Origin of the sequence: Actinomadura sp. CNU-125 (assembly GCF_001942465.1) — a bacterium.
Classification (GTDB): Bacteria; Actinomycetota; Actinomycetes; order Streptosporangiales; family Streptosporangiaceae; genus Spirillospora.
In genome coordinates, this window is sequence record NZ_MKJY01000603.1 from 1 (window position 1) to 89,736 (window position 89,736).

At 73.2% G+C, this 89,736-nt stretch carries 88 protein-coding genes and 8 pseudogenes; 42 read left to right on the plus strand and 54 right to left on the minus strand.

Features of this window, described 5'->3' with window-relative positions; genetic code table 11:
* From BJF79_RS49860 to hpnC, 3 genes are all read right to left on the minus strand, one after another.
* Positions 1-381, minus strand: a 381-nt coding sequence (locus BJF79_RS49860) for an FAD-dependent oxidoreductase (RefSeq protein ID WP_262403730.1), incomplete at its 3' end; no start/stop codon positions are given.
* Positions 378-1,295: a presqualene diphosphate synthase HpnD gene (hpnD, locus tag BJF79_RS49865; RefSeq protein ID WP_075907544.1), complete on the minus strand. Its 918-nt coding sequence runs from the start codon at positions 1,293-1,295 to the stop codon at positions 378-380. The genes BJF79_RS49860 and hpnD, both read right to left, overlap by 4 nt.
* On the minus strand, positions 1,292-2,155 hold the full coding sequence (gene hpnC / locus BJF79_RS49870; RefSeq protein WP_262403731.1) for a squalene synthase HpnC: 864 nt from the start codon (positions 2,153-2,155) through the stop codon (positions 1,292-1,294). Before hpnC ends, hpnD begins: the two co-directional genes overlap by 4 nt.
* Positions 2,156-2,284: 129 nt before the next feature.
* Here hpnC and BJF79_RS65135 point away from each other — a divergent pair.
* Together BJF79_RS65135 and BJF79_RS65140 are read left to right on the plus strand one after the other, a co-directional pair.
* A pseudogene (locus BJF79_RS65135) lies at positions 2,285-2,683 on the plus strand (DUF2804 family protein); the annotation flags it as partial.
* A 103-nt stretch (positions 2,684-2,786) separates the two neighbouring features.
* Positions 2,787-3,269: a DUF2804 domain-containing protein gene (locus tag BJF79_RS65140; RefSeq protein WP_262403732.1), complete on the plus strand. Its 483-nt coding sequence runs from the start codon at positions 2,787-2,789 to the stop codon at positions 3,267-3,269.
* A gap of 66 nt (positions 3,270-3,335) precedes the next feature.
* Here BJF79_RS65140 and BJF79_RS49880 read toward each other — a convergent pair whose 3' ends face one another.
* The 6 genes from BJF79_RS49880 to BJF79_RS49905 are packed head-to-tail and all read right to left on the minus strand — an operon-like array spanning position 3,336 to position 10,060.
* The gene (locus BJF79_RS49880) at positions 3,336-5,123 is read right to left on the minus strand and encodes a glycoside hydrolase family 2 protein (protein ID WP_262403749.1); all 1,788 of its coding nucleotides are present in this window, start codon (positions 5,121-5,123) and stop codon (positions 3,336-3,338) included.
* 5 nt (positions 5,124-5,128) lie between these two features.
* Positions 5,129-6,430: an MFS transporter gene (locus tag BJF79_RS49885; RefSeq protein WP_075907546.1), complete on the minus strand. Its 1,302-nt coding sequence runs from the start codon at positions 6,428-6,430 to the stop codon at positions 5,129-5,131.
* A gap of 34 nt (positions 6,431-6,464) precedes the next feature.
* A complete protein-coding gene (locus BJF79_RS49890; protein ID WP_158079546.1) occupies positions 6,465-7,364 on the minus strand; it encodes an aminoglycoside phosphotransferase family protein in 900 nt (299 codons plus the stop codon).
* 19 nt (positions 7,365-7,383) lie between these two features.
* Positions 7,384-9,168 carry a hypothetical protein gene (locus BJF79_RS49895; RefSeq protein ID WP_075907548.1) on the minus strand — a complete coding sequence of 595 codons (1,785 nt, stop codon included), beginning with the start codon at positions 9,166-9,168 and terminating at the stop codon, positions 7,384-7,386.
* Positions 9,072-9,620, minus strand: coding sequence for a hypothetical protein (locus BJF79_RS49900; RefSeq protein WP_075907549.1), 549 nt, complete (start codon positions 9,618-9,620; stop codon positions 9,072-9,074). The genes BJF79_RS49895 and BJF79_RS49900 overlap by 97 nt, the downstream gene beginning before the upstream one ends.
* Positions 9,617-10,060 carry a hypothetical protein gene (locus tag BJF79_RS49905; RefSeq protein ID WP_075907550.1) on the minus strand — a complete coding sequence of 148 codons (444 nt, stop codon included), beginning with the start codon at positions 10,058-10,060 and terminating at the stop codon, positions 9,617-9,619. The genes BJF79_RS49900 and BJF79_RS49905 overlap by 4 nt, the downstream gene beginning before the upstream one ends.
* A gap of 184 nt (positions 10,061-10,244) precedes the next feature.
* Here BJF79_RS49905 and BJF79_RS49910 point away from each other — a divergent pair, with 184 nt between their 5' ends.
* On the plus strand, positions 10,245-10,847 hold the full coding sequence (locus tag BJF79_RS49910; protein ID WP_075907551.1) for a TetR/AcrR family transcriptional regulator: 603 nt from the start codon (positions 10,245-10,247) through the stop codon (positions 10,845-10,847).
* Here the strand turns inward: BJF79_RS49910 and BJF79_RS49915 are convergent.
* Together BJF79_RS49915 and BJF79_RS49920 are read right to left on the minus strand one after the other, a co-directional pair.
* Positions 10,834-11,994: a glycosyltransferase gene (locus BJF79_RS49915; RefSeq protein WP_075907552.1), complete on the minus strand. Its 1,161-nt coding sequence runs from the start codon at positions 11,992-11,994 to the stop codon at positions 10,834-10,836. The genes BJF79_RS49910 and BJF79_RS49915 overlap by 14 nt on opposite strands.
* 67 nt (positions 11,995-12,061) lie before the next feature.
* Complete coding sequence (locus BJF79_RS49920; RefSeq protein ID WP_075907553.1) at positions 12,062-12,460, minus strand: cupin domain-containing protein; 399 nt, start codon at positions 12,458-12,460, stop codon at positions 12,062-12,064.
* A 52-nt stretch (positions 12,461-12,512) separates the two neighbouring features.
* On the opposite strand from BJF79_RS49920, the pseudogene BJF79_RS66310 reads away from it, so the two are divergent.
* Positions 12,513-13,503, plus strand: a pseudogene (locus BJF79_RS66310) (GlxA family transcriptional regulator).
* On the opposite strand, the gene BJF79_RS49930 reads toward BJF79_RS66310, so the two are convergent.
* Positions 13,479-14,252, minus strand: a complete 774-nt coding sequence (locus tag BJF79_RS49930) for a TetR/AcrR family transcriptional regulator (RefSeq protein WP_075907554.1) — start codon at positions 14,250-14,252, stop codon at positions 13,479-13,481. The pseudogene BJF79_RS66310 and the gene BJF79_RS49930 overlap by 25 nt on opposite strands.
* Before the next feature lie 143 nt (positions 14,253-14,395).
* Between BJF79_RS49930 and BJF79_RS49935 the strand changes: the two genes are divergently transcribed.
* The 5 genes from BJF79_RS49935 to BJF79_RS49955 all read left to right on the plus strand — a co-directional run bounded on the left by BJF79_RS49935 (position 14,396) and on the right by BJF79_RS49955 (position 21,493).
* Positions 14,396-15,385: an ATP-binding cassette domain-containing protein gene (locus BJF79_RS49935; RefSeq protein WP_075907555.1), complete on the plus strand. Its 990-nt coding sequence runs from the start codon at positions 14,396-14,398 to the stop codon at positions 15,383-15,385.
* Positions 15,382-16,209: an ABC transporter permease gene (locus BJF79_RS49940; RefSeq protein WP_075907556.1), complete on the plus strand. Its 828-nt coding sequence runs from the start codon at positions 15,382-15,384 to the stop codon at positions 16,207-16,209. The genes BJF79_RS49935 and BJF79_RS49940 overlap by 4 nt, the downstream gene beginning before the upstream one ends.
* Before the next feature lie 162 nt (positions 16,210-16,371).
* Entirely contained in the window at positions 16,372-17,853 is a 1,482-nt protein-coding gene (locus BJF79_RS49945; RefSeq protein ID WP_075907557.1) for a sialidase family protein, read from the plus strand.
* A 390-nt stretch (positions 17,854-18,243) separates the two neighbouring features.
* Positions 18,244-19,191 carry an NDMA-dependent alcohol dehydrogenase gene (locus BJF79_RS49950; RefSeq protein ID WP_262403735.1) on the plus strand — a complete coding sequence of 316 codons (948 nt, stop codon included), beginning with the start codon at positions 18,244-18,246 and terminating at the stop codon, positions 19,189-19,191.
* 184 nt (positions 19,192-19,375) lie between these two features.
* A complete protein-coding gene (locus BJF79_RS49955; RefSeq protein ID WP_262403736.1) occupies positions 19,376-21,493 on the plus strand; it encodes a GH92 family glycosyl hydrolase in 2,118 nt (705 codons plus the stop codon).
* Positions 21,494-22,261: 768 nt separating this feature from the next.
* Here BJF79_RS49955 and BJF79_RS49960 read toward each other — a convergent pair.
* Entirely contained in the window at positions 22,262-22,855 is a 594-nt protein-coding gene (locus BJF79_RS49960; protein WP_075907558.1) for a TetR family transcriptional regulator, read from the minus strand.
* An 87-nt stretch (positions 22,856-22,942) separates the two neighbouring features.
* Between BJF79_RS49960 and BJF79_RS49965 the strand changes: the two genes are divergently transcribed.
* Complete coding sequence (locus BJF79_RS49965) at positions 22,943-23,824, plus strand: SDR family NAD(P)-dependent oxidoreductase (RefSeq protein WP_262403737.1); 882 nt, start codon at positions 22,943-22,945, stop codon at positions 23,822-23,824.
* 18 nt (positions 23,825-23,842) lie between these two features.
* On the opposite strand, the gene BJF79_RS49970 is transcribed toward BJF79_RS49965, so the two are convergent.
* Positions 23,843-24,406, minus strand: coding sequence for a TetR/AcrR family transcriptional regulator (locus tag BJF79_RS49970; protein ID WP_262403738.1), 564 nt, complete (start codon positions 24,404-24,406; stop codon positions 23,843-23,845).
* Between the two features lie 79 nt (positions 24,407-24,485).
* Between BJF79_RS49970 and BJF79_RS49975 the strand changes: the two genes are divergently transcribed.
* Both BJF79_RS49975 and BJF79_RS56920 read left to right on the plus strand, forming a co-directional pair.
* Positions 24,486-25,745 carry an MFS transporter gene (locus tag BJF79_RS49975; RefSeq protein ID WP_158079547.1) on the plus strand — a complete coding sequence of 420 codons (1,260 nt, stop codon included), beginning with the start codon at positions 24,486-24,488 and terminating at the stop codon, positions 25,743-25,745.
* Between the two features lies 1 nt (position 25,746).
* On the plus strand, positions 25,747-28,344 hold the full coding sequence (locus tag BJF79_RS56920) for a glycoside hydrolase family 2 protein (RefSeq protein ID WP_158079548.1): 2,598 nt from the start codon (positions 25,747-25,749) through the stop codon (positions 28,342-28,344).
* 12 nt (positions 28,345-28,356) lie between these two features.
* Here the strand turns inward: BJF79_RS56920 and BJF79_RS49985 are convergent, their stop codons facing one another.
* Together BJF79_RS49985 and BJF79_RS49990 are read right to left on the minus strand one after the other, a co-directional pair.
* Complete coding sequence (locus BJF79_RS49985; protein ID WP_075907560.1) at positions 28,357-29,145, minus strand: alpha/beta fold hydrolase; 789 nt, start codon at positions 29,143-29,145, stop codon at positions 28,357-28,359.
* An 88-nt stretch (positions 29,146-29,233) separates the two neighbouring features.
* Positions 29,234-30,364 carry an MFS transporter gene (locus BJF79_RS49990; protein WP_083734872.1) on the minus strand — a complete coding sequence of 377 codons (1,131 nt, stop codon included), beginning with the start codon at positions 30,362-30,364 and terminating at the stop codon, positions 29,234-29,236.
* A 59-nt stretch (positions 30,365-30,423) separates the two neighbouring features.
* Between BJF79_RS49990 and BJF79_RS49995 the strand changes: the two genes are divergently transcribed.
* Entirely contained in the window at positions 30,424-30,897 is a 474-nt protein-coding gene (locus BJF79_RS49995; protein ID WP_083734873.1) for a MerR family transcriptional regulator, read from the plus strand.
* Here the strand turns inward: BJF79_RS49995 and BJF79_RS50000 are convergent.
* The 6 genes from BJF79_RS50000 to BJF79_RS50025 all read right to left on the minus strand — a co-directional run bounded on the left by BJF79_RS50000 (position 30,855) and on the right by BJF79_RS50025 (position 34,275).
* Positions 30,855-31,427: a dihydrofolate reductase family protein gene (locus BJF79_RS50000; RefSeq protein ID WP_075907561.1), complete on the minus strand. Its 573-nt coding sequence runs from the start codon at positions 31,425-31,427 to the stop codon at positions 30,855-30,857. The genes BJF79_RS49995 and BJF79_RS50000 overlap by 43 nt on opposite strands.
* A 79-nt stretch (positions 31,428-31,506) precedes the next feature.
* Positions 31,507-32,466 carry a hypothetical protein gene (locus BJF79_RS50005; protein ID WP_075907562.1) on the minus strand — a complete coding sequence of 320 codons (960 nt, stop codon included), beginning with the start codon at positions 32,464-32,466 and terminating at the stop codon, positions 31,507-31,509.
* A 49-nt stretch (positions 32,467-32,515) separates the two neighbouring features.
* A complete protein-coding gene (locus tag BJF79_RS50010; protein WP_143221042.1) occupies positions 32,516-32,926 on the minus strand; it encodes a hypothetical protein in 411 nt (136 codons plus the stop codon).
* Between the two features lie 122 nt (positions 32,927-33,048).
* Positions 33,049-33,228, minus strand: coding sequence for a DUF397 domain-containing protein (locus BJF79_RS50015; protein ID WP_075907563.1), 180 nt, complete (start codon positions 33,226-33,228; stop codon positions 33,049-33,051).
* Between the two features lie 97 nt (positions 33,229-33,325).
* Complete coding sequence (locus tag BJF79_RS50020; protein ID WP_075907564.1) at positions 33,326-33,505, minus strand: DUF397 domain-containing protein; 180 nt, start codon at positions 33,503-33,505, stop codon at positions 33,326-33,328.
* Positions 33,493-34,275: a helix-turn-helix domain-containing protein gene (locus BJF79_RS50025; RefSeq protein ID WP_075907565.1), complete on the minus strand. Its 783-nt coding sequence runs from the start codon at positions 34,273-34,275 to the stop codon at positions 33,493-33,495. The genes BJF79_RS50020 and BJF79_RS50025 overlap by 13 nt, the downstream gene beginning before the upstream one ends.
* A 134-nt stretch (positions 34,276-34,409) precedes the next feature.
* On the opposite strand from BJF79_RS50025, the gene BJF79_RS50030 reads away from it, so the two are divergent.
* Positions 34,410-34,790 (plus strand): ATP-binding protein, encoded by a 381-nt coding sequence (locus BJF79_RS50030; RefSeq protein WP_143221043.1) that lies wholly within the window; start codon positions 34,410-34,412, stop codon positions 34,788-34,790.
* Complete coding sequence (locus BJF79_RS56925) at positions 34,787-34,948, plus strand: hypothetical protein (protein WP_158079549.1); 162 nt, start codon at positions 34,787-34,789, stop codon at positions 34,946-34,948. The genes BJF79_RS50030 and BJF79_RS56925 overlap by 4 nt, the downstream gene beginning before the upstream one ends.
* Here BJF79_RS56925 and BJF79_RS50035 read toward each other — a convergent pair.
* A complete protein-coding gene (locus tag BJF79_RS50035) occupies positions 34,920-35,495 on the minus strand; it encodes a TetR/AcrR family transcriptional regulator (RefSeq protein WP_075907566.1) in 576 nt (191 codons plus the stop codon). The two genes, BJF79_RS56925 and BJF79_RS50035, sit on opposite strands and share 29 nt — an antisense overlap.
* Before the next feature lie 99 nt (positions 35,496-35,594).
* Between BJF79_RS50035 and BJF79_RS50040 the strand changes: the two genes are divergently transcribed.
* Complete coding sequence (locus BJF79_RS50040; protein ID WP_075907567.1) at positions 35,595-36,518, plus strand: NmrA family NAD(P)-binding protein; 924 nt, start codon at positions 35,595-35,597, stop codon at positions 36,516-36,518.
* Between the two features lie 46 nt (positions 36,519-36,564).
* Here BJF79_RS50040 and BJF79_RS50045 read toward each other — a convergent pair whose 3' ends face one another.
* The 8 genes from BJF79_RS50045 to BJF79_RS50080 form a co-directional block, all read right to left on the minus strand.
* Positions 36,565-37,173 (minus strand): chitinase, encoded by a 609-nt coding sequence (locus BJF79_RS50045; RefSeq protein WP_262403739.1) that lies wholly within the window; start codon positions 37,171-37,173, stop codon positions 36,565-36,567.
* Positions 37,174-37,325: 152 nt separating this feature from the next.
* Positions 37,326-37,844, minus strand: a complete 519-nt coding sequence (locus BJF79_RS50050; RefSeq protein WP_075907568.1) for a lytic polysaccharide monooxygenase auxiliary activity family 9 protein — start codon at positions 37,842-37,844, stop codon at positions 37,326-37,328.
* A gap of 497 nt (positions 37,845-38,341) precedes the next feature.
* A complete protein-coding gene (locus tag BJF79_RS56930) occupies positions 38,342-38,509 on the minus strand; it encodes a hypothetical protein (protein WP_158079550.1) in 168 nt (55 codons plus the stop codon).
* Positions 38,497-38,688, minus strand: coding sequence for a hypothetical protein (locus BJF79_RS50055; protein ID WP_075907569.1), 192 nt, complete (start codon positions 38,686-38,688; stop codon positions 38,497-38,499). Before BJF79_RS50055 ends, BJF79_RS56930 begins: the two co-directional genes overlap by 13 nt.
* 82 nt (positions 38,689-38,770) lie before the next feature.
* Complete coding sequence (locus BJF79_RS50060; protein ID WP_075907570.1) at positions 38,771-39,598, minus strand: TIGR03619 family F420-dependent LLM class oxidoreductase; 828 nt, start codon at positions 39,596-39,598, stop codon at positions 38,771-38,773.
* Positions 39,599-39,854: 256 nt separating this feature from the next.
* Positions 39,855-40,286, minus strand: coding sequence for an SHOCT-like domain-containing protein (locus BJF79_RS50070; RefSeq protein WP_075907572.1), 432 nt, complete (start codon positions 40,284-40,286; stop codon positions 39,855-39,857).
* A 21-nt stretch (positions 40,287-40,307) separates the two neighbouring features.
* A complete protein-coding gene (locus BJF79_RS50075; protein ID WP_075907573.1) occupies positions 40,308-40,568 on the minus strand; it encodes a hypothetical protein in 261 nt (86 codons plus the stop codon).
* On the minus strand, positions 40,565-40,927 hold the full coding sequence (locus tag BJF79_RS50080; protein WP_075907574.1) for a DUF2089 domain-containing protein: 363 nt from the start codon (positions 40,925-40,927) through the stop codon (positions 40,565-40,567). The genes BJF79_RS50075 and BJF79_RS50080 overlap by 4 nt, the downstream gene beginning before the upstream one ends.
* 211 nt (positions 40,928-41,138) lie before the next feature.
* On the opposite strand from BJF79_RS50080, the gene BJF79_RS50085 reads away from it, so the two are divergent.
* The 3 genes from BJF79_RS50085 to BJF79_RS50095 are packed head-to-tail and all read left to right on the plus strand — an operon-like array spanning position 41,139 to position 43,769.
* Positions 41,139-41,522, plus strand: coding sequence for a hypothetical protein (locus BJF79_RS50085; RefSeq protein WP_262403740.1), 384 nt, complete (start codon positions 41,139-41,141; stop codon positions 41,520-41,522).
* A gap of 46 nt (positions 41,523-41,568) precedes the next feature.
* Entirely contained in the window at positions 41,569-42,342 is a 774-nt protein-coding gene (locus BJF79_RS50090) for a hypothetical protein (protein WP_075907576.1), read from the plus strand.
* Positions 42,273-43,769: a DUF4132 domain-containing protein gene (locus BJF79_RS50095; RefSeq protein ID WP_075907577.1), complete on the plus strand. Its 1,497-nt coding sequence runs from the start codon at positions 42,273-42,275 to the stop codon at positions 43,767-43,769. The genes BJF79_RS50090 and BJF79_RS50095 overlap by 70 nt, the downstream gene beginning before the upstream one ends.
* A 73-nt stretch (positions 43,770-43,842) precedes the next feature.
* On the opposite strand, the gene BJF79_RS50100 is transcribed toward BJF79_RS50095, so the two are convergent.
* The 3 genes from BJF79_RS50100 to BJF79_RS50110 form a co-directional block, all read right to left on the minus strand.
* Entirely contained in the window at positions 43,843-44,172 is a 330-nt protein-coding gene (locus BJF79_RS50100) for a DUF4286 family protein (RefSeq protein ID WP_075907578.1), read from the minus strand.
* A gap of 74 nt (positions 44,173-44,246) precedes the next feature.
* Entirely contained in the window at positions 44,247-44,567 is a 321-nt protein-coding gene (locus BJF79_RS50105; RefSeq protein ID WP_075907579.1) for a DUF4286 family protein, read from the minus strand.
* Positions 44,568-44,646: 79 nt separating this feature from the next.
* Positions 44,647-45,963, minus strand: coding sequence for an aldo/keto reductase (locus tag BJF79_RS50110; RefSeq protein ID WP_075907580.1), 1,317 nt, complete (start codon positions 45,961-45,963; stop codon positions 44,647-44,649).
* Here BJF79_RS50110 and BJF79_RS56935 point away from each other — a divergent pair.
* The 6 genes from BJF79_RS56935 to BJF79_RS50135 all read left to right on the plus strand — a co-directional run bounded on the left by BJF79_RS56935 (position 45,901) and on the right by BJF79_RS50135 (position 51,225).
* Positions 45,901-46,533 carry a hypothetical protein gene (locus tag BJF79_RS56935; RefSeq protein ID WP_262403741.1) on the plus strand — a complete coding sequence of 211 codons (633 nt, stop codon included), beginning with the start codon at positions 45,901-45,903 and terminating at the stop codon, positions 46,531-46,533. The two genes, BJF79_RS50110 and BJF79_RS56935, sit on opposite strands and share 63 nt — an antisense overlap.
* Positions 46,534-46,677: 144 nt before the next feature.
* The gene (locus BJF79_RS50120) at positions 46,678-47,364 is read left to right on the plus strand and encodes a MurR/RpiR family transcriptional regulator (RefSeq protein WP_075907582.1); all 687 of its coding nucleotides are present in this window, start codon (positions 46,678-46,680) and stop codon (positions 47,362-47,364) included.
* 7 nt (positions 47,365-47,371) lie between these two features.
* Positions 47,372-48,964, plus strand: a complete 1,593-nt coding sequence (locus BJF79_RS50125) for an N-acyl-D-amino-acid deacylase family protein (RefSeq protein WP_075907583.1) — start codon at positions 47,372-47,374, stop codon at positions 48,962-48,964.
* A 45-nt stretch (positions 48,965-49,009) separates the two neighbouring features.
* Entirely contained in the window at positions 49,010-50,005 is a 996-nt protein-coding gene (locus tag BJF79_RS50130) for an SLC13 family permease (protein WP_083734878.1), read from the plus strand.
* An 11-nt stretch (positions 50,006-50,016) separates the two neighbouring features.
* On the plus strand, positions 50,017-50,436 hold the full coding sequence (locus BJF79_RS54960; protein ID WP_143221044.1) for a hypothetical protein: 420 nt from the start codon (positions 50,017-50,019) through the stop codon (positions 50,434-50,436).
* A 12-nt stretch (positions 50,437-50,448) separates the two neighbouring features.
* Positions 50,449-51,225, plus strand: a complete 777-nt coding sequence (locus tag BJF79_RS50135) for a serine hydrolase (protein ID WP_075907584.1) — start codon at positions 50,449-50,451, stop codon at positions 51,223-51,225.
* Here BJF79_RS50135 and menC read toward each other — a convergent pair whose 3' ends face one another.
* Positions 51,226-52,923 (minus strand): o-succinylbenzoate synthase, encoded by a 1,698-nt coding sequence (gene menC, locus BJF79_RS50140; protein WP_262403742.1) that lies wholly within the window; start codon positions 52,921-52,923, stop codon positions 51,226-51,228.
* 382 nt (positions 52,924-53,305) lie between these two features.
* On the opposite strand from menC, the gene BJF79_RS65155 reads away from it, so the two are divergent.
* From BJF79_RS65155 to BJF79_RS50160, 6 genes and pseudogenes are all read left to right on the plus strand, one after another.
* A complete protein-coding gene (locus BJF79_RS65155; RefSeq protein WP_262403743.1) occupies positions 53,306-53,662 on the plus strand; it encodes a hypothetical protein in 357 nt (118 codons plus the stop codon).
* Positions 53,608-53,793 (plus strand): annotated as a pseudogene (locus tag BJF79_RS68225) (M20/M25/M40 family metallo-hydrolase); the annotation flags it as partial. The gene BJF79_RS65155 and the pseudogene BJF79_RS68225, both read left to right, overlap by 55 nt.
* 275 nt (positions 53,794-54,068) lie before the next feature.
* Positions 54,069-54,455 (plus strand): annotated as a pseudogene (locus tag BJF79_RS65165) (M20/M25/M40 family metallo-hydrolase); the annotation flags it as partial.
* A gap of 307 nt (positions 54,456-54,762) precedes the next feature.
* Complete coding sequence (gene acnA / locus BJF79_RS50150) at positions 54,763-57,528, plus strand: aconitate hydratase AcnA (RefSeq protein WP_075907613.1); 2,766 nt, start codon at positions 54,763-54,765, stop codon at positions 57,526-57,528.
* A 194-nt stretch (positions 57,529-57,722) separates the two neighbouring features.
* On the plus strand, positions 57,723-58,997 hold the full coding sequence (locus tag BJF79_RS50155; protein ID WP_262403744.1) for a sensor histidine kinase: 1,275 nt from the start codon (positions 57,723-57,725) through the stop codon (positions 58,995-58,997).
* The gene (locus BJF79_RS50160; protein WP_075907586.1) at positions 58,994-59,653 is read left to right on the plus strand and encodes a response regulator; all 660 of its coding nucleotides are present in this window, start codon (positions 58,994-58,996) and stop codon (positions 59,651-59,653) included. The genes BJF79_RS50155 and BJF79_RS50160 overlap by 4 nt, the downstream gene beginning before the upstream one ends.
* An 8-nt stretch (positions 59,654-59,661) precedes the next feature.
* Here the strand turns inward: BJF79_RS50160 and BJF79_RS50165 are convergent, their stop codons facing one another.
* The gene (locus BJF79_RS50165) at positions 59,662-60,279 is read right to left on the minus strand and encodes a LysE family translocator (protein WP_075907587.1); all 618 of its coding nucleotides are present in this window, start codon (positions 60,277-60,279) and stop codon (positions 59,662-59,664) included.
* Positions 60,280-60,346: 67 nt separating this feature from the next.
* On the opposite strand from BJF79_RS50165, the gene BJF79_RS50170 reads away from it, so the two are divergent.
* From BJF79_RS50170 to mug, 3 genes and pseudogenes are all read left to right on the plus strand, one after another.
* Positions 60,347-61,288, plus strand: a complete 942-nt coding sequence (locus BJF79_RS50170) for an aldo/keto reductase (RefSeq protein ID WP_075907588.1) — start codon at positions 60,347-60,349, stop codon at positions 61,286-61,288.
* Between the two features lie 18 nt (positions 61,289-61,306).
* Entirely contained in the window at positions 61,307-62,023 is a 717-nt protein-coding gene (locus tag BJF79_RS50175) for a sulfite exporter TauE/SafE family protein (RefSeq protein WP_075907589.1), read from the plus strand.
* Positions 62,023-62,606: pseudogene (gene mug / locus BJF79_RS50180) on the plus strand (G/U mismatch-specific DNA glycosylase). The gene BJF79_RS50175 and the pseudogene mug overlap by 1 nt, the downstream one beginning before the upstream one ends.
* Here the strand turns inward: mug and BJF79_RS50185 are convergent.
* The 5 genes from BJF79_RS50185 to idi all read right to left on the minus strand — a co-directional run bounded on the left by BJF79_RS50185 (position 62,603) and on the right by idi (position 66,986).
* Entirely contained in the window at positions 62,603-63,058 is a 456-nt protein-coding gene (locus tag BJF79_RS50185) for a hypothetical protein (RefSeq protein WP_075907590.1), read from the minus strand. The pseudogene mug and the gene BJF79_RS50185 overlap by 4 nt on opposite strands.
* 223 nt (positions 63,059-63,281) lie before the next feature.
* Entirely contained in the window at positions 63,282-64,103 is an 822-nt protein-coding gene (locus BJF79_RS50190; protein ID WP_410050245.1) for a carbohydrate ABC transporter permease, read from the minus strand.
* A complete protein-coding gene (locus tag BJF79_RS50195; protein WP_075907614.1) occupies positions 64,100-64,987 on the minus strand; it encodes a carbohydrate ABC transporter permease in 888 nt (295 codons plus the stop codon). The genes BJF79_RS50190 and BJF79_RS50195 overlap by 4 nt, the downstream gene beginning before the upstream one ends.
* Before the next feature lie 2 nt (positions 64,988-64,989).
* Positions 64,990-66,225: an ABC transporter substrate-binding protein gene (locus BJF79_RS50200; protein ID WP_262403752.1), complete on the minus strand. Its 1,236-nt coding sequence runs from the start codon at positions 66,223-66,225 to the stop codon at positions 64,990-64,992.
* Entirely contained in the window at positions 66,123-66,986 is an 864-nt protein-coding gene (idi, locus tag BJF79_RS65170; RefSeq protein ID WP_262403745.1) for an isopentenyl-diphosphate Delta-isomerase, read from the minus strand. Before idi ends, BJF79_RS50200 begins: the two co-directional genes overlap by 103 nt.
* Before the next feature lie 182 nt (positions 66,987-67,168).
* Between idi and dxs the strand changes: the two genes are divergently transcribed.
* Complete coding sequence (dxs, locus tag BJF79_RS50210; RefSeq protein ID WP_075907593.1) at positions 67,169-69,088, plus strand: 1-deoxy-D-xylulose-5-phosphate synthase; 1,920 nt, start codon at positions 67,169-67,171, stop codon at positions 69,086-69,088.
* A gap of 289 nt (positions 69,089-69,377) precedes the next feature.
* On the opposite strand, the gene BJF79_RS50215 is transcribed toward dxs, so the two are convergent.
* From BJF79_RS50215 to BJF79_RS50250, 8 genes and pseudogenes are all read right to left on the minus strand, one after another.
* Positions 69,378-69,743: a hypothetical protein gene (locus BJF79_RS50215; protein ID WP_075907594.1), complete on the minus strand. Its 366-nt coding sequence runs from the start codon at positions 69,741-69,743 to the stop codon at positions 69,378-69,380.
* Between the two features lie 36 nt (positions 69,744-69,779).
* Positions 69,780-71,132 (minus strand): FAD-dependent oxidoreductase, encoded by a 1,353-nt coding sequence (locus tag BJF79_RS50220; protein ID WP_143221045.1) that lies wholly within the window; start codon positions 71,130-71,132, stop codon positions 69,780-69,782.
* A 48-nt stretch (positions 71,133-71,180) separates the two neighbouring features.
* A complete protein-coding gene (locus BJF79_RS50225; RefSeq protein ID WP_075907596.1) occupies positions 71,181-72,662 on the minus strand; it encodes an amino acid permease in 1,482 nt (493 codons plus the stop codon).
* A 152-nt stretch (positions 72,663-72,814) separates the two neighbouring features.
* Positions 72,815-74,904: pseudogene (locus BJF79_RS50230) on the minus strand (3-hydroxyacyl-CoA dehydrogenase NAD-binding domain-containing protein).
* The gene (locus BJF79_RS50235; protein ID WP_075907597.1) at positions 74,901-76,103 is read right to left on the minus strand and encodes a thiolase family protein; all 1,203 of its coding nucleotides are present in this window, start codon (positions 76,101-76,103) and stop codon (positions 74,901-74,903) included. Before BJF79_RS50235 ends, BJF79_RS50230 begins: the two are co-directional and overlap by 4 nt.
* A 50-nt stretch (positions 76,104-76,153) precedes the next feature.
* Entirely contained in the window at positions 76,154-76,582 is a 429-nt protein-coding gene (locus BJF79_RS50240; protein WP_143221046.1) for a hypothetical protein, read from the minus strand.
* A gap of 70 nt (positions 76,583-76,652) precedes the next feature.
* Complete coding sequence (locus BJF79_RS50245) at positions 76,653-77,813, minus strand: sensor histidine kinase (protein ID WP_262403746.1); 1,161 nt, start codon at positions 77,811-77,813, stop codon at positions 76,653-76,655.
* Positions 77,810-78,472, minus strand: coding sequence for a response regulator transcription factor (locus BJF79_RS50250; protein WP_075907615.1), 663 nt, complete (start codon positions 78,470-78,472; stop codon positions 77,810-77,812). The genes BJF79_RS50245 and BJF79_RS50250 overlap by 4 nt, the downstream gene beginning before the upstream one ends.
* Positions 78,473-78,597: 125 nt before the next feature.
* Here BJF79_RS50250 and BJF79_RS56940 point away from each other — a divergent pair, with 125 nt between their 5' ends.
* Complete coding sequence (locus BJF79_RS56940; protein ID WP_158079552.1) at positions 78,598-78,741, plus strand: hypothetical protein; 144 nt, start codon at positions 78,598-78,600, stop codon at positions 78,739-78,741.
* A 78-nt stretch (positions 78,742-78,819) separates the two neighbouring features.
* Here BJF79_RS56940 and BJF79_RS50255 read toward each other — a convergent pair whose 3' ends face one another.
* Entirely contained in the window at positions 78,820-79,659 is an 840-nt protein-coding gene (locus tag BJF79_RS50255; RefSeq protein ID WP_262403747.1) for an aminoglycoside phosphotransferase family protein, read from the minus strand.
* A 181-nt stretch (positions 79,660-79,840) separates the two neighbouring features.
* Between BJF79_RS50255 and BJF79_RS50260 the strand changes: the two genes are divergently transcribed.
* The 5 genes and pseudogenes from BJF79_RS50260 (at position 79,841) to BJF79_RS66320 (ending at position 83,315) form a co-directional block, all read left to right on the plus strand.
* Positions 79,841-80,323, plus strand: coding sequence for a hypothetical protein (locus BJF79_RS50260; protein ID WP_075907599.1), 483 nt, complete (start codon positions 79,841-79,843; stop codon positions 80,321-80,323).
* 69 nt (positions 80,324-80,392) lie between these two features.
* On the plus strand, positions 80,393-81,355 hold the full coding sequence (locus BJF79_RS50265) for a peptidoglycan-binding protein (protein ID WP_075907600.1): 963 nt from the start codon (positions 80,393-80,395) through the stop codon (positions 81,353-81,355).
* Complete coding sequence (locus tag BJF79_RS50270) at positions 81,352-82,002, plus strand: ABC transporter ATP-binding protein (RefSeq protein ID WP_075907601.1); 651 nt, start codon at positions 81,352-81,354, stop codon at positions 82,000-82,002. The genes BJF79_RS50265 and BJF79_RS50270 overlap by 4 nt, the downstream gene beginning before the upstream one ends.
* Positions 82,003-82,249: 247 nt before the next feature.
* Positions 82,250-82,780, plus strand: a pseudogene (locus BJF79_RS66315) (ABC transporter permease); the annotation flags it as partial.
* 298 nt (positions 82,781-83,078) lie between these two features.
* Entirely contained in the window at positions 83,079-83,315 is a 237-nt protein-coding gene (locus BJF79_RS66320; RefSeq protein WP_316043603.1) for an ABC transporter permease, read from the plus strand.
* Positions 83,316-83,761: 446 nt separating this feature from the next.
* On the opposite strand, the pseudogene BJF79_RS50285 reads toward BJF79_RS66320, so the two are convergent.
* Positions 83,762-84,964, minus strand: a pseudogene (locus tag BJF79_RS50285) (HRDC domain-containing protein).
* A gap of 235 nt (positions 84,965-85,199) precedes the next feature.
* Entirely contained in the window at positions 85,200-85,766 is a 567-nt protein-coding gene (locus tag BJF79_RS50290; RefSeq protein WP_075907603.1) for a DUF3000 domain-containing protein, read from the minus strand.
* 685 nt (positions 85,767-86,451) lie between these two features.
* Here BJF79_RS50290 and hemE point away from each other — a divergent pair.
* Positions 86,452-87,468 (plus strand): uroporphyrinogen decarboxylase, encoded by a 1,017-nt coding sequence (hemE, locus tag BJF79_RS50295; protein ID WP_262403753.1) that lies wholly within the window; start codon positions 86,452-86,454, stop codon positions 87,466-87,468.
* A gap of 16 nt (positions 87,469-87,484) precedes the next feature.
* Here hemE and BJF79_RS50300 read toward each other — a convergent pair whose 3' ends face one another.
* Together BJF79_RS50300 and BJF79_RS56945 are read right to left on the minus strand one after the other, a co-directional pair.
* On the minus strand, positions 87,485-88,519 hold the full coding sequence (locus BJF79_RS50300) for a DUF4349 domain-containing protein (RefSeq protein WP_075907604.1): 1,035 nt from the start codon (positions 88,517-88,519) through the stop codon (positions 87,485-87,487).
* A gap of 157 nt (positions 88,520-88,676) precedes the next feature.
* Positions 88,677-89,736, minus strand: a 1,060-nt coding sequence (locus BJF79_RS56945; protein WP_262403748.1) for a hypothetical protein, incomplete at its 5' end; no start/stop codon positions are given.

Sequence of the window (89,736 nt, forward strand, 5' to 3'; positions counted from 1 at the left end):
CGCAGCGCCCGCAGCCGCCTCGCCGCGCGTCAGGTGCGGGTACCGGGCGAGCGCGGGCAGCAGGTGCAGCGGGCCGGGCAGCCGCGACCGCGTCAGCCGCGCCGCGTCCGCGCCGGGCCGCAGCACCGTCACGTCGAACCGGTCCTGGACGTCCACGAGGTGGTCGGCGCCGAGCCGCTGCAGCAGCCCCTGGTAGGCGGTGCAGCAGCGCAGGAACACGTGCTGCCCGTTGTCGACGCTCAGCTCGCCGCGCTCGAACGAGTGCGTGGCGCCGCCGAGCCACGGCCGCGCCTCCAGCAGCGTCACCGGGACGCCCGATTCTCGCAGGGCTATCGCGGCGCTGATCCCGGCCAGCCCGCCGCCGACGATGACCACGCTCACCGCTCCACCCCCGTCAGCGCGCGCGCCGCCACGACCGCCTTCTGCCAGGTCGGCAGGGACGCGCGGGTGTTCAGCGCGGCCGCCGGACGGGCCGCGATGCTCTCCAGCAGCCGCCGGTAGATCCCGGCCATCGCGGCGGTGCAGGCGGCGCTGCGGCGGTCCAGCAGCGGCAGCAGCCGCAGCCCCTCCGCGTACCAGGTCCGCGCGCGTTCCGCCTGGAACGCAACGAGCTGGTTCAGCCGCCACGGCGGATCGACGAACATGCCCGAGTCGTCCAGGTCGAGTGTGCAGTCGAACCGCTTGAGGTCCTCGGTCGGGACGTAGATGCGGCCCGCGAGCCGGTCCTCGCGCAGGTCCCGCAGAATGTTGGTGAGCTGCAGCGCGATGCCGAGCGAGTCGGCGAGCGCCTCCGCCCGCAGCCGCCCCTGCGACCCGAAGATCTCCAGGCTCAGCCGCCCGACCGTCCCCGCGACCTGGCGGCAGTACCGCAGCAGGTCGTCGAACGTCTCGTAGTCGGCGCCGCGCACGTCGCTCTCGCAGCCGTCGATCAGCTCGTCGAACGCCTCCAGCGGGATCGGGTAGCGGGCCGCCGCGTCCGCGAGCGCCGTCAGCACCGGCTGCCCCTCCAGCACCGCCGCGTCCGCCCGGCCCTCCAGCACGTCCCGCACCGACGCGAGCCGGCCCCGCGACCGGTCCAGCAGGTCGAGCCGCACGCACGCCGGCTCCGGCCCGTCCCCGATGTCGTCGACCCCCCGCGCGAACGCGTAGACGGCGCTCATCGCCCGCCGCTTCGGGACGGGCATCAGCCGGATCCCGTAGCCGAAGTTGCGGGCTTCCGCACGCACCACCCGCTCGCAGTGCCGATACGCCTCCACCACACGCTCGGACCGCTCGCACGCCTCCGAGACCGTCATCGCTCACCCCTCTCCAGTGCGCGTGCCCAACCGGCCAGCAGCGCCGCACGGCCCGGACGCAGCGTGTGCGCCAGCACGTCGTAACGGCCCCGCTCCAGCCCGGCGAGCGCCGCGCGCCCCCCGGCCGCGTACCCCGCCACGGCGATCCGCGCCCACCCCGGCAGGCCCGCCATCAGCGGCGGCGTCCCCCGGTCCAGCAGGTCGCGGGCCCGCGCCGCCTCCAGCGCGACGACGCCGCGCAGCCGCGTCGGCGTCCTCGTCCGCCCCAGGTCGTCGTCCGGGCAGCCGAACCGCCGCAGGTCCTCGGCGGGCAGATACACCCGTCCCCGCCGGAAGTCCTCCCCGACGTCCTGGCAGTGCTCGATCACCTGCAGCGCCGTGCAGACCCGGTCGGACGCCTCCTCCAGCCCCCGATCCGCCGCGCCGAACACGTGCAGGACGATCCGTCCCACCGGGTCCGCCGAAAGCCTGCAGTAGCCGACCAGCTCGTCCCACGTCTCGTACCGGTGGACGGTCTGGTCCTGCCGGTTCGCCTGGACGAGCCGCCGGAACGGCTCCTGCGGCACCGACCGCGCGTGGACGGTCCGCGCCAGCCTGCGCAGCTGCGGCAGCTCCGGCGTCACGCCCGCGTACACGCGGTCGAGGTCGTCGTCCACCAGTTCCAGCAGCTTGCCCCGCTGCGCCTCCGGCGCCTCGTCGCCGATGTCGTCGACGAGCCGGGCGAACCCGTACACCGCCAGCAGATCGGCCCGGTGCCGCCGGGGCAGCAGCCGCGCCGCCACCGGGAAGTTCTCCCGCGCCGCGAGCCGCGCCAGCGAAAGATCGTGCTCCGCGACGTCCCAGGGCGAATCAGTGATCACCACAATGACATGAGCGCGTGCGGCACCCGAAAAACTCTGATCAAGGTATGGAGTTGTTGAATCGACCGTTCACGGGGCCTTCGCCGGACCGCTCGCGCGGTTCCGCGGGGCCGCCGATAACCTCGGGGGATGCGTGAGCGAGAGATCGTCGAGCCGGTCGAGCTGTGCCTGCCCGACGGCACCCTGAACCCCGCGGCCGTCGGCTGGACGCGCCGTCCCCTGCACCGCGCGAACCTGCGCGGATGGGGCCGCGCCAAGCGGTGGGAGTACTGGGGGATCGTCACGCCGCGGCACATCGTCGGGCTCGTCGCGTCCTCGCTCGACTACGCGGGCGTGCACGGCGTGTACGTCCTCGACCGCGAGACCGGCGAGGAGCTGGCCCGCGACGCGGTCGTCCCGTTCGCGTTCGGCGCGCGGTTCCCCGACCGCAGCGGCGAGGGCACCGCGCAGACGAGCGGCGGCGGCGTCGCGGTCGGCACCCGCGCGGAACCGGACGGCACCCGCCTGCGGGCGGTCGCGCCCGCGATCGGCGTCGACCTCGACCTCAAGGTGCCGGTCCCGGACGGGCACGAATCGCTCGGCGTCGTCTCTCCCGTGGTCCGCGAAACGCTTCCAGTACACGGTGAAGGACGTGGGCCGTCCGGTCCACGGGACGCTGCGGCTCCCGTCCGGCGCCGTCGAGGTGAGCGCCGCCGACTCGTTCGCCGTCCTCGACCATGGGCGCGGCAAGTGGCCCTACCGGATGACGTGGAACTGGGCCGCGGCCGCCGCGCCCGGCCTCGCCCTGCAGCTCGGCGGCCAGTGGACCGACGGCACCGGCATGACGGAGAACGCCCTGTTCGTCAACGGCCGCCTGCACAAGATCGGCGACGAGCTCGACTGGAGCTACGACCCCGCCGACTGGCTCCGCCCCTGGACGATCACGGGCGAGCGCGTGCGCGCCGAGTTCCACCCGTTCCACGAGAAGATCTCGAAGACCGAGCTAGGCGTCGTCGGCAGCGAGACCCACCAGTGCTTCGGCACGTTCACCGGACGGGCCCGCACCGACGACGGCGCCTGGATCGACCTCGGCGGCCTCACCGGCTGGGCCGAGGAGGCCCGCCAGCGCTGGTGACGTTGACCTGCGGCGTGTTGCCCTTAAGAGCGGCCGAATAAGGGCAACACGCCGCAGGTCAACGGACTAACCGAAGTTGAGGCGGCGGTTCACGCCGCGCACGAGCCGCTCCGGGAGCTTGCACACCTTCCGGTCGTAGGTGAGCAGGCCGTTCAGCTCGTCTTCGACGTCCGACAGCTGCGTGTACACGGTCGCGCTCAGCCCGAGCGGGATCGCCGGGACGATCTGCAGCGCGTGCAGCCGCGCGAACGCCCCGCCGAACCGGGCCGCGTCGTGGTACCGGCGGTAGCCGAAGTCCTCGTCGTTCCAGGCGTGCCCGTCCAGCCGCAGGTTGTAGCCGCCGTACTCGGACAGGACCAGCACCCGCCCGTCCCGCCGGCGCGGCACCCGGAAGCGGCGGAAGTACACGTGCAGGCTCCGCAGGTCGCCCGCTCCCTGGTCGTGCCAGCCGCTCGCGTGGTCGACCGTCCGCGTCGGGTCGAGTTCGGCGACCTCGCGGGCGACGTCCGCCGCGTCGAACTGCCCCCACCCCTCGTTGAACGGCACCCACACCGCGATGCTGACGACGCTGCGCAGATGCTCGACGGTCTCCCGCATCTCGCGCCGGAACCGTTCGCGCGCCGCCGCGTCCGCCCGCCCGAACCGGCGGTGGCCGCGCTCGCCGGAGTCGTCCAGCCGGACCGGCAGGAACGCGGGCGCCGAGACGACCTCCGGACGGTACGGGCCGCCGCCGCTCACGAAGTCCTGCCACACGAGGATCCCGAGCCGGTCGCAGTGGTGGTACCAGCGCAGCGGCTCCACCTTGATGTGCTTGCGCAGCATCGTGAACCCGAGGCGCTTCATCGTCGCGATGTCGTGCACCAGCGCCGCGTCCGACGGCGCCGTGTACATCCCGTCGGGCCAGTAGCCCTGGTCGAGGACGCCCGCGTGGAAGTACGGGCGCCCGTTGAGGAGAAGGCGCGGTATCCCGTTCTCGTCTGGGCCGACCCCGAACGAGCGCATGCCGAAGTAGCTCGTCACGGTGTCGTCACCCAGTTCGACGGTGACGTCGTAGAGGAACGGGTCTTCGGGCGTCCACGCGTGGACGTCGTCCAGGGGGATGCGTACCGGCGTCCCTGCGGCCGCTTGGGCCCGCGCCACGGTTCGTCCGTCCGCCTCCACCGTCACCCTGGCGTCGCCGCCCGCGGCGTGCACGGTGACCTCGACGCACGAGTCGTCCAGGTGCGGGACGAACGTCAGCCGCTCGACGAACAGGTTCGGCACCCGCTCCGCCCACACCGTCTGCCAGATGCCCGACTGGGCGGTGTACCAGATGCCGCCGCGTTCCAGCTTCTGCTTGCCCCACCCGAGGTCGCCGGTGTCGGACGGGTCGCGCACCTCGACGACGAGCGTGTTCGGCCCGCCGTCGCGCAGCAGGCCGGTGACGTCGAACGCGAACGGCAGGTAGCCGCCGTCGTGCGTCCCGGCCTCGGCGCCGTTCACCGTCACCCGGCACCACTGGTCGACGGCGCCGAAGTGCAGCAGCACCCGGCCGTCCCGCCCGTCCGAGGCGTCCGACCGGTCCGACCGGTCCGACCCGTCCGGGTCGTTCGGCAGGTCGGGGGCGTCGAACTCCCGCCGGTACCAGAGCGTCTCGCCGGGGAGCAGCCGCCGGTTCACGCCCGACAGCGGCGACTCCGGCGAGAACGGCACGATGATCTCGCCGTCGTACGCCTCCGGCCCGTCGGGCTCGGCCGGCGCGAACGCGTACCGCCAGCGTCCGTTCAGGTTCAGGTGCCCGCCCCGGACCAGCTGCGGCCGCGGATACTCCGGCAGCACCTCGTCGGGGTCGAGTTCCTCGCCCCATGGCGTCATCAGCGTCACCGCACGGCCTCCATCGTTCGCGCGCCCCGCCGCAGCGCCAGCACCGGCGGGACGATCAGCACCAGCACCGCGGCCGCCGCCAGGAAGATCCCCGGCGTCGGGACGTGCTTCGTCACGCCCAGCTCCACGTACCGCTCGTCCGCCCCCTTGATCACCGCCGCGCCGAGGAACGGCCCGACGATCATCGGGATCAGGATGGCGAACACCATCCGCAACCCTTGCACGTGCCCGGCCCGCCCGGGCGGCGTGCAGTCGCGCACCAGCGCGCCCAGCGGCGCCAGCACCAGCATGAACCCCGACATCATGACCAGCCCGGTGCCCGTCACCGCCGCCATGCCCGTCGCGAGCGGCATCAGCAGCAGGCCCGCCGCGTAGACGAGCACCGCCGGGATCAGGAACCGCGCCTTGCCGACCCGGTCGATCAGCCGCCCGCACGCCACGCTCACCGCCGACGCGCCCGTCAGCACCACGCCCAGCACCAGGGCGTACCCCTCGATGCGCAGGTACTTCTCCAGGTAGATGATCAGGTACGGCAGGAAGATCTGAGTCGACACGCCCCACACGCACCACGCGGACAGCGCCAGGTACAGCCGCGGGTTCTCGCGCACCGCGCGCGGCCGCAGCCCGTGCACGAGCGCCGCCAGGTACGCCCCGTCCTGCCGCCGCGCCGGACGGTCCCGGACGAACGCCCACGCCGCGGCCCCGGCCGCCGCCGTCAGCAGCCCGATGACGACGAAGAACAGCGACCACCGCCCGTCCCGCGTCATCCAGTCGAGGCCGCCGAACACCAGCAGCATCGACATCAGCGGCATGATCGCCAGCACCGACTCGACGCGGCCGCGGTTCTCCGCCCGCGTCACGTCCGTCACCCACGCCTGGAACGCGGCGTCGTTCGCGCCCGAGCCGAGGAACGACATCACGCAGTCGAGCAGGATCACCACGACGACGGTGGCGACCACCGCGTCCGCGAACGGCGCCACCGCCGCGACCGCGTCCACGCTGACCAGCCCGAACGCCGCCGTCGACAGCCCCCACGCCAGGTAACCGGCGACGATGAACGCGCGGCGGCGGCCCAGCCGGTCCGACAGCGCACCGATCGTCAGCGTCGCGAGCGTGGCCGCCGCCGCGCTCGCCGCGACCATTCCCGCGATCACGTCCGGATCGCCGCTGACCGTCTCGTACACGAACACGTTCAGGTACATGTTCTCGACGGTCCAGGCGACCTGCCCGACGAGGCCGAGCACCGCCAGCATCGTCCAGACCCGCCCGCCGAGCCGAACGTCGTTCTCCCGCGTCACGGGCGGAACAGTACAGCGTTCGCTTACCGGATGTTCAGGACAGTCCCGGCAGCAGCAGGCGTGCGACGTCCAGCGCCCGGCCGCCCGGCTCCCCGCCCTGCGCCTCCCACACCTCCGACAGGACGCACGACGCGAACCCCCACGCGACGGCCCGGTCCACCGGCATCCCGAGCCCGTCCGCGAGCCGCTCGATCCGCGCGGGCACGAGGTCGCGCAGCCGCTCGTCCCGCACACCGGGATCCGGGTTGTAGAGCACGGGCCCGATCTCGTAGCCGCGGTCGCCCACGACGCCGTGCGGGTCGATCGCCAGCCACGGCTCCCGGCCGCCCCGCAGGACGTTGTCGTGGTGCAGGTCCCCGTGCAGGACGAACCGTTCGGCCGAGTCCGCGCACAGTTCGCCGAACAGCCGCGCGGCCCGTTCGACGAGGTGCCGCGGCAGCGGACCGTCCCCCGGGAACCGGTCCAGATGCTCGGCGAACGCCGCCCCCTCCGCCTCGACCGCCGGGAGCCCGCAGTCCGGCGGCGCGGGCCGGTGCAGGCGCCCCATGACCTCGACCAGCGCGCCCGTGGCATCGCCGTCGCGGTCCGGCACGAGGCCGCGCAGCATCGTTCCCGGTTCCGCCCGCTCCAGCAGCAGCGCGCCGCGCTCGGCGTCGCAGGCGAGCAGCCGCACCGCGCCGCGTCCGTCGAAGACGTCGAGCGCGGCGGCCTCGTGCGCGAGATGCCCCGGTTCGGTCGGCCCGAGCTTCAGCACCGCCGCCGTCCCGTCCTCCCGCCGGACGGCCGCGACCCAGTGGAAGCTCAGGTCGAACGTCTCCCCGACGTCCAGGCTCCAGTCGCGTGCGACCTCCTTCACCAGCCGGGGCAGGTCGTCCAGCCACCGCCGTCCGACAGCGCCCCACGTGTTCGCGGCGTTGCGCGCGAGTTCGTCCACGATCTCCACCCTGCCAGTACTACGAGCGGAGGTACTCGCGGATGTCGAAGAAGCCGTCGTGCGTGATGCGGGGCGCCTGCCAGCGGAACCCGACGGTGCAGCCGGCGTCGTCCACGCGCTTGAGAAGGACCGTGACGTCCCCGGCGCCGGCCGGGAAGTCTTCGCGGGGCAGGGTTTCCTTACGGGGGGAGGAGCCGCGGGCGCGGAGCACGATGTGCGACACCGTCCGTCCTCCCGCGATCGCGGTGAACTCGACGACGGTTCCGGGGCAGGCGCGCTCCAGGGCGACGTTCGTCGCCAGCCCGCTGACCGGGAACCGGTCGTCCGGGTCCTCCTGCGCGAACACCGTCCTGCGCGCGGCCCCCGGCGGCAGCGTCCAGTGCGGGACGGACGTCGTGATCGACGTTCCCGGCGCCGCCAGGTTCTCCTCGGCGGGGCGGTCCCCGGACCGGTAGACGAGCGCCCCGCGCGTGAGCGGCGCGGTCAGCAGCATGGCCGCGATCAGCACGCCGAGCACCTGCACCCCGACCCTCACCAAGGTGACGGAACGGAGCGAGGACCGGGCCCGGCCGGGCGGGTCCTCGGGCCACGGGCTCGCGTCGCCGGTCAGCCGGTCGTGGACGAGCGCGTGCCGGAACTGGTAGACCGCCCCCACCTGCCGCAGCGCGCCCCGCTCGTGGGCGTCCCGCAGGAACGCGACCAGCCGGAAGGGCAGCCGTCCGATCAGCGCGAACCACGACCGGGCCAGCAGGAACGACCCCCAGGGGGTGCTGCCCAGCGCGCCGACGGCGAACATCGACCCGAGCAGCAGCGCGTACCCGATCGTCTTGCCCGTGGTCGCGTCCAGGCCCAGGCCGAACAGCGTGCCGATGAGCAGCCCCGACGCCACCGCCACCAGCAGCGCCCACACCGCCGAGCCGCCGCGCAGCCGCCGCAGCAGCGCCATCGGGTCCGTCAGGTCCGAATCGTGGACGTGCCTCGGAGCGGCGCCCGGAATGTGCGACATGACCGCCGCCAGGGCGAACAGGGCCGCCGCGGCGAGGCCGCGGCCCGCACCGAAGAACGAGCCGAACACCAGGCCGCCCGTCAGCGCGAACGGCAGCGTCAGCAGCAGCGCCGACGGGAGCGTCCAGATCTGCCCCCACGAGAGGTTCCGGGTGCCGTGCCGCCGCATCCGCCGCGCGAGATGGGCGAGCCACCGCTCGGCCTGCTCCGCCCGGTACGCGGGCCGCTGCGCGGGGGCGTAGAGGGCCGGCAGGAAGCGGTCGATCAGGTGTCCCTCGATCGCCTCCCGGGACGGGAACCGCTCCGCGTCCAGCAGCTCGGCCGGGTCGGTCGCCGGGGCCCGGTAGCCGATGCGGAGCAGCTCCACCATCAGCGGGGTGGCCAGCGCGGTCGCGAGCGGCCCGTCCGGATCGCCGGCCAGCCGCCCGAGCAGCGGGTCCCACCGGGTGTCGCCGTCGAGGGCGGCGGCCCGCAGGTAACGGGCGGCGTCCACGGCGTCGACGGCGCCGATCTCCACGACCGGCGCGCGGCTCAGCGGGTGCCCGCTCTCCCGGACGGCATCCTCGTACTCGTCGCCGCGGCAGGTGAGGACGACCGGACGGCCGTCCCGCGCCCAGCCGTCGACGGCCGCGACGGCCGTGGCCCGTGCGCCCGGGGCGAGTTCGTCCAGCCCGTCCAGGACGGGCATCACCTTCTCGGCCTTCAGCAGGTCCCCGGCGGCCGCCGCGTCGAGGAACCGGTGGTCCTCCGCGAGCCGCCGCGCCATCCAGTCGTGCAGCGAGACGTGCGCGGAGACCACGTCGACAGCGACAGCAGCACGGGGACCGGCTCGTCCGGATCGTCCGGATCGTCCGGATCCACCAGGTCGAGGAGCAGCCGGATCGCCAGCACCGTCTTGCCCGAGCCCGGCGCGCCCAGCACGACCAGGTGCCGCACCGGCAGCTCGCGGAACCGCGCGGCCAGTTCCGAGACGTCGCCGCGCAGGTCGTCGCGGGCCGCCCCCGCCGTCTGGACGGGACGGCCCGTGCTCGCCCAGGCCAGCCGCAGCCGTTCGGGCGCGCGCGGGGTGAGGATCTTGGCCTCGGCCGTCCACCGGTGCCGCACCGCCGCGGCGAGCGCCCGCACCGCCGCGTCCGTCCGGGCCTGCGGCGCCACGCCCACGTTGACGTCGCCGCCCACGGAACCGACCAGCACCGCGTCCCCGAGGACGGTCGATCCGTCGATGGACTGGCGCGCCCCGCGCTTCCTCACTCGGAGTGCGTTTCCACGTCGCCGTCGACGGACTTCGCCTGGAAGACGTCCCCGTCGACGGTCGACCCGCGCACCGAGAGCCCGCCCGCCGCCGTGCCGTCCGCCGGCTCCGGGACGTCCCGCGGCGCGCGGCCGTCGGCCGGGCGCGAACCGCCCAGCCGGACGCTCCCGCCGACCCGGTCGACCTGGGCGACCGACCCGCCGACGGCCGAACCGTGCACCGTGACGCCGTCCGCGTTCGTCCCGTCCGGGTTCGTCCCGCCGCCGCGGAGCGCACCCGTCACGGTCAGCCCGAGACCGGCGAGCGCGGCCAGCGCCGCGAGGACGCTGCCCAGTTTGTCGGCGTCGTCGAGGCCAAGCGCGAAAAAGAGCCCCCCGACCCCCAGCACGATCACGCCCGTCACCACGAGAACGGCCCGCGACCCGACGACTCGACGCATCCGAGGTCCCCAATCTGCAAGGCCCTCAAGATACAACCCCGTGCCGCGGTGAACGATCGAGACCGTAATGGCCGAAAACCCCGCAACGTGACGCCGAAAAGGAACACCGGTAAAGCCGCGATCGGCCGCCCGCGAGACCCGCACCGCCGGAATTACCGCTCCTCGGGTGCGGCAGAATGGAGAGGTGCCGAGGACGGTGGACAAGCAGGCCCGCCGCCGCGACGTCGCGGACGCCCTGTTCCGCATCGCCGCGCGGGAAGGGCTGGACGGCGTCAGCATGCGGACGGTCGCGACCGAGGCGGGTTTCTCGCTCGGCGCGGTGCAGCGCTACTTCCAGACCAAGGACGAGATGCTGCGGTTCGCGTTCGAGCAGGCGGCGGACGCCGCGCGGGCGCGGCTCGCCGCGATCCGGGCCGCGCCCGAGGGCGGGGCGTTCCCCGACGAACTGCGCCGCGCGATGCTCGGATATCTCCCGGCCGACGAGAGCCGGCTCGCCGAGGCCCGCATCTGGGCGGCGTTCCACGCCGAGGCGGCCGTCCGGCCCGCGTTCGCCGACGCCCTCAACGAACTCGACGCCGAGGCCCGCGCGAACCTGCGGGCCGCGATCGCCGCCGCGCAGGAGACCGACGAGCTGCCGTCCGGCCGCCGCCCCGACGAACTGGCCGAGCTGATCCTCGTCCTGCTCGACGGCCTGTGGTGGAGCGCGGTCCGCCGCCCGCCCGGCACCCCGCTGACCGCCCAGCGCGGCGTCATCGACACGGCGATCGCGATGCTCACCGCGTCCTGACGGCGACGCGCCCCTTCCAGACGCCGCCGCGCCCGCCGTGGTGCCTGCGCGCCGAGTCGACCGTCATTGCCGTGTACGCCAGCGCGATCAGCGGCAGGGCCGGGGCGCGCAGCGGCGACAGCCGGTAGTGGCGCAGCATCGGCGCGAACGTGCCCGCCATGATCGTCCAGGCGGCCAGTCCGGGGACGGCCGCCGCGGGATCGCCCGCGACGGCCCCGGCCACCGCCGCGGCGGGCGGCACCGCGAACAGCAGCACCAGCCCGAGCACCGTGCCCGCCAGCAGCACGGGGGAGTAGCGGAGCTGGTCGTAGGCGCTGCGCGCGACCATGGCCCACAGGTCGCCCGGACGCGGATACGGGCGGCGGCTGACGACGTCGCGGTCCAGGTCCAGGCGGCACCGGCCGCCCGCCCGCTTGATCAGCCGCCCCAGCGCCACGTCGTCGATCAGCGCGCCCCGGATCGCCGCGAGCCCGCCCGCCCGGGCCAGCACGCCGCGGCGCCCCAGCATGCAGCCGCCCGCCGCGGCCGCCGTGCGCGCCCCCGGACGGCCCACGCGCCGGAACGGGTACAGCAGCGCGAAGAAATACACGAACGCCGGGACGAGCGCCCGCTCCCACACCGTGCCGGTGCCGAGCGTCGCCATCCGCGACACCAGGTCGAGCTCGCCGCCCGCGGTCCGCACGAGCCGCGCGACGGTCCCCGGCGCGTACGCGATGTCGGCGTCGGTGAACAGGACGAACTCCGGTCCGCCCGCCGCGCGGACGCCCTCCCGCATCGCCCACACCTTGCCCGCCCAGCCGTCCGGACGCTCCGCCGCCCGCACCACGCGCAGCCGCACCGCCCGCGGCCGCACCGCCGTGCCGTCCGCGAGCCGCCGCGCCGTGTCCGCCGTCCCGTCGGTGCTCCCGTCGTCGACCAGCACGACCTCGAACCGTCCCGGATACTCCTGCGCGAGCAGGCTCGGCAGCGTCTCCGGCAGCACCGCCGCCTCGTCGCGCGCGGGCACGACCGCCACCACATCCGGCCACACGCGCGGTTCCGCGCCCGCCGGGGGCGCGCCCCCGGTCCGCCAGAACCCGCCGTGACCCGCGGCGAGATACACCCACCCCGCGAGCGCCGCCGACGCGAGAACGTCCAGGACCACCACCTTCGCAGCCTCGCACGCCGAACCCGCCCGACCAAGAACCCCGAGCGCGGCCGACACGCTCGGGGGGTCAGGCCGGGGGGAGGGGACGGCCGGTGGTCGCGTCCACGTGGGCGGGCAGGTCGTCGTGGCGGTCGCCGACGCTGAGGGTGCCGGACGGCTCGAACATCAGGATCGAGGCCCCGCCGGGCGCGGACGGGCGGTGCTCGATCCCGCGCGGGACGACGAACACCGCGCCCTCCGGCAGGACGACCGTCCGTTCGGTCCCCGCCTCGCGCAGGGCGATCGAGAGTTCGCCGTCGAGGACGAGGAAGAACTCGTCGGTGTCGTCGTGGGCGTGCCAGACGTGGTCGCCGTGCACCTTCGCGATGCGGACGTCGTGGTCGTTCACCCGCGCGACGACGCGGGGGCTCCACAGGTCGTCGAAGGTGCGCAGGGCGGCGTGCAGGTCGATCGGGCGTTCGGTCATGCGACCACCCTGCCGTCCGGACGGGCTCGCGCGTGAGTGCTAGAAATGGCGTATGCCGCAAGGATCCTCGCATCGCGTGGCGATGATCGTCGACGCCGGGTCGAACCCGTTCGAGCTGGGCGTGGTCACCGAACTGTTCGGCCTGCGCCGGCCGGAGCTGGACCGGCCGTGGTACGACTTCACGCTCTGCGCCCCCGGCGGACGGGCGGTGATGCACGAGCGCTTCTTCGTGATGTCCGGCATCCCGGACCTGGACGCGTCGAACGCGCGGACACCGTGATCGTCCCCAACCGGCCGGACCCCGAGGCCGATCCCGCACCGGCGGTGCTGGCGGCCGTCCGCGGCGCCGCCGCCCGCGGCGCGCGCCTCGTCGGCCTGCGCACCTCGCGTTCGCGCTCGCCGCCGCCGGCGTCCTGGACGGCCGCCGCGCCACCACCCACTGGCGCTGGGCCGGGCCGTTCCGCGAACGGTTCCCGGACGTGCGCCTCGAACCGGACGTCCTGTTCGTCGACGACGGCGACGTGCTGACGTCCGCGGGCAGCGCCGCCGCCCTCGACCTGTGCCTGCACCTGGTCCGCCGCGATCACGGCGCCGGGATCGCGAACGCGGTGAGCCGCCGGCTGGTGTTCGCCGGGCACCGCGACGGCGGCCAGCGGCAGTTCGTCGAACGGGCCTTGCCCGACGTCCCGGACGCCTCGCTCGCGCCCGTCCTGGCCTGGGCGCGCGAACGCCTCGACGGCCCGCTGACGGTCGCCGACCTGGCGGCCCGCGCGGGCACCAGCCCGGCGACCCTGCACCGCCGGTTCCGGGCCGAGCTCGGCACCACCCCGCTCGCCTGGCTCACCGCCGAACGGGTCGCCTTCGCCTGCCGCCTCATCGAACGCGGCGGGGCCGGCCTGGACGCGGTCGCGCGGGCGAGCGGCCTCGGCACGCCCGCGAACCTGCGCGCCCTGATGCGGCGCCACACCGGACTCGCCCCGTCCGCGTACCGGGCGAGGTTCGCGCGGCCCGGCCCGGGTCAGCCCGCGCGGTCGCCGAGGTAGGACGCGAAGCCGTCGTGCAGGCGGCCCAGGCCGAACTCGAAGAGCTGCTCGTAGGACCAGTCGAAGGTGTTCTCGTCGAGCGCCGCCATGGTCGGGAACCGGCCGCTGAGCACCGCCTTCTCCAGGGTGGGCGCCTGCGCGGCCCAGAAGTCCTCGCCGCTGAGGCCGGTCCGTTCCACGGCGCGCCGCTCGTTGAGGTGGCTGCGCGCCGTGCCCTCCACGTAGTCGCTCTGCACGCCGACCATCATCATCAGCGACCGGCCGCCGACGCCGAGGGGCCGGAGCCTGCCGAGGACGCGGTCGAGGCCGCGCAGCGAGTTGGGCCCGAGGATCGTGCGGCTCTGGTCGACGAACGGGTACCAGGGGTGGTCCATGCACATCCGCCATTTGCGGTGGGCTTCGGCCTCCAGCACCGCCCGCCAGCCCCGCTCGTCCTCCTCGTTCTCTTCGTCTTCGGGTTCGTACTCGCCGATGACGTGATCGATCATGAGGTCCAGCAGCTCGCCCTTGCCGGGGACGTAGCGGTAGAGCGACATCGTGCCGACGCCGAGGCGCTTCGCGATGGCTCGCATGGTGAGCGCCTCGATCCCTTCCGTGCGCGCGAGTTCGTCGGCGGTCGCCACGGCCGCGGTGACGATCGCGTCGAGGGTGAGGGCGGGCGGACGTCCGCGGGCGGGCCGGGCGAGGTCGCCCCACAGCAGCTTGAGGCTCCGCTGGGGGTCGCGCCGGTCGCCGTGCTCGGTCGTCATCGCCTGTCCTGCTCTCCCGTGTGCCGGTGGTGCGGAATCCGACGCTATACCTGCCGGTCGCACGGCGATCGCGTTGCGTCCCGGACGAGTTTGCGTATGCTGTACGTTAATGAGCGTACGTCATACGCAAAGTAGGAGGCGACATGCCGGAGCACGCGATCCGCTGCGAGGGGATCCGCAAGCGCTACGGGGACCATCACGCGCTCGGCGGCTTCGACCTCACGGTCCCGGCGGGCACCGTCTACGGGCTGCTGGGCCCGAACGGCGCGGGCAAGACCACGGCCGTGCGCGTCCTGACCACGCTCGTCCGGCCGGACGGCGGACGGGCGGAGGTCGCGGGCGTCGACGTCGCCGCGCGCCCCCGGCAGGTGCGCCGCCGGATCGGGCTGGCGGGCCAGCACGCCGCGCTCGACGAGGTGCTGACCGGACGGCAGAACCTGCGCATGTTCGGACGCCTGTTCCACCTGGGGCGCAGACGGGCGGCGGAACGGGCCGACGAGCTGCTGGAACGCTTCGACCTGGTCGAGGCCGCCGACAAGGGGATCAAGGAGTACAGCGGCGGGATGCGCCGCCGCCTCGACCTCGCCGCCGCGATGATCCTCGCGCCGGACGTCCTGTTCCTCGACGAGCCGACCACCGGGCTCGACCCGCGCGGCCGCAACGAGGTCTGGAACTCCGTGCGGTCGCTGGTCGAACAGGGCACGACCGTCCTGCTGACCACGCAGTACCTCGATGAGGCCGACCGGCTCGCCGGGCGCATCGCCGTCCTCGACCGCGGCCGCGTCATCGCCGACGACACACCGGACGAGCTGAAGCGGCTGGCGGGCGCCGACCGGATCGAGGTCGTCGTGCGCGACCCCGCGACCCTGCCCGCCACGGCGGCCGTCATCGCCCGCGTCACGTCCACCGAGCCGCGCACCGACGCGGCGGCGGCGCGGGTGCACGCGCCGGTCACCGACGGGGTGGCCGCGCTGACCGAGATCGCCCGCACCCTGCGGGACGACGGCGTCGCCGTGGCCGACATCGGGCTGCGGCGCCCGACGCTGGACGAGGTGTTCCTGCGGCTCACCGGCCACCGGGCCGACGACGACACGGCCGGCGAGGCCGCCGAGAAGGAAGGGGCGGGGGCATGAGCGTTCCGAACCGGACGGCCGAGGAGACCCTCGGCGACCGGCTCTACTGGGCCTTCGCGGACTGCTGGACGATCGTCCTGCGGGGCCTGACCCACTACGTGCGGCAGCCGAGCAACATCGCCTGGCAGCTCGGCTTCCCGATCGTGTCCGTGCTGCTGTTCGGGTACGTGTTCGGCAGCGCGATGTCGGTCCCCGGCGGCGGCGACTACCGCGAGTTCCTCATGCCCGGCATGTTCGGGATGACGATGGCGATGGGGTTCATGAACACCGCGTACGCCGTCGTCTACGAGAGCGCGCGCGGCGTCACCGACCGGTTCCGGTCGATGCCGATGGCGCCGTCCGCCGTCGTCACCGGGCGGGGCGTCGGCGACCTGATCGGCGCGGGCCTCGACCTGCTCGTCCTGCTCCTGACGGCGCTGGCGATCGGCTGGCGCGCCGACGGCGGCCTGTTCGCGACGCTCGGCGCCTTCGGCCTGTTCCTGCTGCTGCGCTTCGGGCTGATCTGGGTCGGCGTCCTGCTGGGGCTGCTGACACCGAACGAGGAGGCCGCCGGGAGCCTGTTCGCGGTCGCGTTCCCGTTCGCGATGATCTCCAGCGCGTTCGTCGCGCCGTCCCTGATGCCGGACTGGCTGGGCACGATCGCGCTGTGGAACCCGGTCTCCTCGACGGTGACCGCGTCCCGCGAGCTGTTCGGCAACCCGGCCGCGATCGGCGACACCTGGATCGAGCAGAACGCGCTGCTGATGGCGATCGTCTGGCCGATCGTCATCACGGCGGTCTTCCTGCCGCTGGCCGTCCGCCGTTACCGGAACCTGAGCCGCTAAGGCTTACTCGGCCGGACGCTTCGCACGGCCCTCGGGGCGTCCGGCGTACCGCGGCGGGCCCCGGCTGCGCCGCCCGGGGTACGGACGGTTGCGCCGAGCGTGGGACGACCGTCGCGGTGCCGGGTCCGCACGATGACTCCAACCCACCGGAAGGAGTCGACCATGCGACCCTCACCGCTCGTCCTCACCGCCCTCCTCGTCCCGGCGCTGGCCCTGTCCGGCGACGCCGCGGCCGCGGCCGCCGTCCCCGGCGCCGGTCACGGCCACGGCCACGGCCCGGAGCGGCTGTCCGGCCCGAGCCCGTTCGCGGGCTGCGAGCCGGGCGCGATCGACGGCAAGATGGCCGCCGGGGCCATCGAACCGGCACTGGCCGCCGACCCGGCCGACCCCCGCCGCCTGGCCGCCGTGTGGCCCCAGGACCACAACCGCGGCGCGGTCATCGCGCTCACCCGCGACGGCGGCCGGAGCTGGCGGCGGTCCGTCGTGCCCGGCCTCACCCGCTGCTCCGGCGGGCGCTTCGACCATGTGGACGACCCCACGGTGACGTTCACCGGCGACGGCGCGCTGGTCGTGACGGGCGGGGTGTTCATGGACGACTACTCGGAGTCCGCGGCGCTGTCCGTCCGGTCCGGCGACGGCGGCCGGACGTGGGCGGCCCCGGTGGTCGTCGCGCAGGAGTCCGACTTCGACCAGGGCGGCGGCGTCTACGGCAGCGGCGCCGTCGCCGACCCCCGCGACCCGGACGTCCTGTACCTGGCGGGCGCGCGCTTCCCGGCGGAGGCCCGCACCCGCAACGAGGGGTGGGTCGCCCGCAGCGCCGACGGCGGACGGACCTGGTCGAAGCCCCGCGTGTCCGTGGCGTCCGCCGAGGGGAGCATGGTGACGGGGCATCGGCCGGTCGTCCTGGACGACGGCACGCTGCTGGACTTCCACACGCACGTCCGGTTCGGCGGCGGGCCGGGGCTGAGCGACTACTCCGTGCAGGTCGTGCGGTCCACCGACGGCGGCGCGACCTGGTCGGAGCCGCGGCGGGTCGGCGACATGGAGACGACGGTCGTGATCCGCGACCCCGAATCGGGCGAGGACGTCTCGCACACCACCAGCATCCTGTCCGACGTCGCCGTCGACCGCCGCACCGGACGCCTGTACGCCGCCTGGCAGGACGCGCGGTTCGGCGGCGGCGCGTCCGACGGCGTCGCCCTCGTCTCCTCCGCCGACGGCGGCCGGACCTGGTCGGAGCCGGTCAAGGTGAACCGGACGCCCGAGACCGTGCCGGTGCCGAACCGGCAGACGTTCACCGTCTCGCTCGCGGTGGGGCACCGGGGGACCGTCGCGGTGTCGTACTCCGACTTCCGCCACAACGACGCGGCGGCCCCGCTGCGCACCGATCGCTGGCTGGCGACGTGCCGTCCCGCCCGGACGGTCCCGTGCACGGACGCGTCGGCGACGTGGCGGGAGACGCGGCTGACCGGGGAGTCCTTCGACATGCGCGAGGCGCCGCGCATCCCCGACGAGGCGAGCCCGCGCGGGTACTTCCTCGGCGAGCGGATGGGCCTGGTCGCGGCGGGCCGCACGTTCGCCGTCGCGTGGGCCGTGCCGGACGCGCCGGGCCGCGCCGCCGCGTTCGTCCGGACGGTGCGGTAGCCGCCGAGGGCCGCCGGAGGCGAAGTGACCACCGGGTCATATGGGGCGGCGAGAATAATCCAATTCTAGTCTATTGCCGAACGACATTCTATGCAAAATTCGCTAAAGTCATAAGCGTCTAGTTACCGGGGGCGCCGTGGCCTCGCGCCCGGCGCGTCCGGTTGAAGGGCCCGGATCGGAGGAGGCGCCAGTGCAGACGCGAGCGGCAATCCTGAGGGAACCCCGCACCGACTGGAGTGTGGAGGACATCGAACTCGATGATCCGAAGGCCGGAGAGGTCAAGGTCAAGCTGACGGCCGCGGGGCTGTGCCACTCCGACGAGCATCTGCGCACCGGCGACATGGTGCTCGACCCGGAGATCGCGGACCTGATGGGCTGGAGCCAGTTCCCGTGCGTCGGCGGGCACGAGGCGCCGGCGAGGTCGTCGAGGTCGGCGCGGGCGTCACGTCGCTGCAGGAGGGCGACCACGTCGTCCTGTCGTTCATCCCGTCCTGCGGGCGCTGCCCGTCGTGCGCGATGGGACGCCAGCACCTGTGCGACTACGGTTCGATCCTGCTCGGCGGCCGGCAGATCAGCGACAACACGTCCCGGCACCACTCCGCCAAGGGCGAGGACCTCGGGACCATGTGCCTGACCGGCACGTTCGCCCCGTTCACGGTGGTGAACGAGGCGTCCTGCGTCAAGATCGACGACTGGATCCCGCTCGACAAGGCGGCGCTGCTCGGCTGCGGCGTCACCACCGGCTGGGGTTCGGCCGTGAACGCGGCGAACGTCCAGGCGGGCGAGACGGTCGTCGTGATCGGCCTCGGCGGCATCGGGATGAACGCCGTGCAGGGCGCCGCGCTGGCGGGCGCCCGGCACCTCATCGCCGTCGACCCGATCGAGTGGAAGCGCGAGGCGGCGGTCTCGACCTTCGGCGCCACGCACGCGGCGGCGTCGGTGGAGGAGGCCCAGGCCCTGCTCGCGGAGATGACCTGGGGCGCCAACGCCGAGAAGGTCATCCTCACGACGGGCGTCGCCACCGGCGAGCTGATCCAGCCGATGATGGGGATGGTCTCCAAGGGCGGCCGCGGTGTCGTCACGGCGGTCGCGCCGATCGCCCAGGAGGACGTCAAGCTCAGCCTGTTCGACCTGTCGATGCAGCGCAAGGAGCTGGTCGGCTGCATCTTCGGCAACGCCAACCCGCGCCGCGACATCACCCGCCTGCTGCGCCTCTACGAGGACGGCAAGCTCAAGCTCGACGAGCTGATGACCCGCACCTACACCCTGGACGAGATCAACCAGGGCTACCAGGACATGCTCGACGGCAAGAACCTGCGCGGCGTGATCAAGTACTGATCCGGCCGCGCGCCGGATGGGCGCCCGGCGATCCCCCGGCCACCGGCTTCCGGCGGCCGGGGGATCGTTCGTCTCGGCCCCGCGTTCCCGTCACCTGTTGTTGATCTTCGCGACGGCCGGCCGTCCGGCGCCCATCGCCCGCGGGCGCCAGGCTGGCGCGGTCGTCCACGGGAAGGGAACGATCATGCGCTTGTGGAGAAGTGCGCGCGGCCGCCGCCGAGCCGCGCTCGCGGGCGGGGCGCTGGCGGGGGCGGTGTCGCTGACGCTCCTGGCCGCACCGCCTCCGGCCGCCGCCGCCGAACTGCCGCCGTTCGAGGCGGTCGACCAGTTCATCGGCACCGAGATGGACACCGCCCAGAACAAGAGCAACGACGCCTACGGGAACACGTTCCCGGGCGCGGCGGTGCCGTTCGGGATGGTCCAGTCGAGCCCGACCACCTACAAACCGGGGCCCGCGCTGGTCGGCGAGAAGGGCGGGTACGAGTACACCGCCGACCTCATCCGCGGCTTCGGCATGACGCGCTACTCGGGCTCCGGCTGCACGGGACGGTACGGCGGCTACGAGTTCCCGACGATCCCCTACGCGGGCGAACTCGTGAACGGGGTCCTCCCGTCGAACCCGTCCGACGACATCAAGAAGTACTACCTGAAGTTCGACCACGCGAACGAGAAGGCCGAACCCGGCTACTACCGGGTCGCGCTCGACAACGGGGTGACCGCCGAGCTCACGGCGAGCAGCCGGACGGCCGTGAGCACGTTCGACTTCGCGCGCGGCGGCGGCTCGACGCTGATCCTGGACGTGTCGGGGCCGAACAACCGCACCTACGGCAGCGAGGTGACGATCGACCCGGCGACCCGCACCGTGAGCGGGTGGATGCACGGGGCCGACCTCTGCGACAACGGCAACCGCTACCGCGCGTACTTCTCCACGACCTACGACCGGCCCTTCGAGTCGTACGGAGTGTGGAAGGACGGCGCGATGACCGCCGGGGCGACGCACGTCCGCAAGGCCACCGACGACACGGGCGCCGACTACCGGCACGACAACGGCGCGTGGGTCACGTTCGCCGACGGCGCGAAGGTGACGGCCAGAACCGGCCTCAGCTACGTCGGCGTGGAGAACGCCGCCGCGAACCGCGACGCCGAGGTCGGCACGGGGAGCTTCGGCAAGGTGCGCAACGAGGCGGCGCGCCGGTGGAAGGACGCGCTCGGCACGATCGACGTGCGGGGCGGCTCCGCCGAGGCGCGCACCAAGTTCTACACGGCCCTGTACCACTCGCTGCTGCACCCGAACGTCCGGGACGACGTGAACGGCGAGTACCTCGGCTACGACGGCGAGGTGCACACCGTTCCGAAGGGCCGGCACTTCTACGTGAACTTCGCCGGATCCGGATGGGACATGTATCGGAGCCAGGCGCAGCTCATCGCGCTCACGCACCCGGGCGTCGCGAGCGACATCAACCGGTCGATCGTCCTGCTCGCCGAGCAGACCGGCGGCTGGGCGCCCGGCGCCGCCCGGATGCAGGGCGACAACCTCCAGGTGATCGTCGCGACCCTCGACGACATGGGCGCGACCGACTACGACCGCGCGGCCGCACTGGAGTCGATGACGTCCACGCAGGTGCTCCCGGCGACGAAGACCGACCGCACGGACGGCTACCAGTACTTCGCGACGGGCCTGATCGAGAACCGCAAGGGCGACTTCGCGACGTCCCGCGTGCTGGAGTACGCCATCGACGACTTCGCCATCGCGCAGTTGGCCGGGCGCCTCGGCGACGAGAAGTCCCACGCGGCCTTCATGGCGCGCGCGCAGAACTGGATGAACGTCTTCGACCCCGAGACCCGGCACATCCGCCCGAGGGAACGGACCGGGTTCGACCGGGCCTTCGACCTGCGCGTCCGCGAGGACGGCGCCGGGCGCGGCCAGTTCAACCAGTCGACCGGGTACCAGTACGGCTGGCTCGTCCCGCACAACCTCGCGACCCTCATCGGCAAGCGCGGCGGCATCGAGGCGTCGACGCGCGCGCTCGACGTCCTCATGCAAGACCTCGACGCGGGCGCGTACACGAAGACCGGCAACTACCTGTCGAACCAGCCCGCGTTCGGCACGCCGTGGGTCTACAACTGGCTGCGCGCCCCCACGAGACGACCGACGTGCTGTACCGCGCGGTCACGGAGATGTACGACACGACGCCGTCCGGCCTGCCGGGCAACGACGACCAGGGCTCCCTCAGCGCGTGGTACGTGTTCGCGAACCTCGGGATCTACCCGGCGATCTACGGGACGGGCGACCTCGTCGTGAGCGCGCCGATGTTCGAGCGGATCGTCATCGACCCGGTCGGCGGCGAACGCATCCGGATCAAGGCGCGCGGCGTCGAGGACGGTGCGCGCTACACGACCGGGCTGCGCGTCGACGGGCGCCCGCGGAACGCGTCGTGGATCGACGCCGAGGTCGTCCGGTCGGGCGGCGACCTGATCTTCGAGATGTCGCACCGGCCGGGGGAGTGGGGGACGGGCGCGGACGACGTGCCGCCCTCGTACACCGCCGGGGCCGACGCGCGCAACAACGCGGGCACCACGCCCGAGGGGCGCGGCGACCTCGGCTCGCTCGACCTGAGCGACTGGTCGCTGTCCCGCGAGGCCCTCGCCGACGCGGGAGCCCGCCCGGGCGCCCGCATCCCCCTCGACGGCACGGGCATCACGTTCACCTGGCCCGACGCGGGCCCGGGCGAGCCGGACAACTGGATCCCGCACGGGCAGCGGATCGACCTGCCGGACGAGCCGTCCGCGAGCATCTCGTTCCTCGGCCTGGCGACGAACGGTCCCGCGGCCGGGAGCGCGACCGTCCGGTACACCGACGGCTCGACCCGGCGGGTCGAGGTCGAGTTCGCCGACTGGGCGGCGTCCGCGTCCGCGGGCGACACCGAGCTGATCACCGTACGGGGCCGCAACAAGGCCGACGGCTCGGCCGACGACGGCACGTTCCGCGTGTTCGCCACCCGCCCCGCGCCCCTCGACCCCGGCAAGGTCGTCGACGAGGTCGTCCTGCCCGAGGGCACCGACCGCGGCATCATGCACGTCTTCGACGTCGCGACGGGCTGACCGTCCCGCCCGTCCGGTCAGGGGGACGGGGCCAGCGCCGCGAAGGTCGCGGTCGACCAGCTCGCGCCGGTCGGCCGCGCCGTCGCGGCGGAGCCACTCGCGGCCCGCGGCGTCCAGCGCCTGCCGCCGCGCACCCGGTGAGCAGGTCGGCGGTGAACGCGTCGACGTCCGCGCCCGGCCGCTCCCGCAGCGCGGCGCCGACCCGCGCGCGCATCTCGTCGCGCCGTTGGTGCAGCCGCGCGCGCAACGCGGGGGTCGCCTCGATCAGCCGCAGCACCGCCGGATCCCGCTGCGCGTCGTGGATCCGTTCCTCCCACTCGCCCAGCACCGTGCGCAGCACCGTCCACGGCGGCTCGTCCGCCGGACGGGCCCGGACGGCGCCCGCGATCTCGTCGGCGAGGTCTTCGACGTCGCCGAACACGACGTCCTCCTTGGACGGGAAGTAGCGGAAGAAGCTGCGCTTCGACAGCCCCGCCGCCGCCGCGACGTCCTCGACCTTCGTCTCCTCGTAGCCGCGTTCGACGAACAGGCCGAGCGCCAGCTCGGCCAGTTCGGCCCGCACCGCCCGTCTCGTCCGCTCCCGCAGTCCCGCGCTTCTCGTCGCCCCGGTCACGCACCCGAGGATACTTCATGTCATCCTGAAGCAAACATGTCACCCGGTGACAAGGAGATGGCGATGATGAACGGCAAGACCGTCCTGGTGACCGGCAGCACCGGCGGGATCGGCAAGGAGACCGCGCGGGGCCTCGCGGGCATGGGCGCCCGCGTGATCCTGGTCGGCCGCGACCGGACCCGCGCGGACGCGGCCGCCCGCGAACTCGGGCCCGCCGCGACCGCGGTCACCGCGGACCTGGCCACGCTCGCCGGCCTGCGCGCCCTCGCCGCCGCGGTGAGCGCCCGGCACGACCGTCTCGACGTGCTGGTCAACAACCTCGGCGGCATGGCCGCCCCGCGCACCCGCACCGCCGACGGCGTCGAGACCACGTTCGCCGCGAACGTCCTGGCGCCCTACGCCCTGACCTGCCTCCTGCTGCCCCTGCTGCGCGCCGCCCCCGCCGCGCGCGTCGTCAACCTCACCGGCGGCATCCCCGGCGGCCCGATCGACCCGGCCAACCTCCAGGGCGAGAAGCGCTACCTGGGCTGGACGTTCTCCCAGTACAACCACGCGAAGACCGCGGTGATGGCGATGAGCCGCCGCTTCGCCGCCGTGGACGGCGTCGCCGTCAACGTCGCCTACCCGGGGCACGCCTACACGCCCGGCAACCGGGCCACGACCGCCGCCGCGTTCCCCTACGCCTACCGGCCGCTCGTCCCGGTCATCCGGTTCCTGGGGCCCCGGTTCCTCGACGACCTGGCGAAACCCGCGCGGTCCAGCATTCACCTGGCGTCCAGTCCGGAGATGGAGGGCGTGACCGGCGTCTACGTCAACGCCAAGGCGGAGCGCACCCCGTGGCCCGCGAGCGTCCTGGACGAACGCAACTGCGACGCCGTCTGGGACCTGTGCGGCCGCCTCGCCGGAATCGCCCCCTGACCCCCGCGACCGCCGCCGCTAAACCGTCCGCCGGAATTCCGCGACGAACCGGCGGAGGTCGCCGACCAGGTCCGTCGATGGGTCGCGCAGCAGGCGGGCCTGGAGTCCCTCGGCGAGGGCGATGACGATCCGCTCGGCCCACGGGTCCTCGGTGCCGAGGGCCCCGCGCAGCAGCCGCCGGACGGCGAGGTCGTGCCGTTCCATGAAGGCGTGCGCGGGATGCGCCGGGTCGGACGCCGCCGCGCTCATGTCGAGGAACAGCTTGGTCAGCCCGGGGGTGCGCATCGTCTCTTCGAGGTAATCCCAGATGCCGTCCTCGGAGTTCAGGTCGTGGCGCTCGGCGGCGGACCGGTCGCGGGCCTCCAGGATCGCGACGAACAGGTGGTCCTTGGAGTCGAAGTAGTGCAGCACGCCCGCCTCGGTGAGCCCGACGGCGGCGGCGATGTCGCGCAGGCGCGGGCCCTGGCGGTCGGACGCGGCGTAGGCGTCGAGCGCGGCGGCGAGGATCTCGGCGCGGCGGGCGGCGCCCTTGGGGTAGCGGCGGGGCGGGTCGGTGGTCGGCACGGCACGAAGCATAGACATCGGCCAAGAAACCTAGTGTCGTTCAGTTTCTTGTGGCAGCATGAGCCGCCGAGTGAGCCGAGACTCCAGGAGCACGAGCATGACCGCGCCCGCCACGCCGCCGCCCGAGGGGCCCGCGGCCGTCCCCGCCCGTCCCGGCGGGGCCGCGCGGGGCGCCCGGCAGGGGCGGCTCTTCGCGATGTTCGCGGTCACCGCCGCGGGCTGGTCGCTGCCCAACACCGCGTCGGCCACCCTGGCGCAGGCGCTCGTCGCCCAGGAGTCGCCGGATCGCAAGGTCGCGCTGTTCGCCGTGGTGAGCACGGTCGGCGCGGTCGCGGCGATGGTGTGCACGGTCGTCGGCGGCGCCTGGTCGGACCGGACGCGCTCGCGGTTCGGCCGCCGGACGCCGTGGATCGTCGGCGGCGCGCTCGTCGCCGTCCCCGGCCTGGTCGCCGCGGCGGTCGCGCCGAACTTCGCGGTGCTGGTCGCGGGTTACGCCCTGTTCCAGGGCGGGATGAACGCCTCCATCGCCGGGCTGCACGCGGTCACCCCCGACCGGGTCCCGCGCGACCGGCTCGGGCTGGCGTCGGCCGTCACGGGCCTCGGCTACCTGATCGGCCTCGTCGCCGGAACCGCCATCGCGGCCGCCTTCATCGAGGCGCCCGCCGCGGGCCTGCTCGCCGTGCCGTGGGTGCTGCTCGCGACCGCCGCGGCGTTCGCCGTCGTCGCGCCGGACGCCTCCAGCCGGGACGCCGCGTCCCCGCCGACCCGATGGCGGGCGCTGCTGCCGCCGCGCGACCGCGACTTCCTGCTCGCCTTCGCGGGCCGGTTCCTGACCCTGCTCGCGCTGCTGCTGTTCAACACCTACGGCCTCTACATCGCCACCGACCATCTCGGCCTCGCCACCGCCGAGGCCGCCGCCGTCATCGCGCTCGGGACGCTGTTCCTCGGCGTCGCCGCGCTGGTCTCCACGATGGTCGCGGGGATCGCGTCGGACCGGATCGGCCGCCGCAAGCCGCTCGTCGCGGGCGCGTCCCTGGTGCTGGGGCTCGGCGTGACGCCGCTGCTCGCCGCGCCGGGCGTCGCGACGATGCTGCTGTTCAGCGCCCTGGCCGGGATCGGGTACGGCACCTACCTGTCGGTCGACGCCGCCCTCATGGTCGAGGTGCTGCCGTCCGGCGGCGACGCGGGCAAGGACCTCGGCTTCCTCGCCCTCGCCAACACCGCGCCGGTCGTGCTGGCCCCCGGACTCGCCGCCGCCATCGTCACACTGCTCGGCTACCGCGCCCTGTTCGCCGCCCTCATGGCGTGCGCGACCGGCGGCGCGCTGTGCATCCTCTCGATCAGGAAGGTCCGCTGACATGCGCACCGGCACCGACGCCACCGGCACCGACGCCACCGGCCGCGCGCCCACCGCGTGGCCGGTCACCGGGTTCGCCCTCGCCGACACCGGACCGGGCGCCGACCGGCCGCCCTCCGGCGCCGCATGGGTCCCGGCCGTGGTGCCCGGCGGCGTCCACGAGTCGCTCATCGCGGCGGGCCGCCTCCCGCACCCGTACCGCGACCGGCACGAGCGCGACGCCGCCTGGATCGAGGACCGCACCTGGTGGTACCGGGCGGAACTGCACCGTCCGGACGTCCCCGCCGGGCACCGCCTGACGCTCGAACTCGCCGGGCTCGACACCGTCGCGACCGTCCTGCTCGACGGCGTCGAGATCGCCCGGCACGCCAGCCAGTTCCGGCCGCTCGCGATCGACGTGCACGACCTCCTGCACGGCACCGCCGAACTGCTCGTCCGGATCGACCCGCCGTTCACCGGCCTCACCGAACCGGACGGTCCGCGCGCCACCCGCGACCGGCTGCGCTCGTTCTTCGCCGGGCAGGGCGCCCCGACCGGGGACGACGAGCCGTCCGGCGTCATGTCGGCGGACCTGTCGATGACGCTGCGCCGCAAGGCCCTGTTCTCCTGGGGCTGGGACTTCGCGCCCCGGCTGCCCTCGCTCGGCCTCATCCGCCCCGTCACCCTGCGCGCCGCGCCCCCCGTCCGCGTGACGGGCGCGCACTGGCGCACCCTCGCCCTGCCGGACGGCCCCGGCGGTGCGGCCCGCGCCGCGCTGACCGTCGAGACCACCGGCGGCGGCACCGTCCACTGGACCCTGCGCGACCCGGACCGGCGCGCCGTCGCCGCCGGGCACGCGCCCGCCGCGCCGCGCGTCGACACCGAGGTGACCGTCCCGGACGCGCGCCTCTGGTGGACCCACGACCTGGGCGAACCCGCCCGTGACGACCTCGCCGTCGAGGTCCGCGACGGCGACCGCGTGCTCGACCGGCGCACCGAACGGGTCGGCCTGCGCACCGTCACGGTCGACCGTTCCCCCGACACCGAGGGCGGACGGCACTTCCGGTTCGTCCTCAACGGCGTCCCGGTCTTCGCGCGCGGCGCGAACTGGGTGCCCGCGTCGATGCTCGTCGGCTCGGTCGGCGACGACCACGTCCACCGCCTGGTGACCCTCGCCCGCGACGCCCAGATGACGATGCTGCGCGTCTGGGGCGGCGGCCTCTACGAGTCCGACGCGTTCTACGACGCCTGCGACGAACTCGGCCTGCTCGTCTGGCAGGACTTCATGTTCGCCTGCGTCGACTACCCCGACACCGACCCCGACCTGCGCGCCGAGGTCGCCGCCGAGGCCGAGCACCAGGTGCGGCGGCTGCGGTCCCGGCCCTGCCTCGCGCTGTGGTGCGGCAACAACGAGGCGTCCGCCCTGCACGCCGCGATCTGGGGCGGCGACGAACCGTCCGGCTGGGGCGACCACTTCTACGACGACCTGCTGCCCGGCACCGTCGAACGGCTCTCACCGGGAACGCCCTACTGGCGCGGCAGCCCGCACGGCGAACTGGAGGCGCACGGCAACGGCGTCCTGGACGGCGACCGGCACGCCTGGGAGGTCTGGCACGGCGCCGACCTCGGCGCGGGCGGCCCGCAGGACTTCGACGGCCCCGGCGACCGCGTCCACTTCCTGCGGTACCGCCACGACCGGGGCCGCTTCATCAGCGAGTTCGGGCTGCACGCCGCCCCCGAACTCTCCACGCTGCGGCGCTGGACGGACGAACCCCTCGAACTCGGCTCGCCCGCGCTGCTGCACCGCATCAAGGACACCCCGAAAGACAAGGGCGCCGCGCTGCTGGCCACCGAGACCGGCGTCCCGCACACGGCCCGCGCCTACATCGCCGCGTCGATGGCGGTGCAGGCGGAAGGGCTCGGCTACGGCGTCGCGCACTACCGGCGCCGCCAGCCGGTGTGCTCGGGCACGCTGGTGTGGCAGCTCAACGAGCCGTGGCCCGGCCTGAGCTGGTCCGTCCTCGACCACGACGGCGTCCCCAAAGCCGCCTGGTACGCGCTGCGCCGGGCGTTCGCCCCGGTCGTGGCGACCCTCCGCCGCGACGACGGCACCGGCCGGATCGAGGTGTGGGTCACCAACAGCACCCCGGCCCCCTGGACCGGACGGCTCACCGCACGGCTCGCCCGCTTCGACGGCTCCGCCGCCCAAGCCGTCCGGCAGATCACCGCCACCGTCGACGGCGGCGCCTCCCGGCCCGTCGCCGCGCTCCCCGCCCCGGCCGCCCCCCGCGCGGTGTTCGCTGAGGTCGTGGACGTCACCGGCCGGATCCCCCGGCACCGGCTGTTCCTCGACCGCCTCCGCCACCTGCCGCTGGACGGCACCGTCGACGCCGCGATCCACGCCGAGGCCCCCGGCCGCACCCGCGTCGAGATCACCGCCCGCGGCCACGCCTACGCCGTCCGCGTCGAACCGACCGGCCCCGCCTTCCGCGCGAGCGACGCCTACTTCGACCTGCCCCACGGCGCACACGCCACCATCGACGTCACCGGACTGCCGTCCGGCTTCGACCCCGCCGCCCTCCGCGTGCGCACCTGGCGCGACGACCGGCGGGACGAGTGACGGCCCGGGCCGTCAGACCCGGTCCAGGAAGTCGCGGATCAGCGCGGACCACTCCCCGGGACGTTCGGCGAACGGCAGGTGCCCGGTGGCGATCTCGGCGTACTCCGCGCCGGAGATCCCGTCCGCGACCCGCCGGTGATGGAACGGCGTGACGAGCTGGTCGAGCGTCGTGGAGACGACGAGCGAGGGCACCGCGATCGAACCGAGGTCGGCGCGGACGTCGACGCCGTCGAGGAGCAGCCCGACGTGGTCGAGCGTGCCCTCGGGGACGGTCGCCGCGACCGTTGTGACGGCGCGGTCGAGGTCGTCCTGCCCGGCCTCGTCGAGAACGGGGGCGCTGGAACCGATGAGGGCGATGAAGGCGGCCAGGCGCTCCCGGTCGCCGCCGCGGAGCAGGTCGCGCCACAGCCTCGCCGCCAGCAGCAGCCGCGGGTTCGGGCACGCGAAACCGGCCGTGAGGACGAGCGCGGTGACCCGCTCGGGATGCCGGACGGCGGCCCGGACCGCCACCGGGACGCCCAGCGAGTACCCGGCGACGGCGAACGACTCCACGCCCTCCTCCACGGCGGTGGCGACGAGCTCGTCGGCGAGGCCGTCGAGGGTGAGCGGGGCCGTCGCGCGCGGCGTCCGCCCGGTGCCCGGATAGTCCGGCCCGACCACCGTCCGCCGCTCGCTCAGGACGTCCATGACCGGGCCGAAGTTCGCGTCGATGCCGCCACCGGCACCATGGGCGAGCAGCAGCCCCGGCCCGGTGCCGCGCACGATCCGGCCGAGCGTGGAGGGGGGAAGCACGTTGGACATCGGTATGCCTTTCCTTCGGATCATTCGGGGTCGCGGGCCGGTCGGCCGCGCCGCCGGACGGCGGCGGCCAGCAGCAGGGCCGCGGAGGTCACCAGGCGCCGACCCAGCCGAGGCCGTCCAGCGGGACGCCTGCGGCGAGGGCCCGGCCGCCGATCTCGGCACCGCCCGCGATGCCGAGGTTGACCGCGGACGCGCCGATCGCGGTCACCAGAGTGGGGGCGTGCGGCGCCGCGATCAGCGCACGCGCCTGCAGCAGCGGGATCAGGGCGCCCGACACCGCGCCGAGGGCCGCCACGACGGCGACGCCCGCCCACTGGGCGCGTCCGGTGAACGCGACGGCGGCCAGCACGATGGCGAGGGCGGCCGGTGTCCCGCACAGCGCGGCGTCCGAGGCGCGGTCGGCCAGTCGGCCGCCGAGGACGTTGCCGACCAGGGCACCGAGGCCGAAGAGCGCGAGCAGCGCGGTGACCGCCGCGGCGGTGAATCCGCCGACTTCCCGCAGCAGCGGGGCGATGTAGGTGTAGGCGGTGAACGTTCCCGCCTGCGCGACCACGGTGATCGCCAGGATCGTGCCCACCCCGCGGCCGCGCAGGCCCCGGATCTCACCGCGCGCCCGCCCGTCCGTCCCCGGCGCGGGCGGACGGACGAGCACCGCGGCGGCGACGACCAGCAGCGCGCCGAACGCGGCGATGCAGGCGAACGTCGTCCGCCAGCCGTGCTGGCCGCCGATCCAGGTGCCCAGCGGAGCGCCCAGGAAGGTGGCCAGGTTCCAGCCCGCCGAGACCACCGCGACGGCCCGGCCGCGGCCGGTCTCCGGCGCCATCGATACCGCGATCACGACCGCCACCGCGAACGTCGTGCCGTGCGTCAGCGCGGTCAGCGTCCGTGCCGCCAGCAGGACGCCGAGACCGTCCGCCAGCGCCGCGGCCGTGTTGCCCGCCACGAACACGCCCAGCAGGGTCGGCAGGGCGTGCCGGCGGGGCATCCGCAGCACGAGCACGGTCACCGGCGGACCGGCGAGGGTGACCACGAGGGTGACCACGAGGGCGTACCAGGTCACCAGGGAGCCGACCGCCGGAAGGGGGCGGTCCAGATCGGCGGCCAGTTCCGGCAGCAGGCCCACCACGGACCACTCCGCGGTGCCCACCACGAAAACGCAGGCGGTGAGCACCGCCGGGGCCACCGTCCGGGAAGAGGGTTCGGCCGTCCTCGTCGTCATGCCGAGGACGCTAAAGTCTCACACCTGTGTGAGAGTCAACGCGGTGAGGTGTGGATCACATGCGCATCGGGGAGATGGTGCGGCGGACCGGGGTCAGCGAGCGGCTCCTGCGCTACTACGAGGAACAGGGGCTGCTCGCGCCCGCGCGGCTGCCGAGCGGCTACCGCGTCTACGAGGAGGCGGACGTGGCCACCGTCCGCAACATCCGGACGCTGCTCGCGGCCGGACTGTCGACGTCGACGATCGCCCGCGTCCTGCCGTGCGTCCGGGACGACGGTCCCCGGCTCGTGCCCACCTGTACGGAGCTGATGGCCGAACTGCGGCGGGAGCGCGAGCGCATCGCCCGCACGATCGACGACCTCCGGACGCCGGGGAGATGCTCGACACGGTCATCGCCGCCGGCCCCGCCTGACGGCGGACCCGGGAAGGACACGTTCGTCGGCCCGAACTACGAGTACCGCAACGTCGACGTCCCTGGGCCGAGCCGCCGTCACACGACCTCGAAGACGTTCTTCTGGATGCCGTTGGAGTAAGCCTCGTGCTCGACCAGGCGGAGCTTCTGCGCGTCCTTGTCGGTGTCGCTGAACAGGCGCTTCCCGGCGCCGAGCAGCAGCGGGAACACCAGCAGGTGGTAGCGGTCGATCAGACCGGCGTCGGCGAGCCCCCGGTTGAGCTGCGCGCTGCCGTGGACGATGATCGGCCCGCCCTCGGTCTTCTTCAGCGCCGCCACGTCGTCCAGCGAGCGGAGGATCGTGATGTCGCCCCAGTTGTCCACCAGGGCGTCCTCGCCGAGCGTGGTCGAGACGACGTACTTGGGCATGGCGTTGTAGCGGGGGAACTCCGCGGTCATCGACGGCCACACGGGGGAGAACGCCTCGTAGCTGACCCGTCCGAGCATCAGCGCGGCCGCCTCCTCCTGTTCACGCCCCTTGATCTCGTAGGCGTCCTCGACGAAGTCGACGTCCTTCATCGTCCAGCCGGAGTTCCGGTAGCCGGGCTCCCCGCCGGGCGCCTCCATGACGCCGTCGAGCGAGACGAACGCGGTACTGATCAGGGTGCGCATGGGAACTCCTGTCGATGCGGCGTCGGCCACCCCGTCGGTGCCCGTGCCGATGTTGTACCAACCTGCACCGACAAAATCCTTAGGAGTCGCAGAAGCCGCAGTCGCAGGGCGGCTCGTACATCTCCCGTCTGCGGCGCTCGTCGCCGCGGCGGGCGAGCAGATGCTTCGGCAGATGGTCCTGCATCTGCCACCACTCCAGCGTGAACCAGAGCTCGTCCTCCCCGCGGACCCGGAACGGGCCGTTCTCGTGCAGCGGCTCGTACCCGTACCACCGGCCCTCGCGGGCGACCACCCTGCCGGGCTCGGCGGAGCCGCGTCGCAACAGGTCGAAGACATAGTGGACGTCCGCCGCGGTGATGTCGCGGACGGGCGTGAGCACGAGCGGCCAGCACGCGGGGTCGTCGGACCCGTCGACGTCCTCGGGCACCTCGGGGGCCGCTCCGGTGAGCGCGTGCAGCCTCCACTCGCCGACCCCGGTCGCGGGGACGACCTCGCCCGCCGGCACACCGGCGCGGACCGCCTGCACGGCCAGTGCCTCCGGCTCGGTGAGCCCGTCGCGCCCGCGTTCGGCCGCCCCGGCGGCCTCGCCGGCCTCGCGCAGCCAGTGGTCCGGGCCGCAGCCGTCCGGTACCGGATCGCCGACGTGGTCGCCGCAGCGGCTCCCCGCCCCGGCGGGCGCCCTGTTGGTGCAGAACGAATGCCCGCACAGCTCGACGACCCGCTGTGTGCCCAACCCGGGGTCGAACAGGGTGCATGCCCGAAACACTCGCGCGGGCTCGCCGCCCTCCGCGGTGAAGAACCGCATGCGCTCGTCCCGTCCGGCCCGCTCGACCTGGAACGTCCTCACCTCCCAGGCGGACAGGACGTGCCCGGCCATCGCGATCGCCAGCGCCGGAAACGGCCGGAAAAGCGAGGGACCGGAGTCGTCGAGGGTCGGGATCGCCGTGATCGGATAACGGGTGTCGGCGTCATCGAGGTGACGGAGCGCGAGCGCCAGAAGTTCCGCGGCGTCGACGTGCGTACCTTCGGCTTCGCTCATGCACTCTCCACTCGGGGGCACGGCGGCTTGCCGACGCCGCCTCGATCGGTCATCTCGGGGCGTCGGTCTGCCAGACGTAGCGGAACCGGCCGGGATACAGGTCCCACTCGCGGAGCTCGCCGATCAGCTCCGCCTCACCGGTGACCTCCGCCTCCCGGATCAGGATGGCCCCATGGTCGTGATCCAAGCCGAGGTCGAAGTCGAACTCTTGCCCCGCGATCCGGGCGATGTCGTAGTCCCAGTGATCCAGGCGGAAGACACGAGCCTGGTCGGACCGCTTCCAGCCTTCACGAGCGGCTCGGCGGTCGGCGGCGGTGCCGACCGGGCGGATGACGACGAACGCGCGGCGCTCGGCGCCCGCCCCGGGCACCTCGGTGGCCAGGGGAGTACCGAGCCGCAACGCGTTCCGCTTGTCGACGGCCCACTCCCACCCGCCGCCCGGACGCTCTGGCGCGCTCACGTGATCCCGCACCTCCCACACTCGTCCGGCATTCTGCAAACAGGCGAGAGGCGGACGCAACGCGATTTCCGGTCGCCGATCGCACGGTCTCGGGCCAACGACGACAGTGAGCCGAGGAGACGTCAGCGCTGCTTGAGCTCGCGGACGAGCGCCCGAAAGCCACCCCGGTCGAGGACGAGCCGAGCCCCGTCCGGATCCTTGGAGTCCCGCACCGCGATGCCGTCCGCCAGCCCAGCCAACTCCACGCAGGCGCCGCCGTGATCGTTGCTCCGGCTGGCCTTGCGCCACGCGATGGCATCCATGCTGCCGTCCAAGGTGGGAGTGAGCAGGATCCTCAGCGTAGGCGGGACGTGCCGGACGGGCCAGAGCCCCGGCCGGGAGCGGCCGGGGCTCAGGGGGTCAGCGCTGCTTGAGGTCGTCCACGAGCGCGCGGAAGTCGCTCCGGTTGAGGATGAGCTTGGGCCCGTCCGGGTCCTTGGAGTCCCGCACACCCACTCCGTTTTGGAGTGTCGCCAACTCCACACACTCGTGACCTTGATCATTGCTTCGCTTGGACTTGCGCCAGGTCAGATCGTCCACCGGTCCATCGCCTTTCGTATGAAGTCGCGGGAGTCGCTGACGCTCAGCGAGCGTGCCTGGAGATCCGCGAATGCGCCGACGCAGTGCAAGATATCTCCAGGCTCGCTCGAGGTGATCCCCCCGGTTGACATTTCCTGGTGAAGTAGTTCCTCGCCAGTCGGTTGGGTGGCGATGCTGAACGCGCCTGAGATTCCCCGGTAGTAGGCAGTGGGAGCGACCTGGATGGCGACGTTCTCCCACTCGGAAGCCTCAAGCAAGCGTTCACACTGGCCGCGCATCACCTCAGGGGTGCCGACTTCTCGCGCCAGAACGACCTCGGCGAGAACCACGATGAGCTTTGGTGGTGGGACGCGTTTGAGGATCTGCTGCCGCTTGAGCCTGCCCTCTAGTGCCAACTGTGACTGCAGAAGCACACGAGCGTACTCCTCTGTTTGGAGCAGGCCGACGACGAAGGTCTCCCCGTACATTCGGAGGAGTGAGGCGGACGCTTCGGCGCGGGGATAGTCCGCGAACGTCTTCGGATACGTGGCTGATTGAAGGAACTCGTCCCACAGGTCTGTGACGGTGTGGCCGGTGTTAAGGGCTTGGTCTAGACGCTGGGCGAAGTCCCGTCGGCAGCGTGTGTTGCCGCTCTCGACCTGGGAGATGTACGACCGGCTGACCGCCATGCGCTTGGCCAGTTCGGTGCGGATGATGGCTGCGTCCTCACGCAAGCGCGTGACCTCGGCGCCGAATGCCTTCAGAGCGGGGGACGTCTTCCGAGCGGCCATGCGACCCTCCAGCGAGTTTCAGCAAACGGAACCGCCTGTTAAGCGGGACGTCTGCGTGTCCGGGGTTCCCTGGTGACACTACGCGCCGAAGTGGACTCTGTGCGGTGAGTCACGGAAATTCGGAGGTGGTCACCGTGGGAGATCCGGCGTCGATCGTCGTGCCGGCGGACGTGGGAGCCGTGAAGGCCGCTCGCGACTGGGTGGGGGAGACGCTCGAAGCGTGGGGGCGGGAGGCGTACGTCGCGAAGGTCGTGGTGTCGGAACTCGTCACCAACGTCGTGCGGCACACCCTCAGCGAGACCGCGACCGTCCGGGTTCTGCTCGCCGACAGGGGAACCGTCGTGGAAGTGCTCGACGGGTGCGACGTGCTGCCGGTGGTGCGGGACGTCGACGTCCTCAGCGAGGACGGACGGGGCCTGGCGATGCTCGGAGCGCTCGTCAAGGACTGGGGCGCGCAGCCGGTCGCGGGCGGCGGCAAGGCGGTCTGGGCGCTGCTGCCCGAGGGAGACGCGTGAGCGACGACATCGTCCCCGTCCTGCACCGCGCGGTACCCGGCTGGGACTTCTCCGTGCGGGACGGGGAGTGGCGTGCAAGCGGACGAGCCGTCATCGCCGCCTCGTCCCTCGAACTCCTCCTCGCGTGGATCACGATGATCGAGGAGTCGGAGGGCTGAGTCCCGCCACGGCCAGGCGGAACAGCCGGTCCGCTCGGGCGGCGGGGTCGGGATGGCGCTCGGTGGCCAGGACGATGCCGACGATCAGCGTGATCAGGTCCGCGACGGTGACGTCCGCCGCCATCGCGCCGTCCCGGGCGGCGTGGTGCAGCAGCGGGGCGGCCGCCTCCTGCAGTGCCGCCGAGCAACCGTTCTCGTACGGATCGGTCTCCACGTCGTCGTAGGCCAGCGCGGCGGCCAGGCCCCGGGCAGAAACGCAGTACGCGACGACGTCGTCCAGCCATTCGAGGAGCGCGGCGCGGCTGTCGTCCCGGCCGGTCAGGTCGCGGGCGCGGACGCACAGGGCTTCGATCCGCTCCCGGGAGACCGCTTCGAGCAGCGCGCGGCGGGACGGGAAGTGGCGGCGGACGGTCGCGGAGCCGACACCGGCGGTGCGGGCGATCTGCTCCAGGGAGGCCGCGGCGCCGTGGGCGGCGACCTCCTCCTCCGCCACGGCGAGGATCCGCGCGTAGTTGCGGCGGGCGTCGGCGCGCCGGCGTTCGGGCATGGCGTCTCCCTCCGGATTGGCTAAGTGGCGGGCCCCGCCGTATCGTACCGGAGTGTAAGTGGCGGGCCCCGCCATTTTTGGCCTACCTGGAGGAGCAGCATGTCCATGGATTCCGCGCCCGTTCTGGTCACCGGCGCGACCGGGAGGCAGGGGGGTGCCACCGCGCGTGCCTTGCTGGCGGCGGGCGTGCCCGTCCGGGCGCTCGTCCGGGATCCGGACGGGGGACGGGCCCGGGCCGTCGAAGCGCTCGGGGCCGAACTCGTCCGGGGCGATCTCCACGACCGTGATTCCGTCGTCCGGGCCGCCGAGGGGGCGCGTGCCGTCTTCTCCGTGCAAATGCCGGGCGTGAAGGGGGACGGGTTCGACTTCGAGGGGGAGGTTGCCCAGGGCGTCAACCTCATCGAGGGGGCGAAGGCCGCCGGGGTGCCGCAGTTCGTGCACACGTCCGTCACCGGCGCCGGTCAGCACACGCGGACGCCCGGGTGGGCCGAAGGGCGCTGGGCTTCGATGGAGCCGACCCTGAGCGCCAAGAGCGCGATCCAGGACCGGGTCCGCGCGGCCGGGTTCCCGCACTGGACGCTTCTGAAGCCGGGCTTCTTCATGGAGAACTTCCTGCCGTCCATGGCGTTCCTGTTCCCGCGCGGTCTCGACGGGGGCCTCGTGAGCGTCCTGAACCCCGAGACCCGGCTGTCCCTTGCCGCGGTGGACGACATCGGCGGTGCGGCCGCCGCGGCCGTCGCCGAGCCCGAGCGGTTCGACGGGGTCGAGCTGGAGCTGGCGAGCGAGTACCTGTCGATGACGGAGATCGCCGAGGTCCTCTCCCGGGTCCTGGGCAGGCGGCTGACCGCGCCGGACATGACCGAGGAGGAGGCCTTCGCCGCCGGGATGCCGGCGATGGGCGCCGGGCACGAGTGGCTGAACGCCGCCGGTCAGCCGGGACGCCCGGAGTATGCGAGGGCACTCGGTGTCCCGCTCACGTCCTTCGAGGAGTGGGCGCGGGAGCACATGCGGGCCGACGCCTGAGCGACGGCGCTCCCCGTCCCGCAAGGCGGGACGGGGAGCGGGCGGGTCAGCAGGTCAGGTTGCCGCCCGTCGGGACGCCGAGGAGCCCGGCGAACCTCGTGTAGGCGTCCACCCGGCTCTGCACCTGGCCCGGGTTGCCGCCGTCGCATTCGAGGCCGCCGTTGATGCTGCGGATGGTCTCGCCGAATCCGTGGCCGCCGACCATCGCGTCGTGCCCGGTCATGGTGCCCGGGCCGTGCTGCGTCATCCAGTACCAGAGCGCGGTCTTCCAGGCGACCGCCGCGTTCTGCTCGACCAGCCACGGGTTATGCAGCAGGTCGATGCCGAGGGTGTCGCCCGCCGCCTTGTAGTTGAAGTTCCAGCTCAGCTGGATCGGACCGCGGCCGTAGTACGCGGCCTGCCCGGCCGGGCAACCGTAAGGCTGGCTCGCGTCGCAGTAATGCGGGTAGTTCCCGGTGTTCTGCTCGACGATGTGCACCAGCCCGCCGGTCTCATGACCGACGTTCGCGAGGAATGCGGCGGCCTCCTGCTTCCGGACGGTGTCGCTGCCGGTGCCCGCGAACGCGGGGAACGCCGACATGGCCGAGGTCAGGCCGTTGTAGGTGTAGAAGGAGTTGCGGTTCGGGAACATCTGCTCGAATTGCGCTTCGCTCACGACGAAGGCGCTCGCCTTACTGCAGGCGGACGCATTCCACGGTGCCGCGCATTCGGCGGCGGCCGGGGCCATGGGCAGGACGACCGGTGCGACACCGGCCGTGAGCAGTGCGGCTCCGAGCAGTGTGCCGGTACGCCGCGCGCCTTTCCGCATCACCGCACGTCCACGTCGATGCATGCGTAGAAGGCGTTGGCGGTGTCGGCGATGTTCCACACCGCGAGCACCTTCTGCCGTCCGCTCACGCCGCCGAGGTCGACCGTGTGGGTCACGGTGGCGGGCGGCTGCTCGCCGCCGCCGTCGATCACCGCGACGCGCCTGCCGCCGACGTAGTACTCGTAGTTCTGGGTGCGGTGCTTGACGGTGAACGTCCAGGTGAAGGCCGTCGTGCGGCCGACGGCGGCGGCCTGCCAGGGCTTGCCGTCGTCGTCGAGTTCGGCGAACCGGGCGTTTCCGCCGCTGCAGCTCCGCAGCCCCTTCGGTCCTTCGACGCTCTGCGGCTCCCACTTGATTGGGCCGCAGTCGACGGTTCCCGCCGCGCACTGCGCCTGGCGGCTCATCGGGGCGGAGACGTAACCGTGGGCGAATGCCGAGGCGGCCGGAATGATCGCGACGAGCGGCGCGATCGCGATGCCGGACGCGATGGTCGTGAACCTGCGTGTCGCTTTCTTCATGCGGGGGGTCCTTGCGTTGCGGGGATGGATTTCGTCGTGCCGCGGGAGTTGGGAGCCGCCGTGGCGATGACCTATCCAGTTGATAGGAAACTTTCCTATCGGTTGCCCGGGACGCTAATCCCGCTGTCCCGAAGGGTCAAGACCCCGTCGCGATCGGCGCCGGACGCACGGCTCGACCAGTGCAGGTCGAATGCCGAACCGGTGAAGTGGCGTCCGCGAATATGTGAATTGCTGATAATCGGTCGAATGATCGATTGGCGATATGTGCCTGATTTCGCCGCGCCGCTTGCCGGTGCCGTCCGGCCGAGCGGGGCGCGGCGGGACGACCGGTCGGCGCGCTTCATCCCGGCTGCCTGCGGAGACCGAGGCTCGGGTGCTCTTGCACTCTGTCGGAACCGTGCGTATCTGGAGCCTTCGCCCTCAGGTCGCCCGCACCGATTCGGCGGGCAGTACGGGATGTCGTTCGGCCGGTCTCGCGGCGAGTTCCGGCCATTCGGTCATAGCAGTCCCTGATCGTCCAGCTCTTCGATCCTGTCTTCGAGCGCGACATTCTCGTTGGTCCGCCGCATCACGTGAATCGCCCCCCGAAGTCGCGGACGACCGTTGTCGTCGCCGGAGATGCCGCCACTACCGGAACCGAATCCGGTAGTGCTCACGCCGACCATTCGATCTCGTCGGCGGCCAGGTCGAGGTGCGCGGAGCCGCCGCCTCCCAGGTTGGGGTCGCCGAACTCCTCGTCGAAGCCGATGAAGAACGGGCCGAAGTCGCCGCCGTTCAGCGACCCTGCTGCGGGGCCACTGCTCGGGGCGCAGGCCGGGTGGACGGCCGACCGCGTGCCCGTCACGGCCCGCGTCGTCGAAGGGGAAGGTCCATCGGCGCTCCTTGCTCGAAAGTGGAGGAAGCGTGGCGGGGCGCCGTGACAGGGCTCAGACGGACGCGCGGAACGCGGCGAGCAGGCGCTGGTCCTCCTCGGGAGTGCGGGCCCGGTCGGGCGTGCCCGGGTAGGTGTCGAGCAGCAGGTGGGTCGCCCCCAGTTCGGCGAACCCCTCGGCCTGCCGCAGGGCTTCGTCCACGTCGTCCAGCCGGATGCGGGGGGCCAGTGCGGGGACGGGACGTCCGGCCTCGTCGGCCGCCCGGCGCAGTGCGGGCAACCCCTCCGCGCGGAGCCGGTCGGGAGTGACGTTGATCGGGTGCCAGGCGTCGCCGAACCGGGCGGTGCGGCGCAGCGCGCCGGGCGACGTCCCGCCGACCCAGACGGGCGGGTGCGGTTTCTGCAGCGGGTGCGGGCGCGGGTCGATCGTCTCGCCGCCGTAGGAGATCGAGTCCCGCGTCCAGGACCGCAGGATCACGTCGAGCTGCTCGTCGGCCAGGGCTCCGCGCCGCTCGAAGGGGACGTCCAGCGCCGCGTACTCCCGCTTCGACCAGCCGACGCCCACGCCGAAGATCAGCCGCCCGCCGCTGAGCCGGTCCAGGTTCGCGGTGACCCGGGCGAGCTGCAGCGGGTGCCGGTACGGCAGGACGGCGACGGTCGTGCCGAGCGCGAGCCGCTCGGTCGTCCCGGCCAGCCAGGCGAGGGTGGTGAACGGATCGTAGAACGGTGCCGGGTACTGCTCCGCGACGTCGGGCGTGACCGCGACATGGTCGGAGATCATCGCGAAGTCGAACCCGGAGTCCTCGGCGAACCTGGCCCAGCCCGCGAGAGACTCCGGGGTCGCGTGGGCACCGAAGTTGAGAATGTTGACGCCGAACTTCATGATCAAGATAAACGTCCGAGGCAGGCGCGGTGTTCCGGACGGCTTCGGCGGTGCTACCGGCTTTCGTCGGCAGCGCTCCGCCCTTCATGGCGGGGGTGAAGCCGACCCTCCCGCCGGAGCGGGACAAAGACAGCCGGATCGCCCCCGAGGCGATCCGGTGCCGCTGGACGGAAACCCCCGGGCGCCCGGGGGAGGCGGAGACCTTAAACGCCTGATGGAGGGCAGGTAAGACCCCGGCTCATCCCGGGGCAGCGCGTCAATCGCAGAAGACCTGCACCTTCGCGTCTGTGTCGTCGACGTCGACGGTGAGGTCGTCCAGGTGCTCGATGAGGTCCTCGATGTGCTGCGGCTTGAGTTCGGTGAGGTCGATCGGCACACCCGACTTCTGCAGCCCGGCGTTGACCTTGGCGAGCGCCTGCGGGGGGATCAGGGCCGTGAGCCGGACTCCGGCGCGCAGCAGCTGGAGCGGGATCCGGACGTTGACGCGGGTGGGACCGTCGCCGTCGAACGCCTCCGCCGCGTGGACCCTCACCCGCAGGTACTTGGGACGCGCTTTCGGACGCGGCGCGTCCTCGGGCGGCGTCTCGGGCCGCTCCCGGCCGAGGGCGTCGAGCAGCCGCTCGGCCTCGTCCGCGCTGATCTTGCCCTCGGCCAGCATCTCCAGGATCTGGCGGCGCTGTTCGTTCATGTCGCTCCTTCTTCCACCGGCTCAGCGGACGCTGACCAGCACGGACGTTCGGCCCTGTTCGATCTCGATCCGGGTGCCGGGCAGCGCGCACAGCAGCCGTCCGGCGCAGCGCAGCGCGCCGACCGGGCTGATCCGGACGACCGCGCACGCGATCAGGCCCGCGAGCACGGCGACGGCCAGCAGCGGCGACAGCACCACCAGAACCGGCGCGACGGGGACGTACAACCGCCGCGACCGGCCGTCGCGATGGCGGTGGCGCACCGTCACCAGTCGGGGGATCACTGGTCTCGTTCCAGTTCGGCGAGCGCCTCCGCGGCGCTGATCTCCCCCCGCCGCAGGCGGTCGACGACGTCGGCGCCGGTGGGCGGCGGGTCGGTGTCGACGAACTCCAGGTGCTCGGCGATCCGGTTCAGCCGGGCCTTGACCGTCGGGTAGCTGACCCCGAAGGTCCGCTCCATCTCCTTGATCGAGCCGTGCGCCCGCACGAACGCGGCGACGAACACCTGGTCGTCCGCGCTGAGCCGGGCCAGTTGCGGCGGCTCGAACCGGCCCTCGATCGCCACGTCGCCGCTGCTCAGGCGGACCCGCTCCACCACGAACGGTCGTCCCCGCGTCAGCTCCGTCAGTTCCTGCCAGTCCACCCTCGCTGCTCTTCCTCTCGATGACGCGTCTGATGTTCAGTTGTATCTTAACTATGTTGAAGTTCCAACGTCTGTGACTTAATTTTCTTAATCGACTGGAGGGGGGTGGGGCCCGCCAAGGAGTCGGAGGGCGGTCTGTGATGCGACAATCGCGAGCGTGGCACTTGCTCGCATAACGCTTGATTCAGGCCGGGATGTCCTGCTGACCCAGGTGCGGATCCACTCCACCTACGACGGGCTCCTTGAGGGCTACCCGACCGCCCAGATGAACGAGAGCCTGCTCGGGTCGCTGGGGAAGCGCAGGGAGTTCCGTTACCGGACGGCACCGCCCGTCCACGTCGTCCGGCCGCCGCGCACGAACCCCGAGCGCGGCCGACGGGGGGCGTTCGGCCCGATGGAGGTGCTCCCCCCGGTGTACTGCGTCGGCTTCTTCGACTCGGCGCGCATCGACGAGGACCACGACGACGTCCTCTACCGGTCATGGCTCGACGTGGTCTGGTTCCAGGACGACATCGCCGGTCCGCCCGTCGAGTTCGTGACGGCCGCGGTGGCGGATCTCCCGTGGGACGGCCTCGCGGAGGACTACGAACTCTGACGCGCGTCCGCCCCGCGTGTCGGTGGACGGCCCTACGGTGTGCGGCATGAACGATCTCCCCTCCGCCGTTCCGGACGTGCTCGTCGATCCGCCCTGGGCGAGAAAGGCCGAGGCCGAGGCCGCGCCCGTCGTCGTCCCGGGGCTGGCACCGCCCGCGCCCGGCCCGCTCGCCTGGGAGAGCGGCGAACAGGAGCGATGGATCGAGCTCGCGTCGTTCATGGTGTTCGTCAAGCATCCGGACGACCACCCGTTCTGGGACGCGGCGCGGGAGCGGTTCCTGACCGGCGAGACGGACTACGCCCACCAGGCGAAGGAACTCGTGTTCGGCCCGGAGCGGGCGTTCGGCGACCTGCTCCCGCTGCTGCTGGAACGTGCCGATGAGCCCTCGTGGCGGGGCGTCAACCTGTACGCGCTCGACGAGTACGAGCTGAAGCCGCTCGTGGGCCGCTACGGTCCGCGGGTGCGCGAGCTGGCGGTGCGGGCCGCCAAGCGGCGGCCCGCGGACATCGGCGAGGTGCTGCTGCCCTACCTCGACGCCGAGGTCGGGCGGCTCATGACGGACTGGTTCGTCCGGCTCAAGTCGGCCGGCGAGACCGGGCGCCGCTGGTTGCTGCGGCACGGGCCGAACGCCGTCCCCCACCTGGTGCCCGACGCGGTCGGCGGGCGGCGGGCGGCGCGGGACCGGGCCGCGGCGGGGCTGCGGCTCATCGCGCGGGAGTCCGGCCGGACGAGGTCGTCGAGGCGGCCCGCGTGCACGGCGACCCGGCGGCCGACGCGGTGGCGGCGCTGCTGGACGCCGGGCTGCCGGTCGTACCGGTGAAGGAGCCGAAGATCCCGGCCTGGCTGGACCCGGCGGCGCTCCCGCGCCCGGCGACCTCGGCGGGCGGCCTGGACGACGCCGCGGTCCGCACCCTCGTCAAGCTGCTGATGCTGCCGGAGGAGCGGCCGGTGCCGGCGGAGGTCCGGACGGCGTGCGCGGGACTCCCGGAGTTCACCCGGGCGATCTTCGAGGCGTGGCGGGCGGCGGGCGAGCCGAACGGGCACGCCTGGGTGCTGGTGCGGCTGGGCGAACTCGGTGACGACGGGACGGTACGGTTCGCGGCGCCGCTCGTCCGGGAGTGGATCGGGGCGCGCAAACACGCCAAGGCGGGGCAGATGATCGAGAAGGTCCTGGCCCGGATCGGCACCGACGCGGCCCTGCGGGAGCTGAGCCGCATGACGCGCCGGTCGTTCCCCGGCGGCGCGCGCGAGGACGCGCGGCTCGCGCTGGTGGACGCGGCGGGGCGGCGCGGGCTCACCGACGAGAGCCTCGCCGACCGGCTCGTGCCCGACTTCGGCCTCGCCGCGGACGGCACGCTGACGCTGGACTACGGCCCGCGGCGGTTCGTGGTCGGATTCGACGGGCAGCTCAAGCCGTACGTGACGGACGAGGAGGGGAGGCGCCGCAAGACGCTTCCCAAGCCCGGCGTGAAGGACGACCCCGAACTGGCGCCCGCCGCCCACCGGCGCTTCGCGGCCCTGAAGAAGGACGCCCGCGCCGCCGCCGACGACCGGATCGTCGCGCTGGAGACCGCGATGGTGACCGGCCGCCGCTGGACGGCCGGGGAGTTCCGCGAGTTCCTGGTGACGCACCCGCTGGTGGGCCGGCTGGCGCGGCGCCTGGTCTTCACGGACGGCGCGGGCGCGTTCCGCGTCGACGAGGACGGCTCGTTCGCCACCGTCGGGTACGAGACGCACACGCTTCCCGCCGGCGCGTCGATCGGCGTCGCGCACCCTTTGCACCTCGACGTCCCGGCGTGGACGCACGTGTTCGCCGACTGCGAGATCCTGCAACCGTTCCCGCAGCTCGCACGCCCGGTGGCGGCACCGCGCGAGGACGAGCGGGACGCGCGGCGGCTGGCCCGCCTGGAGGGCGGGACGACCTCGTTCGGCGCGGTGCTGGGGCTGGCCCGGCGGAACTGGGAGCGGGCCGCGCCGCTGCACAGCGGGGGCGAGCCCGGCGTGTTCCGGCGGATCGGCGAGAAGCTCCACATCGCCGTGGAACTCGATCCGGGCATCGCGGCGGGCGCGCCCGGCGGCTCCCCGGAGCAGCGGATCCGGCGCGTCCAGGTCGTCACCGACCTCGACGCCTGGTGGTGGGACGACGCCGATGCCGAGGACCCGGACGCCCCCCGCCTCGGCGACCTCGACCCGGTGCTCGTCTCGGAGGTGCTGATCGACTTGGCGACGCTTACGCCGGACCGGTGACGCGCGCGTCCGGCCCGCCCGGGGGAGGGGCAGGCCGGACATGCGGGCCGTGCCTGCCGGTCGGGCGGTCCGGTCAGCCGGACGCGGCGGCGTCGCGTTCGACGACGAGTTCCATGAGGAGCATCCGCGCGGGCGGGTCCGTCCGGGCGGTGTCCGACAGGTGCATGGTGCCGTCGCTCGCGGCGTCCCGGAGCCGTTTCATGGCGGCCTTCGGGTCGCCCTCGATCTCGTAGTGGGCGATGTAGGTGTCGCCGTCGACGGGCGCGTAGCGGCGGGCGGAGACGATGCCCTCGATCGCCAGCATCTCGGGGATGTGCACCTCGTCGTACCAGCGGTTGTACTCGGCCGCGACGTCCGGGCCCGCGGGCCCGGACTCCACGTGCAGGATCGTCTTCTTCGGCATGCGCGTTCTCCCATCGGTCGTCCCGACCGGATGGTATACGTGCTCTCGAAGATTGAGAACGATGTTCTCGGAGGCTAGTCCGCGATCTCCTTGATGAGCTCGAAGACGTGCATCTGCGGCGGCGGGTCCATCTGGATGGTGTCCGAAAGGGCCACCGTGCCGTCGCCCATGGCCGTGTTCAGCCGCTTCACGGCCGCCTTGGCGTCGCCTTCGATCTCGTACACCGCGACGTAGGGGTCGCCGTCCTTGGTGGGGCCGTAGCGGCGGGCGGAGACGAAACCGTCGAGCGCCAGGACCTCCGGCATGTGGACGTCCTCGTACCAGCGGTTGTACTCGGCCGCGGTCTCCGGGCTCGACGGACGGGTCATGACGTGCAGGATGGACTTCGCAGACATGCGTGTTCTCCAATCGCGATGGCTCCGACCGGATGCTATAGGTACGGAAAATCCCGGTTCCGGCCGGTGGCGGGGCGGGTCAGTCCGAGGCGCCGATCTCCTTGACCTGCTGCATGAGCAGCATCCGCGGCGGCGGGTCCAGCCGGAGCGTGTCCGACATGTGCAGGGTGCCGTCGCCCGCGGCCCTGCTCAGCCGCGGGACGGCCTCGTCCGGATCGCCCTCGAACTCGTACTGCGCGATGTAGGGCCCTTCCCCGTCGACGGGCGCGAAACGGCGGGCCGCGACGAATCCTTCGACGGTGAGCACCTCGCGGAGATGGACCTCGTCGTACCAGCGGTTGAACTCCTCGACCGCGTCCGGACGGGACGGGTACGACTCGACCTGCAGGACCGTTCTCTTCGGCATGCGGCGGCTCCGATCGGTGGCTCCGACGGATGGTATACGCGTTCTCGATCTTTGAGAATGGCGTTTCGAGTCCGTTCGCCCCGTGCGCGCGGGACGCACCGAACCGCGCGCACGGGGGACCGCCTCAGGCGTCGATGTTCGCCATGTACGGCTCGTTGCCCTGCGCCCCCGCCGCCGCGCCGGGCGGTACGAGCTCCTCCAGCCGCTCGAACACCGCCGCGGCGAGGTCGAGGTCGGCGGCGGCCGCGTTGGCGCGGGCGCGGTGGCGGCGCGGCGCGTCCCGGGGATCGGGACGGTGCCGCGGTGCATCAGCCACGCCAGTGCGAGCTGGGCGGAGGTGGCGCCGTGCTCGGCGGCCAAGGAGGCGACCCGGTCGGCGAGCGAGACGTTGCGGGCGAGGTTGCCGTCCTGGAAGCGCGGGTTGTCGCGCCGCCAGTCGCCGTCCTCCAGGTCGGCGGCGGCGCGGACGCCGCCGCCGAGGATGCCGCGGCCCAGCGGGCTGTAGGCGACGAACCCGATGCCGAGCTCCGCGCACGCGGGCAGGATCTCGTTCTCGGGGTTCCGGTTGAACGGGGAGTACTCGGTCTGCACGGCCGTGACCGGGTGGACGGCGTGGGCCCGGCGGATGGTCCGGGCCGACATCTCCGACAGGCCGTACCCGCCGATCTTCCCCTCCGCGACCAGCTCGCCGAGGGTTCCGGCGGTCTCCTCGATGGGCGTGGACGGGGCCAGCCGGTGCACGTAGTACAGGTCGACGCGATCGGTGCCCAGCCGGTCCAGGCTGGCGTCCAACGCCTTCCGGACGTACTCGGGGCGGCCCATGCCCGGGATCAGGATCCCGTCCCCGTCCTGGTTCCCGCCGAACTTGGTGGCCAGGACGATCTCGTCCAGCCGGCCGCGGAGTGTGCGGCCGATGAGCCGCTCGCTGTGCCCGGCGCCGTAGATGTCGGCGGTGTCGACGAACGTGACACCCGCATCGAGCGCCCCCACCTCTACCGGCTGGCGGGCGATGAACCGGCCCCGCTCGTCCCGTCCGGCGGCCCGGTGGACGCGGGCGTGCTGCGCCTGCTGGACGTGATCGGCCCGGTCCCCGCCTACGTGACCAACGGCCGGCTGGACGTGCTGGCCTGGAACCCGATGGCGGCGGCGCTCCTTCCCGGGATCGCCGAGCTGCCGGAGGGCCGGCGCAACATGCTGCGGTTCACCCTGTGCGACCCGCGCGCCCGCGACTTCTACCTCGACTGGGAGGGCGTGACCCGGCACGGAATCGCGCAGCTCCGGACGGCGACCGGCCGCGATCCCGGCGATCCGGCGAACGAGGCGCTGATCCGGGAGCTGGCCGGGGCGAGCCCGCGGTTCGGCGAGTGGTGGGAGCGGCAGGACGTGAAGGGGCCGGGCATCGGCCGCAAGGAGTACCGGCATCCGGTCGCCGGGCGGCTCTCGCTCGACTACGTGGGGATGGTGCTGCCGGGGACGGTGGACCACCGGTTCGTGACGCTGACGGCCGCGGAGGGCAGCCCGTCCCAGGCGGCCCTGGACAAGCTGGCGGCCGGTCTCTGACCCTCGGCCGCCCAGCCGGCGGTCCGCGGCACCACACAAAGATACGTTCCTTATCTAGTACGCCAGGTCGCACGTGAGATGCCTATTGACGTGCGATCAATCGCGCTGCTAGAAACTTGCATCGTCAACATAAGATACGTATCCATGGACGGAAGTGATCGCTTGCCCGACGCTGGACCGGACCGGGAAGCGACGGAGAACCGCCGGCTGAGCAGCCCGGACGCCCGTTACGGCGCGCGGCTGCGCCGCAAGTCGACGGCACTGCTGCTGCTGGACGCGATCATCGAGGCCGAGACCGCCAACCTGGAGCGCACCCTGACCGCGCTGCGGGCCGACGGTTCGCTGGAGCGGGCGGCCGGCCAGATCGTCGCGGCGCGGCGCCGCTTCATCATCGGCAGCGCGAAGAGCCGCGCGCACGCCACGCTGCTGCACCTGGAGCTGTCGGCGAGCCTCTCCGGGGTCGCCCTGATCGATGAGGCCGCGGTGCGGGCCATCGACGTGCTCAGCGACGTCCGCCCGACGGACGTGCTGGTCGCGTTCTCCTTCCGCCGCTACGCCCGGCAGACCGGCACGGTCGCGCGGGAGTTCGCCGCCGCGGGCGGCCACGTCGTGGCCGTCACCGACGACGCCGACAGCCCGCTCGCCGCCGCCGCGGGCACCACGGTCGTGGTCAGCACGGGGAGCGCGTCCTACAGCGACTCGCCGACGGCGATCTCCGCCGTCGTGCACGCGCTGGCGACGCTGACCGCCGCGAGCGCGAAGGGGGCGCGGCGGCGGCTGGCCCGGCGCGAGGACCTCGCGCACGCCCTGGACATCTACTCCGACGAATGAGTGGCGCATGAACGATGTGATCATCCGCGGCGGCGACGTGCTGGACGGTACGGGCGCCCCCGCGCGTCCCGCCGACGTCGTCGTGCGCGACGGAGAGATCGCCGAGATCGCCCCGCGCGCCGCCCGCGACCGCGACGCCCGCCCCCGCGACGGCGAGGTGCTGGACGCCACGGGCCTGGTCGTCGCGCCCGGCTTCATCGACCTGCACTCGCACGCGGACTTCAGCGTCCAGGACCATCCCGCCGCCGACACCGCCGTCCACCAGGGCGTGACCACGCTGCTCGGCGGCAACTGCGGGTTCTCCCCGTTCCCGGTCGCCGACGCGGCGGCGCTCGGCCGGGCCGCCGGGTTCCTCGCGTCCGGCCTGGACATCACCTGGACGGACCTGGACGGCTACGCCGCCGCCGTCGAACAGGACCCGCCCGCGATCAACATGGCCGTCCAGGTCGGCCACCAGGCGCTGCGGATGGCGGCCGTCGGCGCGGACGAGCGCCCCGCCACCGCCGCCGAACTGGACCGGATGCGCGGGCTGCTGTCCGAGGCCGCCGCGCAGGGCGCCTTCGGCTTCTCCACCGGCCTGATCTACGCGCCCGGCAGCTTCGCGCCGTCCGACGAGGTCGCCGCGCTGGCGACGGAGGCGGCCGCGCACGGGCTCCTGTACTCCACGCACATGCGGGACGAGACGGGCGGGCTGCTCGCGGCCGTCGCCGAGGCCCTCGACACGGCGCGGCGGTCCGGCGTCCGCCTGGAGATCTCGCACCTCAAGGCGATGGGCCCGGCCAACCACGGATCGGTGCGCGCGGCGCTCGCCGCGATCGAGGACGCCCGCGCCGGGGGCGTGGACGTGACCGCCGACGTCTACCCGTACACGGCGTCGTCGACGACCCTGACGTCCCGGCTGCCCGGCTGGGCCATGGACGGCGGCCCCTCCCGGCTGCTCGAACGCCTGATGGAACGTTCCACCCGGACCCGGATCGCGAGCCGGCTGCGCGCGCGTTTCGGCGACGACATCGACCCCGCGGGCGTCGTCGTGGCGTCGCTGCCGGACGGCCCCTACTCCCGGTTCGTCGGCCGCGACCTGATCGCGATCGGCGCCGAACTCGGCATGGACCCGGCGGAGGCGGCGCTGGAACTGCTCGCCGCCCACCGCGCCACCGTGTCGATCGTCAACCACGCGATGGCGCCGCAGGACGTCGCGACCGTTCTGGCCCACCCGCTGGTGAGCGTCGCCAGCGACGGCTGGACGCTGCGTCCGTCCGGGGCGGGCCGCCCCCACCCGCGCAGCTTCGGCACGTTCGCCCGCGTCCTCGGCCGGTACGCGCGCGAGGACGGGCTGCTCGCGCTGCCCGAGGCGGTGCGGAAGATGACCTCGCTGCCCGCGTCCCGGCTGGGCCTGGCGGACCGCGGCGCGATCCGCTCCGGCCTGGTCGCCGACCTCGCCGTGTTCGACCCGGACACGGTGCTCGACCGGTCCGATTTCGCGGACCCGTGGCGGCTCGCCACGGGCGTGCGGCACGTGCTCGTGCGCGGCGTTCCCGTGCTGCGCGACGGCACGGCCACCGGCGCGCGCCCCGGGCGCGTCCTTCGCCGGAGCTCATGACCGGGGTTCCCCCCCCGATCGAACCCTCGTTGAACAGGAGCGTCCTTGAGCAGCACCGAAACGCTCACCAGGCGGCGGCCGAGCCGCCGGCAGATCATCGCGACGGCGTGTTTCGCGATCAGCGTCGTGGCCGGCATCGTGCTCGCGATCGCCGACGACAAGGCCGGGTTGTGGGGCCTCGTCCCGATCGTCCTGTACGCGGTGCTCGCCCTGCTCGGCGTCGACGTCGTGCTGGCCACCGTCGGCGCCGTGCTGGTCGTGGCGATCATGACGCGGACCGGGCCGGTACCGCTCGGCGAGCAGCTCGCGACGTCCATGGGCTCGCTGGTCGCGGTGATCGGCCTGATCATCATGCTGGGCGCGGGCCTCGGCCGGGTCGCCCAGGAGACCGGCGCCGCCCCGATGCTCATCCGGATGGTGATGAGCCGGATCGGACTGAACACCCCCACCCGCGTCCAGTTCGGCGTCATGGCGTCGTCGCTGGTCATCGTCGGCGCGCTCGGCACGCTCGCCGGCGGCAACGCGATCATCGCGCCGATCGTCATCCCGATCGCGGCACGGCTGGGCTGGCGCCCGCCCGCGGTCGCGGCGATGTTCCACGCGGCGGGCGCGGCCGGGCTGCTGATGGGCCCGTTCACGCCGCCCGTCGTGACGATCACGGCCGCCGCCGACATCGGCTACGGCGACTACCTCCTGCACGCCGGGCTGCCGGTCGGCGCCGTCACGATCGGCACCGGATTCTTCATGGCCCGCTGGATCCAGCGGCACACCGACCAGGAGTACACGGAGGCCGACAAGGCCGGGGGCGACGACTTCGAGGACGGCTCCGAGCGGAACGCCGGACGCGTCGCGGCCGGACGCCGCGCCGCGTTCGCGTTCGTCGGCGTCATGGCGGCGCTCGCCGCGTTCGGGGTGTGGCAGGAGGCCGGCTACTCCTACGCGCTGGTCGTCATGGTGGTCGCCGCGGCGGCGACGGGCCTGGCGGGCGCCTCGGCCCCAAGGGCACCGCCGAGGCCGTCTACGCGGGCGCGGCCCGGCTGATCTGGCTGTTCATGCTGTTCTGGCTGCTGGACCCGCTGCTGACGCTGGTGGAGAAGACCGGCGCGTTCGAGTCGATCTTCGAGACGATGAAGCCGATCATGTCGGACGCCGGTCCGTACACGCTGCTGGTGCTGGTCGTGCTGATCGGCTACGTGCACGCGGTGCCGGGCGCGGCCGTCGCGCAGGTCGTGCTGATCGACAAGCTGTTCGGCCCGCTGGTCGCCTCGCTCGGCATCCCGCCCGCCGCGTGGTCGGTCTCGCTGCTCGGCACCGCGCAGATCGACCAGCTCGGCCCCTACCCGACCGCCGACATGATGGGGCAGATGGGCCTGGCACGCTCCAGCGACCTGAGGATGATGCTGTTCAACGGCTGGGCCATCATGGCGGTCAACTCGGTCGGGTTCCTCGTCCTGTTCGCCGTCCTGCTCTAGGGGGAGGGCTCCATGCACGACGAACTGGACGAGCTCGCCCGCCGGGCGTCCGCGTCCGGCGGGCGCCTCGGCCTGGCCGTCCACGACCTCGGCACCGGGGAGCGTGCCGAGGTCGACGCCGGGCGGGTCTTCACCGCCGCGTCGGTGATCAAGCTGCCGATCATGATGACGCTGCTGTCCGGCACGGAGGCCGGAACGTGGTCGCTGGACGACCGGCTGCCGCTCGCCCCGTCCCGCCGGGTCGGCGGGGCGGGCGTCGCCGCCGAACTGGCGGACGTGCCCGACCTCAGCGTCCGCGACCTGCTGACGCTGATGATCATCGTCAGCGACAACATGGCCACGAACCTGCTGATCGACCTGCTGGGCATGGACGCCGTGACGTCCTGGTGCGCCCGCCACGGCATGCCGCGGACCGTGCTGGCACGGTCCATGATGGACGCCGACGCGCGCGCCCGCGGGCACGAGAACCGCACCACCCCGGCGGACACGGCCGCCCTGCTCACCGGCCTCGCCCGCGGCGACCTGCTGGGCGAGCGGGCGACCGCGCACGCCCTGGAAGTGCTGACCCGCCAGCAGACCGCCGACCGGCTGCCCCGCCACCTGCCCGGCGGCGTCCGGCTGGCCCACAAGACGGGTGAACTGGACGGCGTCCGCCACGACGCGGGGATCGTCCTCGCCGACGGCCGCGCGCCGATCGTCATCGTCGTGCTGACCGAGGGCTTCGCCGACGAAGACCACGCGGCCGACCTCGTCGCCGAGGCCGGCCGCGTGGTCTACACCGTTCTCTGATCAGACGCGGTACGTCTCGTCCGCCTCGGCGCGGACGAACTCCTCGTCCACCTCGTGGCCCAGCGCGGCGGCGGCGGGCACGTCGACCATGCCGTCCACCGCGCGGACGGGCGGGTCCACGACGTCGCGCGCGTAGTACTTGTCGGAGCCGGACACGTCGCTCGGCAGCTCGAACCCCGGCAGCGACGCGATCGCGACGTTCGCGGCGCGGCCCACGCCGAACTCGTGCATGCCGCCGCACCACACCGTCCACCCGGCGGCCACCGCCCGGTCGTGCGCCGCGCGCGCGGCCGTCAGCCCGCCCATCCGCGACACCTTGATGTTCAGCACGCTCCCGGCGCCCAGCGTGACGGCGGTGTCGAGCTGGTCGAGGTCGTCGACCGACTCGTCCAGGCAGACGGGCGTCCCGACGGACTCCCGCAGCCGGGCGTGCGCCGCCAGCGCGCCGGGGCCGAACGGCTGCTCGATCAGCAGCAGCCCGAGGCCGTCCAGCTCCCGCATGACGGCCAGCGCGGCCGCGTCCTCCGGGTACACGCCGTTGGCGTCGACCTGCACCATCAGGTCCGGGTGCGCCTCCCGGACGGCGCGCACCGGCGCGACGTCCCAGCCCGGCGCGATCTTCAGCTTGATCCGCCGGTAGCCGTCCGCTACGTGCCGGTCGACCTGGGCCTTCAGCTCCTCGATCGTCGGCTCGATGCCGAGGCTCACCCCGGCGGCGATGCGGTCGCGGGTGCCGCCCAGCGCGTCCGCGAGCCGGGTGCCGGACGCGCGCGTCCACAGGTCCCAGCAGGCGATGTCGAGGCCCGCCTTCGCGAAGTTGTGGCCGCGGATCCGCGCCCACACCCGGCCCGCCTCGGACGGGTGCTCCCAGCGGGCGCCGACCAGGGCGGGCGCGAGGTAGCGGCGCAGCATCGCCCAGCAGGTGTCGACGGTCTCGGGGCAGTAGTACGGGTCGCTCGGCGAGGCGATCTCGCCCCATCCGGCCGTCCCGTCCTCGCCGGTCACCCGCACCAGGATGTGCTCCAGGTGCGACTTGCGGTGCGAGCTGGTCTGGAAGGCGTGGACGAGCGGCAGGCTGAGCCGGAACGCCTCGACGGAGGCCACGGTGGGCATCAGTTCTCCTCGCGGGGGACGGAGCCGGGGACGGGACCGGCGGCGGGATCGGCGGCGGGCGCGGGACCGGCGGCGGGGGCGGGGGCGAGCCGGTAGACGCCGGTGCGCCGTCCGCGAGCCGCACGACGTCGTCGCGCACCCGCGGCCGACGAGCGCGCCGAGCGTCGAGGCGACCCGCTCGCGCAGCGCGACGGAGGCGTCCCGGTCCTCGGCGACCAGCGCGTCCCAGTTCCCGGGCAGGCCGAACAGCAGGTCGTCGCCGTCGGGCGCGACCTCGCCCCACGCGACGGGCGGGGGCGTCTCGTGCCGGGCCGGAGCGCCCGCGGTCAGGTCCCATTCGACGATGAGGCGGTCGGTGCGCATGCCCCGGTCGCGGCCGAGGTCCTCCACGCCCATCAGGTTGGGCACGAACCAGCGGGCCACCGCGCCGAGGACGTCGAGGTTGAAGTGCGCGTTGTGGGTCCGCACCGGGTCGAACGCCCAGCGCATGGCCGTCATCCCGGAGGCCAGGGCGTGGTCGCGCTGGCCGAGCTTGAGCGCCCGGCCGACGCCGCGGCCCTGCTGGTCGTCGCGGACGGCGGCCATCTGCGAGTAGAGGTAGCCGGCGCCGGACGCGTCGGCGCCGCGGAACCCGTAGGTGAATCCGACCAGGTCGTCCCCGTCGAAGGCGCCGACGCCGAGCCGCCGTTGCGGGTGAGCGAGACGAGCAGCCGGGGGCTGACCGCGGGGTCGGTCTCGTCGAGGCGGAAGACCTCGCGGTACAGGCGTACGGCGGCCCGCATCTCGGCGGGGTCCGTCAGTGGCCGCACCTGGACGGCCGGGGCTTTGGAGGGCATCGCACCGCTTACTGTCTGACCTTGATATGTTCCGTATCTACGCCCCTGTTTCTAGCATTTTGCCTAGTTAGCGTCAACTAAAGCGGGTACGGGGGCAGTTATACGATTCGTAAGTTTGTTCACGGAGGATCATGGCCACGCTCACGCCCGAGACCGCCGCCCGCATCGCCGAGGCCGCCGCCGCGCAACTGGACGAGGGCCGGGCGCGCCTGCGCGCCTACGCGCTGGCCGAGTCCCCGAGCGGCGACGCCGCCGCGCTGGCCCGCTGCGCCGATCTCGTCGCGGCCGGGCAGGAGGCCGCCGGGGGCCGGGTGCGGCGCGTCCCGTCCCCGGCCGTGACCACCTGGTCGCGTCCTTCGGGCCGGACGGCGGCGGGCACCTGCTGTTCGTCGGCCACTACGACACCGTGTGGCCGGTCGGCCGCCTCGCCGAGATGCCCTACACCGACGACGGGACGACCATCACCGGGCCGGGCGTCCTCGACATGAAGGGCGGCCTGGTCGCCCTGGAGATGGCGCTGCGCGCGCTGGACGCCGCGGGCGTCGCGGTGCCGGTCCCGGTGCGCGCGGTCGTGGTGGCCGACGAGGAGGTCGGCAGCCCCACCGGACGCGCGGTCGTCGAGGACGAGGCGGCCGGCGCGGCCGCCGTGCTCGGGCTGGAGTCGCCGCACCCCGACGGCGACCGTCAAGTCCGCGCGGCGCGGCAGCACCCGCGTCGCGCTGCGGGTCCGCGGCCGGGAGGCGCACGCCGCGCTCGACCCGGAGAACGGCGTCTCCGCGATCGACGAGCTGCTCGACCAGCTCGCCGCCGTCCGCGCGGCCGTCCCCGGGGACGGGACGACGCTGTGCAACGTCGGTCCGCGTCGAGGGCGGGACGCGGGCGAACGTCGTCGCGGGGGAGGCGTGCGCGGAGATCGGCCTGCGGTTCACCGACGCGGCCGCCGAACGCCGGATGCTCGGCGTGCTGCGCGACCTGCGCCCCGTCCGGGACGGCGCGACGGTCGAGGCCGAGGTGCTGACGTCCCGTCCGACCTGGCAGGAGGACCCGGATTCCCCGCTCCTGGCGCGCCTCGCCGAGCTGGGCGCCGCTCTGGGGCAGGACGTGCGCGGACGTCACCGCGGCGGCGCGGGCGACGCGAACCTGCCCGGTTCGCGCGGCCTGCCGACCCTCGACGGGCTCGGCCCCCGCGGCCGCGGGGCGCACGCTCCCGACGAGCACGTCCTCGTCGCGTCCCTGCCCGAACGCGCCGCCCTCCTCGCCGCGTTCATCGCCTCCTCCTGAGCATTCCGGTGGCCGAGCGTGACGCCGCCGCCGCTCAGGGGTAAGGGCGCGAGGGAAAGGACGCCGGATGCAAGTAGCTCGACATCGAGATAAATTGGAGATAGCTTGACGTCGAGAGAAATCTTGGCGAAGTTGGGCCGCCCCGATTCTCGGCCGGGGGCCGGGCTAAGGCAGGATCAGGGGAGATGAGCTTTCCGTCCCGCCCGGGCGACGCCGGTCACGGGGGCGGGATTTCGACGAACTGAGAACACTGCGCCGCGCGCTCATGTCCCGGACCGGACGCGCGGTGACGACGGAGGAGGAGTCCGTGTCCGCGAACAGCTTCGGCAGCCTTAGCAAGCTGCAGGTGGGCGAAAAGTCCTACGACATCTACCGGCTGGACGCCGTCGAGGGCTCGGCCCGTCTCCCGTACAGCCTCAAGGTGCTGCTGGAGAACCTGCTGCGCACCGAGGACGGCGCGAACGTCACCGCCGACCACATCCGCGCGCTCGCCGGGTGGGACGCCAAGGCGCAGCCGAGCAAGGAGATCCAGTTCACCCCCGCGCGGGTGATCATGCAGGACTTCACCGGCGTGCCCTGCGTGGTGGACCTGGCGACGATGCGCGAGGCCGTCCGCGACCTCGGCGGCGAAGCGTCCAAGATCAACCCGCTGGCGCCGGCCGAGATGGTCATCGACCACTCCGTCATCGTCGACTACTTCGGCTCGCCGGACGCGTTCGAGCGCAACGTGCAGGTCGAGTACGAGCGCAACAAGGAGCGCTACCAGTTCCTGCGCTGGGGCCAGACGGCGTTCGACGAGTTCAAGGTCGTGCCGCCCGGCACCGGCATCGTCCACCAGGTGAACATCGAGCACCTGGCCCGCGTGGTGTTCGACCGGGGCGGCGTGGCCTACCCCGACACCTGCGTCGGCACCGACTCGCACACCACGATGGAGAACGGCATCGGCGTCCTCGGCTGGGGCGTCGGCGGCATCGAGGCGGAGGCCGCGATGCTCGGCCAGCCGATCTCGATGCTCATCCCGCGCGTCGTCGGCTTCAAGCTGACCGGCGAGCTCCCGGCCGGGACGACCGCGACCGACCTCGTGCTGACCATCACCGAGATGCTCCGCGAGCACGGCGTCGTCGGCAAGTTCGTCGAGTTCTACGGCGAGGGCGTCGCGGCGCTGCCGCTGGCCAACCGCGCCACGATCGGCAACATGAGCCCCGAGTTCGGCTCCACCTGCGCGATCTTCCCGGTCGACCAGGAGACGACGAAGTACCTGCGGCTCACCGGGCGCAGCGAGGATCAGATCGCGCTCGTCGAGGCGTACGCCAAGGAGCAGGGCATGTGGCTCGACCCGTCGGTCGAGCCGGACTTCTCCGAGTACCTCGAACTGGACCTGTCGACGGTCGTCCCGTCGCTGGCCGGCCCGAAGCGCCCGCAGGACCGCATCGCCGTGTCGGAGGCCAAGGAGACCTGGCGCCGCGACGTGCAGAACTACGTCAGCAGCGTGCAGGGCCCGGCCGACGAGGCGTCCAACGAGTCGTTCCCCGCGTCCGACTCCCCGGCGATCAGCCACGGCGGCGCCGGCGACAAGCCCCGCGAGCACGCGACCAACGGCGCGTCCCGTCCGCACAAGCGGGTCGAGGTCACGCTGGAGGACGGCACGAAGTTCGAGCTCGACCACGGGCACGTGGCCGTCGCGGCCATCACCTCCTGCACCAACACCTCGAACCCGTACGTGATGGTCGGCGCGGCGCTGCTGGCCAAGAACGCGGTCGAGAAGGGCCTCACCCGCAAGCCGTGGGTGAAGACCTCCCTCGCGCCCGGGTCGCAGGTCGTCACCGACTACTTCGAGCGCGCGGGCCTCACCCCCTACCTCGACAAGATCGGCTACAACCTGGTCGGGTACGGCTGCACGACCTGCATCGGCAACACCGGCCCGCTGCAGCCGGAGATCTCCAAGGCGGTCAACGACAACGACCTCGCGGTCACGGCCGTCCTGTCCGGCAACCGGAACTTCGAGGGCCGCATCAGCCCGGACGTGAAGATGAACTACCTCGCGTCCCCGCCGCTGGTCATCGCCTACGCCCTGGCCGGGACGATGGACATCGACATCCTCAACGACCCGATCGCCGACGGCACCGACGGCCCGGTCTACCTGCGCGACATCTGGCCCGCGCCCGAGGACGTCGCCGCGATCGTCGAGTCGTCCATCGGCCAGGACATGTTCACCAGCAGCTACGCCGACGTCTTCAAGGGCGACGACCGGTGGCGCGGCCTCGACATCCCGACCGGCAACCTCTTCGAGTGGGACCCGGCGTCCACGTACGTCCGCAAGGCGCCGTACTTCGACGGGATGGCCGCCGAGCCCGAGCCGGTCACCGACGTCCACGGCGCGCGCGTCCTGGCGAAGCTGGGCGACTCGGTCACCACCGACCACATCTCCCCGGCCGGGGCGATCAAGGTCGGCACGCCCGCCGCGCAGTACCTCCAGGACAACGGCGTCGCGGTGAAGGACTTCAACTCCTACGGCTCGCGCCGCGGCAACCACGAGGTCATGATCCGCGGCACGTTCGCCAACATCCGGCTGCGCAACCAGCTCCTGGACGACGTCGAGGGCGGCTTCACCCGCGACTTCACCCAGGAGGGCTCGCCGCAGTCCTACATCTACGACGCCGCGCAGAACTACGCCGCGCAGGGCACGCCGCTCGTCGTCATCGCGGGCAAGGAGTACGGCTCCGGCTCGTCCCGCGACTGGGCCGCGAAGGGCACCGCGCTGCTCGGCGTCCGCGCCGTCATCGCGCAGTCCTACGAGCGCATCCACCGCTCGAACCTGATCGGCCTCGGCGTCCTGCCGCTGCAGTTCAAGGACGGCGAGTCGGCCGAGTCGCTCGGCCTGACCGGCACCGAGACGTTCGACATCACCGGCGTCACGGCCCTCAACGAGGGCGGCGTCCCCGAGGAGGTCACGGTGAAGGCGGACGGCAAGGAGTTCAAGGCCGTCGTCCGGATCGACACCCCCGGTGAGGCGGACTACTACCGCAACGGCGGGATCCTGCAGTACGTCCTGCGGAGCCTCATCCGCAAGTGACGCACGACCCCGCGGAACGGGCCGTCTCCTCCGGGAGGCGGCCCGTTCCGTCTCATACCCCAGAGGTAGGCGGCAGGCCCGTTCCGTGGGGGGAGGCGCCGGGGCGGAGCGGCGGTTACCGTCGTGGGCGGGGCGGCGCCGGGACGCCCGGCGGGCGGGGGAGGGCGATGACGGTCGGATCGGTCGGATCGGTCGTGCGGAACGCGTTGCGGGACCTGTCCCCGGCCGCCGGTCCCGCACTGCTGCCGCTGGACGTGCCGTCCCGCCCGCGGCTCGCCGCGTGGCTGCCGCACGGGCTCGTGGCCGCGGGCGCGGTCGTCCTCGCCGGGTCGTCGTGGCACATCCTGCTCACCGACTACGCGCTGCCGAACGGGTCGGCGGCGACGCTGAGCCTCGTCCACGCGTCCGCCCTGGTGGTGTGCGTGTTCCGGCCGATGGCCGGCTGGTGGCTGTCGCTGGCGCTGGCGACGGTGACCGGGCTCGCCGTCGCGTCGCCCGGTCCGCAGGACGGGCCGCTGTGGGCGGGGCCGAGCCTGTCGGCGCATCTGGCGGTGCTCGCCCTGGTCGCGCTGCGCGTGCCCGCCCGGGTGGCGGCGCAGATGTGGGCGCTCACCGGGGTCGCCGCGGTCGGCCTGGCCATCGCGCTGTCCGGCGGCGACGGGCTCGCCCTGCCCTCGCCCCGTCCGGGGCCGGAGGTCGAGCCGCCGGGACGGGACGCGTTCCCGAGCCTCGCCGAGGTGCTGCTCGTGTCCGGCACGGTGGTGCTGGCGGCGGCGGCCCTGCGCGGGCGGGGCGACGCGCTGCGCGGGCTCGCCCGGGAGCGGCAGCGGCGCGCGCTGCTGGAGGAGCGCGCCCGGATCGCGCGGGAACTGCACGACGTCGTCGCGCACCACATGTCCGTGGTCGCCGTCCAGGCCGAGGCGGCCCCCTACCGCGTCGCGGAGGTACCGGACGAGCTGGCGCGCAGCTTCGCCGTCATCCGGGCGAACGCGCTGGAGGCGATCGACGAACTGCACCGCGTCCTCGGCCTGCTGCGGGCCGGGGACGGCCCGGCCGACTCCGCCCCGCAGCCCACGCTGGACGGGCTGGACGGCCTCGTCGACGGCCTGCGCGCGACCGGCCTGGCCGTCGGCCTGCGGGTGTCGGGGGACCGGCCCGCGACCACGCCCGCCCTCGAAGTGTCGGCGTACCGGATCGTGCAGGAGGCGCTGAGCAACGTCCTGCGCCACGCGCCCGGCGCCGACGTGGACGTCGTGCTGGCCTACCGCCCGGACCGGATCGAGCTGACGGTCGGCAACGGCCCGTCGCCGGGGGCGCCGGGGCCTCCGCCGGGCGGGCCCGGCCACGGGATACTGGGGATGCGGGAACGGGCCGCGATGCTGGGCGGCGAACTGGCCGCGCGCCCGGGCCCGGACGGCGGCTTCACGGTGACGGCCGTGCTCCCGGCCGGGAAGGAGGCGCCGCGGTGACCGTCAGGGTGCTCCTGGCCGACGACCAGGCGATGGTCCGCGAGGGGTTCTCGGTGCTGCTCGGCGCGCAGCCCGGCATCGAGGTGGCCGGGGAGGCCGCCGACGGGCACGAGGCCGTCGCGAAGACCGCGGAGCTGGCGCCCGACGTCGTCCTGATGGACGTGCGGATGCCCGGCATGGACGGGCTGGAGGCCACCCGGCGGATCTCCGCGACCACGAAGGTCATCGTGCTGACGACGTTCGACCTGGACGAGTACGTCTACGGGGCGCTGCGCGCGGGCGCCTCCGGGTTCCTGCTGAAGAAGGCGTCCGCCGGGGCGCTGGCGGAGGCGGTGCGGGTCGTGGCGGCCGGGGAGGCGCTGCTGGCCCCGTCGGTCACCCGCCGGCTGATCGCCGAGTTCGCCCGGCTCGGCGGCCCGCGTGCGCCCCGCCGCGAGCGGCTCGACCGGCTGACCGCGCGCGAGACCGAGGTGCTCACGCTCGTCGCGCACGGGCTGTCGAACGGCGAGATCGCCGGCCGGCTCGTCGTGGCCGAGCAGACCGTGAAGACGCACATCGGCAACATCCTCGCCAAGCTCGACCTGCGCGACCGCACGCAGGCCGTCGTGCACGCCTACGAGACGGGACTCGTCCGGCCCGGCCCCGGCGCGCGCTGACCCGTCGCTCAGTGGTCGGCGGCGAGGCGCAGGCCGAAGCCGATGAACGCGACGCCGGTGACCTGCCGCAGGCGGCGTTTCACGGACGGACGCGCGAGCGTCCGGCGCGCGGCGCCCGCGGCGCCGACGAGCAGTGCGCACCACGCGAGGCCCTCGGCGACGTGGATGACGGCGAACAGCATGCTCGTCCCGAACACGGGCGCGTCCGCCGGGAGGAACTGCGGCAGCAGGCTCATGTAGAACACGCCGATCTTCGGGTTGAGCAGGTTCGTGACGAGCCCGGTGCGGTACGCGGCGGCACCGGACATGTCCGGTTCGGGGAGGTCTTCGGCGGCGGCCGCGCGCCGCGCCCCCCAGAGCGCCCGCCCGCCCAGCCACAGCAGGTAGCAGGCGCCCGCGACGCGCAGCACGTCGAACGCGAACCGGGACGCCGCCAGCAGCGCCGTCAGTCCCGCCGCGCTCGCCGCGCCCCAGCACAGCAGCCCGGTCGCGATGCCCGTCGCGGCGAGGAACCCGGTCCGGCGCCCGTCCGCAACGGTGGTGCGGAGCACCAGCATCGTGTCCAGACCGGGCGTGATCGTGACCAGTGCGGCGACGGCGGCGAAGGCCAGACATGCGCTGAGCATTCCGACATTCTGCCCAATCGGGCGGCCGGGTGGGCTTCGAACCCGCGCGCTTGGTTACATCGCCTGTATGGCCAACACCACTAAGAAGATCGGCGACCTCGACGTGTCCGGGCTGTGCCTCGGCGGCAACGTGTTCGGCTGGACGGCCGACCGCGACACCTCGTTCCAGATCCTGGACGCGTACGCGGCGTCCGGCGGCGACTTCATCGACACCGCCGACTCGTACATGGCGCACGCGCCCGGCAACAAGGGCGGCGAGTCCGAGGAGATCATCGGGGAGTGGACGAAGGCGCGCGGCAACCGCGACGACATCGTCATCGCGACGAAGGTCGGTCAGCACCCGCAACGCAAGGGACTGGCGGCCGCCAACATCAAGGCGGCGGCGGACGACTCGCTGCGGCGCCTGCGCACCGACCGCATCGACCTCTACTACACGCACTTCGACGACGAGTCCGTCCCCGTCGAGGAGATCATGACCGCGCTGGACGAGCTGGTGAAGGCGGGCAAGGTCCGGCAGATCGCGGTGTCGAACATCGAACTCGGACGGCTGGAGGCGTCCCTGGCGTTCAGCGAGCGGGAGGGCACCGCCCGGTACGTCGCGATCCAGCCGCACTACAACCTCGTGTCCCGCGACACCTACGAGGGGCCGCGGCGCGACATCGCCGAACGGCACGGGCTCGCGTGCGTCCCGTACTACGGCCTCGCCTCGGGGTTCCTGACGGGCAAGTACCGCCCCGACACCGAGGTCGACAGCGCGCGCGCCGGGCGGGCGGCGAAGTACTTGGACACCGAGCGCGGACGTAAAGTCCTGGAGGCCCTCGACGAGGTCGCCCGGGAGTCGGGCCTGTCCCACGCGACGGTGGCGCTCGCGTGGCTGGGCGCCCAGCCGACCGTCGTCGCGCCCATCGCCAGCGCCCGCACGATGGAGCAGCTCCCGCCGCTGCTGGAGGTCTCGGGCACCGTGCTCAAGGACGACCAGGTGAGCCGCCTGACCGAGGCTTCCGCCTGACTTGTATCGTTCCACGGCGTGGATCCCGATTTCTTGATCGTCGGGGGAGTGGCGGCGCTGCTCGGCGCCATCGTGCAGAGCAGCGTCGGCCTCGGCGTCGGCCTGGTCGCCACCCCGATCGTGACGATGCTCTTCCCGTCGCTGATGCCCGGCACGATTCTCGTCGTGGCGACCGTCCTGCCCCTGGCCACGCTCGCCCAGGAGGCGCGGCACGCCGAGCTGCGCGGCCTCGGCTGGGCGTTCGGCGGACGCGTCGCCGGGACGCCGCTCGGCGTGTGGCTCGTGGCCGCCGTGCCCGCCCGGGCCCTCGGCATCGTGATCGGCTTCTTCGTGCTCGCCGCCCTCGCCGTCACCGCGTGGTCGCGCGAGGTGCCGCGCACCCCCCGCACGCTCGCCGCCGCCGGGGCCATCGCGGGGACCACCGGCACCGCGTCCGGCATCGGCGGCCCGCCGATCGCGCTGCTCTACCAGCGCGAGAGCGGCCCCCGCGTGCGCGCCACCCTCGCGCTGTTCTTCGTCGCCGGCTGCCTGCTCTCGCTGGTCTCCCTCGCCGCGGTCGGCCGCCTCCCGATCGAGCAGGTCACCGCCGGGCTGTCGCTCGTCCCGTTCGTCCTGGCCGGGTTCTTCGCCGCCGGTCCGCTGCGCCGCTACCTGGACGCCGGACGGCTGCGCACCGCGCTGCTGATCGTCGTCGGCGCGTCCGCGATCGCCCTGATCGTCCGTAGTCTGGTGTAGTGCGCCCCACGAAGGCCGACCTCGAGGCCGCCCGCGACCGTGTCGTCCCCGACGTCCTGCCCGCCCCCGGCGGGACGCTCCGCGTCCTGTTCAGCGGCATCAACCCGGGCCTGTACTCGGGCGCGACCGGGCACCACTTCGCCCGTCCGGGCAACCGCTTCTGGCCCGCGCTGCACCGCTCCGGGTTCACCGACCGGCTCCTCGACCCGTCCGAGCAGCATCTCCTGCCCGCGTTCGGCCTCGGCATCACCAACCTGGCGCAGCGCACCACCGCCCGCGCGACGAGCTGGCCCCGGACGAGCTGCGCGACGGCGGGCGCCGCCTGCGGGCGCTCGTCGACCGGTACCGTCCCGCCTACCTGGCGGTCGCGGGCGTCACCGCGTACCGCACCGCGTTCGGCCGTCCGCGCACGCAGATCGGCCCCCAGGACGACACGTTCGGCTCCGCCCGCGTGTGGGTGCTGCCGAACCCGAGCGGCCTCAACGCGAGCTGGTCCCTCGACCGCATGGCCGCCGAGTTCGCCCGCCTCCGCGAAGCCGCCGCCGAAGCCCCGGACGAGGCCGCGGACGAGGCGGCCGGTTAGCCCGCCGGGTTCGCGGCGGGCGCGGCGAGCATCGTCTCGACCTCGGTGAGGAGGTTCGCGGACGGCTCCCACAGGTCGGTGCGGCCGAGGGAGATGATCGGACGCCGCAGGGCGCGCACGTCCGCGAGGTGCCAGTGGTGCCTGCCCGGCTCCGCCCACGGGCCGCACGCGCACTCGTCCGTCCCGCCGCGGCCGGACGCGCCGACGGTCGCGGAGCAGACCGCGGCGAGGTCGGCCACGGCGATGGCGGCGCCGATCGCGGCGAGCGGGTCGGACGGGTCCCAGCCGGCGGCCTGGACGAGCGGCGAGTCGCACGCCGACAGGTCGACCCGCATGGACGCGTGGATCAGCAGCGGCCCGCGGTAGGCCGTCGGCACGGCCTGGTTCGAGACGCTCTTGCCCCCGCACGCGATCGCGAACGCCCAGGGCTGCTGAACACTTATCGCCTGCACGCGGTCACCTCCAGTGCTCGACCGTCCCCACCCCCGGCATGGTTCACGGCGGGGACGCCGCGCGGCAATGCCCGAGAGGCTAGGCGCATCGGAGCGGTTGCGCCAATGGGGGAGGTGAGCGGTCCGCTCATGTCCGATCCTGCCCGATCATCTCTGTGACGCGTGGGAACGGAAAGTGGTTGACGTGACAACTGTGCAGAAGTGACAACCGCGGGGCCGCACGTCATCCCTTGAGGGCCCCGGCCATGAGGCCGCGCATGAAGAACCTCCCGAGCAGCAGGTAGACGAGGATGGTCGGCAGCGACGCCAGCAGCGCCGACGCCATCTGCACGTTGTACTGGACGGCGACCGCGCCGGAGCCCGCGGTGTTGTTCAGCATGACGGTGACGGGCCACGAGTCGGGTGCGCCGAGGAAGACCGCGAACAGGAAGTCGTTCCAGATCGACGTGAACTGCCAGATGATCGTCACGGCGAACGCCGGGGCCGACAGCGGCAGCACGACCGACGCGTACGCGCGGAGCATCCCGGCGCCGTCCACGCGCGCCGACTCGATCAGCTCGTCCGGGATCGTGACGTAGTAGTTGCGGAAGATCAGCGTGCAGATCGGGATGCCGTAGACGACGTGCACGAGGATCAGGCCCCGGATCGTCCCGACGATCTGCATGTCGGTGAGCACGCCCGCCAGGGGGATCATGACGGCCTGGTACGGGATGAACATCCCGAACAGGAACAGCGTGAAGACGGCGTCGGACCCCGGGAACCGCCACTTCGACAGCACGTAGCCGTTCAGCGAGCCGAGCACCGCCGAGATGATCGCCCCCGGGACCGCGATCTGGAAGCTGTTGACGATGCCCGGGCGCAGCTCGTCCCACGCGGCCGTCCAGCCGGACACGCTCCACTGCTCGGGCAGGTTCCACGCGGTGGCGGGCCCGGCCTCCTGCAGCGGCTTGAAGCTGGTGACGAGCAGGACGTACGCCGGCATCAGGAACAGCACGACGAACAGCAGCAGGACGGCCGGGCGGCCGAACCGGACGACGCGGCTCACCGCGCCCGCTCCGAACGGATCGTCCACACCAGGTAGGGGATGACGAGGACGGCGACCGCGAGCAGCAGGTACGTGGCGATGGTGGCGCCGTTCGCCGGGTCGTGCCGGTCGAAGATCTCCACGTAGGCGGCGACGGCCGGGACGTAGGTGATGATCTGCTTGCCCGCGATCGCCATGATCAGGTCGAACACCTTCAGCGAGATGTGCCCGAGGATGATCAGCGCGGACAGCGTCACCGGGCGGAGCTGCGGGAACACGACGTAGCGGTACACCTTCCACTCGGACGCGCCGTCCACCCGGGCCGCCTCGCGCAGCTCCTCGGGCACGCCGCGGAACCCGGCCAGGTACAGCGCCATGACATAACCGGACATCTGCCAGATCGCCGGGAGCGCCATGGCGGCCATGCCCCAGTCGGGGTTCTGCCACCACGTGTTCGCCAGCGCCCCCAGACCGGCGTCGTGGAACAGCTGGTTGAGGCCGACGGCCCGGTCGGCGGGCGCCGGATTCAGCAGCCACCGCCACACCACCCCGGCGGCGATGAACGACACCGCCATCGGGAACAGGTAGACGACCCGGAACGACGCCTCGGCGCGGATGCCCTTGTCCATCAGGAACGCGAGGAACGCGCCGAGCAGCAGGGCGCCGACGACGAACACGGCCGTGAACACCAGCGCGTTGGACACCGCGCCCGGCCAGCTCGGCTGGTGCCACAGGTCGACGAAGTTCTTCCCGCCGTCGAAGCCCAGCGGCGATACCTCGTCGTGCTTGCCGCTCAGCGCGACCCGCGTGTTCCAGAAGATGAGCCCGTAGACGAACACGCCGATCGCCACGATGGACGGGGAGACCAGCAGCAGGCCCGGCAGCCACCGCCGGGCGCGGCGCAGCCTCACTGGCCGCTGTTCTGGGCGGCCGTGACCAGCGCCTCCTGGAGTTTCGCCGGGTCCTTGTGCTGGAGGAACAGGCCGACTGCGGTGTCGATGTCGGTGTGCCACTTGTTGTTCGCCGTCACGCCGTGCCAGAACGAGCCCGCCAGCTTGATGTCCGGCTTGTTCCACTCGGTGATGGCGTACTCCAGATAGTCCTTGTAGAGGGACTTGTCGCCGTCCGTGCGCGCCGGGATCGAGCCCTTCTTCGGGTTGAACGCGTCCTGGCCCTCCTTGCTGGAGACGGTCTTCAGCCAGGCCAGGGCGCCGCCCCGGTGGGGCGCGTTCTCGGGCAGGGTGAAGCTGTCCGACAGCCACATGTACGTGCCGTCCGTGCCGGGCGCGGGCGCGTAGTCGAAGTCCGTGCCGAGCTTCTTGGCCAGCCCGTTCGGCGCCGGGTTCACGAAGTAGCCGTACGCCCAGTCGCCCATGATGTTGAACGCGGCGCGCCCGTCCACGACCGCCTTCGCGGCGCCCTGCCAGTCGGTGGACGCGGCCTCGGCGGTGGTGTACTTCATGATCTCGGCGAAGTCGTCGAGGGCGGCCTTGACGGCCGGGGTGCCCCAGTTCGCGCCCGGCTGCCACAGCGCGTTGTAGCCGTCGGTGCCGAGCGAGCCGAGCAGGACGTTCTCCAGCAGGTGGTCGGCCGTCCACTGCGCGCCGAGCGACAGCGGCACCTTCCCGGTCGCGTCGACGGCCTTCAGCGCGTCGATGAACGCGTCGATCGTCGCGGGCGGCTCGTCCACCCCGGCTTCCTCAAGGATGCCCGGGTTGTACCAGAGCACGTTGGACCGGTGGATGTTCACCGGAACCGAGTAGATGTTGCCCTTGTAGGTGATCTGGTCGATGAGCTGCTTCGGGTAGACGTCCCGCAGGCCGTTCTCGTCGTAGAAGTCGTTCAGCGGCTCGATCTGCCCGGCCTTGATGTAGTCGAGGAGTTCGGCCCCGGCGTGGCCCTGGAACGAGTCCGGCGGCTTGCGGTTCTTGAGCCGGCTCGCGAGCACCGCCTTGGCCTGCGTGCCCGAACCGCCGGCGATCGCCGCGTTGACGAACTTCGTCCCCGGGTTCTGCTTCTCGAACAGCGCCTGCAGCGCCGTCAGCCCCTCGGCTTCGCCCGGGCCCGTCCACCAAGAGAAGACCTCGACCTCGGAGCTGTCGCCGGAGCCGCCGTCGCCGCCGCAGCCCGCCAGGGCCAGCACGGCGGCCAGCGCGGCCGCGGCGAACGACGTCGTCCGGCCCCGGCCGGCGGCGCTTCCTCGAGTACGTCCGAACATCGCCCGTCCCTTCGGTCGCCCGAAAAACAAGCGTCTGCTCGGCTCACAAGATCGTCAACACCCGTACGGAACAGTGACCCGGCGGTTACATCGGCCTGCCGCCCGCGGCTACCAGGAGACGGCGGGCGGCAGCGGCCCCGCGCCGCGTCCGGCCAGCCGAGCGGCGCGCCCAGCGGCGCCAGCTCGGCCAGCTGCAGCCGGTACCACGGCGACGACTCCGGCCGTCCGGCCAGCTCCAGGCAGCGGTCCCACGACCACCACTCCGCCGCCTCGACCTCCTCGGGGTTGCACGCGACGGCCCCGCCCGGCGCGACCGTCGCCCGCACCACCGGGCACCGCTCGTGCTCGACCGTCCCGTCCTCGGCGACCGCCCGGTACCGGAACCCGGGCAGGACGGACGTGAGCGCCGCCCCCGACACGCCCAGCTCGTCCCGCAGGCGCCGCAGCACCGCGTCCCGCAGCTTCTCGCCCGGCGCCGGATGCCCGCAGCAACTGCCCGTCCACACCCCCGGGAACGTCCGCTTGCCCAGCGCGCGCTGCGTGATCAGCACGCGACCGTCCGTGTCCACCACATAGCATGAAAAAGCCAGGTGGTAGGGCGTGTCGCTATGGTGGCTCGCGGCCTTCGGCGCCGTCCCCACGGCCTCGTCGTCCGCGTTGAGCAGTACGATCTCTTCCTCGCGCATGGCTACTTCCTACCCCATCCCCCTCATGCGGAAAGGCCGTTTCCCCTGGCGACCTCCCCTCGCCGTGACTGGTTTCGCACCTGGAGGGGAGACTCCCTCCGGCGCGCCACGATCGAACCGGGATTAGACTCGGAACGGCCCGAGCCAGGGGAGCCGTCGTCCCCCATGAGGAGTTGAATCGCGTGAGCCTGCTGGAGTCGATCAAGGACCCCGACGACCTCAAGCGACTGGACGCCGCTCAGCTGCCTCGGCTGGCGGAGGAGATCCGCGAGTTCCTGATCCACGCGGTGTCCAAGACCGGCGGTCACCTGGGCCCGAACCTCGGCGTGGTCGAGCTGACCATCGCCCTGCACCGGATCTTCGACTCGCCCAAGGACAAGATCCTCTTCGACACGGGCCACCAGGCGTACGTCCACAAGATGCTCACCGGCCGCAGGGACTTCGACCTGCTGCGCAAGCGCGGCGGCCTCTCCGGCTACCCGAGCCACGCCGAGTCCGAACACGACGTCATCGAGAACTCGCACGCCTCCACCGTCCTGTCGTACGCCGACGGGCTCGCCAAGGCGTTCCAGGTGCGCGGCGAGGACGACCGGGCCGTCGTCGCTGTCGTCGGCGACGGCGCCCTCACCGGCGGCATGTGCTGGGAGGCCCTCAACAACATCGCGGGCGCCGCCGACCGGCCCGTCATCATCGTCGTCAACGACAACGGCCGCAGCTACTCGCCCACCATCGGCGGCCTCGCCGGCCACCTCGCCGACCTGCGCGTCACCCAGGGCTACGAGCACGCGCTCGACCTCATCAAGAAGACGGTGCCGCGCGCGCCCGTCGTCGGCGGCATGGCCTACGAGACGCTGCACGGCATCAAGAAGGGCCTCAAGGACGTCCTGCAGCCGCAGGCCATGTTCGAGGACCTCGGCATGAAGTACGTCGGCCCCATCGACGGCCACGACGAGGACGCCGTCGAGAAGGCGCTGCGCCGCGCCCGCGGCTTCGGCCGTCCCGTCATCGTGCACTGCATCACCACCAAGGGCCGCGGCTACGCGCCCGCCGAGAACGACACCGAGGACTGCATGCACGGCGGCGGGGCGTTCGACCCCGCGACCGGCAAGTTCCTGTCCAAAGGCGGCGGCCCCGCCTGGACGAAGGTGTTCGGCGACGAGATGGTGCGGATCGGCCGCGACCGCCGCGACGTCGTCGCCATCACCGCCGCGATGCTGTACCCGACGGGCCTCGCCCCGTTCGCCGAGGCGTTCCCCGACCGCGTCTACGACGTCGGGATCGCCGAACAGCACGCCGTCACGTCCGCGACCGGCCTCGCGATGGGCGGCCTGCACCCGGTCGTCGCCGTCTACGCCACGTTCCTCAACCGCGCGTTCGACCAGGTCCTGATGGACACGGCGCTGCACCGCCAGCCCGTCACGTTCGCGTTGGACCGCTCCGGAGTGACCGGCGACGACGGCGCCAGCCACAACGGCATGTGGGACATGTCGATCCTCCAGCTGGTGCCCGGCCTGCGCATGGCCGTCCCCCGCGACGGCGCCCGCCTGCGCGAACTCCTCCGCGAGTGCGTCGCCGTCTCCGACGGCCCCACCGCGATCCGCTACCCCAAGGGCCCCGCCGCCGCCGACATCGACGCGATCGACAAGGCCGGCGACATGGACGTCCTCGCCCGCCACGACGGCTCCAACGGCACCCGCGTCCTCCTGGTCGCCGTCGGCTCGATGGCGACCCCCGCGCTGGAGGCCGCGAACCTCATCGCCGCGCAGGGCATCGGCGTCACGGTCGTCGACCCCCGCTGGGTCAAGCCCCTCGACCCGGCCCTGCTCGACCTCGCCCGCGACCACAAGCTCGTCGCCGTCGCCGAGGACAACGGCCGCACCGGCGCCGTCGGCGACGCCGTCGCCCGCCTCCTGCGCGACGCCGAGGCGGACGTGCCCGTCCGCACGTTCGGCATCCCGCAGGAGTTCCTCGACCACGCCTCACGCGGCGAGATCCTCGCCGACATCGGCCTCACCCCGCAGGCCCTCGCCCGCGACATCACCGAGTCGGTGGCCCGCCTCTCCGCCCTCGAAGAACACGAACACACCCCCTCCACCGACTGACGCCTTCCGCGCGCCGGGTGGCGCCCACGCCTTCCGGCGGCCGCTTGTGCCGTGGGTTGCGCGGCCTTCGGGCGCTGGGGTCGCCCTGCGGCCGCGCTGGGGTCGCGTTCCGTCCGGTGCGGGTGCCTCCGCTCGTGCCGGGGTGGCGCGCTGGGGTGCGCTTCGTGCGGTCGGCGGTGCGGCACGCCTGCTGGCGGTTTCGTGTGCCGTGGGTCGTGCGGGCTTCGGGTGCGAGGCGGCCTGCGGCCGCGCCGGTGGTGGGCGCACCGCCTGTCGGGTGGGCGGTGGGTCAGCCGCCTTCGGCTGCCAGGAGCTGCCAGAAGTGCTGGACGGACGCGGCCGCGGTGCCGAGTTCGCGGCCCGCGTACGTCCAGCGGCCGCGCAGCATCCACAGGCGGCCGACGCCGTCCTGCACGTAGACCTGCAGCGGGAAGCAGGCGTCGTGGGCGCGGATGACGCCCGCGTGGTCGACCGCGGGGCGCAGGTCGGGCACGCCGTCGCAGCGGACGCCCATGACGGACGTGCGGGGGTCCTGGCGGAGGAGCCCCTTCGTCAGGTCATGGACGAGCACGGACACGTAGTCGGGACCCAGCCACCTGAGGTCGGGCACAGACTCGGGTGGGGGGAACCCGTACAGCTCTGGACCGCCGGTCACAGGCGGCACCGTAGCGCCCCGGTCACACTCCCGTCACTACCCCGCGGGCGGTTTGTTCCGGCAGGCGGCGGTCATCGCGTCCCAGCGGCCGAGTTTGACGCGCTCGCCGCGGTCGAGGCTGCGGGCGAGGGCGATCTCGGCGGCGTCCAGGTTGAGCCAGTCGGCGTAGGTGACGACGGGCAGGCCGCGCGATTCGAGGAGTTCCTCGACGGTGTGCTCGGGCGGCTTGCGGTCGGCGGGCAGGTCCGCGAGGAGGTTGCGGACGGTCTCGGCCGCGTCGGACTTGTTCGTGCCGACGACGCCGGACGGGCCGCGCTTGATCCAGCCGGTGACGTACTCGCGGGGGACCCGCGCGCCGTCCGGGCCGAGGATGCGGCCGCCCTCGTTGGGGACGACGTAGGAGCGTTCGTCGAACGGGACGCCGTCGAGGGGGACGCTCTGGTAGCCGACGGAGCGCAGCACCATGCCGACGGGGAGGGTTTCGTACTCGCCCGTCCCGGTGACGCGGCCGTTCTCGTCGAGGGCGGTCTTCTCCAACCGGAGGCCCTCGACGCGGTCGGTGCCGATGATCTCGGACGGGGCGCGCCAGAACCGGACGTCGATCTGCCGGGGGCGGTCGGCGGGTTCGGCCGTCCAGGTATTGAGCACCTTGATGTTGCCGCGGACCTTCCGGTCGCTTTCGGCGAGTTCGGCGCTCGCCGGGTCGAGGTCCATGTCGGCGGGGTCGACGTGGATGCCGGCGTTCGGCAGTTCGCCGAGCTCGCGGGCCTCCTTGGTGGTGAACTTCGCCTGCGCGGGGCCCCGGCGGCCGATCATGTGGACGCGGCGGACGCGGCTCTTCGAGAGGGCCTCGATGACCTGCTCGGGCACGTCGGTGGAGCGCAGTTCGTCCGATGTCTTGGCGAGGATGCGGACGACGTCGACGGCGACGTTGCCGACCCCGATGACCGCGACCTCGTCGACGGAGAGGTCGAACTGGTGGTCGGCGGCGTCGGGGTGGCCGCAGTACCAGTTGACGAAGTCGGTGGCGGCGACGCTGCCCGGCAGGTTCTCGCCGGGGACGGCCAGGTGCCGGTCGACCATGGCGCCGGTCGCGTAGACGACGGCGTCGTAGCAGCCGAGCAGGTCGGCGCGGGTGATGTCGCGGCCCAGTTCGACGCAGCCGAAGAACCGGACGGCCGGGTCCTCCAGCACCCGCTGCAGGTAGCGGGCGATCGACTTGATCGAGGTGTGGTCGGGGGCGACGCCGTAGCGCACGAGCCCGTAGGGGGTCGGCAGCCGATCGAAGACGTCGACGCGGACGTCCTCGCCCTGTTTCACCAGGGCTTCGGCGGCGTAGACGCCCGCCGGGCCCGACCCGATCACCGCGACGCGCACAGGAGAAGCCATGCGGGCCATTGTGCACACCGTCTCATTCATTGAACACCGTGAGACGGGTCACTCGGTCGATTTTTCGCTGCGGCGGGCCAGCCGGCTGTGCCTGTGGCCGTAGAGGAAGTAGACGACGAGGCCGATCGCCAGCCAGGCCAGGAAGCGGTACCACGTCTCCAGCGGCAGGTTGATCATGACGAACAGGCAGCCGAGGACGGACAGGATCGGGACGAGCGGGACGAGCGGCGTGCGGAACGCGCGCGGCAGGTCGGGCCGGGTGCGGCGCAGGATCGGGACGCTCACCGACACGACGAGGAACGCGAACAGGGTCCCGATGTTGACGAGGGTGGCGAGTTCGGTCAGCGGGATGAACCCGGCGATGACGGCGGAGACGACGCCCATCAGGATCGTCGAGCGGTACGGCGTCTGGAAGCGCGGGTGCACGCTGGACAGCCACCGGGGCAGCAGGCCGTCGCGGCTCATCGAGAAGAACACCCGGCTCTGCCCGAGCAGGAGGATGAGCACGACGGAGGTGAGCCCGATGACCGCGCCGACGTTGATGATCGTGGCGAACGCGGGCGCGCCGACGAACTCGAACGCGTCCGACAGCGGCGCGTCGACGCTCAGCTCGGTGTATTTCTGCATGCCGACGACGACGGTGGAGACGGCCGCGTACAGGACCGCCGTGATGAGGAGGGAGCCGATGAGCCCGATCGGCAGGTCGCGCTGCGGGCGGCGGGCCTCCTCGGCGGTGGTGGCGACGATGTCGAAGCCGATGTAGGCGAAGAAGACGACGGCGATGGCGGCGAAGATGCCGAGCCAGCCGAAGTTGACCGGGGTGATCCCGAAGATCACCTGCATCAGCGGCGCGTCCACGCCGGACGCCTCGGAAGCCGACTCCGACGGCGGGATGAACGGCTTGTAGTTCTCGCCCTTGACGAAGAACAGCCCGGCGAAGATCACCAGCAGCACGATCGTCACCTTGATGGCGACGATCACGGCGTTGACCCGCGAGGACACCTTGATGCCGAGGACGAGCAGCACGGTGACGGCGAGGACGAGCGCGATCGCGGGGACGTTCACGACGCCGCCCTCGCCCGGCGGCGCGGCGATCGATTCGGGGATGTCGACGCCGAGGTCGCTCAGCAGCGACGCGAAGTAGCCGGACCAGCCGACGGAGACGACGGCGGCGGCGAGCGTCAGTTCGAGGATGAGGTCCCAGCCGATGATCCACGCGGGGAACTCGCCGAGGGTGGCGTAGGAGAACGTGTAGGCGGAGCCCGCGACCGGGACGGTCGAGGAGAACTCGGCGTAGCACAGTGCGGCGAGCCCGCAGACGATCGCGGCGAAGATGAACGACAGGGCGACCGCGGGGCCCGCGTTGTTGCGGGCGACCACGCCGGTGAGGACGAAGATGCCGGTGCCGATGATGACGCCGACGCCGAACACCACCAGGTCGAGGGCGGAGAGTCCGCGTTGGAGCCGGTGTTCCGGGTCCTCGGTGTCGCGGATCGACTGCTCGACCGACTTCTTGCGCAGCAGGCTCATGCTCGGCTCCCGGGGCGGTCCGATCGTCCGAATCCGGCTATGCCCGTTCGGACGCGAATTATGATCAGCCGAATCGGGGAATGCCGGTGACGTGGGAGAACGCCGGGAAAGAGGCGTCCCGAAGCGGATTCGGGACGCCTCCGCCGTGCGGCCTAGCGGGGCAGGGACGCCGCGCCGGGCTCCAGGAACCGGCGCCCGGCGACCCGCTCGGAGACGCCCGCGCGGTCCAGGTACGGGGTGATGCCGCCGAGGTGGAACGGCCAGCCCGCGCCGAGGATCATGCACAGGTCGATGTCCTCGGGCGCCGCGACGACCCCCTCGTCCAGCATGATCCGGATCTCGGACGCCAGCGCGTCCAGCGCCCGCGCGAGGACCTGCTCCTCGGTGGACGGCGACGTGCCGCCCGCGAAGATCTCCACGGCCTCGGGGTCGAGGGTGAAGTCCGGCCGGTACACGCCGGGCTTGCCTGCCGCGACGAGCTTCGCGAGGTTGGCCGAGAGCGGGAACCGGTCGGGGAACGCGCCGTGCAGCGTCTCGTTCACGTGCAGCGCGATGGCCGGGCCGACCAGCCCCATCAGGACGAACGGCGGCATCGGCAGTCCGAGCGGCGCGGCCGCGCGTTCGGCGACCTCGATCGGCGTGCCCTCGTCCACGGCCTGGACGATCTCGGCGAGCAGCCGCAGCAGGACGCGGTTGACGACGAACGCGGGGGCGTCCTTGACCAGCACGCACGACTTCTTCAGCTGCTTGCCCGTCGTGAACGCGGTGGCGAGCGCGGCGTCGTCGGTCCGGTCGCCCCGGACGATCTCCAGCAGCGGCAGCACGGCGACCGGGTTGAAGAAGTGGAAGCCGACGACCCGCTCCGGGTGCTTCAGCTTCGACGCCATCTCCGTCACCGACAGCGACGAGGTGTTGGTCGCGAGGACGCACTCGGGCGAGACGTGGTCCTCCAGTTCGGCGAACACCTTCTGCTTGACCGCCATCTCCTCGAACACCGCCTCGATGACGAAGTCGGCGTCGTTGAAGGCGTCCTTGGTGAGCGATCCGGTGATCAGCGCCTTGAGCCGGTTGGCCTTGTCGGGGGAGACGCGGCCCTTGCCGAGCAGCTTGTCGATCTCCCCGTGCGCGTGGCCGACGCCCTTGTCGAGGCGGTCGCGGTCCAGGTCGGTGAGGACGACCGGGACCTCCAGGCGGCGCGCGAACAGCAGCGCGAGCTGCGAGGCCATCAGCCCGGCGCCGACCACGCCGACCTTCGTGACCGCGCGGGCGAGCGACTTGTCGGGCGCCCCGGCGGGCCGCTTCGCGCGCTTCTGCGTCAGGTCGAACGCGTAGAGCCCGGCGCGCAGCTCGTCGCTCATGATGAGGTCGGCGAGCGCCTCGTCCTCGGCGGCGAAGCCCTCGTCGCGCGTCCGGTCCTTGGCGGCCGCGACGAGATCGAGCGCCCGGGTGAACGACGGGGCGGCGCCGTGCAGCTTGCCCTCGACGTTCCAGCGGGCGGCCGCGATCGCGTCGTCCCACGCCTTGCCCTTGTCGACCTCGGGACGCTCGACGGCGGCGTCCCCGTTGAGGACGCGGGCCGTCCACGCGAGGGACTCTTCGAGGAAGTCGGCCGAGTCGAACAGCGCGTCGGCGATGCCCAGCTCGAACGCCTGCCGTGCCTTGAGCGTCCGGTTCTGCGCCATCGGGTTGTCGATGACGACCTTGAGCGCCTTCTCCGCGCCGATCAGGTTCGGCAGCAGGTACGTGCCGCCCCAGCCCGGCACGAGGCCGAGGAACGCTTCCGGCAGCGCGAACGCCGGGACGCCCGCCGAGATCGTCCGGTACGTGCAGTGCAGGCCGATCTCGACGCCGCCGCCCATCGCCGCGCCGTTGTAGTAGGCGAACGACGGCACGGGCAGCTCGCCGAGCCGCCGGAACACGTCGTGGCCGAGCCTGCCGATCGCCAGTGCGTCGGCGCGGGAGCCGATCAGCGGCACGCCCTTGAGGTCGGCGCGACCGCGAAGACGAACGGCTTGCCGGTGACGCCGACCGCCGCGATGTCGTCGCGTCCGGCGATCGTGTCGATGGCCGCGTCGAGCTCGGCGAGCCCGTTCGGGCCGAAGGTGTTCGGCTTGGTGTGGTCGTGCCCGTTGTCGAGCGTGATCAGCGCGAGGGTGCCCGCCCCGTACGGCAGCGTCACGTCCCGCACGTGCGCGTGGGTGACGATCTCGTCCTTGAAAATGTCCTTGATGTTCGCGCTCACTTGGCGCCCTCCCACCCGGTGTTCTCCCAGAGGACGGTTCCGCCCATGCCCATGCCCACGCACATCGTGGTCAGTCCGTAGCGGACGTCGGTCCGCTCGGCGAACAGCCGCGCGAGCTGGTTCATCAGCCGGACGCCGGACGACGCGAGCGGGTGGCCGAACGCGATCGCGCCGCCCCACGGGTTCACCCGCGGGTCGTCGTCGGCGATCCCGAAGTGGTCCAGGAACGCGAGGACCTGCACGGCGAACGCCTCGTTGATCTCGATGAGGCCGATGTCGTCCATGGTCATCGAGTTGCGGGCCAGCAGCCGCTCGGTCGCCGGGACGGGCCCGACGCCCATCACCTCGGGTTCCACGCCCGCGAACGAGAAGTCGACCAGCCGCATCTTCGGCGTCAGGCCGAGCTCGCGGGCGACGTCCTCGGCGGCCAGCAGGCACGCGGTCGCGCCGTCGTTCAGCCCGGCCGAGTTGCCCGCCGTCACGTTGCCGTGCACGCGGAACGGCGTCTTCAGCTTCGCGAGGTCGTCGAGCGTCGTGCCGGGGCGCGGCGGCTCGTCCGCGGTCGCCAGGCCCCAGCCGCGCTCGGCGGAGCGGACGGCCGTCGGCACCAGGTCCGGCTGGATCTTCCCGGCCTCGTAGGCCGCCGCGACCTTCTGCTGGCTGCGCACCGCGTAGGCGTCCGCGCGTTCCTTGCCGATCCCCGGGAACCGGTCGTGCAGGTTCTCCGCGGTGGAGCCCATGACCAGCGCGGACGGGTCGACGAGCCGGTCCGCGAGGAACCGCGGGTTCGGGTCGACGCCCTCGCCCATCGGGTGCCGGCCCATGTGCTCGACGCCGCCCGCGATCGCGACGTCGTAGGAGCCGAACGAGATGCCCGCCCCCGACGTCGTCACGGCGGTCATCGCGCCCGCGCACATCCGGTCGATGGCGTAGCCGGGGACGCTCTTGGGCAGCCCGGCGAGCACGGCGGCGGACCGTCCGATGGTCAGGCCCTGGTCCCCGGTCTGGGTGGTGGCGGCGATCGCGACCTCGTCCACCCGCTCGGGCGGGAGGGACGGGTTGCGGCGCAGCAGTTCGCGGATGGCGCGGACGACCATGTCGTCCGCCCGGGTCTCCGCGTACAGCCCCTTCGGGCCGGCCTTGCCGAACGGCGTGCGTACGCCGTCGACGAACACGACGTCGCGTGCGGTGCGAGGCACGGGTGCGTCCTCCCTGTGCTGGGCTCGGTGGTCGCACCCAATGCTACTCGTCAGTAACTACTGATCCGGGTGGCCGGTGCCCGCGCCTGCCCCGCCCGCTCCCGGGCGTCCAGTGCCGCCAGCACCCCGGCCGCGAGCACGGCCCCGAGGATGATGCCGATCAATACCACCTGGAGACGTATCCGCAGGACAGGGCCCTGACACTCGTTCCGCACCAACCCGCGCAGCCAATCCCGCAGCTCCCCGGGAGGCGGGACGTCGCCGCCCGCGTCCGCCGCGCGCAGCGAGAGCAGCACCGACCGGACGGCCGCGACCGCGCGGTCCCGGTCGCCGAGCAGCTCCTCGGCGTACTCGATCAGCTCGGCACCGTGGACGTCGTAGACGCGGCCGACCGCCCCGGGGCGCCGGGCGCGCAGCGACCGCACCAGCCGCGCGTCCCCGGCCGGGCAACTCGCCGGATGACTCGTATGTGTGGACACGCCCGGATTATTGGCGCCCGGACGTCCCCCGCAATGCGCCCCGGACGCACACGCCGCGCGCGCCCGTTTGTCAGCGAGGTGACAGCGCGGGCAGCCGGACCGTGATCGACAGGCCGCCCTCCGCGCGCGGAACCGTCTCGATGGAACCCCCGTGCGACCCCACCACCGCCCGGACGATCGACAGCCCGAGCCCCGCGCCGTCCGCCGACCCCACCCGGTCGGCCCGCAGCCGCCGGAACGGCTCGAAGATGTTCGCCACCTCGTACTCCGGCACGATCTTCCCCGTGTTCACGACCCGGACGAACGCCGCACCGTCCGCCGTGCCCGTCCGCACCTGCACCAGTCCGCCCGGCACGTTGTACTTCGCCGCGTTCTCCAGCAGGTTCCCGACGCACCGCTCCAGCAGCACCGGGTCCCCGGCGACCATGCCCGGCGCGAGGTCGGCGTCGACCTCCCGGTCGGCCAGGTCGAGATCGGCCTGGTCGAGGGCGCCCCGAACGACCTCCGCCAGGTCCAGCTCGTCCGGCGCCGTCGGCTCCCGCTCCGACCGCGCCAGCAGCAGCAACCCGTCGATCAGCCGCTCGTGCCGCGCCGTGTTGCCCAGCAGGACGTCCGCCAGCGCCTTCGTCTCCGGCGGGTTCTTCCGGCTCGCCAGCGCGACCTCCAGCACCGTCCGGTTGATCGTCAGCGGCGTCCGCAGCTCGTGCGACGCGTTCGCCACGAACCGCCGCTGCGCGTCGAACGCCCGGTGCAGCCGGTCGAGCATCCCGTCGAACGTGTCCGCCAGGTCCTTGATCTCGTCCTGCGGGCCCTCCAGCCCGATCCGCTCGTACAGCGTGCTCTCCGACAGCCGCCGCGCCGTCGCCGTCACCGTGTGGATCGGCCGCAGCATCCGCCCCGCCAGCACGTACCCGATCGCCACCGCGACGACCCCCAGCACCGCCATCGTCGCCAGCGACCCCCGCAGCAGCCGCTCCAGCACGTCCGCCCGCCGCTCCGCCATCGCCCGCTCGGCCCGGTCCCGCAGGTCCATCAGCGCGTCGACCCGGTCCCCGCCGGCGAGCGCCTGCAGGTCGGCGGCCGTGATCGTCGGCTCGTTCTCCATCCCGAACCCGGCGTTCATGCTCTGCACCGTCATCAGGTACGTCACCGCGACCAGCACCGCCGACGTCACCAGGAACAGCGACCCGTACACCAGCGTCAGCCGCGTCCGGACGCTCAGCCGCGTCACCGCTCCTCCAGCCGGTAGCCCGACCCCGTGACCGTCTCGATCAGCGGCGGAGCGCCCAGCTTCCGCCGCAGCGTCGCCATCGTCACCCGCACGATGTTGCTGAACGGGTCGATGTGCTCGTCCCACGCCCGCTCCAGCAGCGACTCCGCGCTCACCACCCCGCCGTCCGCCCGCAGCAGCTCCTCCAGCACCGCGAACTCCTTGTTCGTGAGCCGCAGCTCCCGGCCGTCCCGATGCACCCGCCGCCGGTGCGGATCCAGCCGCACCCCCCGCACCTCCAGCACCGGCGGCACCGCGCGTCCCGCCCGCCGCCCGAGCGCCCGCACCCGCGCCACCAGCTCCCCGAACACGAACGGCTTCGGGAGGTAGTCGTCGGCCCCCAGCGCCAGCCCGTCCACCCGCTCTTCCACGTCCCCGGACGCCGTCAGCATCAGGATCCGCCCCGCGTAGCTCCGCCCGGCGATCTCCCTGCAGACGTCGTCGCCGTGCACCGTCGGCAGATCCCGGTCGAGCACGACGACGTCGTACTCGTTGTACGACGCCCGTTCGAGCGCGGCGTCCCCGTCGTACACGACGTCGACGGCGATCGCCTCCTCACGAAGCCCCTCGGCGATCGCGTCCGCCAGCACCCGCTCGTCCTCGACGATCAGAACCCGCATGGGGGCGAGCATGCCGTCCGGCGCGTTAAACCCGGATAAGCCCGCATGGCCGCCTGGAGGGGCCGCAGGCCATCGAGGAGTCGGTCGACCGCATCGGACGCGCGTCCCGCGACCTGTCCGAGGTGGTGCGGCGCCTGGTGGACGACGCCCGCGCGGGCGACACCGCCCGGAAGGCCGCGGATCTGGAATCCGCCGCCGAGCGAGAACGCGTCCTGTACCGCGCGGTCGCCGACTTCCGCACGGCCGCCAGGGAGATCCTCACGCCGTAGGCGGGCCCGTAGGAATTCGTGCCCGATGTCGTCCTCACCTAGCCGGTCGTGTGGGCCGCGGTCGGGACGACCGCGACGTCAAGCGCGTCGGGTGAGCAATTCCGCCAGGTGGTCCGCGAACCGGGTGAGCCGGTCGACCAGCGGCCCGTCGCGGCCGATGCCGAACCCGTGGCGCCGTCCGTGGAAGGCGGCCTGGACGGCATGGAGCTGCGCCCAGCGCCGGACACGCTCGACGTCGAGTTCCGCTGCATCGGCGTAAACGTTCAGGTTGTGTTCGACGGCCTTGGGCAGGTCGTCCGCTTCCAGGAATGCGAGCGCGCGCGATTTGAGCAGCGTGCCGCCGTCGTAGGCGGGATCGCCCACGTGACCCTTCGGGTCGACGGCCAGCCAGGGTTCGCGATCGGCGGGCAGGATGTTCCCCGGATGCAGGTCGCCGTGGACGAGCGTGTCCGGCTGCTCCCGCCCGAGCTCCCGGACGGTCGCGAGCGCCGCGTCCACGACACGGCGGGGCATCGTGTGCGGCAGCGCCGCGGCGTCCGCGCGCAGGTCCGCGTCCCACTCGCCGGCCCGCTCGCTCAGCCGGGGCAGGCCGGGCGGCGCCGGGACGGCCAGCCGCCGGCCGAGCCGCCCCGCGACCGTCACGATCTCGTCGCCGTCCCCGGCGTCGGCCAGCGTCGACGCCCCCGCCCGTTCGAGCAGCATCGCGAACCGTTCGTCGGCGCGCTCGTGCAGGAGCACCGCACCGCGCCCGCCCCACGCCGCGAACGCGTCCGGCTCGTGGACGTTGCCCGGGTGCGGGAACGACACCTTCAGCACCGCCGTCCCCGAAGCCCGCTTCACCGGGACGACCACCGCGACGCCCCCGTGCACGACGTCGCCGTCCGGCGCGCACCCCCAGCGGCCCAGCAGTTCGTCCACGATCCCCGGCAGGTCGGCGAGCCACGCCGCCCCGGGTTCCCCCTCGCGCGCGATCGTCCCCCCGCGCGAACGCCTCCGGCACTTCGATCACCCGAGCACCCTATGCGGCTGACACGGGTTTAACCCTCCGGCGTGTGCCATGGCTTCGGCCGCCGCAGGGCGCGGCGGCGGGAAGGGTGTCATGGATCGTCGGATTCGGGTCGCCGCGGTGGCGGCGGCCGTCGGGTTGGGCCTCGCGGGGCTCGCCGGGTGCGGGGGAGACGAGGGCGCGAAGACTTCGCCGTCGCGGTCGATGTCGGCCGAGGACGCGCAGCTGGAGTTCGCGCGGTGCATGCGCGAGAACGGGGCCGACGTGCCGGACCCCGGCGCCGGGGACGCCGAGGGGACGCGGCTCGGCAAGGGCATCGACAGGGGAAGGCTGGAGAAGGCGCTGCAGAAGTGCCAGTCGTTCCTCCAGGACGGGGGAGTGCTCCCCGACCTCGCGGACCCCGAGGTGCGCGATCAGTACGCGAAGTTCGCGCAGTGCATGCGGGAGCACGGCGTCGACATACCCGACCCGGGGCCGGACGGGACGCTGCGGATGCCCGAGGGGAACGTCGACCGGGGGAAGGCCGAGCAGGCGCGGGAAGCCTGCCGCGACCTGGTGCCGGAGACGGGCCGGTGAGGCGCGTCGTCGTGGTGGCGGGCCCGTCGCGGGCGCCGTCGCCGGGGCGGTGGCCGTGGGCGGCGCGTCGTGCAGGCGGCCGACGGCGGGGAGACGCGCGCCGGACGGACGGCCGCGCCCGCGACGGCACCCGTGGTGCGGGGCGATCTCGTCGACACCGAGACCGTGGACGGGACGCTCACGTACGCGGACGTGACGTCCGTGTGGACGGGCGCGAGCGGCGTCGTCACGTGGGCGCCCGAGCAGGGCGCGGCGATCGGCCGCGGGGAGACGCTGCTCCGCGTCGACGGGCGTCCGGTGACCCTCATGTACGGGACCGCGCCCATGTACCGGAAGCTCGCGCAGGGCGCGGAAGGCAAGGACGTCCGGATGCTCGAAGAGAACCTGAAGGCGCTCGGCCACGGCTCCGACATGACCGTGGACGGCGAGTTCACCGCGGCGACCGGCGCGGCGGTGCGCGACTGGCAGGACGAGCGGGGCCTGCCGGAGACCGGGACGGTCGACGCCGCGCAGGTCGTGTTCCTCGGCGGGGCCGCCCGGGTCCGCGAGGTGAAGGCGCCCGAGGGCGGCCGGACGGCGCAGGGCAAGCCCGTCCTGTCGGTGTCGGGGACCGAGCGGATGGTGCACGTGGACTTGGACGCCGACCGGCAGGACCTCGCGCGGAAGGGGGCGAAGGCGGCCGTGGAACTGCCCGGCGGGACGCGCGTCGAGGGGACGATCGCCGAGGTCGGGGCGGTCGCGGAGAGCCACGGGGAGGACACGACCGTCGACGTCGAGATCGCGGTCGAGTACGACGGGCGGTTCGACGAGGCGCCGGTGCGCGTGGAACTCGCGGGCGAGCGGCGCGCGGACGTGCTGTCGGTGCCGGTCGAGGCGCTGCTGGCGGTGCCCGGCGGGTTCGGCGTCGAGGTCGTCGAGGGCGCGCGGACACGGGTGGTGCCGGTGACGGCCGGCGCGTTCGGCGGCGGACGCGTGGAGGTGTCCGGCGGCGGGCTCCGCGCGGGCACGAAGGTGGGGGTGCCCGCGGAATGAACATCGTCGAACTCGAAGGGGTGACGAAGGAGTACCCGGGCGGCGTCGCGGCGCTGCGGGGCGTCGACCTGACGATCGCGCGGGGCGAACCGGCGGCGATCGTGGGGCCGTCCGGTTCGGGGAAGTCGACGCTGCTGCACATCATCGGCACGCTCGACCGTCCGACGGCGGGCGCGGTGACGATCGCCGGGCACCCCGTCGCGGACCTGCCGGACCGGGCGCTGTCGGCGCTGCGGGCCGGGCACATCGGGTTCGTGTTCCAGCAGTTCCACCTCGCCGACGGAGTTCCGGCGCTCGACAACGTCGCCGACGGCCTCCTGTACGCGGGCGTCCGGCTGGGCGAGCGGAGGGAACGGGCCCGCGCGGCGCTGGAACGAGTGGGTCTCGGCGCGCGCGCGGGCCACCGGCCGCACGAGCTGTCGGGCGGCGAGCGGCAGCGCGTCGCGGTGGCGCGCGCCGTGGTCGGCGAACCGGACCTGCTGCTCGCCGACGAACCCACCGGCAACCTCGACAGCGCCGCGGGCGCCGAGGTCCTGGACCTCCTGGACGACCTGGGCCGGGGCGGCACGACCGTCGCGGTCATCACGCACGACCCGGACGTCGCCGCCCGGATGCCCTCCGCATACGCGTCGCCGACGGCCGTATAACCGCCGACGACCGCCCCGGACACCCGCCCCCCGACGCCGGGCCGTGTCGCGTGTGTGCGGGTTTCGGCGATGGGGCGTGCACCGGACGTCCGGGCTGCGACCGCGCGGGGAGCGGGCGGTGAGCGCGGGGCTTTCGCCCGCGCGGCTCTCGGCCGGGGACGTGCTGCGCACGGGGCTCGCGGGGCTGCGGGCCCGTCCGGCGCGGGCGGTGCTGTCCGCGCTCGGCGTCGCGCTCGGGATCGCCACGATGACCGCGGTGATCGGGATCTCGGCGTCCGGGCAGGAGGACCTGCTGCGGCGGCTGGACCGGCTCGGCACGAACCTGCTGACGGCCGGGCCCGGCGAGACGCTGTTCGGGCAGGACGCGCAACTGCCGCGCGCCGCCCCCGGCATGGCGGGCCGCATCGAGGGCGTGACGTCGGTCGCCGCGACGGGCACGGTGGACGCGACCGTGCGGCGGACGGGCGCGATCCCCGCGGAGGTCACGCACGGGATCGGCGTGCAGGCCGCGACCGTCGGGCTGCCCGGGACGCTGCGGGCGCACGTCGCGGCGGGGCGGGCGCTGAACACCGCGAACGCGCGGTATCCGGGGACGGTCCTCGGGGCGGAGGCGGCGCGGCGGCTGGGCGTCGACCGGCCCGGGGCGCGGGTGTGGATCGGCGGCCGGTGGTTCACCGTCCTCGGGGTGCTGGCACCGGCGGGGCTCGCCCCGGAGATCGACCGGTCGGCGCTGGTCGGATGGGCGGCGGCCGAACGGTACCTCGGGTTCGACGGGCGTCCGACGACGATCTACGTGCGGGCGGCGGACGGGGCGGTGCCGGACGTCCGGGACGCCCTGGCGCGGACGGCCGACCCGGAGCACCCGGAGCAGGTGCGGGTGAGCCGCCCGTCGGACGCGCTGGCGGCGAAGGCCGCGGCGGCGGGCGCGTTCACCGGGGTGCTGCTCGGGCTCGGCGCGGTCGCGCTGCTGGTCGGCGGCGTGGGTGTCGCGAACACGATGGTCATCTCGGTGCTGGAGCGGCGGCCGCGAGATCGGGCTGCGCCGGTCGCTCGGGGCGACCCGGGGGCAGGTCCGGGTGCAGTTCCTCGCCGAGTCGCTGCTGCTGTCGGCGCTCGGGGGCGCGGCGGGGACGGTGCTGGGCGCGGCCGTCACCGTGGGATACGCGCTCGTCCGGGGCTGGCCGCCGGTCGTGCCGGGCTGGGCGCTCGGCGGCGGGTTCGCGGCGACGCTCCTGGTCGGCGCGGTGGCGGGACTGTATCCGGCGATGCGGGCGGCGCGGTCGGCGCCGACGGCGGCTCTGGCCACGGCGTGACGAGTCGGGGCATGATTGAAACGCCGTTGCCGTCCCGCCCCCGGGGGAGGTGTTCCGTCGTGCCCGTGCCAGGCATCCTGCGCAAGTCCTGCCGCGATTTCCTCGGGATCGACGGGGAGATCCGCTACATCTTCCCCGCGCAGTCCTACGGCGGCGGCGCCGGCTTCATCTTCGTGGTCACCGACGACCGCATCTCGGTGATCACGACGGGCGCGCTGAGCCGCAGCAGGCCGAAGAGCGTCTGGGGCAGCTACCCGCGCGGGACCCGGATCGGCCCGCTGGAGACGGGCACCGGCGCGTCCTTCGAGTTCGCCGGAGGGCGGTTCGAGATCGACGACGAGTACATCGCCGTCCTCAACGCGGCCGACGCCGAGATCTTCGACCGCGACAGCCTGCCCCGCGACCCCCTCCCCGACCTGTAGCGGGGGAGGGGCCCGCGGAACGCCCTAGAACTCGCCTTTGGTCTCCAGGCGCAGGAACGCGCGGGCGATCGGCTGCGCGGTGAGCGCCGCCTGCCAGCGGCGCGCGCCGAGCCGCCGCAGCTCCGCGGCCCGATCACCGACGCGGACGGCTCGTCCGGCGGCGTCCACGCGAGCCGCCGGACGACGTCGGGCTGCAGCAGGTTCTCGGACGGCATCGAGTTCTCCTCGGCGAGCGCCGCGACGACCGCCGCGGGCGGCGGTGCGCCGCTTGGCGGCCTCGGGGTCGCGGTCGGCCCAGCGGTGCGCGGGCGGCGGGCCGTCGCCGGGCAGGTTCGCGGCGGGCAGCCGCCGGTCGGGCAGCTCCCGGGCGCGCGCCACGGCGCTCAGCCACGCCGACTGGTGCCGCCGGGCGGCGCGGCCCCGCATCGTCGGCAGCGCCTGCACGTCGGGGATGGACTGCGGGGCCTGCTGCGCGAGCTCGATGATGGCGGCGTCCTGCAGCACCCGGCCGGGCGACAGGTCCCGCTCGCGGGCGATCTTGTCGCGCATCTCCCACACCGACCGGACGATCGCGAGCGCCCGCCGGTTGCGCACCCGGTGGATCCCGGACGTCCGCCGCCACGGGTCGGCGCGCGGCGGCTTCGGCGGGGTGGCGAGGATCGCCTCGAACTCCTCCAGCGCCCAGTCGAGCTTGCCGGCCGCGACGAGCTCGCCGTGCAGGGCGTCGCGCAGCTCGACGAGCAGCTCGACGTCCAGCGCGGCGTAGCGCAGCCAGTCCTCGGGGAGGGGGCGGGTGGACCAGTCGGCCGCCGAGTACCCCTTCTCCAGCAGGAACCCGAGCACGTTCTCGACCATGGAGCCGAGCCCGACGCGCGGGTAGCCGAGCAGCCGCCCGGCGAGTTCGGTGTCGAACAGCCGCCGGGGGACGAGCCCGACCTCGGCGAGGCACGGCAGGTCCTGGTTGGCGGCGTGCAGCACGATCTCGGCGTCCGCGAGCGCGGCGTCGAGCCCGGACAGGTCCGGGCAGGCGACCGGGTCGATCAGCGCGGTGCCCGCCCCGGCCCGCCGCAACTGCACCAGGTAGGCGCGCTGCCCGTACCGGTAGCCGGACGCGCGCTCCGCGTCGACCGCGACGGGACCGTTCCCGGCGGCGAACGCGGCGATGACGCGCTCCAGCGCGGCGGCGTCCCCCACGACGGGCGGCACGCCCTCCCGGGGGTCCAGCAGCGGGACGGCCGCGGGCGCGTCGGTGGACGTGCCGTTCGACGCGTCGGTGCCGGTTCCGGTGCCGGTGGCGGGAGGGTCGCCGCCGGTGGGGTCTGGAACGGTCCCGGCCGCCTTCCGCGTACCGGATCCCCCTTCGGGGCCGGTGGCGCGCGTCTCGGACATTCCCACGATTTCCGTGTTCTCCCCCGCCGCCTCGGTTTCGGACGCTTGACTCACGCCCCCTACCGTACGTCGCTCAGCCGCCTTCGCCGCCGGGGCCGCCCGGCAGTGCGGCGACTCCGGTGGGCGGCAGGCCCGCCGTGGTGCACATCACCTCGATCCACGCGGCGACGTGACCTGCCACGTCGTCGCCGGTCGGGGACCAGGACGCCCGCAGTTCCAGCTCGGTCGTGGACGGTTCGTCGCTTTTGTCGCCGAAACTCTCGGAGACCGCACGGGTGATCGTCCCCGACACGCCCGCGTAGCCGACCGGTTCGAGGGCTTCCAGGAGCCAGTCCCACGCGACGGAGCCGATCAGCTCGTCGGCGGCGATGTCGGGTTCGAGGTCGGCGCGGATGTAGGCGACGACGCGGAAGCCGTTCGTCCAGCCGTTGCCGCCCTCGGGGTCGTACAGGATGATCAGCCGCCCGGCCGCGACCTCGGTGTCGTCGTCGCGGTAGACGGTGCCGGACATCGCGGCCGCGTGCGGCGCGAGCCGCTGCGGGGCGGGCATGTCCTCGAGGTCGAGCTCGGGCCGGACGGCCGGGCCCTCGAGGATCTCGTGGAACGTGTCGAGGACCCGCTGGAAGGCGGGTGGTGTCATGGGCGCACCGGCCTGGACGTGGGAACGGGACTCGGATCGGTGATGCCGGGACGGGTGGCCGTCGCGCGGGGCGACGGGCGGTGACGCTGGGGGAACAGGCACAGCACAGGTTGTTTCGTCTCGGGGGCCGGGCCGCTCAGGCCACGGCCCGCGTGGAGGCGCCGCCGGACGCACCGGCGGTGCGGCGGGCGGACGGCCGGGCGAGGGAGGTGCCGCGCGCGGGATGGCGGCCGGGTCGGACGGCTCGGACGGGCCGGCCGAACCGGGCCCGCCGAGGTCGATCAGGCCGCCGAGGAGGACGGCGGTGCCGCACTCGACGCACGCGCGCTCCGGACAATCGGGACCGTGCCCGTCCGGGCACGGCGGCTGCTCGAACATACGTTCATCACCGCAGGTGGAGCAGTACAAGGGGGAACCTCCCTCACCTATGACACGGATCACGTTGGCATGAGCCGGAGACAGAATGCGGGACTTCGCTCGGCGTGTCCGGAACTTCATCCGCCCGTCGGACGTACGCGCGTCGCCGCCCCCGGACTTTACGCGGGCTCGCGGCGTGCACGGCCGGCGTGCGCGTCGGGCGGCGCGCGTCCCGAGTACCGGGTCCGGTGTATGGCCGCGCGGGTTTCGTGGGAGCATTTCAGACGTGGCTGCCAACGCTCTGGTTACCGACGATTCGAGCCCGTTCCTGCGCGCCTGCCGCCGCCGGCCGGTGCCGCACACGCCCGTGTGGTTCATGCGGCAGGCCGGCCGGTCGCTGCCGGAATACCTGCGGGTGCGCGAGGGCGTGCCGATGCTGGAGTCCTGCACCCGGCCGGACATGATCGTCGAGATCACGATGCAGCCGGTGCGGCGGTACGCCGTGGACGCCGCGATCTTCTTCAGCGACATCATGGTGCCGCTCAAGGCGATCGGCATCGACCTCGACATCAAGCCGGGCGTCGGCCCGGTGATCGCCGACCCGATCCGGGACGCGGCGGGCCTGGACGCGCTGCGCGCGCTCGAACCGGACGACGTCCCGTACGTGTCCGAGGCCGTCGCGGGCCTCGTCGGCGAGTTGGGCGGCACGCCGCTGATCGGCTTCGCGGGCGGCCCGTTCACGCTCGCCTCGTACCTGATCGAGGGCGGCCCGTCCAAGAACCACGAGCGCACCAAGGCCATGATGTACGGCGAGCCGGAGCTGTGGTCCACGCTCATGGAGCGGCTCTCCGACCTCACGATCGAGTTCCTCAAGGTGCAGGTCGCGGCGGGGGCGAGCGCCGTCCAGCTCTTCGACTCCTGGGTGGGCGCGGTGGCCGCGCAGGACTACCGGACGGCGGTGCTGCCGCACACCCGCCGGATCTTCGCGGCGGTCGAGCCGCTCGGCGTTCCGCGCATCCACTTCGGCGTCGGCACCGGCGAACTGCTCGGCCCGATGGGCGAGGCGGGCGCGGACGTCGTCGGCGTCGACTGGCGGGTGCCGCTGGACGAGGCCGTCGGCCGCGTCGAGCCCGGCAAGGCGCTGCAGGGCAACCTCGACCCCGCGATCCTGTTCGCCCCGTGGGAGACGATCGAGCAGCGCGCGCGCGACGTCCTGGCCCGCGGGCGTACGGCCGAGGGTCACATCTTCAACCTCGGGCACGGTGTGCTTCCGTCGACGAACCCGGACGTGCTCGCCCGCCTCGCGGACCTGGTCCACGAGGCGAGCGCGGAGCACACGGCCTGACGTCCGCCCGTCCGGTTCAGGGCTGCTGCCGGGGCCCGGACGTCCCCGAAGGCGGGCCGCCCGGAGCGGGCGGGGCACCGGGAGCGGGCGTGCCGCCCGGAGCGGGCGCGCCGCCCGCCGGGGCGAGCGGCCCGCGCGGGTTCGACCACGAGCGCAACCGCGCGCGCAGCCGGTGCCGCAGCAGGAAGACCGGGACGGCCAGGACCGCGAGCGTGACCAGGAACGGCAGCAGCCAGCCCAGGACGAGGGCGAGACCGCCGACGAACGAGCTGAACGCGTCCCAGCCGTTCTTCAGGCCGCCGAGGAAGCCGCCCTCCTCCTCCTTGGGCTCCTCCTTCGGCGCCGCCTTGCCGACCACGGTGACCGTCAGGGTCGCGTAACCGGTGCTCTCCTGCAGCGACTTGTGCCGGGCCTGCAGCGCCTCCAGGTCCGATTCCCGCTCGGAGATCTCGTCTTCGAGCTTCATGATCTCGTCGAGGGACTCGGCGCGCTCCAGCAGCTTCTGGAAGGACGCGAGCGTGGCCTTCGCCGACCGGACGCGGCTCTCGACGTCGGCGACCTCCGCCGTGACGTCCTGCGTCTCCTGGGTCAGCGACAGCTTCTCGCCCAGCTCCGAGCCCAGCCGCCCCAGCAGCTCCGCGTAGCGCTCGGCGGGGATGCGCAGGGTGACCTCGGCGCGCGGCGGGGAATTGTCGCTCGACTCGCTCCCGACGTAGCCGCCCGCCGCCGTGGTGAGCTGCTTGGCGCGGCTCGCGGCCTTCTCCACGTCGTCCGCGCGCACCCTGAGCTCGGACGTGTAGATGACGGCGCGGCCCGCTGCCGGGAGCTTCGCGTTCGACCCCCGGGACCCCTCGGAACCGTCGGACCCCTCGGACTCCTCCGAACCGGAGCCTTCCCGGGCGCCGTTCTGCGTGCTCCGCTGCTTCTCTGGGGCGGCGCCTCCCCGACCGGTCGTCCCCTCGTCGCGCGCCTCCGCGGGCGCGCTGGACCCCGCCGAGTCCGTCCCGGACGAGCAACCGGCGAGCAGCCCGGCCAGGAGCAGGGTGACCAATACGAATGTCGCTTGCCTGACACTTCTGGCGATCCGCATGCGGCTTGGACGACGTGGCGTACGTCACCGTTCCGTGGGGCGAATCGCGAAAAGAGCACGAAGCGGGCACGTCCGGGTCACGGCCGGAGCCCCCGCGGACCGGCCGTGACCCGCACGATCACGGGGTGCTCGTCAGCAGCATGGGCCCGCCGATGTTCACGTCCCCCAGCATCCACAGGTCGCCGGTGCCGGGGACGACGACCAGCTCCTTCCCGTTGAAGTTGCTCCGGTTCGGTGCCGGGGTCGTGCGCACCCGTCGCCACGTCCCGTCGTCGAGGCGCAGCAGCCCGGGCTCGGCGGGCTCGTTCAGGGAGTGGCCGAGGGCCCACACCGTGCCGTCCTCGCCCGCGACCACCTCGCCGAGCGAGTTGAGGCCCGCGGGCGGTTCGACGTTGCGCCACGAGGCGCCGTCCCAGCGCGAGATGACCGGTGTGGCGGGCCTGGTGCCGTGGTTCGTGCCGACGGCCCACGCCTCGGTGGGCGACACCACGGCGATGTCGGTCAGCCACGCGCCCCCGGGCGGCGGTTCGAGCGGGACGTCGCGCCACTCCCGGCCGTCGAAGTGGCGCGCGACGGGCTCATCGCCGTACCGGCCGGCCAGGACCATCGCCCAGATGTCGTCGTCCGCCTGAATGCTGATGGCGGTCAGCAGTCCGTCTTCGGGGAGGATGATCTGCGGCGCGACGTGCGACCACGCGTCGCCCGTCCAGCGGTAGAAGCCGCCGGTGCTCTGCAGCCAGACGTTCCCGTCCCGCACATGGAGCCCGGCGGAGGCGGAGCCCGGCGGGAGTTCGACCTCGGTGAAGGCGGTTCCGGTGAAGCGGGCGACGTACGGTTCCCTGGTGCGGCCCCCCTCGGGCGAGCCGTCCAGGTAGCGGATGCCGCTGATCCACACGTCCTCCGGACCGGCGGTCCGGACGACGTTGATCCGGCCGTGCCGGTCCAGGCCGTCGAGGTCGTACTCGACCCAGCGGTCGCCCGTCCAGCGCCGCACGACCGGGTTGCCCGCGTAGCTGGTCCCCGTGCCCGGGATGGGGCCGGGGAGCATGAACTCGCCCTGGACGCCGCTGATCCAGATGCTGTCGGGGGAGGCGGCGGGCGAGGCCGTCGAGGTAGTTGAGCGGCCAGGAAGAACGGGGAGCCCCACGGAGCGGAGTTCGAGGGGCGCGGCGGCGGGG

Excerpts from the sequence above, each read along its gene's own strand:
- hpnD (WP_075907544.1), bottom strand. The coding sequence starts at position 1,295 with ATGACGGTCTCGGAGGCGTGCGAGCGGTCCGAGCGTGTGGTGGAGGCG.
- BJF79_RS49880 (WP_262403749.1), bottom strand. The coding sequence starts at position 5,123 with ATGACGCCATGGGGCGAGGAACTCGACCCCGACGAGGTGCTGCCGGAG.
- BJF79_RS49905 (WP_075907550.1), bottom strand. The coding sequence starts at position 10,060 with ATGCGTCGAGTCGTCGGGTCGCGGGCCGTTCTCGTGGTGACGGGCGTG.
- BJF79_RS49920 (WP_075907553.1), bottom strand. The coding sequence starts at position 12,460 with ATGACCGAACGCCCGATCGACCTGCACGCCGCCCTGCGCACCTTCGAC.
- BJF79_RS49930 (WP_075907554.1), bottom strand. The coding sequence starts at position 14,252 with ATGACGACCGAGCACGGCGACCGGCGCGACCCCCAGCGGAGCCTCAAG.
- BJF79_RS49935 (WP_075907555.1), top strand. The coding sequence starts at position 14,396 with ATGCCGGAGCACGCGATCCGCTGCGAGGGGATCCGCAAGCGCTACGGG.
- BJF79_RS49940 (WP_075907556.1), top strand. The coding sequence starts at position 15,382 with ATGAGCGTTCCGAACCGGACGGCCGAGGAGACCCTCGGCGACCGGCTC.
- BJF79_RS49945 (WP_075907557.1), top strand. The coding sequence starts at position 16,372 with ATGCGACCCTCACCGCTCGTCCTCACCGCCCTCCTCGTCCCGGCGCTG.
- BJF79_RS49955 (WP_262403736.1), top strand. The coding sequence starts at position 19,376 with ATGCGCTTGTGGAGAAGTGCGCGCGGCCGCCGCCGAGCCGCGCTCGCG.
- BJF79_RS49965 (WP_262403737.1), top strand. The coding sequence starts at position 22,943 with ATGTCACCCGGTGACAAGGAGATGGCGATGATGAACGGCAAGACCGTC.
- BJF79_RS49970 (WP_262403738.1), bottom strand. The coding sequence starts at position 24,406 with ATGTCTATGCTTCGTGCCGTGCCGACCACCGACCCGCCCCGCCGCTAC.
- BJF79_RS49975 (WP_158079547.1), top strand. The coding sequence starts at position 24,486 with ATGACCGCGCCCGCCACGCCGCCGCCCGAGGGGCCCGCGGCCGTCCCC.
- BJF79_RS56920 (WP_158079548.1), top strand. The coding sequence starts at position 25,747 with ATGCGCACCGGCACCGACGCCACCGGCACCGACGCCACCGGCCGCGCG.
- BJF79_RS49985 (WP_075907560.1), bottom strand. The coding sequence starts at position 29,145 with ATGTCCAACGTGCTTCCCCCCTCCACGCTCGGCCGGATCGTGCGCGGC.
- BJF79_RS49990 (WP_083734872.1), bottom strand. The coding sequence starts at position 30,364 with ATGACGACGAGGACGGCCGAACCCTCTTCCCGGACGGTGGCCCCGGCG.
- BJF79_RS49995 (WP_083734873.1), top strand. The coding sequence starts at position 30,424 with ATGCGCATCGGGGAGATGGTGCGGCGGACCGGGGTCAGCGAGCGGCTC.
- BJF79_RS50000 (WP_075907561.1), bottom strand. The coding sequence starts at position 31,427 with ATGCGCACCCTGATCAGTACCGCGTTCGTCTCGCTCGACGGCGTCATG.
- BJF79_RS50005 (WP_075907562.1), bottom strand. The coding sequence starts at position 32,466 with ATGAGCGAAGCCGAAGGTACGCACGTCGACGCCGCGGAACTTCTGGCG.
- BJF79_RS50015 (WP_075907563.1), bottom strand. The coding sequence starts at position 33,228 with ATGGATGCCATCGCGTGGCGCAAGGCCAGCCGGAGCAACGATCACGGC.
- BJF79_RS50025 (WP_075907565.1), bottom strand. The coding sequence starts at position 34,275 with ATGGCCGCTCGGAAGACGTCCCCCGCTCTGAAGGCATTCGGCGCCGAG.
- BJF79_RS50035 (WP_075907566.1), bottom strand. The coding sequence starts at position 35,495 with ATGCCCGAACGCCGGCGCGCCGACGCCCGCCGCAACTACGCGCGGATC.
- BJF79_RS50040 (WP_075907567.1), top strand. The coding sequence starts at position 35,595 with ATGTCCATGGATTCCGCGCCCGTTCTGGTCACCGGCGCGACCGGGAGG.
- BJF79_RS50050 (WP_075907568.1), bottom strand. The coding sequence starts at position 37,844 with ATGAAGAAAGCGACACGCAGGTTCACGACCATCGCGTCCGGCATCGCG.
- BJF79_RS56930 (WP_158079550.1), bottom strand. The coding sequence starts at position 38,509 with ATGGTCGGCGTGAGCACTACCGGATTCGGTTCCGGTAGTGGCGGCATC.
- BJF79_RS50060 (WP_075907570.1), bottom strand. The coding sequence starts at position 39,598 with ATGAAGTTCGGCGTCAACATTCTCAACTTCGGTGCCCACGCGACCCCG.
- BJF79_RS50070 (WP_075907572.1), bottom strand. The coding sequence starts at position 40,286 with ATGAACGAACAGCGCCGCCAGATCCTGGAGATGCTGGCCGAGGGCAAG.
- BJF79_RS50090 (WP_075907576.1), top strand. The coding sequence starts at position 41,569 with ATGAACGATCTCCCCTCCGCCGTTCCGGACGTGCTCGTCGATCCGCCC.
- BJF79_RS50100 (WP_075907578.1), bottom strand. The coding sequence starts at position 44,172 with ATGCCGAAGAAGACGATCCTGCACGTGGAGTCCGGGCCCGCGGGCCCG.
- BJF79_RS50105 (WP_075907579.1), bottom strand. The coding sequence starts at position 44,567 with ATGTCTGCGAAGTCCATCCTGCACGTCATGACCCGTCCGTCGAGCCCG.
- BJF79_RS50120 (WP_075907582.1), top strand. The coding sequence starts at position 46,678 with ATGGACGGAAGTGATCGCTTGCCCGACGCTGGACCGGACCGGGAAGCG.
- BJF79_RS50125 (WP_075907583.1), top strand. The coding sequence starts at position 47,372 with ATGAACGATGTGATCATCCGCGGCGGCGACGTGCTGGACGGTACGGGC.
- BJF79_RS54960 (WP_143221044.1), top strand. The coding sequence starts at position 50,017 with ATGCTGTTCTGGCTGCTGGACCCGCTGCTGACGCTGGTGGAGAAGACC.
- BJF79_RS50135 (WP_075907584.1), top strand. The coding sequence starts at position 50,449 with ATGCACGACGAACTGGACGAGCTCGCCCGCCGGGCGTCCGCGTCCGGC.
- menC (WP_262403742.1), bottom strand. The coding sequence starts at position 52,923 with ATGGCCGCCGTCCGCGACGACCAGCAGGGCCGCGGCGTCGGCCGGGCG.
- BJF79_RS65155 (WP_262403743.1), top strand. The coding sequence starts at position 53,306 with ATGGCCACGCTCACGCCCGAGACCGCCGCCCGCATCGCCGAGGCCGCC.
- BJF79_RS50165 (WP_075907587.1), bottom strand. The coding sequence starts at position 60,279 with ATGCTCAGCGCATGTCTGGCCTTCGCCGCCGTCGCCGCACTGGTCACG.
- BJF79_RS50170 (WP_075907588.1), top strand. The coding sequence starts at position 60,347 with ATGGCCAACACCACTAAGAAGATCGGCGACCTCGACGTGTCCGGGCTG.
- idi (WP_262403745.1), bottom strand. The coding sequence starts at position 66,986 with ATGCGCGAGGAAGAGATCGTACTGCTCAACGCGGACGACGAGGCCGTG.
- BJF79_RS50220 (WP_143221045.1), bottom strand. The coding sequence starts at position 71,132 with ATGGCTTCTCCTGTGCGCGTCGCGGTGATCGGGTCGGGCCCGGCGGGC.
- BJF79_RS50225 (WP_075907596.1), bottom strand. The coding sequence starts at position 72,662 with ATGAGCCTGCTGCGCAAGAAGTCGGTCGAGCAGTCGATCCGCGACACC.
- BJF79_RS50250 (WP_075907615.1), bottom strand. The coding sequence starts at position 78,472 with ATGCGGGTTCTGATCGTCGAGGACGAGCGGGTGCTGGCGGACGCGATC.
- BJF79_RS50260 (WP_075907599.1), top strand. The coding sequence starts at position 79,841 with ATGGATCGTCGGATTCGGGTCGCCGCGGTGGCGGCGGCCGTCGGGTTG.
- BJF79_RS50270 (WP_075907601.1), top strand. The coding sequence starts at position 81,352 with ATGAACATCGTCGAACTCGAAGGGGTGACGAAGGAGTACCCGGGCGGC.
- BJF79_RS50290 (WP_075907603.1), bottom strand. The coding sequence starts at position 85,766 with ATGACACCACCCGCCTTCCAGCGGGTCCTCGACACGTTCCACGAGATC.